Source organism: Desulfatitalea alkaliphila, assembly GCF_022968795.1.
Taxonomy (GTDB): domain Bacteria; phylum Desulfobacterota; class Desulfobacteria; order Desulfobacterales; family Desulfosarcinaceae; genus Desulfatitalea; species Desulfatitalea alkaliphila.
In genome coordinates, this window is the sequence record NZ_JALJRB010000008.1 from 115,343 (window position 1) to 196,153 (window position 80,811).

Below are 80,811 nucleotides of genomic sequence, written 5' to 3' on the forward strand. Positions count from 1 at the left end.
CCCTTCCAGAGGCGCGTTGGTAACCGATTACCTTCTGGGAACCATGTCTCCCGCCGACTATCTGCATCGGATCCGATCACGGGCAAACGGTTATAACGGCTTCAACTTGATCGTCGGCGACACAGAGACCCTCTGGTGGTACTCCAACCGTGCACCGGATGCCATGCGCCCCTTGCAACCCGGTGTCAGCGGATTGAGCAACCATTTGTTGGACACCCCCTGGCCCAAGGTGGCCCAGGGCAAAGCGGCACTGGTCGATCTTCTGAACCGTTGCACAGAGGTGTCCGAAGAAGCGTGTTTCGAGCTATTGCAGCGGCGGGAAATCGCACCGGATGCACAATTGCCCCGAACCGGTGTGGACCCGTCATGGGAGCGTCTGCTGAGCCCGATCTTCATCGCCACCGAGACCTACGGCACCCGTTCTTCCACAGTGCTGCTGATCGATGCGCATCATCGCATTACCTGCACCGAGCGCACTTGGCAATTGGGCCAATCCGTGCCGGCCGCCGCCGAAACACGGCAGTATGCTTTTCAGATCGAACCGGCCAGCCGATGAGGTGTGAAGAAGAAACAATCACCCGAAAGGAGGTGTTTTGAATTCGGCCATGACCATCACGGATGCCCTCATTGACCGCCTGAAACGGGATGCCGAGCTGGTGTTCAGGGCTGCCCTGGCCGCGGTGGATCCCGCCCAAGCCATCGCCCGCTGCTGCCGCCGGCAAGGCGATCAACTGCACATCCAGGACCGCGACTTCGATTTGAGCCGCATCCGGCGCGTACTGTTGGTGGGTGCCGGCAAAGCCACCGCCGCCATGGCCCGGGCGGTGGAATGCCTGTTAGGAGATCGCATCGATCAAGGCTTGATCAGCGTCAAATACGGCCACACCCTGCACCTGGCCCACATCGACACAATGGAAGCCGGCCACCCACTGCCGGATGCTAACGGGATGCAGGCCGCCCAACGGATCTTGGCCATGGTACAGCAAGCCCGGTCCGACGATCTGGTGATCGTCCTGATTTCCGGCGGCGGTTCGGCTTTGCTGCCGCTGCCGGTCCAGACCGTCACCCTGGCGCAAAAGGTGGCCGCCACCGATCAATTGCTGCGCTGCGGCGCCACGATTCATGAAATCAACGCCTTGCGCAAGCATCTGTCGGCCATCAAGGGCGGTCGGCTGGCCCAGGCGGCCGCACCGGCTTCGATCATCACCCTGATGCTGTCGGACGTCGTCGGGGATCAGCCCGATGTGATCGCTTCGGGCCCGACGGCACCGGATGGTTCCACCTATGGCGATTGTCTGGATATCGTGCGCCGGTATGATTTGGGCGCCCGTCTGCCGAGCAGCGTCCGGGAGCACCTCGCCGCCGGTGCCGCCGGCCGACGGGAGGAAACGCCCAAGGTGAACACCCATGCCTGGGACCACGTATACAACCGAATCGTGGCCGGCAACGGTATGGCCCTCCAAGCGGCCGCGCAAACAGCCCGAGGATTGGGTTACCGGCCATTGGTGCTCACCAGCCGCCTGGAAGGCGAGACGCGCACCGTTGCCCGGGTGCATGCGGCCATTGCCCGGCAGGTGACGGATACGGGTGAACCGGCCCCGCCGCCGGTGTGTATTTTATCGGGTGGCGAAACAACAGTGGTGGTCAAAGGAGAAGGCCGTGGCGGGCGTAACCAGGAATTCGCCCTGGCCGCGGCCTTGGCGATGACCGACGCGCCGGCCATGGTATTGTTGGCCGCCGGCACCGACGGCAGCGACGGCCCCACCGATGCAGCCGGGGCCTTTGCCGACCCCACCACGGTGCGCCGTGCCGCCCAAGCCGGCATGGATGCCCGTCGGCACCTGATGGACAGCGACGCCTACCCCCTTTTCGACCGCCTGGGCGATCTGCTGCGCACCGGTCCCACAGGAACCAATGTGATGGACCTGAACATTTTTTTGTGCCCGGCCGCACACGGTGGTTCGCGGCGTTGATCGCGGCCGCTGCGGTCTCAGGACTACGGAAGCGGCACGGCTGGACACATGATTGCAAAAGAACGAAAACATGGGTATGAACCCCGCGCAACCGAACAGGGGGTCGATCCCCTCTCAGCGAATCAGCGAAAGGATGATCATGGCGTTGCATTTCGAGCCCATCGATTTGAAAAGACAGGAAGCATACCGCAAGATGTTGGCCCGCTGCGAGCAGATTGCATCGGACTACAGCTATATCAACCTCTGGGGCTGGGGACCGGAGTATGGATTGACATGGGCCTGGCAGGCGGATCTGGTCTGGTTGCACCAAAAACATCCGGCGCCGGTCCTCTGGGCGCCGGTGGGTGACTGGCAGGCGGTGGATTGGCAGGTCGCCATGGCAGCGGCCCGTGCGACGTCCGACCGGATGATCCGCATTCCACAGGCCCTGGCCCGAAGATTGGGCGATGCGTTGGGCGATGCCGTCAGGATTGAAGAAACCCGTGAACACTGGGACTATCTTTATGACGTCGCCGATCTAGTGGCATTAAAAGGCAATCGCTACCACAAGAAAAAAAACCTGCTGAACCAATTCGTCAACAACAACGCTTATCACTATGCCGGTCTGGACAGCGCCATGATCGACCAGGCAATGGGCATGCAAGAGGATTGGTGCACCTGGCGTGATTGCGAAGACAACGACACCCTGGCGGCCGAAAACAACGCCATCGCCCGGGTCTTGAACGACTGGCGCTCCCTGACCGACCTGGAAGGCGGAGCGCTGGTGGTCGATGAGATCATCGTGGCCTACACCATCGCCGAAAGCCTACCCGACAGCAGCCTGCTGATTCATTTCGAAAAGGCCTGCCCCGATTACAAGGGCAGCTACCAGGCCATCAACCAGCAGTTTCTGGCCCACGCAGGTCAAGGGCACACCCTCGTCAACCGCGAACAAGACCTGGGCGACGAAGGCCTGCGCAAGGCCAAGGAATCCTACCATCCTTTGGATTATGTGCGAAAATACGAGCTCGTTTGGCGGGCAACGGGATAATGCAGGCCGCCGATCACTCAGACGATGACCGGGATGTACACGGAAAAGGTCGTCCCCTTGTCCACCGTGCTGTCGACTTCGATACGGCCGTTGTGGGCCTCCACGATGCTCTTGACGATGGGCAGACCCAGGCCGGTACCCACGATCAGACGGGTTTTGTCATTTTTGACCCGGTAGAACCGTTTGAAGATGTGGGGCAAATCGTCGGCCGGAATGCCGAATCCGGAGTCGGCCACCTGAATGCAGACAAAGTCGTCGACGGCGCGGGCCTTGACCTCGACCCGGCCTTTGGCCGGTGTGTATTGAATGGCATTGCCGATCAAATTGGACAACACCTCTTCCATGTTCATGCGGTTGGCCAATACCGGCGGCAGATCGGGCAACGGCGCAAGCACCAGTTCAATCTCCTTGGATTCCGCCCGCGGTCGATGAAAAACCGCCTGGTCTTCGATCAAGGGCGCCAGGGAGAGCTTTTCCTTTTCCATATGGATCAGGCCCGATTCCATCTTGGCCAGGTCCAGCAATTCCGAAGAGAGGGTCACCAGGGCCTTGATCTTCTCCGAAGCACGGGTCAAAATTTCCGTCTGCTTCTGTGACACATCACCGGCCAAACCGTCCAGAATCACCTTCAGCTGCATCAGCACGGAGTTGAGCGGGCCGCGGATTTCATGGGACACCATGGAGACGAAATCGGACTTCATCTGCTCCACCTGCTTGACGGTGGTGATGTCATGCATCACGGTGATGGTACCCAAAGTGCGCTCCAGGCGATCTCGGAAGGGCACGCAACGCACCCCGAAGATACGCGCTTCGTCATGCCCGTGGGGTGCCGAATGGACCTCGGCGGTGATTTCGGCAAACTGTTCGGGAGTCATGGCCAGGGCCTGATCGATCATCTCCAGAATGCGACCGTCGCTGACCAACTGATCCACCGGCTTGCCGATGGGGGGCGCAGACCCCTTGAATCCCACCATCTGTAAGAAGGCATGGTTGGCAAGGGCCACCTGTTTGGTAGTGTCGGTGGCCATCACCCCGCCGGCCAGATGGTTGATCATGGTGCGCATGCGGGACTTTTCGTTGGCGATGTCCTGCAGGGTGCGAATATGTTCGATGGCCTTGGTGACCACGATCCGCAAGTCTTGGGGCGAGAAGGGTTTGGAGATGAAATCGAAGGCCCCGTTTTTCATGGCCTCCACGGCATGATCCAACGTGGCGTAGCCGGTGATCACAATCACCACCGTATCGGGGTGCCGCGCTCGTATGTGGACCAATGCCTCCAGGCCGGACATGCCCGGCATCAAAAGGTCCAACAAGATGATGTCGAAATGGCGTTGGTCGATCTGTTCCAGGCCCACCTCGGCGTTTTCGGCCTGGGCCACGTCGAAACCCTCCTGGCGCAGCATCTGGTTGCACACCTGCCGGACCCGCTTTTCGTCATCCACGATCAAGACGCTGGGTTTTTTGAAATCGACGGGGCCGGCCCCATTTTCGGCCCCGGGACAATCGGATGGTGCCACGGCTACATTTCCTCTTCGGCTTCGGCGGTCGGGTCCTGAACCGCCTGGTACAGTTCGAATTCCAATACAAAGGTGGTGCCTTCGGCACTGGTGCGGCTGACCCGGATGTTGCCCTTGTTCTCTTTGATCAAGCCGTAGGCGGTGCTCAGCCCCAGTCCGGTACCTTCGCCCGGCGCCTTGGTGGTGTAAAACGGGTCGAAAATTTTGGAAAGGTGCTCCGCTGCGATACCGCAGCCGGTATCGGACACTTCCAGATAGGCCTTGCCCCGGACCTTGTCCCGATAGGTCCGCAAGGTCAATGTGCCGGCACCGGCCATGGCGCTGACGGCGTTGATCACCAGGTTGATGATCACCTGGCTGATCTGATTCTTGTCCACGTGCACCAGCATCATCTCATCGGAAAAATCCCTTTCGATCTTCACGTTACGAAACATTTTGGGGTCCCGTACCAGCGTCAGGCTTTGATTCACGATGGCGTTGAGCTGGATGATGTCTTTCATCGGGCTGGACTGGCGACTGTAAGCCAACAAATTCTGCACGATGTCACGGCAGCGCTTCACATCTTCGACCACCGCCTCCACATCTTCCCTTTCGGGATCCTCCGGCACCATTTTTTCCAGTTTCAGGTTGGCGTAGAACAAGATACCGGTCAGCGGGTTGTTGATTTCGTGGGCCACGCCGGCGGCCAGTTGCCCCAGGGAGGCCATCTTCTCGGACTGGGCCAGTTGGGCCTGGGCATCCTTGAGTTTGCGCTCCACGGCCAACTTTTCCCGCAGGTCGGTATAAATGCCCACGGTGGCCACCTCTTCTTCGTCTTCATAGATGATGGAGGCCGTCAAATCCACCGGGATCTCTTCTCCCTGCGCATTGACGATGGTGGTGCGCACGCTGGGCAGCTTGCCGCGGCTTTGCTTGAGCTGCCGCATGATGCTGCTGGCGGTACCCGACGGATAAAGCTGGTGGGCCGTCACATGGCGGATGGCGAAGGTGTTGGTGTAGCCGAACAACTCTTCGGCCGCCGGGTTCATCAGAAGAATATGACCATATCGATCGGCGGCGACGATGGCGATGGGCGACCCCAGGATCACCTTTTCCAGAAAATCCTCGGTCTCCTTGAGCGCCAGCTCCAGATGCTTCTGGCGGGTGACATCCCGCACGCTCTCCATGATGTAGGCCACTTCGCCGTTGTCGTCGAGGATGGGAGAGAAAACCCGATCCTCGTAAAGCCGCTTGCCTGTCCGGGTGGTGAAACGGCGCATGGCCGAAGTGCCGCTCTTATCGCTGATCACCTTTTCGAAAGGGCACACCTTGTTGGGGCAGGTTTCCGCACCGTAGAACACTTGGTGGCATCGCTTGCCTATCACCTGGTCCATTTCCACGGCGTACTTTTGCAGAAAGATCTGGTTGGCGGAAACAATGCTCCGGTCGGGTTTGAGAATCAGCGTGGGAAACGAGAGGGAGTCGAAAACCCGCAGGCGCCAATCCAGCTCTTTATAGAGATGCTCGTTCATGGGGATCCATCATCCTTGTACCGGCGATGCACCTTGCCGGGGGCCGTTAACCGCCGTCGGGATTTCAAACGCCCCGGCCAGCAACATCCGGGTGGCGGCGCCCTGCCCGGCCGGCAGCACCAGGTAGATGCTGGCAACAGAGCAGATGGCGGCCAACAAGGGAACTTGGCCGCGGTGCAAGACCTGGTAGGTGAAGTCCATGATACCGTAACGATCCCCGAAATGGGGGCCGTGGAACCAGACCAAATCCACCATGGTCTCGGGCGCCGCGCCGCCGCCATCGCAAGCAGTGTTGCCGATCCAAATCGGCCGAATGCGGTTCCAGTGCACCGGCTCACATACCAGGGACATCGTCATGGACGCCTCTGGGTCCAAACGCGCCCAAGTCAATTGGAATGTCGCCGCCGGATCTGCCAAGCCCTGCAAACCCCGGGACCAATCATCCACACGATCCAAGGGCAGACGCAGGGCATGCCACACCAACCCTTCACGGAACTGAAATCCGTAAGTGCGGATGATGGGCTCCCAATAGACTGCGATGGTTTCCATATTGGATCCATTCCAAGGTATTGCAAGTCATCGGCCGCTCGCCGTCAGTGTGCCCGCTTCTGCTGACGAACCGTGAAGGTCGGCTTCAGGGGCGATACATTGCGCGGCAGGTCAAAGCGATCGACGATCCTTGAAGCGGCTTCCTCCAACCGCTCGTAATCGGTTGCCAAGGTGAGCGCGGCAATGGATGATGCCAACCCATGCAACGGAATACCGGCCTCATGCAGGGTCTGCACCACACGACCGAGCAACGGGATGCTGCCACGATGGGGATAAAGCGTCAGCAGTCCCATGGTATTGCCGAAAGTGACCGATGCATGCAGTTGGGGATCGTGGGCGATCAACCGGACCACCTCGTTGCGTTGCTCCGGATCGATGCAACAAAGGGTTCGGGCCCTGGAGCCGGCGCCGGCGGCGGTCATGAAAGCGATGTTGACCCTGGCCGCGGTCAACAAACGGCACAACCGGGGCGTCCAATCGCGGGTCGCTGGATCGGATCGAAGCTGCAGGGCCAGGACGGGAGGGCTGATTTTGATACCACTGATGGCCATGGCGTCTGTCATGGGAATCCGTCGACCGCGCCGTTACAGCTTCAGCGGGTTTGGATGACAAACAGGACGGCCCGGATGCACGGGACCCGGATCTTGGTTGGCGGACCGTGGCCCCGGTGGCGGGCAAAAGATCTCTTGCCGACCGCCGGGCGCCGGGGGTGTGTTGGCCGGGCCACCTGTTTGCAATCGTTTGCATGGATGTCAGACATCCAGGCTATTACAAATTATCGGCCACGATCTCCATCAGCTTGTCCAGATCGATGGGCTTGGGGATGAAATCATCGGCCAAGGTGTTCTTGCCATCGACATGGGTGTAGCTGGTATCGGGAACGGCATCGGCCACGGCCGTGAGCAGCACCACGGTAATGTCTTTGTACTGGGGATCGTTTTTGATCTCGTTACACAGCACATAGCCGTTTTTTCGAGGCATCATCACATCCAGGATTACCAGGGCGGGACGTTCGGCCTTGATTTTGTCCCAGGCTTCCACCCCGTCGTAGGCCTTGGCCACGCGGTAATTTTTGCTCTCCAATTTCATGCTCACCGACTCGACCAGGTCGGGATCGTCGTCCACCACCAATATCAACGGCTTGTCGCTCATGATGCTTATCCTCCTTGATACATTGAAGAAACCGTCCAACAACGGCGCCGCTCCATGGAAGGTTCGGCGCCGTCGCACATGCTAAAGCTGAGGCCGCGGATAGAGTCCGGAACGCTCCACGATTTCCGGTACCGCCGACTCCCATTCGATGGCCATGATATGTATACCAGCTACGCCCTCGATGGACAACAGCCGTTGAATGGTTTCGACACAAATATCGATTCCCTCTTGGGGCTGTTTCTCTTTAGGGGTTTTGGCCATGCGCTCCACCAGGTGATCGGGCACATCCATGCCGGGTACTTTGTTTTTCATATAGCGGGCCGCCCCAACCGACTTCATGGGGGTCACGCCGGCCATGATGTAGACCTCCTTGTGCAGTTCCCGCTCCCGCACACCCTTCATCCACTGCTCGAACTTATCCATGTTGTAGATGCACTGGGTCTGGATGAATTCCACCCCTGCCCTGACCTTCTTGGCCAACCGGGCCACCCGCAGCTCGAACGGGTCGGCGAAGGGATTGGCCGCCGCACCGACAAACATCTTGGGAGCACCCTTGATGTCGGCGCCGCCCTGAAACTTACCCTCGTCGCGCATTTTGCGCACGGTCTGGATCAATTGGATCGAATCCAGGTCGAAGACGCCGGCGGCCATGGGATGGTCGCCGAAATGGGGATGATCGCCGGACAGGCACAGCAAGGTGTTGATGCCGTGGGAATAGGCGCCGATGATATCCGCCTGCATGGCCAGTCGGTTACGATCGCGACACACCATCTGCATCACCGGCGGCAAATCCATCTGCTGCAGAATAAGACTGGCGGCGAAACTGGACATGCGCACCATGGCGGTCTGATTGTCCGTCACGTTCACGGCATCCACATAGCCGCGCAGCTTTTCGGCTTTTTCCTTGACCACATCGGGCATGGCGCCCCGGGGAGGGCCGCATTCACCGGTCACCGCAATATGTCCGGCCTTAAACACTTTTTCCAATACGCTGTCAGTATTCATTGTGCCAAATCCTCTCTCACGATCTTACGAGGCCCACCGCCCCTTTCCGTACGCCAGTCTTTTGCCAGGATAATCTCTTCGTACCGGTCCTCGATACCCAGCTCCTTGAGCCGGTCCCAGATCAACTGCCACACGCAATCGATTTCCGGGCTGACCTCGCACTTGCCTTTGCTCGATCCGCCGCAGGGGCCGTTCATCAACCGTTTGGAGCAACGGGCGATGGGACAGATGCCGCCGGTCAATCCCAACAGGCAGTTGCCGCAGCCGTGACAGCGCTCGGCCCACACGCCCGGGCGCTCGGCGGCGCCCATGAACTGGGTGTTCACGGCGGGATAGACCCGTTTGTCACGGAAGCGCCGAACTACTTCCTGCACGCCGCAGCCGCAGGCCATGGAGACCACCGCGTCCACCTGGTCGATGAACGGTGCCAGCTCTTCCACGTACTCCGGCTCGCACTGGCGCTCCAGGGTCATTTCGCGGATGTCCACGGTCTTGCCCCGCTTCATGAAATCCATTTGCATGGCCGAGGCCAGCATGGCCACCTCTTTGCGGCCGCCGGCCGCGCACACGGTCACACACTCATTGCACCCCACCAGAAGAATTCGTCGGCAGTTATCGATGTAGTCGATGATCTCCGCCAGGGGTTTCCGTTCAGCTGTTATCATGATTGTCTCTTCTCCTTTAATTGACCTGGGCGACCGGTTCCGCGGCGGCTTGCCCCTTGCGGACGGCGGCGACGGGATTGGGACCCAGCTTGCGGATCTGTTCCGTGAATTCATTGGCAATGGAAGCGAATCGGGTACCCATGCCGGCGGACATGGTCACCATGGCCAACCGCTCCGGCTCGATACCGATCTCTTCCAGTTGTTGCTGCACGTAGGCGACACGTCGGGCGGCGCGCACATTGCCGGTTTTGAAGTGGCAATCGCCTTCCAGGCATCCGGCCACCAGCACGCCGTCGGCACCCAGCTCCAACGCCTTCATCATATGTATGGGATCGACCTTGCCGCTGCACGGCACCCGCACGATCTTCACATTGGCCGGATAGTCCAGGCGCATCGTGCCGGCCATGTCGGCCGCGGTGTAGGCGCAATAGTGGCAGCAGAAGGCGACAATCACGGGTTCGAATCTTTCCATCAGGCGATCCTTTCCAGCAATCCTTCCAACTTGGCCATGATGGGCGCATCCTCGAAGCAAGATAGCTGGATGGCCTTGGCCGGGCACTCGGCGGCGCATGTACCGCAGCCGTGGCACTTGGCAGGATCGATTTCCGAATAACGGTCTTCGTTGATAAAGGGCACATTGTAGGGACAGGCGCGCACGCACACCAGGCAGGTGGCGCATTTGTCACGGTCAACCCGGGCCACTACGGCCCCCAGATTGATCACGTCCTGGGACAGCAAGCCTTGAATCCGGCCCGCCACCCCCTGGGCCTGGGCGATGCTTTCGGCAATGGAACGGGGCGAATGGGCGGTGCCGGCGACAAAGAAGCCCGGTACGGACATGTCCAGCGGCTTGAGTTTGACGTGGTCTTCGAGAAAATGGCCGTCTTCCGTCCGGTTGAGGTGGAAAATGGCCGCCAGGTCCTCCGTGGTTTCGTCATCGGCGATCAGGCCGGTGCTCAGCCCCAGGCAATCGGCACTGACTTCCATGGGCCGTCCCAGAATGGGATCGTCGAATTGAACCGTCACCCGATCACCGTCCGCCGTCACTTGCGGGGTTTTCTCCGCTTCGTAGCGCACGAAAATCACGCCCCGGCGCCGGGCTTCGATATATGCGTCTTCACTGAACCCGTAGGTCCGCATGTCGCGATAAAGCACGAACACCCGCATCTCGGGGTTGAGATCGGTCAAACGCAGGGCGTTCTTGATGGCGGTCTGGCAGCAGATGCGGGAACAATTGGGGTTCTCCGCGGTCCGCGACCCGACGCATTGAATCATCACCATGCACTCCCAATCCTTGATCCGATCCGGTTGCGCCTCGATCAGGTCGTCCAGGTCGAGTTGGGTCATCACCGCCTTGTGGCGGCCGAGCAGGTATTGGTTCGGGCGATGCGCCAGGGCGCCGGTGGCCAGCACGGTGGCGCCGTGTTCGATTTGGCGGTAATACATCCGCGGACCGATTTGGAAGCCGGTCTGGAACTTGCCCGGCATGCCGGAATGATCCACCACGATGGCGTTGGTGATCACCTCGATGTTGTCGTGGGCTTGCACCCGCTCCACTAGCTGGGCCACATAGACCCGCACATCGTCGCCTTCCAGGTTGCGCCGGATGACGGCCGCCAGGCCGCCCAAACGACCCGTGCGCTCGGCCAGAAACACCTTGTACCCCTGGTCGCCCAGGGACAGGGCGCTGTTCATGCCCGCAACGCCGCCACCGAGCACCAACACATCCTTGTTCATCGGCAGTGTGTGCTCCCGCAGCGGTCCGGCCTGGGCGACGGCGCCGACGGCCATGCGGATCAACTTTTTACCCTTGGCGGTGGCCAGCTCCCTAGCACCGCCGTGCACCCAGGCATTCTGATCCCGGATATTGGCGATTTCCAACAAATATTTGTTCAAGCCGGCCTTGCGCAGGTTCTCCTGAAACAGCCCTTCGTGGGTCCGCGGCGAGCACGCCCCGACCACCACGCGGTTGAGTTTCTTCTCTTCGATCATTCGCCGCATGCGCGCCAGGGCCTCCTGGCCGCAACCATGTCCGGCCATCTCGGCATGCACCACATGGGGATACTTGGCGGATTCCTGGACCAGGGCCTCCACGTCCATGGCCCCGCCGATGTTCTGCCCGCAGTCGCAGACAAACACACCGATGCGCGGCGCCTCGCCGAACACATCCCGTTCGGGGGGATATTCGTCATTTTCTTCCACATCATGCAACGCCTTGTCCGTATGGCGGGCGGCCATGCAGGCGGCGGCGCTGGCTTGCACCATGGTTTCGGGAATGTCCTTGGGTCCTTCGCTCACACCGCAAACGTAGATTCCCGGACGGCTGGTCACCACCGGCTCGAAGTGGTTGCTCTGCACGAACTGATGGGTATTGAGCGCGATACCGAGGGTCTCGGCCAGTTGCACGGTGTGCGCGGCGGGCCGGAAGCCGGTGGAGAGCACCACCATGTCGAAGTTCTCGGTGGTCATGCCCGACACTTCGTCCGTGGCATAGGAGATGCGCATCTCCTGACCGCCCGGATCGGGCACGATGCTGTGGGGCCGGCAACGCACCATGCGGATGTTGTACTGCTCCTTGGCCCTTTGGTAGTAGGCCTCGTAATCCTTGCCGAAGGTGCGCATGTCCATGAAGAAGATGGTGGTTTCGATATCGTCCTGGAACCGCTCCTTGGTAACGATGGCCTCTTTGAGGGCGTACATGCAGCAGACGCTCGAGCAGTAGGAGACATCCTCACGGTTGATGCCGCGGGAGCCGGCGCACTGGATCCAGGCCACCCGCTTCGGTGCCTGACCGTCCGAGGGGCGCACCAGGTTGCCCAGCGTGGGGCCCGAGGCCGACATGATCCGCTCGTATTCCAGGCCGGTGACCACATTGGGATAACGGCCGTGGCCGAAGTGGTCCAGCTTGCCCGGATCGAACAGCTCGGCGCCTACTGCCAGTATGATGCTGGACACCCGGCGGGTAACCTCCTTTTCCTGGTCGTCGACCACGATGGCGCCGGCGGGACAGACTTTGACCAGGGCATCCACGTCCTTGCAGGCCGCCATGTCGATGGAGAAGGCCTGGGGCGTGGCTTGTGGATAGCGCATACATGTGGGGGCGCGGTGGTCCAACCCCGGATAGAAGCGGACACACTCGGGATATTGCTTATGGCACTCACCGCAGGCGGTGCACTTGTCCAGGTCGATGTAGCGCGGCGCGCTGGTGAGGGTCACCGTAAAATCACCGGCATCGCCGGCCAGCGCGGTCACCTCGGTCAGCGGCATCAGTTCGATGTGTTGTTCGCGGGCACCGGCCGACAGGTGGGGCGAGATGGTGCACAGGTCACAGTTGTTGGTGGGAAAGGTGCGGTCCAGTTGGGTCATCAAACCGCCGATGGCCGCGGCCTTGTCGACCAGCAACACATCCTTGCGGGCCTCCGACAAGTCCATGGCGGCCTTGATGCCGCCGACACCGCCACCGATGACAAGAACAGTCGATTGGGCGTCATTTGTATGATCAGTCATGGATACCTTGCTCATGGTTGAATGTTGATCCTGCATAGGAACGTCGCCACAACCGCAGCGGTCGGCGACGTGCCGCGCGAAGGTCTGTTACAGCCCCGCATAATCCAGAATGGATGCCAGGCGATGTTCCCAGCCGTGGGTCTCTATTTTCACGCCGGCCACCTTGTCCTTCAAGGCGCCGATGGTCTCGCCGGCGATCTTGAGGCACTCGGTCTCACGATCCGGCGCCTTGCGGATGCGGCGAATCATCTCTTCGCTGATGTGGGCGCCCGGCTCGTTCAGTGCCATGTAGCGGGCGATGCCCACCGATTTGATCAGAAAGATGGTGGCGATGATCGGCACGCCCAAATCGGCGGCGGCATTCAAAAAGGGCATGCAGCGGTCCACGTCAAAGACGGGGGGGGTGACAATGTACTGGGCGCCCGCGGCCACCTTGCGCCGGGTCAATTCCAACTCCGCCGCCATCTGTTGGTCATCGGCGAAGGCGCCGACGGTGCAACCGGTGGTGAAGGTGGGGGTTCCCTCCAGCTCGAATCCGGCCAGGTCCTTACCCTGCTGCAGCGAGCGGATTGCCTCGAGCAGCGAAACTTCATCCAGATCGTCCACCGCCTTGGCTTCCCGATGGTCGCTGTTGGCCATGCTTTCGCTGTTGACCACCACCAGGTTCTGAATGCCCAGCACGTGGGCGGCCAGGATATCGCCCTGCAGCGCCATGCGGTTGCGATCGCGGCAGTAGAGGTGAATGATCGCCTCGAGACCCTGCTGCTGCATCAGAACGCCGCCGGCCATGGCGCTCATGCGCATGACGCCATTGTCCATATCGGGCACAACGGCGGCATCCACCCGCCCCTTGATCCTGCGGGCATTGGTCATCAGCTGAGAAATGTCCACGCCCTTGGGGGTGTTCATCTCCGCCAAAACCACAAATTCGCCAGATGTCAGTCGTTTTTGAAAACTCATGGCTCCCCTTTTTCCTCTTGTCATGTTTTACGTAAATAAACCCGAATGGATGCCTGGTCGTGCTCATCGATGGCGATCAGTTCATAGGCCACGGCAGGCAACAACCGGAACAGGTCGGACCGGGTGTCCGCATCCAGTCCAAGCACCTCCAAGGTCTGGTTCGTTTTCATCTCCCTGAAGACCCGCGTCAGTTTGAGCAGGGCCAGGGAGGTAATGGCGCCTCTGAAATCGAGGCAATAGTCCGGGCGATCACTCAAGAGTGCATTGCTCCTTCCAAAGTAGTGGGGCGCAATTAATGCAATCCCGATGCCACGAAACCCATTGCCGCGCCGCGCCGCGGACACACCCCCTCTTTCATATATTTCGGGAAATGTCCAACCTTTCCTCGCATCCCCCATTGCCTCCAAGGTGTTAAAGTGTTAAGGTTTTTGCCCTTGACGCGTGTTAAAGTTGAACAGGTGTATAAACATGAACGCCCATGAAGTGGACCGCTACTGGAAAACCGTCGTCAACACCATTCGCGACGGTCTGATGATCGTTGACGAACGCGGGGTGATCGTCGCCATCAACGACGCCCTGGAACGCATCACCGGATACAGTCGCGCCGAGTTGATCGGTAACGACTGCTCGGTGCTCCATTGCGATATCTGCGAAAACATCCGCTGTAACGATGGTCCCCAATGGTGCACCCTTTTTAAGGGGAAGCCGGTCAAGGCACGCCAGTGTATCTTCGTACGCAAAGACGGTTCACTGGTCCACGCCTTGAAGAATGCCTGCTTGCTGCGGGACGATCAAGGGGAGGTGATGGGCGCCGTGGAAACCATCACCGATATCACGGAGCTGATCGAAAAGGAGAACCAGTTGGCGGCCTACGCGCAGCAGCTGCGCTCCGATGATGGTTTCCACGGCATCATCGGGTCCACGCCGGCCATGCGCCGGGTGTTCGAACTGATCGCCAACGCGGCCCGATCGGACGCCCCGGTGATCATCCTCGGCGAAAGCGGCACCGGCAAAGAGCTGGCCGCCCGGGCCATCCATCAAAGCGGCGACCGCAGCGACAAACCGTTCGTGAAAGTCAATTGTGCCGCATTCACCGAATCATTGCTGGAAAGTGAGCTGTTCGGGCACGTGAAAGGGGCTTACACCGGCGCCTACCGGGATCGGATGGGCCGTTTCGAGAGTGCCGACGGCGGCGACATCTTCCTGGACGAAATCGGCGACTTGCCGTTGGCCACACAAATCAAGCTGTTGCGGGTGCTGGAGGAAAAGATCATCGAACGGGTGGGCGACGCCACCCCCATTCCGGTGAACGTGCGCGTCATTACGGCCACCAATCGCAACTTGACCGAGTTGATTGCCAGAGGGACCTTCCGCGAGGACCTCTTCTTCCGCATCAACGTCATTCCCATCCACCTGCCGCCCCTGCGGGCACACAAAGAGGACATCCCGCTGCTGGCGGATGCTTTTTTCCACCGGATCGGCCTCAAAAACCGCAAACCGATCCACGGCATCAGCAACGATGCCATGGCGGCCTTGATGGCCTATCATTGGCCCGGCAACGTGCGCGAGCTGAAAAGCGCCTTTGAATATGCCTTCGTGACCTGCCAGGAGGCCATGATCCAACCCCATCACCTGCCGCCGGACATCCATGCGAACGCCGGCGCGCCGACGACGCCGCAACCGAAACCGGAACCCGTGCGCAAGCCTTTCGACCGCCAGGAAATCCAACGCCTCGAATTGCTTGAAGCCCTGGAGGCGTCCGACGGTAATCAGTCCAAGGCGGCAGAGCGCCTCGGTGTCACCCGTGTCACCGTGTGGAACCGCATGCGCCGTTTCGGCGTGCAGTACAAGCGAACGATAGCGCAGGTCGACGGAGGGGAAGAACGGGTATCGGCGTTCGATCGTCGCGGGACCCGGTAGGGCATCACCGCCGACGTATATGCTGGATCGGCTTTAGGGCGCCATCTTCAGAAGGTTTTCCCACAGCCACTTTCCCAGGACAACGCTGACCTGTTCAAGGTTGGCAAGCAAAGTTTTGCGCTCCATCGGACCCGCTGCGTCGCTGACGCCTTTGATGAGGGTGCAGGGTACCTGGTTGAGCGCGGCCACGCGGGCGATGGCGGCGCCTTCCATGTCCACCACCTCTCCCAGGCGGCTGCATGCGTTGCGGCGTTGCAGGTCGAACACCGGACGATCACAAGTGACCAGTCGCGCCGTGGGAAGCGCCTGGCCCGGGTGGGTATCGCAAGCCGCAGGTGGGGGCCGCTTGCCCAGCACGTCGTGATCCCCCTCCCGGGCGGTGGTGATGCGGACCAGTTGGCCGACCGCCCAGCCGCTGTCGTCCACCAGCAGACCGCAAGTGCCGGCGTTGACGATCCGCTTTGCCTTGTGGGTTGCGATCATCTCCTGGCAGGCGGCGGCGGCCGCCACTTTGCCGATGCGACTGATCACGATTTGCAACCTTGGCATCAAGGGGGAACGATAGTGCTCGAAGGGTGTTTCCGCGCACCGATCAGCCCGGCTCAAGGCCAAAAACGGTCGGGCCTCCTTCCGGGTGGCGAAAATCAGGGCGATCATGCCTTATAAAATGCGCCGATACGCTCCACCACCGCAGCCAACTGCGCCTCGCTCAATTCGGGATAGATGGGCAGCGCCAAGCTCTGGGTGGCGGCTTGCTCGGAGAGGGGAAAATCGCCGTCCCCGTGCCCCAAGTAGTTGAAACATTCCTGTTGATGCAGCGGCACGGGATAGTACACCTCCGTGCCGATGCCCTGTTCCCCCAGCCAGGCACGCAGGGCATCCCGATCGTGCGTCACCCGGATGACGAACTGGTTGTAGATGTGCCGATTCTGCACCTCCACGGGCAGTTGCACCTGTTGCACCAGACCGGCTTCCTGAAACAGACGGCGGTAGGCGGCGGCATTGGCCTGGCGGCCGCTGGTCCAACCGTCCAGATAATCCAACTTGAGGGCCACAACGGCGGCCTGCAAAGCGTCAAGACGGAAATTGCCGCCGATCATTCGGTGGTAGTATTTGGGTTCCATGCCGTGCATGCGCAGCATGCGCAGTCGCTGGTCCATCTCGGCGGAGGTGGTGGTCACGACACCGCCGTCGCCGAAGGCGCCCAGGTTCTTGGATGGAAAAAAGGAGAAGCAGCCGAAATCGCCCATGCTGCCCGCGCGGCGGCCTTTGTACTCGGCGCCGATGGCCTGGGCCGCATCTTCGATCACCACCCAGTTGTGCCGTCGGGCCATATCGAGGATGGGATCCATGTCGGCGCACTGGCCGTACAGATGCACCGGTAGGATGGCCTTGACGGCGGCACGGGTTCCATTGTCCATTGCCGCCACGGTGTTTTCAAGCGCACCCGGATCGAGGTTGTAGCTGACCGGGTCGATGTCCACGAACAGAGGGCGGGCCCCCACCCGCGCCACGGCGCCGGCGGTGGCGAAAAAGGTGTAGGGCGTGGTGATCACCGCATCGCCGGCGCCGATGCCGGCCGCCATGAGGGCGATGATCAGGGCATCGGAACCCGAAGAGACGCCCACGGCGTGGGGGGTTTGGCAATAGGCGGCGATCTTGGCCTCCATGGCTTCCACATGGGGGCCGAGAATGAAGTATTGGCTGTCGCAAATCTCGTCGACAACCTTCCGGATCTCTTCCCGGATGGTCTGATACTGGGCCTTCAGATCGAGCAGGGGTACATTCATGACGTGTTCCGTTCTTGAAAGTTAATGGGCCGCCCGGCCGTTGGGACGCCGGCGACCATTGCCATTACCGTTACCGTTGACCGTCGCCTGGATGGGAGCGCAGCGGGTCTCCATGGCCGGGTAGCCGAACAGGGCGGCCACTTCCCTCCGCAGGGCATCGCCGGGTTGAAATCGCCACCCTTCGTCCATGGCAATGACAGTTTCCACATTGTCATCCATGCGTAAATGAAGAAAACCGCGGCAATCGCCCGGGAAGCGGCGGACCACCTCCCGCAACCGGTGCAGCGCCTCTTTGTCGCTGAGGTTCACATCGACGGTGAAGTGCACCTCGGCTGTCCAGAGCGATTCGGCGTCCTCCATGGCGATGATGGTGTCGGCCAGAATTTTCGCGCCCTTTTCATCTTTCTGCGCCTTGCCCTGCACCAGCAGCGGACGGTCGTCGGTGAGCAGATGACGGCATTCGCCAAAGACCGAAGGGAAAACCACCACCTCCACGCTGCCTTCCAAATCTTCCAATTGGACAAAGGCCATGGGTTCGTCCTTCTTGGTCCGAATCAGCTTGCTGCCGGCGACCATCCCGCCCATGCGCACCATCTGCCCGTTTTCCACTTCGTCCAAAGTAGCCGTGGTGACCCCGGCAAACTTGGCCATGGTGTTTTGATGGGGGGCCAGGGGGTGCCCGGAAATGAAGAAACCGAGGGACTCCTTTTCCCGGGCCAGTCGCTCCCGATCAGGCCACTCGGGAATCTTGGGCAAGGTGGGCGGCGTAATGGAAAGGCCGCAGCTCGGCCCCTCGTCAAAGAGTCCCAGCTGGGGGTCGCAACGCTCTTTCTGCACCTTTTGGCCATACTCCAAGGCCTCTTCGAGCACGGCCATCATCTGTGAACGGGCGGCGCCGGTGGCAGCAAAGGCCCCGCAGGCGATCAGGGCCTCCACCACCCGCTTGTTGACCTTGCGCAAATCGACCCGTTCGCAAAAATCGAACAGCGACTTGTAGGGGCCATTGGCCTCCCGTTCCGCCACAATGGCCTCCACCGCCCCTTCTCCCACATTCTTCACGGCCACCAGACCGAACAGAATCTTACCGTCGGCCACCGTGAAAACCGTATCGCCGCGGTTGACATCCGGCGGCAGCACTTCTATCTGGTGGGTGCGGCATTCGTTGATGTATTTGACCACGCCGTCGATGGAGTGCATTTCGCTGGTCAGCAGCGCAGCGATAAACTCCAGGGGAAAGTGGGCTTTGAGAAAGGCCGTCTGGTAGGCGATCAGGGCGTAGGCCGCGCTGTGGGATTTGTTGAAACCGTAACCGCCGAATTTCTCCATCAAGTCGAAGAGTGCCAGGGCCTTCTTCTCGTCGTGCCCGTTGGCCACCGCGCCCTTGACGAACCGTTCGCGGTGTTCGGCCATCATGGCGACGTTTTTCTTGCCCATGGCTTTGCGCAGGCCGTCGGCTTCGGCCATGGTGTAACTGGCCAGGGCCGAGGCGATCTTCATCACCTGTTCCTGGTAGACGATGACGCCGTAAGTCTCCTCCAGTATCGGCGCCAGCTCCGGCAGCATATACTCCACAGTTTTGCGGCCGTGCTTGCGCTCGACAAAATCGTCCACCATGCCGCTGTCCAGGGGGCCGGGCCGATAGAGAGCCACCAGAGCGGTGACATCGGCGAAGCATTCGGGTTTCATGCGGACCAACAGGTCCTTCATGCCCGAGCTTTCCAGTTGGAACACACCGGTGGTATCACCGACCGACAGCAAGGCATAGGTGGCGGCATCGTCAAAATCCAACTTGGACAAATCGGGCGGTTCCTTGTCCTGTTGGCGAATCAATTTCAGTGCCTGATCGATCACCGTCAAATTGCGCAAGCCGAGGAAGTCGAATTTCACCAGGCCGATGTTCTCCACCAGCTTCATGTCGAACTGGGTGACGACTTCCCCTTTTTTACCTTTATACAAGGGCAGGTAATGCACCAGGGGCTTGTCGCCGATCACCACCCCGGCGGCATGGGTGGAAGCGTGGCGCGGCAATCCCTCCAGCACCCGGCAAATGTCGATCAGCTCGGCCACCTCGGGCCGGGTCGACTGCAGCTCGCGCAACTGGGGCTCCTGCTTGAGGGCGTCGTCCAGGGAGATGTTGAGCACATCGGGCACCAGTTTGGCGATGGCATCCACCTCGGACAGGGGAATGGCCAGTGCCCGGCCCACATCGCGGATCACCGCCCGGGTTTTGAGCTTGCCGAAGGTGATGATCTGGGCCACATAGTCCCAGCCGCCGTAGCGCTCCACCACATATTTGAACACCGTGTCCCGGCCGTTGATACAGAAATCGACATCGATATCCGGCATGCTGATGCGGTCCGGATTGAGAAAACGTTCGAAGATCAGACCGTGTTCCAACGGATCAAGGTCGGTGATGCCGAGCGCGTAAGCCACCAGGCTGCCGGCGGCCGAGCCGCGGCCCGGGCCCACGGGGATATTGTTGCCCTTGGCGTAGTTGATGAAATCGGCCACGATCAGAAAATAGCCGGGAAACCCCATGCGATTGATGACGCCCATCTCGTAGGCCAGGCGTTCACGGTAGGTCGCCGGATCGGCATCGGGGTTTTTGGATTGGATGATCCGCCAGACACGCTCGAAACCCTCTTCGGTTTTTCGTACGAACAGCTTTTCGGCATCCAGTCCCGAATCGTCCGTGAACTGGGGAAAATGGTAGTTCTCCAGATCGAAGGCGATGTCGCATCGCCCGGCGATGGCCACGCTGTTTTCGATGGCGCCGGGAAAATCCCGGAAGTAATCGATCATCTCCTCTTTGGATTTGAAGTAAAGTTGATCGGTGCGGAAGCGAAAGCGCTCGGCGTCGTCGACCGTCTTGCCGGTCTGCACGCAAAGCAATACGTCGTGAGCGCGCACATCGTCCTTGTCCAGGTAGTGACAGTCATTGCTGGCGACCAGGGGAATGCCCAGCCGTGCGCTCATCTCCCGCAATGCCCCATTGACCGTGTCTTGCTTGTCGATGCCGTTGTTCTGAACCTCGAGAAAGAAGTTGCCCTCCCCGAACAGTGTCTGAAAGGCCAGTGCCGCCTGATCGGCTTCCGCCATGCGCCCCTGGAGGATGAGTTGGGGAATTTCGCCGTGCAGGCAGGCGGAAAGGGCGATCAGCCCGGCATGATGGGCCTGCAACGCCGCCTTGTCGATACGCGGTTTATAGTAAAACCCTTCGGTCTGGGCCATGGTGGCCAATCGACAAAGATTGCGGTACCCTTCCTGGTTTTCGGCCAGCAGCACCAGGTGGGTCAGGGCCTTGGCGTCCATGGGGGTTTTATCGGCCATGGTGCGCGGTGCCACGTAGCACTCGCAACCAATGATGGGTTTGATGCCGGCCTTGACCGCTTTCTGATAAAACTCCAGCACATTGAACATGGTGCCGTGGTCGGTGATGGCCACGCTGTGCATGCCGAATTGCTTGGCGCGATCGAACAGCCTGTCCAGTCGAATGGCCCCATCCAGCAAGCTGTACATGGTGTGGACGTGCAGGTGGACAAAGTCGGTGGGGGGTGTCGCCATTGCCGGAAAAATCCCTTTGATGGTTCGGACGTGGAAAAAGGCCGCCGGCCCCGCGGCAGGCGGCCCTGGAAGTATTGCAACGCGCAAATCGGCGTCAGGCCATGCCTACTCCAAGCGGTAGTTGGGTGCCTCCTTGGTGATGATCACGTCATGCACATGGCTTTCCCGCAACCCGGCGGCCGTGATGCGCAGGAAGCGCGCCTTCTCCCGCAGCTCCTCGATGCTGCGGCACCCCACATAACCCATGCCGGCCTTCAGACCGCCGATCAGTTGGTGAATGTTGGCCGCCAGGGAGCCCCGGTAAGGCACCCGGCCCACGATCCCTTCAGGCACCAGCTTGTCATCCGCTTCCTGCTCGGTCTGGTAATAGCGGTCCTTGCTGCCCTGCTTCATGGCTTCCAAGGATCCCATGCCGCGATACACTTTGTAGCTGCGGCCCTGGAAAAGAATGGTTTCGCCGGGACTTTCGTCGGTGCCGGCGAACAGACCGCCGATCATCACGGTGTGGGCGCCGGCGCCGATGGCCTTGGCCACATCGCCGGAAAATTTGATCCCGCCGTCGGCGATCAGCGGAATACCGGTCTTGTTGGCCACCGGCTTGCAATTCATGATGGCGGACACCTGGGGCACGCCGACGCCGGCCACGATCCGTGTGGTGCAGATGGATCCCGGCCCGATGCCGATTTTGACTGCATCCACACCTGCCTCCACCAACGCTTCGGCACCTTTGGCCGTGGCCACATTGCCGGCGATCACCTCGATGCCGCTGAAGGTTTGCTTCAGTTCCTGCACCGTTTCGATCACGTTCAAGGAGTGCCCATGGGAGGTGTCGATGAGAATCACGTCCGCCCCGGCATTGACCAGCGCCTGGGTGCGCTCCAGGCGATCCGGCCCCACCCCGATGGCGGCACCCACCCGCAAACGCCCCATCTGATCCTTGCAGGCATACGGATATTTTTTGATCTTTTCGATGTCCTTGATGGTGATCATGCCCTTGAGCCGCCCCCCGGCATCCACCACCAGCAACTTTTCGATGCGATGCTCGTGCAACAACCGCTTGGAAGCCTGCAGATCAATGCCCTCCGGCACGGTGACCAGGTTTTCTTTGGTCATCACATCCGCGACCGACTTCTCCATGTCGCTCTCGAAACGCAGATCCCGGTTGGTCACGATCCCCACCAACTGTTCACCATTGACCACCGGCACACCGGATATGCGGTATTTGGCCATCAGGTGCAGCACCTCGTGCACCTTCTGATCGGGATGGATGGTCACCGGGTCCACGATCATTCCGCTTTCCGATTTTTTGACCTGATCCACCTCCATGGCCTGGTGCTCGACACTCATGTTGCGATGGATGAAGCCGACCCCTCCCTCGCGTGCCATGCTGATGGCCGCCTGGGCCTCGGTGACCGTATCCATGGCGGCACTGACGATGGGGGTGTTCAATTTCAAATTGCGGGTCAAATAGGTGCTGACATCCACTTCCTTGGGCAGCACATCCGAGTAGTTGGGCAACAACAACACATCGTCAAAGGAAAAACCTTCCTCGGGGGGAATCATGTTCATCTGAACCTCCAGGCCGCGGGCATGCCGACCGCGTGTAGGGAATCTATTAAAATTTCAACATCATACTATCTGTTGGGTAGTCGAATAGGAAACATTACCATATGTTGTATTGAACGATCAAGCCAACAAACTCAACAAACCCAAGGAACTCAGCCACCCATACCGCTATTGTTTATACACGCACTTTTGTTATAATAGGGCCGTCTTTGTATCGAACAACGGAACCACCCGAAACTTTGATCCGCCGGCAGCGGCGAGCACTCAGGAACCATCGTGATACTCGAAATCAATCCCATCAATCCCCCCCATCGCAAAATTCGCCAGGTGGTGGAGGTGTTGCAACGGGGCGGGGTCATCGCCTACCCCACCGACACCATCTACGGCATCGGTTGCGATATCATGAACAAGAAGGCCATCGAGCGGATCTACCAGATCAAGCAGCGGCCCAAACAACAGCCCTTCAGCTTCATCTGTGCCGATTTGAAAAGCATCAGCCATTACGCCAAGGTGACCAACTACGCCTACAAAAACCTGCGGCGGTTGCTGCCGGGGCCCTACACCTTCATCCTGGAGGGCTCCAACCAGGTGCCCAAGATGATGCTCACCAAACGCAAAACCGCCGGTATCCGCCTGCCGGATCATCCCATTTGCATGGCCTTGATCACCGCTCTGGGCAACCCGATTCTCTCAACCAGTGCCGCCGGACCCGATGACGAATTGCTGTCGGAAGCCTGGCGCATCGAAGCATTTTTCGGTAAACAGCTCGATCTCATCATCGATGGCGGACCGGTGCCGGGCTCCCCGTCCAGCGTCATCTCCCTGATCGGCGATGAACCGGAAGTACTGCGCCGTGGCTTGGGCGATGTGTCGCTGTTCGAATAATCCATCGCTCAATGCATCGCCCTCTCCAGCGCGGGTTGCAACCGTGCCTCCGGCATCAGGCGGGCGTGCAGTCCGCCCTGATCCCATAGTCGCACCGCGATGTCCATCAGGTACCGCAACAGCGGCATGCGCTCCTTTTCCGGGTAGACCGTTTCCACGGCCCCTTCGATGCCGCCCAGCTCTCCGGCCCACGCCAGGGCGTCCTCGAAGTTGCCCATCCGGTCCACCAATCCCAGTTCGAGAGCCGTTTCGCCGGTAAAAAGGCGGCCGTCCGCCAGGTCGGCCACTGCCGCCATATCCATTTTGCGACCTTCGGCAATGGCCGTTACGAACTGCCCATGGATATTGCCGATCAGGTCTTGCAGCAGCGCCTCCTCCGCTTCGGTCATGGGCCGCATGGGCGACCCCACATCCTTGTAAGCACCGCTTTTGATCACCACCGGCGTCAGGCCGATCTTGCGCAGCAGTTCTTCGAAATTGGTGTAGCCCATGATCACCCCGATACTGCCGGTGATGGTGCCGGGATTGGCAACGATGCCGTCACAGGCGGCGGCCACATAATATCCCCCCGAGGCCGCCACCGCCCCCATGGAGGCGACCACGTGCTTTTCGGCCACGGTGCGCTGAATTTCGCGATAGATCTCCTGTGAAGCGCCCACGCCGCCGCCGGGTGAATCGATGCGCAGCACGATCGCCTTGACCGCCTCCGTCTCGCGAAACCGCTTGAGCTGATCGAGAACGGTCTTGCTGTCGGCAATCGCGCCGACGATCTCGATGACGCCGACTTTCTCGCCCCGCAAGCCGTCATCCTTACGAGCAATGGTTGTCACCATGATGGATAATAAAAACATACCGACAGTAAACAACGCCGCCAGGATCAAAAGGAAAAAAAGATAGGGGTGTCTGCGGGAAAACATGCCGTCTTCTCCTGTAATAACGATAAAGAAACGGCCGGCGAAGGATTACTTCTTCGCCGGCCGATGGATTGCATGCAGTATGTCGGAATGCGCGGGTTAATCCTCGTTGAGCTTCTCCTGCAGGTTTTCGCGCAGCAGTTCACCGAAGCTGGAGGTGGCCGGCCCCATATTGCTGACGTAGTCGCTGAGGTACTCCTGATCGCTCTCCATCTCCAGGCGTTTGATGGAAAGCCCGATGCGCCGTTCGTCGCTGTTGATGTTCATCACACGGGCGCGCAATTCGTCACCCACGTTGAACATGCCCACCGGCGTCTTGATCTTCTCCCGGCTGATCTCGGAGACGTGCACCAAGCCTTCGATGCCCTCTTCCAACTCCACGAAGACACCGAAATCGGTCACGTTGGTCACGTTGCCGGCGATTTCTTTACCGACCTCGTAGCGCTCGGCCACCGTATCCCAAGGATCGGCCTGCAGCTGCTTGACGCCCAGGGAGAAACGCTCGTTGTCCTTGTCGATCTCCAACACGATGGCCTGAACCGTGTCCCCTTTTTTGTAAAGCTCGGAAGGGTGCTTGATGCGCTTGGTCCAGGAGAGGTCGGAAATGTGCACCAGGCCGTCGATGCCTTCGTCGATACCGATGAACAGCCCGAAATCCGTGATGTTCTTGATCTTACCCTCGATGGTGGTGCCCACGGGGTATTTGTCGCTGATCACATCCCACGGATTGGGCACGGCCTGCTTCATGCCCAGCGAGATCCGGCGATTGTCCGGTTTGATGTCCAGCACGACGGCATCCACTTCTTCGCCCACCGATACGATTTTGTTGGGATGACGCACCTTGCGGGTCCATGACATTTCCGACACGTGAATCAAGCCTTCGATTCCCTCTTCCAGCTCGACAAAGGCGCCGTAGTCGGTCAAACTCACCACGCGGCCGGTCACCTTGGAGCCCACAGGATATCGCTCGGCGGCGGAAGTCCAGGGATCGGGGGCCAACTGCTTCATGCCCAGCGAAACCCGTTCGCGATCCAGATCCAGATTGAGGATCTTGACGGTGATTTCGTCGCCCACGGAGAAGAGTTCGGAGGGGTGTTTGACACGTCCCCAGGAAATATCGGTGATGTGCAGCAGGCCGTCCACGCCGCCCAGATCGACGAACACCCCGTATTCGGTAATGTTCTTGACGACACCGTCGACCACCTTGCCTTCGCTGATGGAGGCGAGGGTCGCGGCGCGTTTGGATTCACGCTCGGCTTCCAGGATGACCCTGCGGGACAGCACGATGTTGCTGCGCTTGCGGTTGAACTTGAGGACTTTGAAATGATAGGTCTTGCCCACCATCTCATCCAGATTGCGCACCGGGCGCAAGTCGGCTTGGGAGCCTGGCAGAAAGGCGTTGACCCCGATATCGACGGAAAAACCGCCCTTGACGCGGCTGGCGATGACACCCTCGATGGCTTCATCCGCTTCGTATGCCCGCTTGATCTCCTCCCACACCTTGACCTTTTCGGCCTTCTCCTTGGACAGGACAACCACTTCGTTTTCATCGTCCCACCACTCCACCATCACTTCGACTTTGTCTCCGGTCTGGGCGCTGATTTCGCCATGCTCGTCCACAAATTCGTGAATGCGGATCTGGCCTTCGGATTTGTAGCCGATGTCGACGATCACGTAATCCTTGTCGACGGAGATGATGCGGCCCGTGACCACTTCGCCTTCGGCAAAGCGCTTGAAGCTCTCCTCGTAAAGATCCATCAACTCTTCCATGGATCCTTCTTCCGGCATGGCGTCATCTTGGGTCTCTTCCAAGATCTCTTCCGATGCGGCCGTCGCGGCGTTCATGTCGAGGTCCGAAGTATCGTCCGTAACTTCGTTGGTGGGTTGGGTTGTGGTTTCTTTGATTTCGTTGTCTGCATTGGTATTCATGTTTCTGAGAATTCCCCCTAAGCCGAATTTCGCGCCACCGATAACGGCAACGTAATTCGGGTACTATACCCAACGCCGCCAGGGAATGCAATGAAAAATTGCCATTCGGGCGCCACCACCGATGTTTTTCCCCGATCCACGGGCATCCATGGATCGGGCGACGGCAAACTGCGACCGTGGGGACGCCCGATGCGGTTTGGAAGTCCGGCGTCGCAACAGCCGGCCGAGCGTCGGTTCGGTGAACCGGGCAAGGGTCGCAACCGGCGTCGCCTATCGTTTGCTCTCGATGTGGGTCATCATGCGGGCGATCACCTGCTCGGGGGTCAGGTGGGTGGCATCGATGCGCAAGGAATCGACGGCAGGCTTCAAGGGGGCCACACTGCGGGTGGTGTCATTGCGATCGCGTTGCACCATCTGTTCTTCCACGCTATCCAGGGAGGGGCCGTCTCCCCCGGCTTGCAACTCTTCGTACCGGCGACAGGCCCGCACATGGGGGTCGGCATCCAAAAAGAATTTGGCTTCGGCTTCGGGAAAGACAACGGTTCCCATGTCGCGCCCTTCAGCCACCAAACCCTTTTGCGCACCGATGCTTCTTTGGGTGGTCAGCAGAAACCGGCGCACCACCGGCCGCGCCGATATGGTGGATGCCAGCAATGAAATCGCGGGTGCCCGCAACCGGCCGGTAATATCCTCACCGTTGAGCAACACCCGCAGACCGTCGCCGCCCTCCTGCAAGTCGAGGTCGATTCCTTGGCAAAGCTGCGCCAAGGCGGCACCATCCGCCGGATCCACCCCGCCTTGTTGCGCCGCAACGGCCACGGCGCGGTAAAGGGCGCCGGTGTCCAGATAGCGATATCCCAAGCGGTGGGCCAGCATTTTGCTGACCGTGGTTTTTCCCGATCCGGCGGGGCCGTCGATGGTCACCACCAGGCGGGAAGGGCGCTGATTGGTCGAATCCATGCTTGCACTCATTTTCCTTCGGCCAGCACCTTGTCCAGGGCATTCAAAAAACGTTGATTCTCCTCGGGCAGCCCCACGCTGACGCGAATGTACGTGGGAAAGCCGTAGGCGCGCATGGAGCGGACGATCACGCCCTGGTGCAGCAGCGCCTCGAACACCGTGTCGGCCGGTCGGCCGACGTCGATCAAAAAGAAATTGGCCTGGCTGGGGAAATAGGGAATCCCACGCCGGGTCAGCTCCCGGTAAAAGAAATCGAGCCCGCCGTGGACCACATCCAGGGTGCGTGCCAGAAATGCCGTATCCGACAACGCCGCAACGGCCCCCGACTGGGCCAGGCTGTTGACGTTGAAAGGCATGCGCACCCGCTGCAGCCATTGGACCAGTTGCGCCGGCATGACGCCGTAGCCGACCCGCAATCCGGCCAGGCCGTAAGCTTTGCTGAAGGTGCGCAGCGTCACCACCGACGGTGTGGCATCCAGATAATGCAGGCCGCAGGCGCAATCGGTGTCACGCACGAACTCGAAATAGGCTTCGTCCACCACCACCACCACCTGCTCGGGCAGGGCGGACAAAAAATTTTCGAAAGCCGCCCGTCCCACGACGGTAGCGGTGGGGTTGTTGGGCTGACAGATGAAGACCATGCGGGTCCGCGGTCCCACGCAGGACAACATGGCCGGCAGATCCATGGCCAGATCCTTCAACGGCACATTGACCGTCACCGCACCGGCGCTCTGGGCCACGATGGTGTACATCAAAAAGGAGGGATCGGGGATCACCACCTCGTCGCCGGGTTGCAGCAGCACCCGGGCCAGCATGCCCAACAGGTCGTCGGAACCGTTGCCGGGCAGGATCTGTTCAGGAAGCACATTCAAGTGCTCGGCCAGGGCGTGCACCAAGGTGTGTCCGGCGCCGTCCGGATAGCGGTGCAGTTTATCGACGTCCCGGGCGATGGCCGCCAATGCCTTCGGGGAGGGCCCCAAGGGATTCTCGTTGGAAGCCAGCTTGATGGAATCGGTGATGCCGTATTCGCGCTCCAGCGTCTCGATAGGCTTGCCGGGCACGTACGGGGCGATCTTTTGGATGTAGGCCGGAACCGGCGGCCTGCCAGCGGTCATGGGTTCACCTATGGTCTTGGTCACAAGGCCGCTTTCACACCCTCTTCCATGGCCTTGATGTTCAACGGGATAAGCTTCGGTTTCGCGGCGAACTCCACCTCGATACAGTGTTTGAGGCTGTCGATGGAAACCAGTTTGGAGCGGGCCACGAAGGCCGCCAGGGCGACGATATTGGCCGCCTTGCCGTTGCCCACACTGGCGGCGATGTCCTGGGTGGGCACTTTGAGTTCATCCAGGTCGCTGCGGCCGGAATCCACCGGAATCAGGGAAAGATTGATCAACACCACGCCGCCCGGCTTGATCACCGGCGCGAACTTTTCCAGCGAGGGGCGATTCATGGCCACCAAGTGGGAGGGGTTCTTGATGATGGGCGAACCGATGGGCTGGTCGCCGATCACCACGGTGCAGTACGCCGTGCCGCCGCGCATTTCCGGGCCGTAGGAGGGAATCCAGGCCACCTCGTACCCCTCTTCCATGGCCGCATGGGCCAACAGCTTCCCGATGAGCAATATGCCTTGACCGCCGAATCCGGCGAACATCACTTCGTTTTGCATGGCGCCTCCTTCACATCGGCGTCAGGGGTTTTGACATCCCCCAGGGGATAGTAGGGCAGCAGCACATCCTCGGCCCATTGAATCGCTTCCGGCGGTGTCATGCCCCAGTTGGTGGGACAGGTACTGACCAACTCCACCAGGGAAAAACAACGCTTCTCCATCTGGTAGGTGAATGCCTTGAGGATCGCCTTTTTGGCCTTCTGTATGTATTTGGGTCGAATCACCGTCTGGCGGGTGACGTACGCCGGCGTCACCAGCGCCGACAGCAGCTCGGCCACCCGGATGGGCATGCCGGCCTCCTCGGTTTTGCGGCCGAAGGGGCTGGTGCTGGTGCGCTGGTTGGGCATTGTGGTGGGCGCCATCTGGCCGCCGGTCATGCCGTATATGGCGTTGTTGACGAAAATGGTGGTGAACTTTTCGCCCCGGTTGGCGGCGTGAATGATCTCCCCCATGCCGATGCTGGCCAGGTCGCCATCGCCCTGGTAGGTGAACACCATCAGGTCGGGGCGCACCCGCTTGATGCCGGTGGCCATGGCCGGCGCCCGGCCGTGGGCGGCTTCCTGGAAATCGCAATCGATGTAGTTGTAGGCCAGCACGGCACAACCCACCGGGGCGATGCCCACGGTTCTTCCCCGAATGCCCAGCTCATCGATGGTTTCGGCCACCAGGCGGTGGATCACGCCGTGGGTGCAGCCCGGGCAGTAATGGGTCGGCTGGTCGAACAACGCTTGGGGTCTTTGGAATGTTTTTGCCATTGCTTGTACTCCTTATCAGGCGCGCTGGGGATCAGCGACGGGAAAGATCCGATGCCAGGGTGGTCTTGACCACCTCGATGATCTCTTCGGGCGTGGGCACTTCGCCGCCGCACTTGCCGTACCATTGCACCGGCCGGGCACCCCGCACGCTGCGCTCCACATCCTCCACCATCTGCCCCATGCTCATTTCGACGCTCAGCACGGCACGGCAGCTCACCTTGGCGGCCGCCTCGCCGATGGCCGCTTCGGGGAAGGGGAAAAGGGTCCGGGGACGGATCAAACCCACTTCGATGCCCTGCTCCTTGAGCATGTTGACGGCGGTTTTGCACACCCGGCTCATGGTGCCGTAGGAGACGATCAAAGCCTGGTAATCCCCTTCGGTGTTGAAGTTTTCGTACTGCACTTCCTCGGCCTTCATCCGCTCGTACTTGGCGCGCAGGTCCATGTTGTGGCGGTTGAGCTGCTCCGGATCCAGAAAAAGGGAACGCACCAGGTTGCGCGTTTTGCTCTTGCGGTGGTCCATGCCGCTGGAGGCCCAACCGTCCTTGTTGCTCGGCTCGCTGCGCAGGTGGTCCGGAAATTCGACCGGCTCCATCATCTGGCCGATGAGCCCGTCGCCCAGGATCATCACCGGGTTGCGGTACTTTTCGGCCAGGGGGAAGGCCTGCATCACCATCTCGGCTGCTTCCTGAACACTGGCGGGCGCCATCACCAGCAGGCGACAATCGCCATGGCCGATCCCTTTGGTGGCCTGCAGATAGTCGGCCTGGGAGGGCAGAATGCCGCCCAGCCCCGGCCCGCCGCGCATGATGTTGACAAACACCGCCGGCAGTTCGGCACCGCACAAATAACTGATGCCTTCGCTCATCAAGCTGATCCCGGGGCTCGAGGAGGTGGTAAAGACGCGCACGCCGGCACCCGCCGCACCGAAAATCATATAGGCCACGGCCACTTCGCTTTCCCCCTGTAAAAAAACGCCGTTGACCTCCGGCAAACGCCAGCAGAGATACTCGGCCACTTCGGACTGGGGGGTGATGGGATAGGCGAAGTAGTTGAGGCAGCCCGCCCGAATAGCCGCCTCGGCAATGGCTTCGTTGCCTTTCATCAATACCTTGGGCATGTTTTCACTCCCTGGATGTCTTTGGACACGCCGGCAGCCGTTTCTCGTCGGCGGTTGTCCCGCTCTTGATTATGAATAATGGATGCAAGTGCCTCCGGTCCCCTTCAGCGGGGCGGACATGGGGCATCGTCCGTCGTTTCAGTGATGCGGATCGCCACGTCCGGACACATGGTGCAGCATATGGCGCACAGGATGCAGTCCTCCGGTCGCGCCTGGTAGGCCGGAAAATAGCCCATGGTGTTGACCTGATCCGAGAGTTCCAAAACCTTCTTGGGGCAGACCATCACGCACAACCCGCACCCCTTACAACGGTTCGCTTCAATATGGTAGCAATATGCCATGCACGTTCTCCTTTACCCGTTCGATTTCTCCGGTTGCAAAGGCACCGGTTTCTGCCAAGGCGGCACCAACTGCCGGCGGACGGCCAACATCGGGCAGTCCACGTCCAGGGCACCGATTGCGGGCATCAGCGCCGCCGCCGCCGTCATGCATACCAAGGGCAGTCCACTGTCGGCCACTAGGGCTTGCATCAGTGCATACCCCCGGGCGATGTGTTCCACCGTGGTCTCGTCGAGCATATGGGCGTTGCCGATCCAACCGGTCACTTGCCTGTGCGAGGCGCTTTCGATGGCCTTGCGCATGGCCTGGCACCCCTCCACGCTATCGGTGTTGGGCCGAAAGGGATTGACCACCTGGAGCATCCGCACGGGCGCCTCGGATTTGGCGAAGGCCTCGGCGAGGGCCGCCAGCACGGTGGCCCCCACATCATCGCCGCCGGCATCCAGAATGGCCAGGTCGCCTGGATCGCGGATCAACCCCGCGACTTGCGGCACCAGAATGGGCAGATCGGCCTGCAACAACCCCTCGGGCGGCAGCACCATTTCGATCCCCAAGGCCTCCAGGGGGCGGCGCGCCTCCCGCGTTCGAAAATAGGGATTGACCAGATCCAGGTCGGCCACACGTACCCGCTGCCCGGCGGCTTGGCGATCAACGGCCAGGTTGATCGCCACTTCCGTTTTGCCGCTGCCGTAATTACCGACAATAATGACAATGCCGTTGATTGCGATTTGCGCGGGCATGCCGGGCACAAGCTCCTTTGACGATGGGTCGCATGGGGTTTATCAGCGGGTGATGCGGCACCACCCGAAAGGTGGTGAAGGGACGGCCGACCAACTGAACACCATTCATGACAATCGGCCAATTTATTGGGTTAATTCGCTCGTGTCAAGGATTTTAAGGAGACGGCAACAATTCCGACGGAGCAGGGCGCAGCGATGATGTATTGTATCCGCCAAACCCAAATCCAAATCGAAATCGGGATCGAAATTGAAATGGCGGCGGTTGCAATACGCTGCGCGGTTGGATATGGGTGCAAACGAAACATGCGAGAATCGGAGGAGATGAGCTCATGGCAACGGTAATCCCGGGGTTGGAAAAGCTGGTGGCGGCGCCCCCCGCCGATTTGCAAAAGGCGCGGTTGGGATTGCTTTGCAACAGCGCTTCAGTGGACCACCGACTGGTGCACGCGGCCCGTTTGGTGCAGGCCTGTTTCGGTACTCGGCTCGTACAGCTCTTTTCCCCGCAGCACGGCCTTTTCGCCGAACGGCAGGACAACATGATCGAATCCGATCACCGTCGGGACCCCTGGTTGCACCTGCCGGTCCACAGCCTTTACAGCGAGACCCGCCGGCCCACCGCGGCCATGATGACCCCCATCGATGTGCTGCTGGTGGATTTGCAGGATGTGGGCACCCGGGTCTACACCTTCATCTACACCCTTTCCTACTGCATGGAGGCGGCCAAACGATTCGGCAAGAAGGTGGTGGTGCTGGACCGGCCCAACCCCATCGGCGGGCAACTGGTGGAGGGCAACTGCCTGGTGTCGGAGTGGGCCTCTTTCGTGGGCCGCTACCCCATCCCCATGCGTCACGGCATGACCATCGGCGAGTTGGCCCTGATGTTCAACGACGCCTTCGGCATCGGCTGCGACCTGGAGGTCATACCCCTGGAGGGGTGGCAAAGGCGGATGCTGTTCGAGCAAACCGGTCTGCCCTGGGTGGCCCCGTCGCCCAACCTGCCGACCCCCGCTTCGGCCCTGGTCTATCCGGGGCAGGTGATCTGGGAGGGCACCAACGTCTCCGAAGGGCGCGGCACCACTCAGCCCTTCGAAATATTCGGGGCGCCCTACCTGTCGCCGGAAAAAATCATGGCCCACCTGAAGGATACGTCCTTGCCGGGGGTGGTACTGCGGCCCATGGAGTTTTTACCCACCGCCAACAAATGGCAGGGAGAGGTGTGCCGCGGTTTTCAGCTGCATGTGACCGATCCGGCCCGCTTTCATCCCTTTCGCACCGGCCTGGCCCTGCTCCAGGCGATCCTGTACCACCACGCCGACGCGTTTCGCTGGAAACAACCGCCCTACGAATATGAGTACGAACGGCTGCCCATGGACCTGATTCTCGGCGATCAAACGATTCGCACCCGGCTGGCGGGCATGACGCCCGTCATGGCGCTTGAAGCGACGTGGCAAGCGCCGCTGGCCCAATTTCGGGCGTTGCGCGAGCGCTATTTGTTGTATTGATGCATAGAAGGATATCAGAGGAGTCGTATTGGCGATAACAAAGGACCACCCCCATTGGCAACGGATGCAATTCAAGAACAACAAGGTGTGGATGGCCACCGATGCACATCACCGGCCTTTGCTGGAAAAGGGCAAGGTGCTGATCAAATACCAATTGGACCAACCCCATGAATATCGGGTCCCGCAGGCCAGGGTGACCGCCTTGGCCCCCGACGGCGGGATCGTCCCCTCGGTGGACGCCCCTGCGCGCCCAAAGCGCGCCCCCAAGGCGAAACCCAACCCAGCGGCCCAACCGGCGGTCAGTGCGGAAACATGCGCCCGGTCCATCTGCATCTACACCGACGGTGCCTGCTCGGGCAATCCCGGCCCGGCCGGCATCGGTGCTGTGTTGCGTTATAAGGGCAAGGAGAAGGAGATCTCACGCTACATCGGCACGGCCACCAACAACATCGCGGAACTCGAGGCGATCCGCACGGCGCTGGAAGCGGTCAAGAACAGGGATCTTCCGGTGATCGTGTTTTCCGACAGCAGCTACGCCTTGGGGTTGTTGACCCGGGGCTGGAAAGCCAAGGAAAACCAGGCTCTGGTACAAAAACTGCGGGACTTGGCGGCCACCTTTCGCGACCTTCGTTTTGTCAAAGTCAAGGGGCACTCCGGGCATCCGGACAATGAGCGGGCGGATCGACTGGCGGTGCAATCCTTGAATGGAAAACAGTAAAAACAGAAAACCCCGTTCACCCGTAAACGCACCGGCGCGACGCCATTGGCGGCATCGGCGCTGGCGGCGGTCTACGAACGAAGGGGTTCTGCAGGATCTCGAATCAGCGCGACAATCCTGAATGGTTATTTATCGGTTTTAAGGGTCTCGATCTCCTTTTTCAGGTCATCGATCTCTTTTTTGTATTTTGCGGCATCATCTTCGGCTTCGGGCGCTTCGGCCTCGTCCTTCTTCCAGGTGTCTTTAAGTTCGTCAAAGCCCAGGTAAATGGCCAATCCGCCGCCCAGCAAGAGCATGATGGGAATCGCACCCGCCAGGAGTTGCAGGAAAGCCGGAAACCAGATCGTCAGACCGATGAGACCGATCACTGCCGCAATTGCGCCGCCGATTAACGTTTTCATAAAATACCCACCTCCTTGTAATTAAAAAATGTCTTTATCGACACCCTCGATGAAACTGATTTGCCTTGGAAAAGCAGCTTTTCACTGAAGAAGGGCCTGATCCCTCGACACCCGTTGGAATGCATGCCCCCCTGACCGATGCTCACTGTTTTGTGTAGGTACAGACGCTTACCATATGCCCAAGGTCTGCGCAAGCCAATTTTTCGCGATCCTGATCAACCTCTTCCTTATATATCCACAATTGCAAATGGCGGTCAACTCTGATAGTTTTCGGTGTCTGAATCGAAAGGTCAAGCAGCCAACCGCAAAGAGATAGGTCCCCCCATGCCTGAAACCAATATACAACCTGCTGCCCCGTGGCGGCAAAAATTGCACCGCTTTTTCATGGGTCTGCTCAAAGGCACCCATCAGTACTATCTATTCCACCTGCCCCCGCGCAACGGCTTGCTGCCATTGATGTTCAAATGGTTTTTCCGCGGCATTACCATCGACCAGCAACATTTGAACATTCTCAAATCATTGCCGCCGGACGCCGTAGTGGTCTACACCATCAAATACCGCAGCTATTTCGAATATCTCTTCTACCATACCCGCTACCGGGAAGAAAAAGTGCCGGTTCCCGAGCTGGGATTCGGGCTGCGCCCCTGGCTGGTGCAACCGGTATCCCGGGTCCTGCGCTGTTTCCTGGCGCATCTGCACTGGCTCGCCACCCGGCGTCAGTGGTTGGATCCGTACACCAGCGGCTATTGGCGTCAAATGCTGCTGGACGGCCGGGCCGCCATTCTACCCCTGGTGGAAAAACACGGCTTTTATCGCCGCTTTGTCAAGGCCCAAGCCGATCCTTTGCGTTTTCTGATCGAATTGCAGCGCACCATCGATCGCCCGATCCATATCGTGCCCCACCTGATGTTTTTCAGCAAGCTCCCCGAATCGGCCACACCCCGCCTGCGGGATGTGATTTTCGGCACCGAGCAGCGTCCGGGCATGCTGCGGCGCACATTGACCCTCTTCCGCCAGCCGGGCAAGGTGTTCGCGGAAATCAGTCAACCCCTTGATCTGCGCCTTTTCCTGAACTCCTCGGCCGGCAGCGAAGAGAGCCCCGAATATCAGGCATTGCTGCTGCGCCGCCGGCTGTTGCAACAGCACAACCGTCATCGCCAGAGCATCACCGGGCCGGTCGTCAAATCCCATGAGGAGTTCAAAGAGAGCATCCTGTCGGGGCAGCGGCTCAGGGAGTTCATGACCCAATACAGCGATGGCCGCAACCAACCCCTGCGGGAGGTGCGCAAGCAGGCCGACAGCTACCTGGACGAAATCGCCGCCAAGTACAACCCCACCTTCATCAATTTCGCCTGCATACCGGTCAATTGGCTGCTGAACACCATGTATGACGGTATTGTTTTGGACAAGGAGGGACTGCAGCGGGCCAAGACCATGTCGCGCAAGGGGCCGCTGATCCTCATCCCGTGCCACAAGAGTCACATGGACTACATCATCCTCTCCTATATGCTCTATCGCAACAACATGCCGGCGCCGCACATCGCCGCCGGCAAGAACCTCTCCTTTTGGCCCATGGGTCCCATTTTCCGTGCCGGCGGCGCCTTTTTCATCCGTCGCACATTCAGCGGCGCAGCGGTCTATTCCCGGATTTTCGCCGAATACATCCACAAATTGCTCGAAGACGGCTTCAATATCGAATTGTTCATCGAAGGCGGCCGCAGCCGCACCGGCAAGCTTTTGATGCCCAAACTGGGTTTTCTGACCTTGTTGCTCAACGCCTTCAAGGCCGGCGCCTCTGAGGACATGATCTTCGTGCCGATTTTCATCGGCTACGACCAGGTCGTGGAGGAGTCGGCTTACCTGCAGGAGCTCACCGGCGGCAGCAAGGAGCCCGAAAGCCTATCCAAGGTGCTGCAGGCGCGCCGCTTTCTCAAGCGGCGTTACGGCAAGATCTACATCAATTTCCACGAGCCCATCTCATTGCGGGAGCTGCTGGAGACCAACGACCTGGAACTGCCGACGATGAACAGCAAGGATCAAAACGCCCTCTGCCGCAATCTGGGTTGGCGGGTGATCAATGCCATCGACAAGGTCAGCGTGGTCACGCCCCACGCCTTGGTGGCGTCGGCGGCCTTGAACTGCGCCACCCCCCGCTTCAGCGCCGATGAACTGATGCAAATCGTGGCGCTTTACACGGACATCCTGTTCGCCCAGAAGGTCAAGCTGACCGATACTCTGATGCTGGATCCGCCCCGCGCTTGCGCCCAGGCATTGGAAAACTATGTACAGCGCAAAATCATCGAGGCGGCACCCGTCGACAAGGCCGCACCGCCCGAAACCACCCAATACATCCTTCCGCCGCACAAACGGTTGCAGCTAGAATACTACAAGAACAACTGCATCGCCCATTTCGTGCCGGCGGCTTTCACGGCCGCTGCCATTCTGGAAAAAGACGCCTTTCAGTTTTCCGCCGCCGACCTGCAGGAGCGCTACCGGTTCCTGCAAAATTTTTTCAAGTACGAATTCGCCTTCGACCTGGATGTGAGTGAAGATCGGTTCATGCGTAAAACCATCAAGGCGTTCATCGACGAAGCCATGCTGATCCCCCATCAGACCCTGCCGGACACCTACCAGATCACCGCCGCCGGCTTTCGCAAGCTCAAAAGCTTCGCCCGCTTCCTGCTCACCTATTTCGAATCCTACTGGGTGGTGCTCACCTTTTTCAAACAGACACCGCGCGGTGACAGCAACGGCAAGGATCGGATGAAAAAAATCCAGGCCTTGGGCAAATCGATGCTGCGCAACCATGAGTTGGTGCTGAGCGAATCGTTGTCCGCCATCAACTACGACAACGCCATCAGCTTCTTCACCACCAACGGCGTGCGCGGCGCGGAAAACAGCGACAAAATCGAATCCTTTGAGCAGACCATTCGCAGATTCCTGTATTTGATCAAACAATGAAGGCCATGGTTCTCGCCGCCGGCCGGGGCACGCGCCTGCTGCCGTACACCCGGCACACCCCCAAGCCGCTGTTCACCCTGGGCGGCCGGCCCCTGCTCGCCCTGATTCTCGAGCGCCTGCAGCAGGCCGGTTGCCGAGAGGTGATGATCAACACCCATCACCTGCACGAACAGATCGAAGCCCTGGTCAATGAAGGCGACTACCGTATGGCATTGCACACGGTCCACGAACCGCAAATCCTGGGCACCGGCGGCGCCTTGCGCAATGTGGCCGACTACTGGTCCCAAGGTCCTTTGTTGGTGGTCAACGCCGACATCGTCAGCGACATCGACCTGACGGCCCTCTGGGCGTGCCATTGCACGGAGGGCCATGCGGTCACCATGGCCATGCACCATCACCCCGACTTCAACAACGTGGCCGTGGATGACGACGAATTCGTGACGGGCTTCGATGCCGCGACCGCCACCGCTCCCACGACGCATCCCATGGCGTTCACCGGCATTCATGTGCTCTCGCCCCGGGTGCTCGACTTTCTGCCCCCATCGGGTCCGGCCCACATCATCGACGCCTATGCCCGCATGCTGCAAGCCGGCCTGCGCATCAAAGCCCACGTGGTCCGGGACCATTACTGGCGGGATATCGGCGCCCCCGAGGCCTACCGGGAGGCCGCATGCGATGCCATGGTCCCCGCCGCCTTCGCCGACGCCTTTGCGCGACCCCCCGAAGGGCCGGTCCGCTGCCGGCCCCTGCAGGGAGATGGATCGGACCGCCGCTGGTTCCGTCTCCAATCCGGCCGGCACAGCCTGGTCATGGTGGATCATGGCATTCGCACCCAACGGGACGCGTGTCTCGAAGTCGATGCCTTCGTGGCCATCGGCCGGCACCTGCACGCCCGGGGCGTGGCCGTTCCCCGAATCCACGGTTACGACACCTTCGCCGGCTTGGTGTTCCTGGAAGACCTGGGTGACCGCCATCTGCAGACAGTCGTCCAAAACGCGGCGGTCGGCGAGATCGGCGACCGCTATCGGGAAGTGATCGACCGGTGGCGGACCATGGCCCTGGCGGGTGCCGAAGGCTTCGATACCGCATGGACTTATCAAAGCGCCTTTTATGACCGCCGGTTGATCCTCCAGCGGGAGTGCCGCTATTTCCTGGAAGCTTTTGTCCAAGGATACCTCGGCCTGCAGGTGCCCTATGACCATCTGGCGGCGGAGTTCGATGCCCTGGCCGATTACACCCTGGCCGCCGCCTGGAACGGCTTCATGCACCGGGATCTGCAATCGCGCAACATTATGCTGGGGCCGAGGGGGGTGTGCTTCATCGATTTTCAGGGAGGCCGCGTCGGTCCGCTGCAATACGACCTGGCTTCGCTGCTCATCGATCCCTACGTGAACCTGCCGCACCGCTTGCAGGCGGATCTGCTGGATTACGCCCTCCGGCGATTGCAGCGACGTTGCGACGTGCCGCCGGACCTTTTCCGCAAGGGGTACGCCGCTTGCACCGTCACCCGCGGCCTGCAAATGCTGGGCGCCTTCGCCTTCCTGAGCCGGGTCAAGGGCAAAATGCACTTCGCGGCCCACATCCCCACAGCCCTGGCTACGTTGCGCCACCGCCTGGAACGCCTGGCGCCTGTCTTGCCGCTGCCCGATCTGACGGCCCTGGTGGCGCGCATCAGCGCTTCACAACGTATCACAAACAAACAAGGAGGCTTGCCATGAACCCCATCCCCGTCATGATCAACGGCCTGCCCGGCAACGTGGCCCGTGTGATCGCCACCCACATCATGGCCGATGCGGCAATGCAATTGTTGCCCTTCAGCCTGACCGGACCGGAAATCGATATCGCTCATTGTCATCTGGCGGAAACGCCCATCGCGCTGATCCGACCGGAAGCACGGGAAGAACGCATCGCCGCGATCAAGACCGCGCATCCGGGCCTCATCAGCGTCGATTTCACCCATCCCACGGCGGTCAACGCCAATGCCGAATTCTACTGCCGTTTCGGGCTGCCCTTCGTGATGGGCACCACCGGCGGTGATCGCGATGCGCTGCTGCGCACCGTTGTCGACAACGGCGGCCTGGCCGTCATCGCCCCCAACATGGCCAAACAGATTGTCGGGTTCCAGGCCATGATGGCCCACGCGGCCGACACCTTTCCCAATCTGTTCCAGAACTATCAACTGACCATCCGGGAGAGTCACCAGGCCGGCAAGGCCGACACCAGCGGCACGGCCAAGGCCATGGTTACATACTTCAACCGCATGGGGGTCGCCTTCAACACGGACCAGATCCAGAAGGAGCGCGATCCCGAACGCCAAGCCAACCAGTGGGGCGTGCCCCCCGAACACCTGGGCGGCCACGCCTGGCACACCTACACCCTCACCTCTCCCGACGGCACGGCCCGTTTCGAGTTCAGCCACAACGTCAACGGGCGCGACATCTACGGAGAAGGCACACGGGATGCGATACGGTTTCTGGCGCGCAAAGTCGCCGACGGGGAAAAGGGCCGGGTCTATTCCATGGTCGATGTATTGAAGGCGGGTGGCATCGGCTGAACGGCGGAAGAGGTGACAGTCAAAGCACGGAAATGCGGCGAAGATCCTTGAAGGCCGTTCATGCGCCGTCGCTGACAAGCGGTGGCAAGGGCACATGCAGCAAGCCGCAGACGGTTCGCAGCAGTTCGCCCTCGGCCACGGTGATTCGGCCGTCGTGCATCATGGTGGCCACCAACGCCTTGATCAACTCCTCTTTAGCGGACAGGGACAGACCATCCAAGCGCTGCAGGGCGCCGTCCAAGGCCGCGATCCAGTTCCGGGGCGGATTGTAATCCGGTGCATTGCGCGCGCCGTAGAGAACGGCCAGTCCGGTATGAAACGCCTGCCGGGCCGCGGTTTCATCCCCGTGGCCGAGGGCGGCGATGACGGAGAACAGATCGGCCACCGCGGGGCCGCACTGTTTCAACAGGGTGCGGCCGGCGGTCCGCGCACGACCGGGCGCCAGAACATCGTTCACATGGCGGGCCAACAATCGGCCCAGGGCATACTCGAACACCGTGACCCGGCCGTCCGCCTGTACCAATTCATCTACCAGCGGCAACAGCGCCTTGAGCGATTCCGGCGTGCGGCGGCGCAGGGTCGGCATCGAAAGCGCCAGCAGAGGCAACCGATGGCGCGGATCCAGATCCCGGGTCAGCGGCGCCAAAGCCGACACCCGGGTCATGCCGGCCACACTGATCCGTCCTTGCAAAAGGGATAGCTGACGACCGCGGAGATCCGATTGATCCCCCAGCAACAGGGACAACAACAGGGGCACCACCGCCTCGCTGTCATGAGCGGCCGCATACAACGCAGGGGGCAGTTTGCGGCGCAACCTCGCCGCCAGGGCCTGGCGCCCCGGGTCGGGTTGGTCCACGTCGGCCAGCAGGGTGCCCATCACCACCGCTTGGGGAATCGCCCCCCCGCCCATGCCGGGTATTTTCGCAGCCTGCAACGGATCTTTGCGCCGCTCCGGAACAGGCTGCTCCGGACCGGCTGCCACGCTGCCCCGGCCAAGCTGTTTGCGCAGCGTCTCGATCTCCTCCGCCTGGAAGCCGGGCTCGATAGCCCGAATACGCTTTTCCAGCGGGGGATGGGTGGCCCAAAGCCCGATCAGCGAACGCACGCCGTCGGCAAAAAGCATGTGGCTCACCTCTTCGGTGTCGGGCGCCTGCAGGCGCGACCCGCCCTCCAGGGCGGCAATCTTCTTCAAAGCTCCGGCAATTGCGGTCGGCTGGCGGGTGAATTGCACCGCCGCGGCATCGGCCAGAAACTCCCTTTGCCGGGACACCGACGCTTTGATCAAACGGCCGAAAAAGACCCCGATACCCCCCAGCAGATAGAGGGCCAAACCCAACAACACAATGCCGCCGGCATTGCGGTTGTTGCCCCGAATGCGACCGAAGCGGCCGCCCCTTAAAAGAATACGGCCGATGATACCGATCACCAGGATCCCGAACAGCACCCCCATCAAACGGATATTGAGCCGCATATCGCCGTTGACGATGTGGCTGAATTCGTGGGCCACCACCCCTTGCAACTCTTCCCGATTCAAGTGGTTCAGGGTGCCGCGGGTCACCGCCACCACGGCATCCGCCGGGCCATAGCCGGCGGCAAAGGCGTTGATGCCCGCCTCCTTTTCCATCACATAAATGGCGGGAACCGATACGCCGGCGGCCAACGCGGTCTCCTCCACCACATTGCGCAACCGGCGCGTTTGCAGGTCGCTGGTTTCGGGGGGCACCGGTGTCGCTCCGAGTGCATCGGCCACGGCACTGCCGCCGCTGCCCAGACGGGCCACGCGGTAGGCCGTGGCGCCGCCGACCAGGGCCAGGGTACCCAAGGTGATGAGGGTCAACACCCCCTTGTGGCCGGCCAGCCCTTGCCAGCCGTTGTCCATCAACCCCATGGCCAGGGCCATGGCGAAATTGACACCCGCCACAATGGCCAGCACCGCCAGGACGAACAGCAAAATCAACAACCCGGTCCGGCGGCGGGCGCGCGCTTGATGTTCGAAGAAGTTCATTTAAAGGAGACGCGGGGCACCTCGCGCTTGGCCGGATCGTCGATCTCCAGCAGCGCGGCCGCTTTGAAGTTGAACAGGCCGGCAATCAGGTTGCCGGGAAACTGTTCACGCACAATGTTGTAGGCCATCACCGCATCGTTGAAGCCCTGCCGGGAAAAAGCCACCCGGTTTTCGGTGCTGGTCAACTCCTCGGAGAGCTGCATCATGTTCTGGTTGGCTTTCAGATCCGGGTAGGCCTCGGACAGGGCGAACAGCCGCCCCAAGGCGCCGGACAGCCCCTGCTCGGCCCGGGAAAGGCGAGCGATGGCATCCGGATCGTCGGGATGGGCAGCAGCCTGTTGCAGGTTGTTCACCGCCGCATTGCGCGCCTGGATCACCGCCTCCAGGGTTTCCCGCTCGTGCTGCATGTATCCCTTGGCCACCTCCACCAAGTTGGGGATCAGATCATGGCGCCGGGTCAACTGCACATCGATCTGGGCGAAGGCGTTCTTATATCGGTTGCGCAGCGCCACCAATCGGTTGTAGAGCACCACCACCAGACCGACGATGGCCACCAAAAGACCAAAAATCCATAGCATGGCGTTTCTCTCCGTTTCTTTCGGTGAATAATGTTATGAAAATAAGCTAAAGGGTTGTGCAGGGCGCAGCGCCGCTGGTATGAGGAATTGAGTTGTGCACCCATGAACGGTCGTGGATATCGCATATGATGCCGGATGCTGTCAAACGTTGGGTCATTTTTCTGATGGCCACCCTGCTGTTCGTTCTGTCCCAGTTCTACCGCTCCAGCATCGCCGTCATCACCCCGGACTTAATGCGGGACCTGGCCGTCACTCCCCGCGGATTGAGCCTCATTTCCGCCGCCTTTTTCTATGCTTTCGCCCTGACCCAAATCCCCATCACTATCTACCTGGATAAAATCGGCCCGCGGATCGCCATGACCGCCCTCTCCTTGGTGGCCGCCGGCGGCGCGCTGGTCTTCGCCGCCGGCCACACGGTAAATGTCTTGACCGCCGGCCGGATCCTGATGGGCATCGGCATGGCGTGCAATCTGATGGGAACGCTCAAACTGATCACCCTCTGGTTCACGCCCCTGCGTTTCGCCACCCTGTCCGCCATCGTCTTTTCCCTGGGCACCTTGGGCAATCTGGTGGCGGCCACCCCCCTGGTGCTGCTGACACAGGCACTGGGCTGGCGCCGGGCGTTCCTGGTCATCGCAGGATTCAATCTTTTGCTGACGCTGCTCTTTTATCTCATCGCCCGCGACGGACCGGCAACGTCACCCACCACGGCCCGAACGAAGGCGGCCGCCGGTCCGTCCCGCGCCATCTTCCACGACATGGGCCGTCTGTTCGGCCGCAAGGACTATTGGATCATCTCCCTGGGTACCTTTTGCCGTTACGGCATCTTCGCCGCCGTACAGGCACTGTGGGCCGGTCCTTTCCTGATCCAGGCAATGGGAATCGCACCGGTACAGGCCGGCAATCTACTGGTTTTATTGAGTATTGGTTTGTTGGCGGGAAGTCCCTTGTGGGGTTGGCTCTCCGATGCGGTCCTGAAAAAACGCAAAGCCATCGTCATCGCGGGCCTTTTCAGCATGGGCCTGCTGCTTCTATTGCTCACCCGGCTCACACCCGAAACCGCCCTACCCGTTTTCGGCGTGCTCTTCTTCGCCTTCGGTTTTTGCAGCAGCGCGGGCAATATCATGTACGCCCACATCAAGGAACGCATGCCCCCGGAAAATGCCGGCGCGGCCATGACCGGCATCAACTTCTTCACCATGACCGGGGTGGCCTTCTTCATGCAGGGGTTGGGCTACCTGCTGGCCTTGCGCCATCCTCAAACCGCATTGAGCGCCACGGCCTTCAACGAAATGTTTCTCCTGTGCGCCGTTTGCCTTTGGGTCACTGCCTCCGTCTATCTGGCAACGCGCGAAACATCGCCCGGGCGTTAAGGGCTCGCGAAAGAAATACCCTCAAGCATCACGCAGTCGCACGATCTCGGCCATGGGGGCCACGCCCACGCCGGCATCCAGCAATGTTTGTCGGATGGTGCCGGTCAGATTCACGGCGGCGGGATTGTCGCCATGCACGCAGAGGGTGTCCACCGTCAGTTCCAGCACCGAGCCGTCTTCTGCAACCACTTTGCCTTCGGCAGCCATCATCAGGGCCCTTTGGGCCACGGTTTGGGGATCCTCGATCACCGCCCCCGGCTTGCGACGAGACACCAGCGTGCCGCGGGCGGTGTAGGCCCGGTCGGGAAAGGCTTCGAAGCAGACCTGCAGGCCGACTTCCGCCGCCATGGCGCGCACCCGCGCGGCGTTTGCACCGGCCAGGGCCACCAGCAAAAGCCCCCTGTCCACGGCGGCCACCGCTTCGGCGATGGTGCGCGCCAGAGCCTCATCCTCCACCGCCATGTTGTACAGCCCGCCGTGGGGCTTGACGTGCTGCAGGGCAACGCCGTGAACACGGCAAAAGGCCTGCACGGCGCCGACCTGGTAAATCAAGTAGTTGCGCACCTCGGCGTTGCTGCAATGCATGTTGCGCCGGCCGAACCCCATCAAATCCGGGTATCCGGGATGGGCGCCGACACCGACCCCTTTGGCGGCAGCCATGGCCACGGTCCGATCCAGGACCATGGGATCACCGGCATGGAAACCGCAGGCGATATTGGCCGAACTGATGTGGCCCAGCACTGCCTCGTCCATGCCGATGGTATAAGCACCGAAGCTCTCCCCCATATCACAGTTGATATCCACAAGTTTTTGCATGTCACCTCATCAGATCGGGCAGATAGAGCACCACCTGCGGGAAAAGGGTAACGATGACCGTGGCGGCGCAGAGCAGCAGAAAGAACGGCAGGGCCGCCCTGGCGATGGTCATGATGTCCTCGTTGGTCAGTCCGCTGATCACGAACAGGTTGAAGCCCACCGGCGGCGTGATCTGGGCCAACTCGATCATCAACACGAGATAGATGCCGAACCAAATCGGATCGAAGCCCACCACCTGCACCATGGGCAGCACGATGGGGGTGGTCATGACGATCATGGAGAAGCCGTCCAACAAACAACCCAGGATCAGATAAAGAACCGTCAGTATGAGAATCAACATATAAGGCGACAACCCCATCTCACTCACCAGCAGGGTCAACTCGCGGGTGATGCCCAAATAGCCGACCGCAACGGAAAGGTACCCGGCACCCATCACGATCAGCATGATCATGCAGCTGGTTTTGATCGCCCCCTGGAGACTGTCCAGGAACACCTGCCAATTGAGGCTGCGGGTCAACAAAGCAAAGAAGAAAGCACCCACCACGCCCACGACCCCCGCTTCAGTGGGGGTGGCCCAGCCGCGGTAAAGGCTGCCGAGCACCACCAGGATCAGAACGGCCACCGGGGCGATTTCCTTGAGCCCGATCAACCGTCTTTTCCAGGTGTAGCGATCGGCCCCGGCCGGGGCCAGACTGGGATTGATGAGGCTGCGTACCAGAATGTAGCCGCTGAACAGAAGGGCGATCAGGGCACCGGGCACGATCCCGGCGATGAAAAGCTTGCCGATGCTCACATCGCCGATGATGCCGTACACCAGCATCATCATGCTGGGCGGTATGAGAAACCCAAGGGTGCCGGCCCCGGCCAGGGAGCCGAAGGAGAGCCGGGGGTGGTATCCCCGCCCTTGCAGCTCGGGCACCGTTATCTTGCCCACCGTGGCCGTCGTGGCCGCCGAAGAGCCACTGACCGCGGCGAAGAAAGTGCAGGCGATGATGTTGACATGCAGCAACCGTCCGGGAATGGCGTCCATCCAGGGGGCCAACCCGTTGAACAGGTTTTGCGAGATGCGGCTGCGGAAAAGAATCTCGCCCATCCAGATGAACATGGGCAGGGCCAGCATTGCCGATCCGTTGGTGTTGTTCCAGACGACGTTGCTCAGCACGAGGCCGAAGGGCACTTCGGTAAAGAAGATCAAACCGCCGAAGCCGATCAAGAAGAGGGAGATGCCGATCCAAACGCTGCCGCCGAGAAAAATGACCAACAAAATGAAAAGGGTAATGGAAACGGTCGTCAAATCCACAAGAAAACTCCTATCGTTGCATTGGCGGCGGCATCACCGCCCTTGATCGGTGGCTTCGGCCACGATCCGGATACCCTCCGTATCACCCTTGATCACCAGAAAACTCTTCAGCATCTCACTGAAAAACTGCAGTGCAAAAAGCAGTGCGCCAAATGGCAGAAAGGCTTGCGGGATGGCCAGATAGGTCTTTGATATCTGCATGGAACGGGACCCGGTGACCACCGAATCCCAAAAGAAAATAAACGTGAAGTAAATCAGGACCAAACAGAAGCAGAAACCGATCGTCAGACAGGCCAGATCCAGATAGGCCCGTCCGCGCCCCACCACCACCTTGTGCAGAAAGGTCATCCGGATGTGCCCCCGTTCCCGCAGGGTGTAGGCCAGGGCACAGAAGGTGAGCATGGCCATCAGGTAGCCGGCGTACTCTTCGGCCACATAGAGGGTTTGGTTGAAAAATGTCCTGAAAACAATTTCGCCCATGATCAACCCGACCCCCAGGCACATCATCACGCCGGTCAAGAAGCCGCCGACGCCCGATATCCAATCGATGGCATTGATGATCCATTTTAACAAACGACGCATGATTCGCTCCGCGCACGACCCGTCCGGGACCGTGGTTCAGTTGCATTGACAACCGTTGCTGCAGAGGCGCCGTCATCCGGCGGCCGCAGTGCAGCGGATTGTGGCAACGCGGGTGGCACTTTGAATGCAAGGCCCGCCCCTCTCCTGTGGGGGGAGGCGGCGGGCCGCTCCAGCGTTTCCAATAAGGCCGGCAAACCGATCCAGGTGTTAGCGTCCGACCTTCTCCAGGAATTCGGCGACGATGGCCTTGGCCTCTTGCGGGGCACCCTCCAGGTAGTCGTTACGAATGCCCATGGTCACCTCGGTGAGGGCATCCATCAACTCACCGGAAACCTTGACGGTTTCGATCCCGTTCTTATTGGAAATGCTTTCCTTCTCCTTGTCCAGCACGGCGATGTTGTCCCAAAGCTCCTGCTCCAGTTCAGCGGCGGCCTTGAGGACCTTTTCCTGTGTCGCGGCATCCAGACGATTGAAAGCGCGCAGGTTCACATTGACCATGTTGGTCGCAATGGTGATGTTCAGCGGCTGATAGTATTTGAGCACTTCCCAGAACTTTGCGTCCACGGCGGTGGGGGTGGAGGTGATGACCGAATCGATCAAACCCGTGGCCAGGGAGGAGTATACTTCGCTGAACGGCAGCGCGTAGGGAGTGCCGCCGGTGGCTTCCACCACCAGGGCGCCGTTCTTGTCGTAGGTGCGTGTTTTGAGCCCCTGCATATCCTCCACGCTGGTCACCTTCTTGGTGGTCCACAAACCGGCACCCGGCCAGGGAGAAATATAGAGGATCTTCTGATTCCATTTAGCGGCTTGCTCATCGAAGTAGGGCCGCGCGATGTCGATCAGCATCTTCAATTCCTCGAAATCGCGGCAAAGGAAGGGTACCGTCACCACCTGGAAGATGGGCGCATCACCGGCCACGCCGCTGATCAACATATCGGATACGGGCACCAGGCCGTCCCGCACCACCTTCAACAACTCGGGCCCCTTGTATCCCAGGGCGCCGCCGCTGCTGACGTTGATCTCCAATTCACCGCCGGTCGCCTCCTTGACCTTGGCCGCGAACTTCTCCAGGGCGATGGTCTGCAAATTGTTGGGCGGCCAGACCGAATTGGCGATCCAACTGGTTTTGGCGTGCACCGGCAATACGGAAAAGCTCAACAGCAGCGCAATGACCAAATAGAAAACAAGATTCCTTTTCATGACAGTGCTCCTTTGATTGAATTGAAATGATGAATAGGCGATGCTTTCACAAAAATTGAGCAGCAGGCCACCCTCGTGCCGACTCCTTCATCGCCGCCGCACCGCCGGCACGCGGCCAACGGTGCAAGGAGATAGGCGGGGTGTCCCGACGAACCGACTGGGGCAAAATACCCTTTTATGGACCCGAGGTAAAGGATTTTACTGAACTGAATTCATCAACGCGTCGGTTTGGATGGCAGGATCCGATCGACCACGGCCTCCGGCAGGCGCAGGGCGGCCCGCTGTCCTTCGGCGCTGTTCAGCAGCTGCCGCTGCAGCAGCATGCGCATGGAACGCGCCTTCTTGGCGGCCGATGCACGCGACAGATGGTCCACATCCTCGGCCGGCATCGCCGCAGTTTCCAGATAGCCGGCGCCTACCGCATCGGCCACCAAGGCGTCGCCCGCTTCGGTGCGCACGATCAGTGTGTTCCAACGGGAGCGGGCTTCATACATGCCCACCGACACATCGGCCAGCTCGGCCGTCATATCCAGACAGATGAAGCAGGTATGGGGAATCAAGGGTTTGATTTCGGAAAGGGAGATGGTTTCCGTGCCCTGGTCCGTTTCCAGGACCATCACGTTGGCCGGCGGCGGCGGAATGTCCATGGCGCGGATGGTGTTCACATTCAAGCGGGCGGCCAGCAGATCGATCAGTTGACGGGTGTCCAGGGCCCAATTGCAAAACAGACCGATGGCCAGACCCACCGGCACGTTGTGCTCCGGCTTGCCCAATGGATTGCGGCGCATCTGGGCCAGCGCCATCATCTGGCAGGGGGTGCCCACCACGCCGATGCGCCGGTACCCTTGGCGCACCGCCTGGTTGACACCGGCCAGGGTGGGTGCGGCCATGAATTTGGCGCCACCATGGCGCGCCACTTCACGGGCATCGGTGACCAGACAGGCGTGCGGCACAAGTCCTTCGCGATCGGTCAGGGCCGCCACATCCACAAGGCCGCTCTCCAGCGCGAATGCCATCAGGGCCGAAACGGTGCCGCCCCCCTGGAAAGGGCCTTCGGTCATGCGTCGGCCGGCCCGGGCCGCCACCACCGAACGATGCACGCCCATGGGCAACGCCTCGTAATCACATTGGAAGCGATCTTGAAACAGATCGTTCAAATCCACCTCCGCCTTGGGGCAGTAGGCGTAACAACGGCCTTGGGTCAAGGTGCAAGCAAACAGCCGGGAAGTCTTGCCCCGGTAGTTTTTAAAGTAGGGGCACAAATCCACACATGCCCCGCATCCGATGCACAACTCCCTTTGGTGCACATCCTCGAAAAGTTCGTTGGAACCATAAACCTGTGCCATGGACACCTCCATCCCCCTTGGCCCTGTAGATCGCCCGCCCGGCGGATCGCCTCGGCGCAGCGCAACAGCCGATCCGGTTGTTGCCTTCAAAAATAGACCGACACAGCGACAAATGCAATCCCTTAAAACCGGGTTCGGGAATGCTGAACGCGGCGTAACGCCCTGTTGTCTCCGGTTTTCAAAGGTGTTAAAGGGAGCTATCCAGACCCATTGCATGACAACCTTGCGCACAGGAGACCATATGCCACTGCACACCATCGACGACCATGCCGTGTATTACGCGTCGACCGGATCCGGGCATCCGTTGCTGCTCATCGCCGGTCTCGGCTCGAACCGCTCTTTCTGGTGGAAGCAAATCCCCGCCTTATCCGCCCGCCACCAGGTCATCACCCTGGACAACCGCGGCATCGGCGACAGCCCACCGGTGGCCGAACCATTCACCGTCGCGGACATGGCCGACGATGCCGCCGCTTTGATCCGCGCCCTCGGCCTGGGCCCGACGCACATCGTGGGCGTTTCCATGGGGGGCTTCATTTCCGTCACCCTCGCCCTGCGTCACCCGGAACTGGTGGACAAGTTGGTCCTTTGCGCCACCTCGGCCGGTGGCGCCGCCCACGTGCCGCCACCGCCCGAAATGCTCGACCTGTTGGTCCAACCCGATTTTCCCGACATTGCCGCCCGCACCCGGGCGGTCTACGGTGCCATCGCCGCACCGGGATACATGGCGGCCCACCCCGAGGACATGGACTTTCTGATTCGCGATGCCGAAGAAAAGCCCCCCACCATGGAAACCTATTTCCATCAATTGGGAGCCGTTCACAATTACACCAGTCAAGCAGGGGCGGACAAAGACCTGGATCGCATCACGGCCCCGACCCTGGTGATCCACGGCGACATCGATCCGCTGGTCGACTATGAAAACGGCCGCTTTCTGGCTACTCATATCAAGGACGCCCGCTTCGAGACGTACACCGGGGTCGGTCACCTGGTCCCCATCGAGGCGAGCGACCGTTTCAATGCCGATGTTCTGGACTTTCTGCAACCGGAAGGATAAAATCGCACACTGAAGACGGGAGCCCATGATGCAGATGGACAACATGCTGTTCGCATTCGGCTTGACCCTTTTCGCGGGCCTTGCCACAGGCATCGGCGGCGCCATCGCCTTTTTCGCCAAAACCACCAACACCCGATTCCTGTCCGCCTCCCTGGGGTTTTCCGCCGGCGTCATGCTTTATGTCTCCTTCGTCGAAATCTTCGACAAAGCCCGGATCTCCCTGGCCAAACAGCATGGCGAACAGACCGGGGATCTGATTGCCGTGCTGGCCTTTTTCGGCGGCCTCTTCTTCATCGCCCTGATCGACAAGTTGGTGCCCGAATATCAAAACCCCCACGAAATGCGACGGGTCGAGGACATGGACGCCAAGCACCCGCCCAAAGGTGCCTTGATGCGCATGGGGCTCTTTTCCGCGGGGGCCATCGCCATTCACAATTTCCCGGAAGGTCTGGCCACCTTTGTGGCGGCCATGGCCGACCCCCAACTGGGCATCGCCATCGCCATCGCCATCGCCATCCACAACATCCCGGAAGGGATCGCCATTTCGGTGCCCATCTACTATGCCACCAACAGTCGCGCCAAGGCCTTCACCCACTCGTTTCTGTCGGGCCTGGCCGAACCCCTGGGCGCGCTGGCCGGGATTCTGCTGCTGCAATATTTCTTCAGCGACGACATCTTCGGTATTCTCTTCGCGGCCGTGGCCGGCATCATGGTGTTCATTTCCCTGGACGAACTGCTGCCGGCGGCCCAGCGCTACGGGGAACACCACACCTCCATTTACGGCCTCATCGCCGGCATGGTGATCATGGCCGCCAGTCTGCTGCTGCTGGGTTAGTTGGATTAGAACGAAGAGACGGACCGCAACTTGCCGTTTCCACATGGACACAAGTTGGGGAAACCCCCCTCGAAAACACGGGGGTTTCCCCAACTGCTATTATAAGCTTCCAATTTTGCCTTGATTCATAAGCCGCAATCAGGTACAAGTGCGCCCATTGTGCCGGCCGACCGAGGCTTCCCCTTCACCGCCGGCATCCAACCCATCCGACTTGCAGGGAGTGACAGATGGAGTTCTGGCGCGTGCCGTTGGACACCAATACCATCGAGATTGCCCACGGCGAAGTCCACATCATCGAAGATCGTTGCAAAGGGTGCGGCTACTGTATCGAGTTCTGCCCCCGGAGCATCCTGGCCTTTGCCGAACGTTTCAACGCCAAAGGCTACCATCCACCTGAAGTGCTGCGACCCGAAGGTTGTGTCAACTGCCACTATTGCGAAATCATATGCCCGGAGTTCGCCATTTTTTCGGTGGCGGCGCCCCCGCCGGCACCGACGGCATGAGCGGCCGTCGAGGCACGGCCGGCCATGTTCGCGGCGTATGAAAACGCTTGGAACGCCGCTCGTTATTTGGCACGAGGGTTCAATACCAACACCTTTCAGCATCGTGAGACAGCAATGAAACCAGCCGTTCTGACCGGAGAACACTACATGACAGGCGATGAAGCCTGTGCCGAAGGTGCATTGGCGGCGGGGTGCCGATTTTTCGGGGGGTATCCCATCACGCCGGCCACCGAAATCGCGGAACACATGTCCAAGCGCTTGCCCGAGGTGGGTGGCACCTTCATCCAGATGGAGGACGAGATCGCCGCCATCGCCTCGGTGCTTGGTGGGGCCTGGTCGGGCCAAAAGAGCATGACCGCCACGTCGGGCCCCGGGTTCAGCCTGATGATGGAAAACGTCGGGCTGGGGGTGTGCACCGAAACCCCCTGCGTGGTGGTCAATGTGCAGCGGGTGGGCCCCTCCACCGGTCTGCCCACCATGGGCGCCCAGGCCGACATGATGCAGGCCCGCTGGGGTTCCCACGGCGATTACCGCATCATCGCCCTGGCACCCATGTCGGCCCAGGAGATTTTCTACCAGACGATCACCGCCTTCAACCTCAGCGAACGCTACCGGACCCCTGTTTTTGTCATGACCGACGAGATCGTCGGCCACATGAGTGAAAAGGTGGTCATCCCGCCCGCCGACCAGATTGTCTGCGAATGGCGTCCCAAACCCAAAGGCCGCAAAGACCGCTTTCTGCTCTACAAACCCGGCAAAAACGGCGTGGCCCCCATGCCGGCGGCCGGTGAAGGCTACAACGTGCATGTGACCGGCCTGACCCATGACGAGAAGGGCTATCCGGTCATGAGCGTGGAGGCTCAGCAGCAGATGATGGACCGGTTGTGTCATAAGATCGACGACAACCTGGACGATATCGTGATGACCGAAGCCCACGGCCTGGAGGACGCCGAGGTGGTGCTGGTCTCCTACGGAATTTCGGCCCGCACCAGCCTGGCGGCCATGCATCAAGCCCGGGCCGCGGGCATGAAGGTCGGTTTTCTGCGCCTGATCACCGTATGGCCCTTTCCCCAAGAGCGGATCGCGGCCCTGGCCGAGCGGGTCAAGGCCCTGGTGACGGTGGAAATCAACCTAGGCCAGATCCATCTGGAGGTGATGCGCGCCGCGGCCGGTCGAACCGCCTGCCACCTGGTGGGCCACGCCGGCGGCACCATCATTTCGCCCGACCAAGTGATCGCCACCCTCAAGGAGGTGTTGTAATGCCTGCCACGGCCCGTAAAACGATGCCCAAAACCCCGGACCATCCCCTCGAGGCGCTGATCCGCTCCGATCGCATCCCTCACATCTGGTGCCCGGGATGCGGTATCGGCACCGCCTTCGCGGCCGCCTTGACCGCCATGGCGACCAGCGGCCTGGACCTGCAAAAGACCTGCATGGTTTCGGGCATCGGCTGTTCCGGCCGTGCCGCCGGCTACGTGAACCTGGACTCTTTTCACACGACCCACGGCCGGGCGATCCCCTTCGCCACCGGTTTGAAGCTGGGCAATCCGGCCCTCAACGTGGTGGTGTTCAGCGGCGACGGCGATCTGTTCGCCATCGGCGGCAATCACTTCATTCACGCCGCACGGCGCAACATGGACCTGACCGTCATCTGTCTCAACAACCTGAACTACGGCATGACCGGCGGCCAAGTGGCGGCCACCACACCCTTCCATGCCCGCACCACCACCACCCCCATGGGCAACCCCGAAGCGCCCTTCAATCTGCCCTTGCTGGCCTGGGCGTCGGGCGCCACCTACGTGGCCCGCTGGACCATCTTGCACACCCGTGAACTGACGGAATGCATTCAGAAGGCCATTCGCAAAAGCGGCTTTTCCTTCATCGAGGTGTTGGGCCCCTGCCCGGTCAATTACGGTCGGCGCAACAAGGAGAAATCCTTGCAAACGCTGAAGATGTACCAGGAACGGACCATCATTCGCAACGACCCCCGGATGGACGATCTGGAGGTGGATTTCACCCGGCAGGTGGTCCTGGGCGAATTCGTGGACAAAGACCGGCCGACCTGCATCGAAAATTACGATAAAACGTGCAGGATACTCGAATAGTTTATGACGCTGAACCCTTGGGGCGGTGTCATTGAATTCAATACTTGCGTTTCTTACGGCCATGCCGGCCGGCCGGAAGCGGTTTTCAGGGGGGAACGTTATGGTCAAACAGTTGATGATCACCGGATTCGGCGGGCAGGGCGTCGTGCTGGCCGGGCGCATCGTGGGCCAGGCGGCGGCCATCGGCGATGCGCTGGAGAGCACCTTCGTTCAGTCCTACGGCCCCGAATCCCGCGGCGGGGCGTGCAGTGCCCAGGTCACCATCGCCGACGGCCCGATTTACTTTCCATACATCAAGCACCCCGACATTCTGGTCTGCATGTCCCAATCGGGCTACGACAAATATCGTGCCCTGCTCAAACCGGACGGCACCTTGATTCTGGAACAGGACCTGGTCAAACCGGTCGGCGGTCAAGACCATTTCGCCATTCCCTGCACGCGCTTCGCCGAGGAGTTGGGCAATAAAATGATGGCCAACATCATCATGATCGGTTTTCTGGCCGCCATCACCGAAGCCGTTTCCCTGGATGCGGTGCGCGCAACCGTATTGTCCTCGGTGCCCAAGGGCACCGAGGAGAAGAACCTCAAGGCGTTCGAGCGGGGCTGGGACTATGCCCTGGCCACCCTCAAAGGACGCCGCAACAAGGCGGCCGGCCGGATAGGAGTCGTGGCATGACGCAAACCAAAAACAGGCTGCACAGTGTTTTGATCATCGGCGCCGGGCCGGCGGGCGTGGCGGCCGCCAACAAACTGGGGGAGCTGGGCGTGCCCGTCACCCTGGTGGACGGCGAGGCGGATCTGGATCGCAAGCTGGGCGCCGAAGCCTACCGCCTGCCATCGGGCACCCCATTCAATTTCGCCCACCGTCCCGGTCTGATCCGCATACTGCGCAACCGCAACCTCAACTGCGCCCTTCCGGCCACCATCGGCGCAATCAAACACAGCCAACAAGGCTTCCGTGTGCAGCTGACCTTGCCCGCCACCTATGTCGACAGCGAGCGCTGCACCCTCTGCGGTCAATGCGTGGCCGCCTGCCCGCTGGAAGGGACCGACCACCCCCCCATCCAGTTCACCGGCCGCATGGCCCTCCCGGGCCGCGCCGCCATCGACAAGCGCAACCAACCGTTGTGCCAGGCCGACTGCCCGCTGGGCGTCAATGTACAAGGCTACATGGCCCTGGTGCGTGCCGGTCGTTTCGATGAGGCCCTGGCATTGATTCGCAATGAGAACGTGTTGCCCGCCATTTGCGGCCGGATCTGCACCCACCCCTGCGAGGCGGCCTGCCGCCGGGCCGGACAGGACGGCCCCCTGGCGATTCGGGATATCAAACGCTTCATCACCGACCAATGCGCCGATTTGCAGGCCTGTGAATCGACACCAACACGCACAGCCACACCGGCGGCGCCCTTGCCCGACAGTATTGCGGTGGTGGGCTGCGGCCCGTCCGGCCTGGCGGCCGCCGCCGACCTGGTGCGCCGCGGATTCGCCGTCACCATTTACGAGAAGGAGCAACACCCCGGCGGCCTGCTGCGCTACGGTGTCGGCCCCCACCGCCTGCCGCGCGACATTCTGGCAACGGAAGTCGCCGAGGTGCTCGACCACGACCGAGTGGCCCTGATCAGCGGCCGTGCCGTATCCCTCCCCGAAGAACTCATCACCCTGCGCCAAAGCCATCGGGCGGTGATTCTGGCCACCGGTTCCTGGGCCGATCGCTCCCTGGGGGTGCCGGGTGAAACGCTGGACGGGGTCCAGGGGTGCCTGGCCTTTCTCAATGGCTATTACCGCGGCGATGCAACACCGCCCCGAGGGCGCGTGGCGGTCATCGGCGACGGCAACGCGGCCTTCGACCTCGCCCGGGTGCTGCATCGGGCCGGTGCCGACGTCACCCTGCTCTCCTGGTTCGGCAGGGATGAAATTCCGGCCGATGTGGACGAAGTGGAAGCCGCCCTGCAAGAGGGCATCACCATCCGGGACCGGTGCCAAGTGGTGGGTTTCGACGGCGCCGGGGGACGATTGCAATCGGTGCGCACCCGTGCCACGCGATCGGGGCCCCTGGATGCCCAAGGCATCGCCTGGCCGGTGATCGTCGCAGAGCGCGTGGAAGTCCCGCTGGCCTTCGACCACGCCTTCGTGGCCATCGGCCAGGCCGGAGCTTACGGCCGACTGCGAAACCGGGACGACTTGGCCGTCGACGGACGTGGATTGGTTACGGTGGACAGCCGCGGACGCACTTCCCTGGAAGGCATCTACGCCGCCGGCGATGCCGCCACCGGCGCCACCTCCGTTGTGCATGCCATGGCCGACGGCCGCAAAATTGCGGCGACCGTGACCGCCGACCTGAACGGATCGTCGCCCCATGCCGGTGCCCCTGCCCGGGATGCGGTGCGCCCCGCCGATCGGGATTTCGATCCCGTTCCCGCCGACCTGCCTGTCCGGCAGCGCGCGGCCATGCCGACGCTGCCTCCGGAAAAGCGGCGGCAAAATTTCGCGGAAGTGGCCCTGGGCCTCAGCCCGGACCAGGCCATGGCCGAAGCCGGCCGTTGCCTGCAGTGCGGCGTGTGCGCCGAATGTCTGGCCTGCCTGCCGGCCTGCGAGGCCAACAACGCCATCCGCCATGATCAACAGCCCAGCTCCTTCACCGAAAACGCCGGGGTGTTGATCATCGCCGATCCCGCCATGGCGCCGGGCATCAAAGGCGAAGACGTCCTGCGCGCCTATGGACCACCCAGTGCCAAGAACGATGTGCACGCCATGATGCTGCGCGGTTTTGCCGCCGCGGCCCATGCCATGATGCTGTTGCAGCGCAACGGCATGCGCATGAAGGGACAAGGGTTGGCCTTCGTGCCGCCCGACCCGGGCCTGCAAAGGGAAGTCCGCATGGGGGTGTTCGCCTGCCGCTGCAACGATGCCATGGGCTGGCTGCCCGAGATGGATGCCTTCATGGCGGACCTCAACAGCCAACCCGACATCGTTCACGCCGAAGTGTTGACTTCGGCCTGTATTCCCGAAGGCATTCAACGGATCACCGATGCGGTGCGAGACAAGGGGCTGACCCGGCTGGTGGTGGCCGCCTGCGTCTGCTGCCCGCTCAACTTCGTCTGCAGCGCCTGCACCGATCAGCGCAGCCGCCTCAAGCGCGGCCTGTTCGACGGCACCGGCATCAGCCGCTCCATGGTGCAAACCTGCAACCTGAGGGGCGAGGCGCTGCGTATGACCGCCAAGGATGCGCCGGCCGCCATGGCCGCCTTCGAGGGGTTGATCAAGCGCAGTATCGGCCGGGCCCGCAAGTTGCTGCCCTTTCCGGCACCGGCCCGGGCCTACAATTTCACCACGGCCGTCATCGGGCACACCGAAGCGGCCCTGACCACCGCCCGCACCTTGGCCGAGGCGGGTTTCGATGTGCTCCAGTTCGGCGGTACCGGACGCCCCTTGACCCAAGCGGCCCAACACCCCAATGTGCACGCCTTCGAAGGCTCCACCGTGCAGGCCGTCAGCGGCACCCTGGGCAATTTCCAGGTGCACACCCAATGCGAAGGCGAACAGCGCATCTTCTCGGTGGGCGGCGTGGTGCTGGGCGAAAAATCACGGCGCATCGCCATCTACCGCCAGCACGCACTGCTGCCGGAAATGAAGGTGCTGGCCGGCGCGCAAAAGGCCGACCTGCCGGGCATGCCGTTCATGTACCCGGGCACCACCTCCATCTCCGGACTCTTCCTGGCCGACCCGCCCAACATCCAAATTTCCAAGCGCACCAAGGGTGAGGCCGTGGCCGTGCTGGCGGCGGCGGCCATGCCCAGGGGACCGCGTCAGAACCGCGGCTTCTCCGTGGTGGTGAACGAATCTCTGTGTCGCGGCTGCGGCCGTTGCCTCGCCGCCTGTGTCTATCAAGCCGTCAGCCTCAAACCACGCCCCAACGGCAGCTGGACCGCCACGGTGGACGATGCCCTTTGCAAGGGATGCGGCAACTGCATCTCGGTCTGCCCGTCCAACGCAGCGGACAGCCCCTACCGTGACCAGGCCTGCCTCGAACAGATGGTCGAGGAGCTGTTGCTGGCCGACAGCAGGAGTTGAATCATGCCCGAACCGTTGAAGATCGTCCTTTTTTTGTGCAACTGGGGCCCCCATGCGGCCTATCAGGCCCTGCAGGACCGCAGCGCCGACATTCCGTCCGAAATCAAGATGATCCGCATTCCGTGCAGCGGCCGCATCAGCAAAGCCTTGCTCTTCAAGCCATTTGAAATGGGCGCCGACGGCGTCTTGCTGCTCGGTTGCCGCTCGGGCACCTGCCGCTACGGCACCGGCACATCGGCCGCGGAAGAGAACACCGCCGACACCCGCCGCATCATGGCCTTGATCGGTCTGGGCGGCGAACGGCTGGAACTGGCCACTTTTCTGCCCGATGAACCCGAGGCCCTGCTGACCTTCCTGCAATCCTTCGCCGATCGTATCCGGCAAATGGGCCAAAGCCCAATCACGCGCCGGACACGGCCGATCGCCGAGGATACGGCGGCAGGCGACCTGCCGACGACACCCGAAGCCATCGTGGCCGCCCACGATGTATTCGCCTGTCAGGATTGCGGCAAATGCACCTCGGCCTGCTCCCTTGCCCTGGCCGGCAAATCCTACTCGCCGCGCTTCATGGCCGCCGAGATCATCGCCGGCCGTGCCGACGCAGCCGCGGTGCGCAACGCCGTCAACAGCTGCCTGACCTGCGGCATTTGCTACGAGCGGTGTCCCTCGGCGGTCAACTTCCCCGAGTTCATCAAGTCCATGCGCATCTACTACCACGACCGGGAAGTGGCCGCCGCCCCGGCCCACGGCGGTTTCTTTCAGAGCATGATGCGCGCCATGACTTCGCCGACCCTGGCACCCCAGCGCTGGCGGCAGTTGCCCGACACCATCCGCACCCGCTCCCGCGGCCCGGTGCTTTTCTTCGGCGGGTGCGCACCGTACTTCGACATCTTCTTCAACAAATTCCTCGGCGTGCGCACCCACCACATCCTAGAGGACAGCCTGCGCCTGCTCAATTTCTTCGATGTGGAACCGGCCCTTCTGGAAAACGAACGCTGTTGCGGCCACGACCTGCTCTGGTCCGGCGACCGCGACAACTTTCTGCGCCTGGCCCGCCTTAACGCGGAAGCCATTGCCGCCAGCGGCGCCGAAGAGCTGATCACCGCCTGCCCCGAATGCTGCCACACCCTGGAAGTCGAATACGCCCGTCACGGTGTGACGCTGCCGCTGAAGATCACCCACATGCACGCCTTTCTGGAACGGGAGATCGACAAGGGCGCGGTGGCCTTCAAACCGTTGGAAGGCTGCGCCACCTTCCAGGACGCCTGCCGTCAGAGCCGTTTCAGCGGCCAAGCGGCGCTGCCCCGCAAACTGCTCGCGCCGCTTTACGGCAACACGCCCGGCGGCCTGGTGGACGCCGAAGCACCCAGCATCTGTTGCGGAAACAGCGCCTGGATCGGGTGCGACGCCGACAGCAAGGCCATGCAGGTGCAGCGGCTGGAAAAAGCACGCCGCAGCGGCAGCACCACCATGATCACCGCCTGTCCCAAGTGCCAAATCCACCTGCGCTGCGCCATGGAAGATGTGGTGCGCGCGAAGCAGTTGAAAATGGAACTGGTGGATCTGACCAGCTTGATTGCGAAGACCATCCATTGGGAATAAGAAAGTCGGTTCAAGGCTTGAAGGGCGACAATTTGAAGCCCGGACTGCAATCCTTAAACTTCAACGCACAGGACGTTTCATGACCAAATCTGCTTCAACCATGGCAATCCAATCCGAAAGCACTCCGAAAATCGGCGTTTACGTCTGCCATTGCGGTTTGAACATCGCCCAAACCGTGGACTGCGACGGTGTGGCCGCCGCCATGGCCGAGTTGCCCGATGTGGTGGTGGCCAAAGGCATCGGCTACGCCTGCAGCGAGCCGGGCCAACGGGAGATCCGCGATGACATCGCCAACCTCGGACTCAACCGCGTGGTGGTGGGTTCTTGTTCACCCCGCCTGCACGAGCCCACTTTTCGCCAGATGCTGACGGCGGCCGGTCTCAATCCTTTCCTTTTGGAAATGGCCAATCTGCGCGAGCAGTGCAGTTGGGTGCACATGCAGACGCCGGCGGCGGCCACCGCCAAGGCCCACGACCTGATGTGCATGGCCGTGGCCCGGGCACGGCGACTGGCGCCCCTGGAAGCCCCCAGCATGCCCATGACCCAGCGGGCCATGGTGCTCGGCGGCGGCGTGGCCGGCATTCAGGCGGCCCTGGACATGGCCGACAACGGCTATGAGGTGGTGATGGTGGAAAAGGCGCCCTCCATCGGTGGCGTCATGGCCCAGTTGGACAAAACCTTCCCCACCATGGACTGTTCCATCTGAATCCTCGGTCCGAAGATGACGGATGCCGGTCGGCATCCCCGGATCACGATTCACACCTTGAGCGAAGTGACGGACATCAAGGGCCATGTGGGCAACTTCGAGGTCAAGGTCGTCAAGAAGGCCCGCTACGTGGACGAAGCGGCCTGCACGGCCTGCGGCGAGTGCGCCAAAGTTTGCCCCGTGGTGCGCCCCGACGAATTCAACATCGGCCTTTCCTCGCGCCGCGCGATTTACTCCCCCTTTCCCCAGGCCGTGCCCTCGGCCTATGTGCTCAATCCCCAGGAGTGTCTGGGCAACAACCCCGTGGTGTGCAGCAAGTGCTTGGAAGCGTGCGAGAAGAAGTGCATCGACTTTCACATGTCCGACCAGACCCTGGACCTGCGGGTGGGCACCATCGTGGTGGCCACGGGCCTCACGCCCCACGACCCGCGCCCCCTGGATGAATACGGCTACACCCGTTACCAGAACGTGCTCACCAGCCTGGAGTTCGAGCGGTTGGTCAATGCCGGCGGCCCCACCCAGGGCCGGCTGATGCGCCCCACCGATCGCCGCACCCCGCGCTCGGTGGGTTTCATCCAGTGTGTCGGCTCCCGTTCCGCCAAACGCGGCAAGTCCTACTGCTCCAACATCTGCTGCATGAACACCGTGAAAAGCACCTTGGTGCTCAAGGAGCACTACCCGGACATGGCCGTCAAGGTGTTCTACATCGACATCCGCGCCTTCGGCAAAGGGTTCGAAGCGCTCTACACCCGCAGCCGCCGTCTGGGGGTGCATTATGTGCGCGGCCTGCCGGGCAACGTGGAAGAGCTGCCCGACGGCCGCTTGCGGGTTGCCGTGGAGAACACCGCCGGCGGCACCCTGGAACAGTACGAGCTGGACATGCTGGTGCTGGCCACGGGCATCGAACCGCCCGCCGGCACCCAAAAGTTGCAGGAAATGCTGGGGCTGCAGCTGTCCAGCGACGGCTTCTTCCTGGAAGCCCATCCCAAACTGCAACCGGTGGATGCGGCCACCCGCGGTATCTTCTACGCCGGTTGCGCCGAAGGGCCCAAGGACATCCGCGAAAGCGTCACTCAGGCCTCGGCCGCCGCGGTGCGCGCCATCCGCCTGATGCAGGCCGACCGGATCAGCGGCGAGGCCATCACCTCGGAAATCGATCCCGACCTGTGCAAGTCCTGCGGCAAGTGCGCCGAAGTGTGTCCGTACAACGCCATCACCGTGGACACCAAGCAGAAGACTCCGGCCCAGGTCGCCACGGCGGCCTGCAGCGGCTGCGGCACCTGTGCCGCGGAGTGCCCCTTCGGCGCCATCACCATGCACCACTTCACCGACCCGCAGATCGGCGGCCAGATCGATGCCCTGCTGGAGCGCGAACCGGCCACCAAAATTCTTGCCTTCGCCTGTAACTGGTGCTCCTATGCGGGTGCCGATTACGCCGGCGTATCCCGGCTGCAATACCCGCCCAACGTGCGCCTGATCCGCACCATGTGCTCGGGCCGGGTGGACGAAGACTTCATCTGGCAAGGTTTCCGCAACGGCGCGCCGGTGATCCTGGTCAGCGGTTGCCACATCGGCGACTGCCACTACATCGATGCCAACCACTGGACCGTCAAGCGCATCGAAAAGGTGCGCAAGAAGATGGAAAAGCGGAGCATCCGCCCCGAACGGTTGCAACTGGAATGGATCAGCGCCGCCGAGGGCATACGTTTCGCCGAAGTCATGGCCCGCATGGAAGCGCTGCGGCAATCGGTGACCGCGCAGGAGATCGCCGACACCGTGGCCGTGCTCAGCAAAAAAGGGTAGACGACCCGTTGGCCGATTCACCACCCCTGCGGCCCCTGGGCCCCATGGAACAGCTGTTTGTGATGCTGGACCAGGCCGCAACCATCCATTTCAGCATGTGGGCCCGGCTCCAGGGGCGACTGACAACGGATCTGGTGTCCGCCGCCCTGGCCGCCCTTCAAAGCCGCCACCCCCTGCTGCGGGCGGCCATCGAGGCCAAAGGCACCGGCGCGCTCTGGTTCGTTGCCACCGCGCGGCCAATCCCCCTGACGGTCGTTGCCGCATCTTCTCCGGCCAAGGGGCTCGTCCCGCACCTCGAAGCCGAACAACGCCATCCTTTCAATACGGCCGCCGGACCCCTGATACGCGCCCGGCTGGTGCAAGCCGGCCCCGAAGACCAAACCCTGCTGCTCACCTTCCATCACGCCATCGCCGACGGCATCAGCGCCGCCACTCTTTTCGGCCATCTATTTGAAACCCTGGACCGCCTGCAAACCGGTCAGAATCCCGACACAACGCCGATGGCCGACGACGGGCCCCTGGAGCACCATATCCCCTCGACCCATCGCGGCCTGCATGCCATGGCCCGCGCCGCCGCCCATGCAGGCATGCAAAACCTGCAACGTCTGATCCGACCACCAACCCACCTCCCCATCACTACCCGGCAACCGCCCGAAGCAGGACGCAACCGGTTCATCCTCAACACCCTGACGACGGATCAGACCCGGCGCTTGATCCACCAGGCGCAGCGGCACGGCTGCACCGTCCAGGCGGCCCTGTGCGCCGCCCAGTCGCACGCCCTGCTGTCCCTATGGCCCGACCGTGCAAAACTGCACACCTGGCTGCTTTCCCTGGTGGACCTGCGCCGGCGCACGTCCCCCCCCCTGGCCGCAAAAATCGCCGGTCTGAACATCTCCATGGTGGAGGCCTGTCACCGGGTCCGCCGCGACACGCCCTTCTGGGAACTGGCCCGTCAAATCCAAACCGCCCTGCAAAACAACATCAACACGGGCTTTCATTGGTGGTACCTGCCCACCCAGGCACGCTGGGGCGGATGGACCCGACCCTTGCGCCCCACCGGGCCCAACGCCGCCCGCGCCCTGGTCGGCCACGCCCGCCGCATCCGACCGTCGGCCCTGACGGTCACCAACATCGGTCAACCGGCCATCCACCCCATACGCCCCAACTACCGCATCCGGGCCATGTCCTTCGTTGCCCCCCTCTCCTTCGTCGGCCGCATGGGCGCGGCCATCAACACCTTCGACGGCCGATTGCACTGGAACTTCATCTACAATGCGCCAGCTGTTAGTCCGGAAGCCGCGGCTGAATTTGTTGATCGAAGCAAGGCAATGCTTATCGTAAGTATTTGAAAAAACAGTTTTAAGTTTTAAGTGTTAAGTTTTAAGTTAAGGAATGCTGTCGATTATAGGGGGGTTGGGATGGACGAGCAGGTGTGCCGGAGACAAAACGGTCGGGCATCCCACCCGTACCAGGCATCCACCCGTATCGGGTACCCCGTCGGGCACGGCATGCCGTGCCCCTACACCACGAAATGCAGCGTTATCTTTCGGATCGGCTGCAGGGGTCACAATCATTCCCGGATGGATGCATGTTTGGCATCCGCTGATACAATCCATCGGACAACGCGGTTGGATGCTCCGAACACAAATCAGTCGGGCATCCCCTCCTTATCGGGCACCTCGACCGCACCGGGCACCCCCCCGTAGGGGCACGGCATGCCGTGCCCTTGCCCGAGGTTCACCGCCCCGTTCGATTCAAATGACACCGCACTGGACATTTGCCGCCGGCATCGGTATCGTAGTCATGTCGATTGAACGCCATTCAGGAAACATCGCCAACCGCCGCAGCGCCATGCAAATGAAGGCAGGCCGTCATGCCCCACATCGCCCGTATCGCCCGGCTCCAGAAAACCATTCAGGAACGCGGTTTGGCCGGCGCCCTGATTTTCTACTCACGGGACATTCTCTACTACACCGGCACCGCCCAGCCCGCCTATTTGGTGGTGCGGCCGACGGATTACATGCTCTTCGTGCGCCGCGGGTATGCTTTTGCCCAGGCCGATTGCAAGCTGCCGCAGGATCGCATGGTCGCTGAAAGCCGCCTGGCCACCGTGGCCCAGCGCATGTTTGCCGATCAGGAGCGCCGGCAACCGGTCGGCACCGAACTGGATCTGCTGACCGTGAACCACTACCGCCATTTTCAGCAGGCCCTGGACCACCGCCCCCTGGTGGACATCTCGGATGCCATCCTCGATCAGCGCTCCGTCAAAGCGCCCCAGGAGATCGAAAGTGTACGCAAGGCCTGCGCCGCCGTGAATGCCGGCCACCTGCGCATCCTGGAACGCCTGCGGCCGGGCATCAGCGAACTGGAGCTGGCCGCCGAGATCGAACACGCCCAGCGCATCGCCGGTCACGAAGGGGTCTTTTTCATGCGCATGCCCGACTTCGTCATGAGCCGCGGCCCCTTGGCTTCCGGCCCCAATTTGCGGCGCACCAGCGGCAACATTTACACCATCACCGGCACCGGCTTGAGCAGCGCGGTGCCCGCCGGACCGTCGCGCCGCATCATCGCCCACGGCGATCTGCTCATGGTGGACATCCCCACCTGCATCGAAGGCTACCACGCCGACCAGAGCCGCACCTACGCCGTGGGCCGGGCTCCGGAAGGCGCCCTCGACCGTTTCGCCCTCTTGCGCGAGGTGGCCGATCACCTGATCGATCGTCTGAAGCCCGGCATGACCGCCGGAGAGGCCTATGCCATCGCCAAAAACCGCGCCGACCACCTTGGCCTGTCCGACGCTTTTCTGGCCTTCGACACCCAACCGCCGGCCCATTTCATCGGCCACGGCGTCGGCCTGGAGGTCAACGAGCCGCCCCTGCTGGCCGCCAACGGCAAGGCCCTGCTGGCCGACCACATGGTGCTGGCCATCGAAATGCACCTCATGGCGCCCGACGGTCCGACCCTCAAACTGGAAGACACCGTGTATCTCACTCCCGACGGGGTGGAGATCCTAACCCTCTCGCCACGGGAGTTGACGGTGGTCCCATGCGATTGACAGGCCGCCGGCAGCGATCGGTCCGCCCCGGCCGGTCCCTTATCCTGTTGGGCACCCTTTGCGGGCTGTTTATCCTACTGCCTGCCTGCCGGACACTGCACCCCGCAGAAGCCGACTCCGTTCCGTTCCTGACACCCGAAATCATCGCCGTTCTGCCCCACGATCCGACCGCCTACACCCAGGGCCTGCTCTACCATGCCGGCCACCTATACGAGAGCACCGGCCGCTACGGCCGCTCCGAACTGCGCCGTGTGGACCCGGCCACCGGCAAGGTGCTGCAGCGCGTGCGCCTCGAAGACCGTTTCTTCGGTGAAGGGCTGGCCCGGGTGGACGACCGGCTCATCCAGTTGACCTGGGGGGAAAAGACAGCCCTGGTGTACGATTCGACCACCTTCGCGCCTTTGGGCCGGTTCAGCTACGAAGGCGAAGGATGGGGCCTCTGCTATGACGGCCGCCATCTCTATCGCAGTGACGGGGGGAGCCGCCTGATGCTGCACGCCCCCGACACCTTCGCCGTGGTCGGCGCCCTGCCGGTCACCCGGGGGGGGCGCCCCGTGACCCACCTCAACGAACTGGCTTGCGTCGGCAGCCATATCTACGCCAATGTGTTTCTCAGCGACCACATCGTACAGATCGACAAACAGAGCGGACAGGTCAGCGCCGTGATCGACGGCAGCCGGTTGCTTGCGCCGCGGGAACGGGACGCCCTGCCCGCCGACGCGGTGCTCAACGGCATCGCCTGGGATCCCCGGGAAGCGGTCTTTTACCTGACCGGCAAATTGTGGCCCAAGATGTTCAAGGTGCGGCTGGAATAACTGGTTGTCGCCGATGGGCACCGGCCGTGCCGCCATTCCCGGTGGACTTTACAACCCGCCCGATCATTGATAACCATAATGCCCAGGCCATCACCCCGATCCTCCCCAACCAACAGATTCGAACCTTTTTATGACGGAAATGCGCAACAAGGCCCGAGCCGCGCTGCAAACAACCTTCGGCTTTCCCGATTTCATCTCCATTCAGGCGGAGGTCATCGATCACGTGCTGGCCGGACGGGACGCCTTGTGCGTCATGCCCACCGGCGGTGGCAAATCGATCTGCTACCAGGTGCCGGCCCTGCTGTTGGAGGGCCTCACGGTGGTGGTGTCGCCCCTGATTTCGCTGATGAACGACCAGATGCAGCAGCTGCGCCAGAACGGCGTGGCCGCGGTGGTGCTCAACAGCACCCTGGACAGCGACACCTACCGCCGCCACATGGCGCGCATCCGCGCCGGCGAGGTCAAATTGCTCTATGTGGCGCCGGAAACTTTGCTCAAACCGGGCCTGCTCGAATTCCTGGACCAAGCCACGGTGCGCTGCCTGGCCGTCGACGAGGCCCACTGCATCTCCGAGTGGGGCCACGATTTCCGGCCCGAATACCGCCGCCTGGCCGAAGTGCGCGCCCGCTGGCCCCGGGCGGTATGCATGGCCTTGACCGCCACCGCCACGGAGCAGGTGCGCCGGGACATCCGCGCCTGCCTGGGCTTTGGCGAAGAGTGCCAATTCATCGCCGGTTTCGACCGTCCCAATCTCTTCCTGCAGGTCAGCCCCAAGGCGCACCCTTATCGCCAAACCCTAACCATGATCCGACGCCACGAGGGGCGGCCCGGGATCGTCTACTGCGCCACCCGCCGCCAGGTGGACCTGCTCAGCGAACGGCTGGCCGCCGACGGCATCGCCGCCCTGCCCTACCACGCCGGGCTGCCCGATGACGTCCGCCACAAACACCAGGAGCGCTTCTCGCGGGACGATGTGCAAGTGATGGTGGCCACCGTGGCCTTCGGCATGGGCATCGACAAAAGCAATATTCGCTTCGTGGTGCACCACGACCTGCCCAAGAACATCGAGAGCTACTACCAGGAGATCGGCCGCGCCGGACGCGACGGCGCCCCCGCCGATTGCCTGCTGCTTTACTCCTACGGCGATATTTACAAAATCCGCTACATGATCGATCAAATGGCCGACCACCGGCGGCGCACGGCCAACCTGCTGCTGACCACGCTGCTGCGGTATGTGGAGACCGAGGCCTGCCGCCGGATCGTGCTGCTGGAGTACTTCGGTGAAACCTACGCGCAAGCATCCTGCGGCATGTGCGACAACTGCACCACGGAGAAACGGCCCGCCGTCGATTTGACCGTGCCCGCCCAGAAACTGCTCTCCTGCGTGAAACGCACCGGCGAAAGCTTCGGCGTGGCCCATGTGATCGATGTGCTGCGGGGCTCCAAGGCCAAAAAGGTGTTGCAGCGGGGCCACGACCGGCTCTCCACCTACGGTATCGGCGCGGAATACAGCGCCATCCAGTGGCGCCACCTGGCACGCCAGCTGCTGCACCAGGGTTTCATCGTCCAGGACATGGACCACGGCGCCCTGCGGCTGACGCCCAAGTCATGGGCCCTGTTTCGGGGTGAATGCACTTTTCAAGGCAGTGTCCCCGAGGCCGCGATCGCCGCCGCTCCGGCCGCTGCCGCAACGGCACCAAAGGCGGCGGCAACGACCAAAGCCGGCCCTGCACCGCCGCCCCATGACACCGACCTGTTCGACCGCTTGCGCGCCGTGCGCAAGGAACTGGCCGACGCCGCGGGCGTACCTCCCTTCGTCATCTTTTCCGACAAAACATTGATGGAGATGGCCGCCTGGTATCCCCAATCCGCCGCGGCACTGCTGCAAATCAACGGTGTGGGGCAAGTCAAGGCGCAACAGTACGGCGAGCGCTTTCTGGCCGCAATTCGCGATTACTGCAGTGAAAGGGGCATTGCCGAGGTGCCCCGCCCGCAGACCGCCGCGGTGGCAGCCGCCGACCCCACCCGCACCGCAACGGGCGAAAAACGGCGCTTCGTGACCATGGGCGAGGCGTTCAACGCCGGCGCCACCATCGCCGAACTTTCGGCGGTCCACAATATCAAGCACACCACCATCGTTGCCCACCTGGAACGTTACGGGCAGGCAGGCCACGCTTTGAATGCCGAAGGGTTGCGGAAGGAAATCGAATTGGACCCATCCGCCCGCGCCGAGGCCCTGGCGGCCTTCGAGCGGCTGGGCGGCCAGGCCCTGCGGCCGGTGCACGAAGCCCTCAATGGATCGATCGACTACGACACCCTTCGCCTGCTGCGCCTGTATCTGCACAGTCGCGATCAGGCATCATTGAATGGGAAAGCGGAAAACGTTTCGGGAAATGAATAACCGTCACGCCCCGGTCGTCAGCCGGTCGGCGAATTTGAAGCCGATCATTTTGTAGATCAGCTTGGCCACGGCAAAAGGGGAATTGGGATCGGTGGGTCGGTGGGACAGCTCCACCACGTCGCATCCCACCACATCCTTGGCGGCAAAGACGGCCTGCAGCAACTCCAGGGTCTCGTCCCACAGCAGGCCGCCCGGTTCAGGGGTGCCGGTACTGGCGATGACGCTCCAATCGAAGGCATCCACATCCACCGTAATGAACAGCTTTTCGGGCAGGGCATCGAGGGCGGCCTGAAGATCGAAGGCGCCCCGGCGCCATTGGCGCATGGTGCACATGGCCAGGTTCTCTTGCTTGACCTGTTGCGCCTCCTCCACCGCCATGCTGCGGATGCCGATCTGCAGCGTGTGGGGCGTCAGCTCCCGAATGCGGGCCATCACGCTGGCATGGCTCAAGGGGTTGTCTTCGTAGCGGTCGCGCAGATCGGCGTGGGCGTCGAGCTGGATGACCCCGAAGCGGGGATGGTGTTTGGCCACGCTGCGCGCGAAGCCGCTGCTGATGGAGTGGTCGCCGCCCACCACCACCGGAAAGCGCCCTTGGGCCAAAAGTTGGTCGGTGATATCGGCCAGCAGATCGATCATGGCCGGGGCATCACCGGGGATGGGCGGCGTGGCGAGGGTGGCGATGCCGATGCGGTAGGGTTCGGCGTCGATCCAGTCGTCGTAGAACTCCACCTGCTGGGAAGCCTCCAGCACCGCCTGCGGGCCGTCGGCCGTGCCCAGACCGTAGGAGACGTTGCCCTCGTAACCGAAGGGCACCACCACCACCCGTGCAACGGCCGGATCGTCGTACCCGTCCGGCGGCGCCAGAAATGGGGTGCCGTGGGCTTTCACGCCGCCGTCTCCAGTTGCTGAACCCGCTCGGCCATGCGGCTGCAGATATCCTTGGGCGCACGGGGCGCGCAGCGATCCATCACATAAGCCGCCAGCAGCGGAAAAATGATGCTGTACTCCCCCCACACCTGCACCAGGTTGGTCTCCCCGGCATGCTGATACTTGCCCCAGGTAACCGCCTCGCCGAAGGTGCAACTGGAAAGACTGCCCTCCCGCTCCACGGCGGTGCCGATCTGAATGCCGCGGTCGGCGCCTTCGAAATCGACCCCCAGGATCTGGCTGATGGTGGGCCCGGTCTGCTGGATGAAGTTCTTCGGCCCACCGCCGCCCAACTCCACGAAACCGGTCTGTTCCGAAGTGAAGGCGATGGCCGACGAGTGCAGAATGTCCTTCTGGGCCGAAAGCCGCACCGGAAATCCCATCCGGTCGGTGCGCACCAGGTTCATGGCAATGGAGTGATTGGACAAGGAGTCCCAGAACAGGGGCACGCCCAGACGGGCCGCCGCGATGGTGAAGCTGCGTTCCGGATGGGGCGCGTTGCGCGCGGCCCAAAGGCCCAGCAGGCGGTTGAACTCCCAACTGGCCAGTTCGTGTTTGCCCAGCGCCGCGTGCTCCTCCTCGACGAAACGCCGAATGATGGCGTCCTGGGCCTCCAGGGTCTCCTCCTCCCGAATGCCGATATCGTAAATCCGGGTGTCGCCGTGGCGCCGCAGCTCGTTGTCGTCATGATGGGGCTGGATCGCCTTGACCGGCAGGCCGAAGGCAAAGTGCAGATCGTGGTAAACTTGGGCGCCGGTGGAACAGATCACATCCACCACGCCGGCCTCCAGCAAGGAGATCACCATGCCCCCCATGCCGCCGGCGATACCCGCCCCGGCGATGCCCAGCCAGATGGTATCGCCCTCATCGGTCATGCGGGCAAAGAGCCGGGCCGCGCGATGCACGTTGCGCGCCTCGAAACAGGTCCGGCCCATCAGTTCCAAAAGGTCGGAAACGCCCATCCCCTTGACCAGCCGCTCGGGCACGATGTCAGGGGCGTTGCTGAATAACGACTTCATAACATCCTTTTTGGTCGGCGGGCTAATCGACCACCATCACGGCGCATGCCAGCACCGTGGTCCAGAGCCCGTCTTTGTGTCCGTGGGCCGCCTTGGCCACGCTGCGGCTGACGAAGAGCCGATCCTTGCCGGCCACGTAATGCTGCTTGCGCTCGTCCCAGGCCTTGTCCGGGTCCAACTCGATGCCCAGGGTCGACGCCAGCATGGTGGCCGCCAAATCCTCGGCAAAATCCCCGGACTGGCGTGCATTCTGGCCGAATCCATGATGCTCCGAGATGTAACCGTATTGGTTCTTGTCCTTGGGCTGGGCCAATCCCACGGCGGCCGTCACCAGGCGACTCGGCTCGTTGGTGCTTTCCCGCGCCAGAACGACGAACAGAATCTGGCCCGGCGCCAGCAGCTTGAGCCCCTCGGCCTTTGAAATGATCTTGCAATCCGGCGGAAAGATACTCGAAATGGTAACCAGGTTGCACTTTTCGATGCCCGCATCCCGCAATGCCAACTCAAAGCTCTGCAGTTTGTTGCGGTGATGCCCCACCCCTTTGGTAAAAAACATCTGCTTGGGTACGATTTTAAACAATTCCTTCATCCTTTCTGCATCGAAGTGTCGACCGATGAACGGTTCGGGGCGGACTATAGGCGATACGGTTCAAATATTCAAGGTGCAAGATGGCGCCGGGGCAATGCGGATTCGTCCATGCGCGCTGCGGCCGTCCGGCCGTTGATCAGCCCGAGTTCAGCGATCAGCGCCGCATCCAAAACCATCTGCTCGGCACTGGTCATGCGCTCCGGCGCCACCCACCATCCGTTGGCGCCCGCGAAAAAGACCCAGGAACGAAAATCGCCCAGAATCCGCTCCCACCCGTCGGCAACAACGATATCCCCCTGCGGATAAACGAAACGGAACAGGCCGATGCAGGCCAACGCCGCCATCGGCGATATTGCCGCCTGCTGCCCGAGTTGCGCACCATCGGACGGTGCACCAAATCGGATCGTTATCGCGGCGGGATCCAACGCGCGCAAGGCAAGGGCCAAGTCCACCCGCTGCGCCCAAGTGTCTCCCGCACCCAACAGACCGGCGCAACACAGTTCCAGTCCAGCGGCCCGCGCAACTTCTAAGTCCACCAGGCCATCGCCGTTACCCCGCACCGCACCGTTCGCGCTGTCACATTGGGTTGCCGCGTGGCGCTGTAAATGATACCGGTCGATCCCCGCCGCCTTCAATCGGCGGGCCGTATCCTCACCCAATCGCTCCGCTGAAACACAAAGCACCAATTTGGTTCGCCGACGCAACGCCCGCGCTGCACGACAGATCGTTTCGACCCCGGCCGCGGACGAAAGGCCGCCGCTGACCACCATGGCGAAGTGGGTGCCCCCGCTCGCCGCCACCGCCGCACCCGCCTGAATCAACTCATCCGCACACCGCAAGTCGGCACTACCACCGACCTTTCCTTGCAACGAAGTACAACCTGCGCCACAACCCTCCAAAGACATATCCCTTGCCACAGCGACGCTCTCGCACTTGTTCACCCGCCGCAACCTATACCGCTGCCGGATCTTGTTGGCGAAACCCAACAGGTCCATCGCCTCCTCCACATCGTCGGGCATCAGCGCCAAAGATTGCTCCCGCGAGATGCGCCAATCCTCGTAGGTGTTGATTTTCTGGGCAATACTGAGCATCGTTGCATTGAACATTCGCTCCTCCTTGTTGGTAATGGGTCTGCATCAGTGCATTGCTCGAGGTGGTCATGCACAAAGTCCAAGTAAGCTAAGAGGCGGGGAAAACCAGCAACGGAATCGAAATCTGGATCGAAATCGATTCAATTCCGATTCAACAAATCTTCGCTCACCTGATTGACAAGGCGACCTTCACAGGATCATACTCGTTGGTTCAAGATCAGGATCAATAGCCACAAGATAGGCAGTTGGATAGAATAGAGTCGAGCGCTTTTACCAGCGGCGCTTCAAGGCAGGATCGACTTCAATAGTGTGCAGTGTGATTCAGTTATATAGAATACCACGACTTCCCGACTGGGCCAAGCTCAAACAGCAAATGGATTCCGATACAAGCTCAAAAAACAGGAGCAAATCGATGCGGCCTGCGCTGCCATCTTAAAGAAAAACAACACTGCATAATTTTTCACCTGCACAGTGGTCGACCAACCGGTGACCACCAATAAAAATAGCAAGAGCGGAAGAACCGGGTATGCTTCTATGGTCTCAATAAAGGTTGCCCGATCAATAAGCAGACAACTTGCCGATCACCGCCCCCCCCCTGACACGACCCCCTTCGGAGTTGGCCTGCTCCGCCCATACCGCAATTTTACAGATAAATTACGATATCGGCACTATATTCTAACCTGAGCGAACTATCCGCGCTCGGTAGCGTTCGCCAAAATCGATTGGAGCAAGTGCGGCCCCATTCTCAATAATTTTTGCATTATGCGAACATATGCTTTATGAATGTCACTAACAATTAAGGTGCGCAAACGGAGGGGCCCTCCTAAGCCCAACGCCCAGCCCTTAGGGGTTCCGGGACGCTACCAATGGGCTGCATCCCTATTAGGGAATGAGAAATTGTGGCTTTCCAGGGCAACCGACCTCTTTCCCTTTTGACTATTGTCATGGCGGATGGGAAAGTCATGGCCAATGGAATTACGAACTATGCACTGGCGACATATCCTATTGCTGTTATGTTGTTTTGTATTGCTGCCGATAGCGGGCTGCGGCGATCAGCCGGCGCCGTTGAAGGTGGATCTGTCCGAGCGGGAAAAGGTGAGCCCCGGATCGCATCAACCGGTGATCACCTACGCCTACCTGCCGCAGTTTTCCCACACGGTCTCTTTCGAGCGCCACCAGCGGCTGGTCCGCTACCTTTCAGAGGCGACCGGGCTGAACATCCAGCAGGTGTTTCCGGAGACCTTTCATGAACACATGCTCATGCTTGACCAGGGTAAGATCGACATCTCCTACGCCAACCCTTTTGTCTACAGTATGACGGCCGAGCAATCCGGTGCCCGGGTGTTCGCCAAAATCATCGAGGTGACCGGCGAGGCGGCCTTCGGCGGGTTGATCATCACGCGCAGGGACAATCCGGACATCCAGACCATCGCGGACTGCCGCGGCAAGCGATGGATTGCCGTTGACCGTTTTTCGGCGGGGGGCTATCTTTTCGGGCTGGGGACCTTTCTGGATCACGGTCTCCGGCCCGAGGACTTTTCCCAGATCGTCTTCGCGCCCGGCCCCGGCGGCAAGCAGGAGAGCGTGATTCTCGGGATCTATGCCGGGCGTTACGATGTGGGTACGGTCCGGGAGGGAGCCCTCGAGTTGCTGGCGGACAGGATCGACCTTGCCCAGATCCGCATCCTGGCGCGCACGCCGCGCTATCCCGGCTGGAATTACGCCGCCCGTCCGGGCCTGGCCAAGGAGGTGGTCGATGCCGTCAGAGCGGCCATGTTCGCTTTGGATTATGAAAATCCGGCACACCGGGAAATCCTTGAAAAGGCGGCCCTGCGCGGGATCATCGCGGCCAAACCCGAAGATTTCGACGCCGTACGCGACTTGATACGCCGGGCCGGTTTGCATTAGGTAACGGGAACGCGCAGGTGATCTCTTCATGAAAGCGATGTTTCAATTTCTATCCCAGCTTTCCTTTCGGAGCAAAATCAACCTGGGCTTGGCCCTGATCATCATCTGCTTCGGTCTACTCCTGGGAATCTTGGGCCATGCCGTTCTTTCCCGCACCGTGCTCAACGAAACCTTCAAGCGCGGGCAAACTTTGGTGATGAATCTTTCGGCCCGTTCGGTGGAGTCCATTCTGTCCCAGAATTTCTTGCGCCTGACGGTGTTGGTGACGGAAATCGACCAAATCCGGGACCAGGGCGACATCGCCTATGCCTTTATTCTGGACCGTCACGGCCAGGTGCTGGCCCACAGCTTCCGGGAAGGATTCCCCGCGGCACTGCGCCTGGTCAACCCGGTCGCCGACCATCAGCCCTACGCGCTCCAACTGCTGGATACGGGGACGGAGCGCATCTATGATTTCGCCGCGCCGGTGGTGCTCGACAATGTGCGCCTGGGCACCGTCCGCGTGGCCTTGTCCGACAGCACCATCATGGCCTCCAACGCGCGATTGCTTCGGCTGGTCACCGGCGTGACCGCGGCGGCCACCCTGCTTGCGCTCATCGGCGGCAGCTTTTTCGCGCGCACCGTAACCAAGCGCATCAATGCCCTGCGCACCTCGACCGAAGCGGTGATCAAGGGCGAGCTCGGGGTCCAGGCCAGTGACGCACTCGGCCGCAACTGCTGGGAGCTCAGAGATTGCCGGGAGGCGCATTGCCCGGCCTACGGGGATCGACAGCGCCGCTGCTGGTTCATTACCGGCACCATTTGCCCGGAGTGCGACACAGGCGGTTTTCCGGAGAAAGTGGCGCGTTGCCTGAACTGCCCGGTCTACCAGCAGAACGTGGGGGACGAAATCCAGAGCCTGGCCGAATCCTTCGATTTCATGGCCTGGTCTTTGAAAAACCACATCGACGAACTCAATGATTCCCGCAAGAACCTGGCGCGGCAGAAACAGCTTCTGAAGACTATCCTCGACGTCACCCCGGACCTGGTGGCCCTGCAGGACGAAAAGCTGGCCTACCTGGCCGTGAACAAGGCGTTTTGCAGGCATATCGGCCTTCAGGAGCAAGAGATCGTCGGCCGCACCGATTACGATATCCTCGGCGCGGAACAGGCCGACCGCAACTTCCATGAGGACAAGCAAATCCTGCTGACCCGGCAGCCGTTGTCCAAAGAGCTGATGACCATGGGCGGCGAGGGCAGGAAATGGCACCACGTGGTCAAGGTGCCGGTGATCGAACAAGACCGCATCATCGGCCTGTTGTCGACGGCCAGGGACATCACGGTGGTCAAGCAGTACCAGGAAAAGCTGATCCAATCGCAAAAGATGGAGGATCTGGGGCGATTGGCCGGCGGGGTGGCCCACGAGATCAACACCCCCTTGAGCATCATCCTGGGCTATGCACAACTGCTGCGCAAGGAGATCCCGGCCGACAACCCCGTGGGTCAGGATCTGGCCATCATTGAAAAGCAAGCCCAGACCTGCCGCAAAATCGTCGCCGACCTGCTCAGTTTCTCCCGCAGCGCGGAAAAGAGTGAATCGCGGATCGACATCAATGCCTCCATCCGGGAGGTGACGGACCTGGTGGCGCAAATTTTCCAGCAGAACCGTATCACGATCACCCATCGCCTGGACGACCAGATACCGCCGGTCTCCGGCGACAAGGAGCGGCTCAAGCAGGTCTGGATCAACCTGCTCAACAATGCCGCGGACGCCATCGGCACGGACGGGTGCATCCTGGTCAAGACCAAGCTTTGCGCCCACCGCCGGCGTCTGGTGGTCTCGATAACGGACACAGGCGGCGGGATCGACGATCAGCATCTGGACAAGATCTTCGAACCCTTCTTCACCACCAAGAGCGTGGACCAGGGCACGGGCCTCGGCCTGTCGGTGACCTTCGGCATCATCAAGGACCACGGTGGCCGCATCAGTGCCCTGAGCCCCGTGCCCGCCGATTATATGGACAACTATCCGCCCTGCGAGGGCGAACCCGGCCCCGGCACGGTACTTTTCGTGGAGCTGCCCTTGGAAGGCAAGGTGCTGCCCGACGACGAGTGCATCGAAATCCCAGGCAAGGCGTGAGGCGCAGCGCGGTGCGACAGCGGGAAGGCGTGATGCGGGGTTTTTGCGACAAGGAGATGCAACGCTTATGGCGGAAATCATGGTACTGGACGACGTGGCCGACGTGGGGGTGATGATTCGACGCATCCTGGGCCGCCAGGGGCACCGGGTGCATATTTTCAGCGACGAGGCGCCCGCCTTCGAGCACGCGCGAAAATCCCCGCCACACTTGGCCATCCTGGATATGAAGCTCAAAAAAATGAGCGGCGTGGAGGTGCTCCGGGAGCTGAAGAAGATCAATGCCGGCATCCGCGTGATGATGCTGACGGGCTATCCGACCCTGGAAACCGCCGAACAGTGCCTGCAGCTCGGCGCCGATGCCTATTGCGTCAAACCCATCGAAATCGACGAGCTGGAGGCCAAGACGGCCCGAATCCTGGCCAAGGCGGTCGGATGCGACGATCCGGGTGCCGGCGGACAGCCCCATGCGGATTGATGCGCAGCGGCTGCACATTGGCGGCATCACGGTGGAGCTCCGGCGCAAGCCGATCAAACACCTCCGCCTGGGCGTCTGCCCGCCCGACGGGCGTGTGCGCGTATCGGCCCCCCTGCGGCTGGACGAAAAGGCGATCCGGCAAGCCATCATCGACCGGTTGGACTGGATCCGGCACCACCAGGAGCGACTGCGGCGCCGGGCGCGTCAATCGCCGCGCGAATTGGTCAGCGGAGAGACCCACTACTTCCAGGGACATCCCTATCGGCTGGAGATTTTCGCGCAGCGCGGCCCGGCCTCCCTGCAACTGGTGCACGACACCATGGTCCTGCGGGTTCCGCCGGAAACCGGGGAGACCCGAAGCGCGGCGGTGATCGAAAAATGGTATCGCAGCCGGCTTCAGGAGCAACTGCCGGCCCTGCTGGCCAGGTGGCAACCCATCGTGGGGGTGCGGGCCGCGGAGGTTCGGCTGAAACGGATGCGCACCCGCTGGGGCAGCTGCAACATCGCGGCGCGGCGCATCTGGCTGAGTCTGGAGCTGGCCAAAACACCGACAGCGTGCCTGGAATATGTGCTGGTGCACGAACTGGTCCACCTTCACGAACGCTACCACAATGCCCACTTCAAAGGGCTCATGGACCTTTTTCTGCCCTCCTGGCGCACCCACAAGGCGGCACTGGAGCAGGGAACCTGGATGCAGGAGGAAAAAATAGGTGGACGACAACACCATGAAAGAGATTGAGATAACGGCAGCGCCGCTGGCCCTGCATCAACTCCTGAAGTTCGAAAACCTTGTGGGCAGCGGCGGCGAGGCAAAGCACGTCATTGCCGCCGGCCTGGTCGCAGTCAATGGAGCGGTGGAGACCCGCAAAAACAAGAAGATCCATGCCGGCGACGTAATCGAATTCGGCGGACAACAGTACCGGGTACGCATCCAGGGCGACAAACCGAACGGTACCTGAACCGGGGCACCGCCCGCGCCTGCCGGCAGATGCGGCTACAAGCGCTGATTGGCCTACTAGCGTGCCTTGACACGGGAAGAGCACACAATGAAACTTCATGCCGACATACGGATCGGGGGTAAGCAATATGCCAAGGGCGACACCGTGCCGTGGTATTTCATCTACCCATTCTTCATGGTCCACATGCTCGCCTTCGGTGCCTCCGGATTCTACATGGCCTATGCCGACAAGGGACCGGATCTTTCATTCCTCTACATGCACGGCGGCATCGCCATTTTTGTGTACACCATCTTCTACATCGTCATTTTCGGCCGGGACGAAGTCAAGTGGATGTTCATCAATTCCGCATTGGGGCTGTTCGGCATCTGGGTCCAGATCGATTGGCTCCTGGCGGTGTTCGGCAAGAACGTTGCCGACTATCCGATGGAGCGGCACGTCATCCCGTTTTTCTATTTCGTCCTGTACACCTTTTTGCTCCGCAATGCGACCCTGGATCTGACCGACGCCCGCGAAGACCCCCGCAAGAAAAAATTCGTGGAAAACGCCTATGTCATCATCTCCGTGACCGTCTACGTGGCTTCCTATTTTTTAACCGGCCGGTGAGCCTTGCGGCAAGGCGATGGATACCGTGGGCCCCTGCCGGCCGGCAATGGCATGCACCGACCGGTGCCGCCCCCTTGCCAATAGCCGGCGGCATTGTGTATATGGCGTCAGGTACCGAAGAATGGGTCGGTATCAACGGACGCATCCATTACGGGAGCAACCAAATGCAGCAGTGGGTTTTTCTTGCGATGGCCATCCTCTCGGAGGTCATCGGCACATCGGCACTGAAAGCGGCCGCGGGTTTCACGCGTTTGTGGCCGTCGCTAATCGTCGTGGTGGGCTATGCCTCGGCCTTTTACTTCCTGTCCCTCACCCTGAAAACCATTCCCGTGGGGGTGGCCTATGCCATCTGGGCCGGCGCGGGTGTCGCCTTGATCGCGCTGATCGCCTGGGTCTTCATGGGGCAGGCCCTGGACATTGCGGGCATCGTCGGCCTTGCGTTGATCGTGGCCGGCGTTGTCGTCCTCAACCTGTTTTCCAAAACGGTGAGCCATCCATAACACATGGACCAACCGTTTGAATTGAGAGGACATCGCCAACATGCAATGGAGCCCGGAGGCGGAGGAAGCCATCCAGAAAGTCCCCTTCTTCGTACGCAAGCGCGTCAGGGCGCGTTTGGAGAAGGAGGCCCGCAAGGCCGGGGTCCCGCAGATCACCCTGGCGGAGGTCAAGGCCACCCAGCAGCGCTATCTCAGCGGCATGGCCGCCGAGGTCAAAGGCTACCGGCTCGAAACCTGTTTCGGCCCTTCCGGCTGCCCCAATCGCATCGATGCCGGTGACCATTTGGCCGGACGGCTGGAAACCCTTTTGGAGAAGGCCGACCTGCTGTCCCTGCTGCGCCGACGGGTGGGCCCGGACCTCAAATTTCACCACGAGATCCGTGTGGCCCTGGCCGATTGCCCCAATGCCTGCTCCCAGCCCCAGATCAAGGACATCGGCATCATCGCTGCCTGCCTGCCCCAAATCACCGCAGCGGAATGTTCGGGATGCGAGGCCTGCGTCCAATCATGTCAAGAGGATGCGGTGCGCGTCGATACGGACGGCCCGCGACCGCTGATCGATCCGGCGCGTTGCTGCGCCTGCGGACAGTGCGTGCAGGCCTGCCCCACGGGCACCCTGGCCGAAGGCGCCAAAGGCTACCGCGTGCAACTGGGCGGCAAACTGGGTCGGCACCCCCGGTTGGCGCGGGAGTTGCCCGGCATCTACGACGCCGAAACGGTGCTGGCGATCATCCAGGCGTGCCTGGAGATCTATCGCCGGCGCAGCCGCCATGGCGAACGTCTTGGCGCTTTGCTCACGCCGACCGATTTCGAAGACTTTGCACGCCGGTTCGCGCCTCTGGACCACACCGTATAGACCCCTCCGGCGCGCCGGAAGGTGAATGCGGGCACGCGCCCGCCCCGGTCAACGTTGCAGGTGGCGCCCCGCTGGATGCTCAAACTGATGGGTGTCTTCATCCTGGTGCTGCGGGAAAACGAAGAGATGATGTACCAGTTCGAATTCGATTATCGCTTCGACAGCACGAAGATCCGGTCCGCTTTCGGCCTGCAGGCGACACCCTACAGTGAAGGCATCGACGCATCGCTGCGGTGCGAGGCATAGCGGCTCGCCTACCGCGGTGGAGGACCGTCAGGCATTCCACCGTGTTCCCCGATCGCATCGCATCGGCGGGGTAAAGAATGCCTATCGCAGCGTCTCCTCCAAAAACCGGCTGAAACGCTGCCACGATTTGCGGTCCGCATCCTCCCGGTAGCGCTCCTCGCCGAAGACTGTGAACGCATGGGGCGCACCGCCGTAGCTGATCATTTCGTGGGCAACGCCCTGTTCCTCCAACTCCCGCGCCAGCTGAGCGAAATCGGCCATGGTGATGGCCGTGTCGGCGGTGCCGTGGAGCACCAGTACCGGACCTTTGGTCTGCTTGTAATCCTGCCCCTCGGGCGTACCCAATCCGCCGTGGAACGAAACAAAGCCCTTCAAGTCGGCGCCCGAGCGCGCCAATTCCAGAACGGCCGCCCCGCCGAAGCAATAACCCATGGCGACCGCATTGCCAATATCGGCCCCTTGCGCCTTGGCGGTAGCCAAGGCGCCGTTCATCAGGCGGCGCATCTTTGCCCGATCCTGATAAAGTTCACCGGTGTGCTGCCGCCGATCCTCCACTTTGGTCGGTCGCACACCGGCCCCGAAGAGGTCGGCCGCGAACACGGCATACCCCAGCTCCGCCAACATCCCGGCCCGCTTGACTTCATAATCGGTCAGGCCGTCCCAGTCATGCACCAGCAACACCAACGGTGCATCGGGCGCAGGGCTGATATAATAGCCTTCATATGCAAGACCATCCACCTGGTAGGTAACCGATCGGCCATCGGCGCCGGCGGTGGCCGCCATCGCAAAAACAACAAACAATATCAACAACGATTTCATCGTGGACCTCCTTTGCGTATTATTTAACGGAAAGAGCTCGTGAAAGACGAACGCAAACTATGTACGGTTCTTGGAAATGCAAAATGGTTGGGTTGGAAGAGCGTTTGTTGGGTTGTTTGAGTTTGGGATAGAGATGGAGACAGAGATAGTTAAAAATGTAAAGTTTAAAGTTTTATGCAAGGAATGCTGTCGATTGTAGGGGGCTGTGGTGGGCGAGCAGGGGGTGGTGGCGCCGAACACGGAACTATTTTGTTATCAGCCGTGCATGTGGCCAAGTTTGTTCTCGCACGGAGACGGGTGTCGCGGGGCAGCGTTTGGTCCTGCGCAGATAGAGCCTTCCACGCATCGCGCAATACCCCCCTCGATAGGGGCACGGCATGCCGTGACCGGGAAG

General features: G+C 61.2%; 71 protein-coding genes (1 of these 71 running past the window's edge). 34 read left to right on the plus strand and 37 right to left on the minus strand.

The window, feature by feature from the left end; all coding sequences use genetic code 11:
- The 3 genes from MRX98_RS09385 to MRX98_RS09395 all read left to right on the plus strand — a co-directional run.
- Positions 1–556, plus strand: partial view of an NRDE family protein gene (locus MRX98_RS09385; RefSeq protein ID WP_246906221.1) — the 3' portion only. The gene continues 236 nt to the left of window position 1, outside the view; 556 of the gene's 792 nt are visible here — the last part of the coding sequence; its start codon lies beyond the left edge, outside the window; it ends in the stop codon at positions 554–556.
- Between the two features lie 37 nt (positions 557–593).
- A complete protein-coding gene (locus MRX98_RS09390) occupies positions 594–1,973 on the plus strand; it encodes a glycerate kinase type-2 family protein (protein WP_246906223.1) in 1,380 nt (459 codons plus the stop codon).
- 139 nt (positions 1,974–2,112) lie between these two features.
- Positions 2,113–3,003, plus strand: a complete 891-nt coding sequence (locus tag MRX98_RS09395; protein ID WP_246906226.1) for a DUF2156 domain-containing protein — start codon at positions 2,113–2,115, stop codon at positions 3,001–3,003.
- 17 nt (positions 3,004–3,020) lie between these two features.
- Here the strand turns inward: MRX98_RS09395 and MRX98_RS09400 are convergent, their stop codons facing one another.
- The 11 genes from MRX98_RS09400 to MRX98_RS09450 all read right to left on the minus strand — a co-directional run bounded on the left by MRX98_RS09400 (position 3,021) and on the right by MRX98_RS09450 (position 14,126).
- Positions 3,021–4,520, minus strand: coding sequence for an ATP-binding response regulator (locus MRX98_RS09400; RefSeq protein ID WP_246906240.1), 1,500 nt, complete (start codon positions 4,518–4,520; stop codon positions 3,021–3,023).
- Between the two features lie 2 nt (positions 4,521–4,522).
- A complete protein-coding gene (locus MRX98_RS09405; protein WP_246906243.1) occupies positions 4,523–6,031 on the minus strand; it encodes a PAS domain-containing sensor histidine kinase in 1,509 nt (502 codons plus the stop codon).
- Between the two features lie 9 nt (positions 6,032–6,040).
- Positions 6,041–6,580: a hypothetical protein gene (locus MRX98_RS09410; protein ID WP_246906247.1), complete on the minus strand. Its 540-nt coding sequence runs from the start codon at positions 6,578–6,580 to the stop codon at positions 6,041–6,043.
- A gap of 44 nt (positions 6,581–6,624) precedes the next feature.
- Complete coding sequence (locus MRX98_RS09415; protein WP_246906250.1) at positions 6,625–7,143, minus strand: hypothetical protein; 519 nt, start codon at positions 7,141–7,143, stop codon at positions 6,625–6,627.
- A gap of 205 nt (positions 7,144–7,348) precedes the next feature.
- The gene (locus MRX98_RS09420; RefSeq protein WP_246906253.1) at positions 7,349–7,732 is read right to left on the minus strand and encodes a response regulator; all 384 of its coding nucleotides are present in this window, start codon (positions 7,730–7,732) and stop codon (positions 7,349–7,351) included.
- Positions 7,733–7,813: 81 nt separating this feature from the next.
- Entirely contained in the window at positions 7,814–8,737 is a 924-nt protein-coding gene (locus tag MRX98_RS09425) for a methylenetetrahydrofolate reductase (protein ID WP_246906256.1), read from the minus strand.
- On the minus strand, positions 8,734–9,402 hold the full coding sequence (locus MRX98_RS09430) for a methylenetetrahydrofolate reductase C-terminal domain-containing protein (protein WP_246906259.1): 669 nt from the start codon (positions 9,400–9,402) through the stop codon (positions 8,734–8,736). Before MRX98_RS09430 ends, MRX98_RS09425 begins: the two co-directional genes overlap by 4 nt.
- A 16-nt stretch (positions 9,403–9,418) precedes the next feature.
- Entirely contained in the window at positions 9,419–9,874 is a 456-nt protein-coding gene (locus tag MRX98_RS09435) for a hydrogenase iron-sulfur subunit (RefSeq protein WP_281432285.1), read from the minus strand.
- Positions 9,874–12,909 carry an FAD-dependent oxidoreductase gene (locus tag MRX98_RS09440; RefSeq protein ID WP_246906261.1) on the minus strand — a complete coding sequence of 1,012 codons (3,036 nt, stop codon included), beginning with the start codon at positions 12,907–12,909 and terminating at the stop codon, positions 9,874–9,876. The genes MRX98_RS09435 and MRX98_RS09440 overlap by 1 nt, the downstream gene beginning before the upstream one ends.
- An 87-nt stretch (positions 12,910–12,996) precedes the next feature.
- Positions 12,997–13,869 carry a methylenetetrahydrofolate reductase gene (locus MRX98_RS09445; RefSeq protein ID WP_246906265.1) on the minus strand — a complete coding sequence of 291 codons (873 nt, stop codon included), beginning with the start codon at positions 13,867–13,869 and terminating at the stop codon, positions 12,997–12,999.
- A gap of 20 nt (positions 13,870–13,889) precedes the next feature.
- Entirely contained in the window at positions 13,890–14,126 is a 237-nt protein-coding gene (locus tag MRX98_RS09450) for a sulfurtransferase TusA family protein (protein WP_246906268.1), read from the minus strand.
- Between the two features lie 211 nt (positions 14,127–14,337).
- On the opposite strand from MRX98_RS09450, the gene MRX98_RS09455 reads away from it, so the two are divergent.
- Positions 14,338–15,789 (plus strand): sigma-54 interaction domain-containing protein, encoded by a 1,452-nt coding sequence (locus tag MRX98_RS09455; protein ID WP_246906272.1) that lies wholly within the window; start codon positions 14,338–14,340, stop codon positions 15,787–15,789.
- A gap of 33 nt (positions 15,790–15,822) precedes the next feature.
- Here the strand turns inward: MRX98_RS09455 and MRX98_RS09460 are convergent, their stop codons facing one another.
- From MRX98_RS09460 to guaB, 4 genes are all read right to left on the minus strand, one after another.
- Complete coding sequence (locus MRX98_RS09460; protein WP_246906275.1) at positions 15,823–16,446, minus strand: 5'-methylthioadenosine/S-adenosylhomocysteine nucleosidase family protein; 624 nt, start codon at positions 16,444–16,446, stop codon at positions 15,823–15,825.
- Positions 16,443–17,579 (minus strand): DegT/DnrJ/EryC1/StrS family aminotransferase, encoded by a 1,137-nt coding sequence (locus MRX98_RS09465; RefSeq protein WP_246906277.1) that lies wholly within the window; start codon positions 17,577–17,579, stop codon positions 16,443–16,445. Before MRX98_RS09465 ends, MRX98_RS09460 begins: the two co-directional genes overlap by 4 nt.
- Positions 17,580–17,600: 21 nt before the next feature.
- Positions 17,601–21,143, minus strand: coding sequence for a DNA polymerase III subunit alpha (gene dnaE, locus MRX98_RS09470; protein ID WP_246906280.1), 3,543 nt, complete (start codon positions 21,141–21,143; stop codon positions 17,601–17,603).
- Between the two features lie 105 nt (positions 21,144–21,248).
- On the minus strand, positions 21,249–22,712 hold the full coding sequence (guaB, locus tag MRX98_RS09475) for an IMP dehydrogenase (protein ID WP_246906283.1): 1,464 nt from the start codon (positions 22,710–22,712) through the stop codon (positions 21,249–21,251).
- 273 nt (positions 22,713–22,985) lie between these two features.
- Here guaB and MRX98_RS09480 point away from each other — a divergent pair, with 273 nt between their 5' ends.
- Positions 22,986–23,594, plus strand: a complete 609-nt coding sequence (locus MRX98_RS09480; RefSeq protein WP_246906286.1) for an L-threonylcarbamoyladenylate synthase — start codon at positions 22,986–22,988, stop codon at positions 23,592–23,594.
- Between the two features lie 8 nt (positions 23,595–23,602).
- Here the strand turns inward: MRX98_RS09480 and sppA are convergent, their stop codons facing one another.
- From sppA to MRX98_RS09525, 9 genes are all read right to left on the minus strand, one after another.
- Positions 23,603–24,511, minus strand: coding sequence for a signal peptide peptidase SppA (gene sppA / locus MRX98_RS09485; RefSeq protein ID WP_246906296.1), 909 nt, complete (start codon positions 24,509–24,511; stop codon positions 23,603–23,605).
- A gap of 96 nt (positions 24,512–24,607) precedes the next feature.
- Positions 24,608–26,437, minus strand: coding sequence for a 30S ribosomal protein S1 (locus tag MRX98_RS09490; protein ID WP_281432286.1), 1,830 nt, complete (start codon positions 26,435–26,437; stop codon positions 24,608–24,610).
- Between the two features lie 270 nt (positions 26,438–26,707).
- The gene (gene cmk, locus MRX98_RS09495) at positions 26,708–27,397 is read right to left on the minus strand and encodes a (d)CMP kinase (protein ID WP_246906299.1); all 690 of its coding nucleotides are present in this window, start codon (positions 27,395–27,397) and stop codon (positions 26,708–26,710) included.
- 8 nt (positions 27,398–27,405) lie between these two features.
- Positions 27,406–28,512, minus strand: coding sequence for a histidinol-phosphate transaminase (hisC, locus tag MRX98_RS09500; RefSeq protein WP_246906301.1), 1,107 nt, complete (start codon positions 28,510–28,512; stop codon positions 27,406–27,408).
- A gap of 20 nt (positions 28,513–28,532) precedes the next feature.
- Positions 28,533–29,066 (minus strand): 2-oxoacid:ferredoxin oxidoreductase subunit gamma family protein, encoded by a 534-nt coding sequence (locus tag MRX98_RS09505; RefSeq protein WP_246906304.1) that lies wholly within the window; start codon positions 29,064–29,066, stop codon positions 28,533–28,535.
- Positions 29,051–29,821, minus strand: a complete 771-nt coding sequence (locus MRX98_RS09510) for a thiamine pyrophosphate-dependent enzyme (RefSeq protein ID WP_246906307.1) — start codon at positions 29,819–29,821, stop codon at positions 29,051–29,053. Before MRX98_RS09510 ends, MRX98_RS09505 begins: the two co-directional genes overlap by 16 nt.
- 31 nt (positions 29,822–29,852) lie before the next feature.
- Positions 29,853–30,941, minus strand: coding sequence for a 3-methyl-2-oxobutanoate dehydrogenase subunit VorB (vorB, locus tag MRX98_RS09515; RefSeq protein WP_246906310.1), 1,089 nt, complete (start codon positions 30,939–30,941; stop codon positions 29,853–29,855).
- 104 nt (positions 30,942–31,045) lie between these two features.
- A complete protein-coding gene (locus tag MRX98_RS09520) occupies positions 31,046–31,282 on the minus strand; it encodes a 4Fe-4S dicluster domain-containing protein (protein WP_246906335.1) in 237 nt (78 codons plus the stop codon).
- 12 nt (positions 31,283–31,294) lie between these two features.
- Positions 31,295–32,020 (minus strand): cobalamin biosynthesis protein CbiA, encoded by a 726-nt coding sequence (locus MRX98_RS09525; protein WP_246906337.1) that lies wholly within the window; start codon positions 32,018–32,020, stop codon positions 31,295–31,297.
- Between the two features lie 329 nt (positions 32,021–32,349).
- On the opposite strand from MRX98_RS09525, the gene MRX98_RS09530 reads away from it, so the two are divergent.
- Both MRX98_RS09530 and MRX98_RS09535 read left to right on the plus strand, forming a co-directional pair.
- Entirely contained in the window at positions 32,350–33,522 is a 1,173-nt protein-coding gene (locus MRX98_RS09530) for an exo-beta-N-acetylmuramidase NamZ family protein (RefSeq protein WP_246906351.1), read from the plus strand.
- Positions 33,523–33,550: 28 nt separating this feature from the next.
- On the plus strand, positions 33,551–34,240 hold the full coding sequence (locus MRX98_RS09535) for a ribonuclease HI (RefSeq protein ID WP_246906353.1): 690 nt from the start codon (positions 33,551–33,553) through the stop codon (positions 34,238–34,240).
- Positions 34,241–34,365: 125 nt separating this feature from the next.
- Here the strand turns inward: MRX98_RS09535 and MRX98_RS09540 are convergent, their stop codons facing one another.
- Positions 34,366–34,641 carry a hypothetical protein gene (locus MRX98_RS09540; RefSeq protein ID WP_246906355.1) on the minus strand — a complete coding sequence of 92 codons (276 nt, stop codon included), beginning with the start codon at positions 34,639–34,641 and terminating at the stop codon, positions 34,366–34,368.
- A gap of 324 nt (positions 34,642–34,965) precedes the next feature.
- On the opposite strand from MRX98_RS09540, the gene MRX98_RS09545 reads away from it, so the two are divergent.
- From MRX98_RS09545 to dapB, 3 genes are read left to right on the plus strand one after another with little or no spacing between them, the layout of a single operon-like run.
- Positions 34,966–37,602 (plus strand): 1-acyl-sn-glycerol-3-phosphate acyltransferase, encoded by a 2,637-nt coding sequence (locus MRX98_RS09545; protein ID WP_246906356.1) that lies wholly within the window; start codon positions 34,966–34,968, stop codon positions 37,600–37,602.
- 5 nt (positions 37,603–37,607) lie between these two features.
- Positions 37,608–39,320 carry a sugar phosphate nucleotidyltransferase gene (locus MRX98_RS09550; protein ID WP_246906358.1) on the plus strand — a complete coding sequence of 571 codons (1,713 nt, stop codon included), beginning with the start codon at positions 37,608–37,610 and terminating at the stop codon, positions 39,318–39,320.
- The gene (gene dapB, locus MRX98_RS09555) at positions 39,317–40,156 is read left to right on the plus strand and encodes a dihydrodipicolinate reductase (RefSeq protein WP_246906367.1); all 840 of its coding nucleotides are present in this window, start codon (positions 39,317–39,319) and stop codon (positions 40,154–40,156) included. Before MRX98_RS09550 ends, dapB begins: the two co-directional genes overlap by 4 nt.
- A gap of 58 nt (positions 40,157–40,214) precedes the next feature.
- Here the strand turns inward: dapB and MRX98_RS09560 are convergent, their stop codons facing one another.
- Both MRX98_RS09560 and MRX98_RS09565 read right to left on the minus strand, forming a co-directional pair.
- Positions 40,215–42,161, minus strand: a complete 1,947-nt coding sequence (locus MRX98_RS09560; protein ID WP_246906369.1) for a M48 family metallopeptidase — start codon at positions 42,159–42,161, stop codon at positions 40,215–40,217.
- On the minus strand, positions 42,158–42,739 hold the full coding sequence (locus MRX98_RS09565) for a LemA family protein (RefSeq protein ID WP_246906371.1): 582 nt from the start codon (positions 42,737–42,739) through the stop codon (positions 42,158–42,160). The genes MRX98_RS09560 and MRX98_RS09565 overlap by 4 nt, the downstream gene beginning before the upstream one ends.
- 125 nt (positions 42,740–42,864) lie before the next feature.
- Between MRX98_RS09565 and MRX98_RS09570 the strand changes: the two genes are divergently transcribed.
- Complete coding sequence (locus tag MRX98_RS09570; RefSeq protein ID WP_246906373.1) at positions 42,865–44,112, plus strand: MFS transporter; 1,248 nt, start codon at positions 42,865–42,867, stop codon at positions 44,110–44,112.
- A 21-nt stretch (positions 44,113–44,133) separates the two neighbouring features.
- Here MRX98_RS09570 and MRX98_RS09575 read toward each other — a convergent pair whose 3' ends face one another.
- The 5 genes from MRX98_RS09575 to MRX98_RS09595 form a co-directional block, all read right to left on the minus strand.
- Positions 44,134–44,928, minus strand: a complete 795-nt coding sequence (locus MRX98_RS09575; RefSeq protein ID WP_246906375.1) for a LamB/YcsF family protein — start codon at positions 44,926–44,928, stop codon at positions 44,134–44,136.
- Position 44,929: 1 nt separating this feature from the next.
- A complete protein-coding gene (locus MRX98_RS09580) occupies positions 44,930–46,228 on the minus strand; it encodes a TRAP transporter large permease (RefSeq protein ID WP_246906377.1) in 1,299 nt (432 codons plus the stop codon).
- Positions 46,229–46,261: 33 nt separating this feature from the next.
- Positions 46,262–46,810, minus strand: coding sequence for a TRAP transporter small permease subunit (locus tag MRX98_RS09585; RefSeq protein ID WP_246906379.1), 549 nt, complete (start codon positions 46,808–46,810; stop codon positions 46,262–46,264).
- Between the two features lie 207 nt (positions 46,811–47,017).
- The gene (locus tag MRX98_RS09590) at positions 47,018–48,010 is read right to left on the minus strand and encodes a TRAP transporter substrate-binding protein (protein WP_246906381.1); all 993 of its coding nucleotides are present in this window, start codon (positions 48,008–48,010) and stop codon (positions 47,018–47,020) included.
- 215 nt (positions 48,011–48,225) lie between these two features.
- Entirely contained in the window at positions 48,226–49,356 is a 1,131-nt protein-coding gene (locus tag MRX98_RS09595) for a Coenzyme F420 hydrogenase/dehydrogenase, beta subunit C-terminal domain (RefSeq protein WP_246906401.1), read from the minus strand.
- Positions 49,357–49,597: 241 nt separating this feature from the next.
- On the opposite strand from MRX98_RS09595, the gene MRX98_RS09600 reads away from it, so the two are divergent.
- The 14 genes from MRX98_RS09600 to recQ all read left to right on the plus strand — a co-directional run bounded on the left by MRX98_RS09600 (position 49,598) and on the right by recQ (position 68,306).
- Positions 49,598–50,410, plus strand: a complete 813-nt coding sequence (locus MRX98_RS09600) for an alpha/beta hydrolase (RefSeq protein WP_246906403.1) — start codon at positions 49,598–49,600, stop codon at positions 50,408–50,410.
- A gap of 25 nt (positions 50,411–50,435) precedes the next feature.
- Positions 50,436–51,245 (plus strand): zinc transporter ZupT, encoded by an 810-nt coding sequence (gene zupT / locus MRX98_RS09605; protein WP_246906404.1) that lies wholly within the window; start codon positions 50,436–50,438, stop codon positions 51,243–51,245.
- 227 nt (positions 51,246–51,472) lie between these two features.
- Positions 51,473–51,748 (plus strand): 4Fe-4S binding protein, encoded by a 276-nt coding sequence (locus MRX98_RS09610; RefSeq protein ID WP_246906405.1) that lies wholly within the window; start codon positions 51,473–51,475, stop codon positions 51,746–51,748.
- Between the two features lie 114 nt (positions 51,749–51,862).
- A complete protein-coding gene (locus MRX98_RS09615; protein ID WP_246906407.1) occupies positions 51,863–53,008 on the plus strand; it encodes a 2-oxoacid:acceptor oxidoreductase subunit alpha in 1,146 nt (381 codons plus the stop codon).
- On the plus strand, positions 53,008–53,853 hold the full coding sequence (locus tag MRX98_RS09620) for a thiamine pyrophosphate-dependent enzyme (protein WP_246906409.1): 846 nt from the start codon (positions 53,008–53,010) through the stop codon (positions 53,851–53,853). Before MRX98_RS09615 ends, MRX98_RS09620 begins: the two co-directional genes overlap by 1 nt.
- 100 nt (positions 53,854–53,953) lie before the next feature.
- A complete protein-coding gene (locus MRX98_RS09625) occupies positions 53,954–54,529 on the plus strand; it encodes a 2-oxoacid:acceptor oxidoreductase family protein (RefSeq protein WP_246906411.1) in 576 nt (191 codons plus the stop codon).
- A complete protein-coding gene (locus MRX98_RS09630; protein ID WP_246906413.1) occupies positions 54,526–57,924 on the plus strand; it encodes an FAD-dependent oxidoreductase in 3,399 nt (1,132 codons plus the stop codon). Before MRX98_RS09625 ends, MRX98_RS09630 begins: the two co-directional genes overlap by 4 nt.
- A 3-nt stretch (positions 57,925–57,927) precedes the next feature.
- Positions 57,928–59,526, plus strand: a complete 1,599-nt coding sequence (locus tag MRX98_RS09635; RefSeq protein WP_246906415.1) for a hydrogenase iron-sulfur subunit — start codon at positions 57,928–57,930, stop codon at positions 59,524–59,526.
- 79 nt (positions 59,527–59,605) lie between these two features.
- Positions 59,606–60,232, plus strand: a complete 627-nt coding sequence (locus MRX98_RS22335; RefSeq protein ID WP_484840285.1) for an FAD-dependent oxidoreductase — start codon at positions 59,606–59,608, stop codon at positions 60,230–60,232.
- 15 nt (positions 60,233–60,247) lie between these two features.
- On the plus strand, positions 60,248–62,035 hold the full coding sequence (locus MRX98_RS09640) for a hydrogenase iron-sulfur subunit (RefSeq protein ID WP_484840286.1): 1,788 nt from the start codon (positions 60,248–60,250) through the stop codon (positions 62,033–62,035).
- Positions 62,036–62,043: 8 nt separating this feature from the next.
- Positions 62,044–63,384 (plus strand): condensation domain-containing protein, encoded by a 1,341-nt coding sequence (locus tag MRX98_RS09645; RefSeq protein ID WP_246906417.1) that lies wholly within the window; start codon positions 62,044–62,046, stop codon positions 63,382–63,384.
- A 524-nt stretch (positions 63,385–63,908) separates the two neighbouring features.
- A complete protein-coding gene (locus MRX98_RS09650; protein WP_246906419.1) occupies positions 63,909–65,090 on the plus strand; it encodes a M24 family metallopeptidase in 1,182 nt (393 codons plus the stop codon).
- A complete protein-coding gene (locus MRX98_RS09655; RefSeq protein ID WP_246906421.1) occupies positions 65,081–65,905 on the plus strand; it encodes a glutaminyl-peptide cyclotransferase in 825 nt (274 codons plus the stop codon). Before MRX98_RS09650 ends, MRX98_RS09655 begins: the two co-directional genes overlap by 10 nt.
- Positions 65,906–66,035: 130 nt before the next feature.
- The gene (gene recQ, locus MRX98_RS09660) at positions 66,036–68,306 is read left to right on the plus strand and encodes a DNA helicase RecQ (RefSeq protein ID WP_246906423.1); all 2,271 of its coding nucleotides are present in this window, start codon (positions 66,036–66,038) and stop codon (positions 68,304–68,306) included.
- Positions 68,307–68,309: 3 nt separating this feature from the next.
- Here recQ and speB read toward each other — a convergent pair whose 3' ends face one another.
- The 4 genes from speB to MRX98_RS09680 all read right to left on the minus strand — a co-directional run bounded on the left by speB (position 68,310) and on the right by MRX98_RS09680 (position 71,947).
- Entirely contained in the window at positions 68,310–69,194 is an 885-nt protein-coding gene (gene speB / locus MRX98_RS09665; protein WP_246906425.1) for an agmatinase, read from the minus strand.
- Complete coding sequence (locus MRX98_RS09670; protein WP_246906426.1) at positions 69,191–70,252, minus strand: deoxyhypusine synthase family protein; 1,062 nt, start codon at positions 70,250–70,252, stop codon at positions 69,191–69,193. The genes speB and MRX98_RS09670 overlap by 4 nt, the downstream gene beginning before the upstream one ends.
- 22 nt (positions 70,253–70,274) lie before the next feature.
- Positions 70,275–70,832, minus strand: coding sequence for a pyruvoyl-dependent arginine decarboxylase (locus tag MRX98_RS09675; RefSeq protein WP_246906428.1), 558 nt, complete (start codon positions 70,830–70,832; stop codon positions 70,275–70,277).
- Positions 70,833–70,909: 77 nt separating this feature from the next.
- Positions 70,910–71,947, minus strand: a complete 1,038-nt coding sequence (locus tag MRX98_RS09680; protein ID WP_246906430.1) for a biotin synthase BioB — start codon at positions 71,945–71,947, stop codon at positions 70,910–70,912.
- A 969-nt stretch (positions 71,948–72,916) separates the two neighbouring features.
- Here MRX98_RS09680 and MRX98_RS09685 point away from each other — a divergent pair.
- The 9 genes from MRX98_RS09685 (at position 72,917) to MRX98_RS09725 (ending at position 79,598) form a co-directional block, all read left to right on the plus strand.
- Positions 72,917–73,840, plus strand: a complete 924-nt coding sequence (locus MRX98_RS09685; RefSeq protein ID WP_246906432.1) for a phosphate/phosphite/phosphonate ABC transporter substrate-binding protein — start codon at positions 72,917–72,919, stop codon at positions 73,838–73,840.
- Positions 73,841–73,868: 28 nt separating this feature from the next.
- Positions 73,869–75,959 (plus strand): ATP-binding protein, encoded by a 2,091-nt coding sequence (locus MRX98_RS09690; RefSeq protein WP_246906434.1) that lies wholly within the window; start codon positions 73,869–73,871, stop codon positions 75,957–75,959.
- A 67-nt stretch (positions 75,960–76,026) separates the two neighbouring features.
- Complete coding sequence (locus tag MRX98_RS09695) at positions 76,027–76,434, plus strand: response regulator (RefSeq protein ID WP_246906437.1); 408 nt, start codon at positions 76,027–76,029, stop codon at positions 76,432–76,434.
- Positions 76,424–77,173 carry a M48 family metallopeptidase gene (locus MRX98_RS09700; protein ID WP_246906439.1) on the plus strand — a complete coding sequence of 250 codons (750 nt, stop codon included), beginning with the start codon at positions 76,424–76,426 and terminating at the stop codon, positions 77,171–77,173. Before MRX98_RS09695 ends, MRX98_RS09700 begins: the two co-directional genes overlap by 11 nt.
- On the plus strand, positions 77,145–77,393 hold the full coding sequence (locus tag MRX98_RS09705; protein WP_246906441.1) for an RNA-binding S4 domain-containing protein: 249 nt from the start codon (positions 77,145–77,147) through the stop codon (positions 77,391–77,393). The genes MRX98_RS09700 and MRX98_RS09705 overlap by 29 nt, the downstream gene beginning before the upstream one ends.
- Positions 77,394–77,480: 87 nt before the next feature.
- Positions 77,481–77,996 carry a hypothetical protein gene (locus MRX98_RS09710; RefSeq protein ID WP_246906450.1) on the plus strand — a complete coding sequence of 172 codons (516 nt, stop codon included), beginning with the start codon at positions 77,481–77,483 and terminating at the stop codon, positions 77,994–77,996.
- Positions 77,997–78,160: 164 nt separating this feature from the next.
- The gene (locus MRX98_RS09715) at positions 78,161–78,496 is read left to right on the plus strand and encodes a DMT family transporter (protein WP_246906487.1); all 336 of its coding nucleotides are present in this window, start codon (positions 78,161–78,163) and stop codon (positions 78,494–78,496) included.
- Positions 78,497–78,536: 40 nt separating this feature from the next.
- Positions 78,537–79,352, plus strand: coding sequence for a 4Fe-4S binding protein (locus MRX98_RS09720; protein ID WP_246906452.1), 816 nt, complete (start codon positions 78,537–78,539; stop codon positions 79,350–79,352).
- 75 nt (positions 79,353–79,427) lie between these two features.
- Positions 79,428–79,598 (plus strand): hypothetical protein, encoded by a 171-nt coding sequence (locus MRX98_RS09725; protein ID WP_246906460.1) that lies wholly within the window; start codon positions 79,428–79,430, stop codon positions 79,596–79,598.
- An 81-nt stretch (positions 79,599–79,679) separates the two neighbouring features.
- On the opposite strand, the gene MRX98_RS09730 is transcribed toward MRX98_RS09725, so the two are convergent.
- Positions 79,680–80,417: a dienelactone hydrolase family protein gene (locus tag MRX98_RS09730; RefSeq protein WP_246906462.1), complete on the minus strand. Its 738-nt coding sequence runs from the start codon at positions 80,415–80,417 to the stop codon at positions 79,680–79,682.
- Positions 80,418–80,811 lie beyond the last annotated feature (394 nt).

Excerpts from the sequence above, each read along its gene's own strand:
- MRX98_RS09455 (WP_246906272.1), top strand. The coding sequence starts at position 14,338 with ATGAACGCCCATGAAGTGGACCGCTACTGGAAAACCGTCGTCAACACC.
- MRX98_RS09715 (WP_246906487.1), top strand. The coding sequence starts at position 78,161 with ATGCAGCAGTGGGTTTTTCTTGCGATGGCCATCCTCTCGGAGGTCATC.
- MRX98_RS09540 (WP_246906355.1), bottom strand. The coding sequence starts at position 34,641 with ATGAAAACGTTAATCGGCGGCGCAATTGCGGCAGTGATCGGTCTCATC.
- MRX98_RS09430 (WP_246906259.1), bottom strand. The coding sequence starts at position 9,402 with ATGATAACAGCTGAACGGAAACCCCTGGCGGAGATCATCGACTACATC.
- MRX98_RS09585 (WP_246906379.1), bottom strand. The coding sequence starts at position 46,810 with ATGCGTCGTTTGTTAAAATGGATCATCAATGCCATCGATTGGATATCG.
- MRX98_RS09435 (WP_281432285.1), bottom strand. The coding sequence starts at position 9,874 with ATGGAAAGATTCGAACCCGTGATTGTCGCCTTCTGCTGCCACTATTGC.
- MRX98_RS09630 (WP_246906413.1), top strand. The coding sequence starts at position 54,526 with ATGACGCAAACCAAAAACAGGCTGCACAGTGTTTTGATCATCGGCGCC.
- MRX98_RS09520 (WP_246906335.1), bottom strand. The coding sequence starts at position 31,282 with ATGGCATATTGCTACCATATTGAAGCGAACCGTTGTAAGGGGTGCGGG.
- MRX98_RS09425 (WP_246906256.1), bottom strand. The coding sequence starts at position 8,737 with ATGAATACTGACAGCGTATTGGAAAAAGTGTTTAAGGCCGGACATATT.
- MRX98_RS09600 (WP_246906403.1), top strand. The coding sequence starts at position 49,598 with ATGCCACTGCACACCATCGACGACCATGCCGTGTATTACGCGTCGACC.
- MRX98_RS09625 (WP_246906411.1), top strand. The coding sequence starts at position 53,954 with ATGGTCAAACAGTTGATGATCACCGGATTCGGCGGGCAGGGCGTCGTG.
- MRX98_RS09465 (WP_246906277.1), bottom strand. The coding sequence starts at position 17,579 with ATGAATGTACCCCTGCTCGATCTGAAGGCCCAGTATCAGACCATCCGG.
- MRX98_RS09420 (WP_246906253.1), bottom strand. The coding sequence starts at position 7,732 with ATGAGCGACAAGCCGTTGATATTGGTGGTGGACGACGATCCCGACCTG.
- MRX98_RS22335 (WP_484840285.1), top strand. The coding sequence starts at position 59,606 with ATGACCAAATCTGCTTCAACCATGGCAATCCAATCCGAAAGCACTCCG.
- MRX98_RS09570 (WP_246906373.1), top strand. The coding sequence starts at position 42,865 with ATGATGCCGGATGCTGTCAAACGTTGGGTCATTTTTCTGATGGCCACC.
- MRX98_RS09545 (WP_246906356.1), top strand. The coding sequence starts at position 34,966 with ATGCCTGAAACCAATATACAACCTGCTGCCCCGTGGCGGCAAAAATTG.
- MRX98_RS09670 (WP_246906426.1), bottom strand. The coding sequence starts at position 70,252 with ATGAAGTCGTTATTCAGCAACGCCCCTGACATCGTGCCCGAGCGGCTG.
- MRX98_RS09410 (WP_246906247.1), bottom strand. The coding sequence starts at position 6,580 with ATGGAAACCATCGCAGTCTATTGGGAGCCCATCATCCGCACTTACGGA.
- MRX98_RS09575 (WP_246906375.1), bottom strand. The coding sequence starts at position 44,928 with ATGCAAAAACTTGTGGATATCAACTGTGATATGGGGGAGAGCTTCGGT.
- MRX98_RS09565 (WP_246906371.1), bottom strand. The coding sequence starts at position 42,739 with ATGCTATGGATTTTTGGTCTTTTGGTGGCCATCGTCGGTCTGGTGGTG.
- MRX98_RS09440 (WP_246906261.1), bottom strand. The coding sequence starts at position 12,909 with ATGACTGATCATACAAATGACGCCCAATCGACTGTTCTTGTCATCGGT.
- MRX98_RS09655 (WP_246906421.1), top strand. The coding sequence starts at position 65,081 with ATGCGATTGACAGGCCGCCGGCAGCGATCGGTCCGCCCCGGCCGGTCC.
- MRX98_RS09640 (WP_484840286.1), top strand. The coding sequence starts at position 60,248 with ATGACGGATGCCGGTCGGCATCCCCGGATCACGATTCACACCTTGAGC.
- MRX98_RS09415 (WP_246906250.1), bottom strand. The coding sequence starts at position 7,143 with ATGACAGACGCCATGGCCATCAGTGGTATCAAAATCAGCCCTCCCGTC.
- cmk (WP_246906299.1), bottom strand. The coding sequence starts at position 27,397 with ATGGATTCGACCAATCAGCGCCCTTCCCGCCTGGTGGTGACCATCGAC.
- MRX98_RS09730 (WP_246906462.1), bottom strand. The coding sequence starts at position 80,417 with ATGAAATCGTTGTTGATATTGTTTGTTGTTTTTGCGATGGCGGCCACC.
- MRX98_RS09525 (WP_246906337.1), bottom strand. The coding sequence starts at position 32,020 with ATGCCCGCGCAAATCGCAATCAACGGCATTGTCATTATTGTCGGTAAT.
- MRX98_RS09680 (WP_246906430.1), bottom strand. The coding sequence starts at position 71,947 with ATGTTCAATGCAACGATGCTCAGTATTGCCCAGAAAATCAACACCTAC.
- MRX98_RS09615 (WP_246906407.1), top strand. The coding sequence starts at position 51,863 with ATGAAACCAGCCGTTCTGACCGGAGAACACTACATGACAGGCGATGAA.
- guaB (WP_246906283.1), bottom strand. The coding sequence starts at position 22,712 with ATGAACATGATTCCCCCCGAGGAAGGTTTTTCCTTTGACGATGTGTTG.
- MRX98_RS09635 (WP_246906415.1), top strand. The coding sequence starts at position 57,928 with ATGCCCGAACCGTTGAAGATCGTCCTTTTTTTGTGCAACTGGGGCCCC.
- MRX98_RS09590 (WP_246906381.1), bottom strand. The coding sequence starts at position 48,010 with ATGAAAAGGAATCTTGTTTTCTATTTGGTCATTGCGCTGCTGTTGAGC.
- zupT (WP_246906404.1), top strand. The coding sequence starts at position 50,436 with ATGATGCAGATGGACAACATGCTGTTCGCATTCGGCTTGACCCTTTTC.
- MRX98_RS09620 (WP_246906409.1), top strand. The coding sequence starts at position 53,008 with ATGCCTGCCACGGCCCGTAAAACGATGCCCAAAACCCCGGACCATCCC.
- MRX98_RS09685 (WP_246906432.1), top strand. The coding sequence starts at position 72,917 with ATGCACTGGCGACATATCCTATTGCTGTTATGTTGTTTTGTATTGCTG.
- MRX98_RS09700 (WP_246906439.1), top strand. The coding sequence starts at position 76,424 with ATGCGGATTGATGCGCAGCGGCTGCACATTGGCGGCATCACGGTGGAG.
- MRX98_RS09710 (WP_246906450.1), top strand. The coding sequence starts at position 77,481 with ATGAAACTTCATGCCGACATACGGATCGGGGGTAAGCAATATGCCAAG.
- vorB (WP_246906310.1), bottom strand. The coding sequence starts at position 30,941 with ATGCCCAAGGTATTGATGAAAGGCAACGAAGCCATTGCCGAGGCGGCT.
- MRX98_RS09405 (WP_246906243.1), bottom strand. The coding sequence starts at position 6,031 with ATGAACGAGCATCTCTATAAAGAGCTGGATTGGCGCCTGCGGGTTTTC.
- recQ (WP_246906423.1), top strand. The coding sequence starts at position 66,036 with ATGACGGAAATGCGCAACAAGGCCCGAGCCGCGCTGCAAACAACCTTC.
- MRX98_RS09610 (WP_246906405.1), top strand. The coding sequence starts at position 51,473 with ATGGAGTTCTGGCGCGTGCCGTTGGACACCAATACCATCGAGATTGCC.
- MRX98_RS09395 (WP_246906226.1), top strand. The coding sequence starts at position 2,113 with ATGGCGTTGCATTTCGAGCCCATCGATTTGAAAAGACAGGAAGCATAC.
- MRX98_RS09690 (WP_246906434.1), top strand. The coding sequence starts at position 73,869 with ATGAAAGCGATGTTTCAATTTCTATCCCAGCTTTCCTTTCGGAGCAAA.
- MRX98_RS09560 (WP_246906369.1), bottom strand. The coding sequence starts at position 42,161 with ATGAACTTCTTCGAACATCAAGCGCGCGCCCGCCGCCGGACCGGGTTG.
- MRX98_RS09725 (WP_246906460.1), top strand. The coding sequence starts at position 79,428 with ATGCTCAAACTGATGGGTGTCTTCATCCTGGTGCTGCGGGAAAACGAA.
- MRX98_RS09445 (WP_246906265.1), bottom strand. The coding sequence starts at position 13,869 with ATGAGTTTTCAAAAACGACTGACATCTGGCGAATTTGTGGTTTTGGCG.
- hisC (WP_246906301.1), bottom strand. The coding sequence starts at position 28,512 with ATGACCGCTGGCAGGCCGCCGGTTCCGGCCTACATCCAAAAGATCGCC.
- MRX98_RS09505 (WP_246906304.1), bottom strand. The coding sequence starts at position 29,066 with ATGCAAAACGAAGTGATGTTCGCCGGATTCGGCGGTCAAGGCATATTG.
- MRX98_RS09460 (WP_246906275.1), bottom strand. The coding sequence starts at position 16,446 with ATGATCGCCCTGATTTTCGCCACCCGGAAGGAGGCCCGACCGTTTTTG.
- dapB (WP_246906367.1), top strand. The coding sequence starts at position 39,317 with ATGAACCCCATCCCCGTCATGATCAACGGCCTGCCCGGCAACGTGGCC.
- MRX98_RS09530 (WP_246906351.1), top strand. The coding sequence starts at position 32,350 with ATGGCAACGGTAATCCCGGGGTTGGAAAAGCTGGTGGCGGCGCCCCCC.
- dnaE (WP_246906280.1), bottom strand. The coding sequence starts at position 21,143 with ATGGCGACACCCCCCACCGACTTTGTCCACCTGCACGTCCACACCATG.
- MRX98_RS09650 (WP_246906419.1), top strand. The coding sequence starts at position 63,909 with ATGCCCCACATCGCCCGTATCGCCCGGCTCCAGAAAACCATTCAGGAA.
- MRX98_RS09510 (WP_246906307.1), bottom strand. The coding sequence starts at position 29,821 with ATGGCAAAAACATTCCAAAGACCCCAAGCGTTGTTCGACCAGCCGACC.
- MRX98_RS09490 (WP_281432286.1), bottom strand. The coding sequence starts at position 26,437 with ATGAATACCAATGCAGACAACGAAATCAAAGAAACCACAACCCAACCC.
- sppA (WP_246906296.1), bottom strand. The coding sequence starts at position 24,511 with ATGTTTTCCCGCAGACACCCCTATCTTTTTTTCCTTTTGATCCTGGCG.
- MRX98_RS09550 (WP_246906358.1), top strand. The coding sequence starts at position 37,608 with ATGGTTCTCGCCGCCGGCCGGGGCACGCGCCTGCTGCCGTACACCCGG.
- MRX98_RS09720 (WP_246906452.1), top strand. The coding sequence starts at position 78,537 with ATGCAATGGAGCCCGGAGGCGGAGGAAGCCATCCAGAAAGTCCCCTTC.
- MRX98_RS09695 (WP_246906437.1), top strand. The coding sequence starts at position 76,027 with ATGGCGGAAATCATGGTACTGGACGACGTGGCCGACGTGGGGGTGATG.
- MRX98_RS09595 (WP_246906401.1), bottom strand. The coding sequence starts at position 49,356 with ATGGCACAGGTTTATGGTTCCAACGAACTTTTCGAGGATGTGCACCAA.